General features: G+C 70.7%; 85 protein-coding genes and 7 pseudogenes (1 of these 92 running past the window's edge). 44 read left to right on the top strand and 48 right to left on the bottom strand.

The window, feature by feature from the left end:
* Nucleotides 1-514: the 3' portion of an alpha/beta fold hydrolase gene (locus ACFXI4_RS05725; protein WP_384988642.1), read on the top strand. 254 nt of this gene lie to the left of the window's left edge; only the last 514 of its 768 coding nucleotides appear in the window; the start codon falls outside the window, past its left edge; it ends in the stop codon at nt 512-514.
* Nucleotides 515-627: 113 nt separating this feature from the next.
* Here the strand turns inward: ACFXI4_RS05725 and ACFXI4_RS05720 are convergent, their stop codons facing one another.
* Nucleotides 628-801 carry a hypothetical protein gene (locus ACFXI4_RS05720; RefSeq protein WP_384988430.1) on the bottom strand — a complete coding sequence of 58 codons (174 nt, stop codon included), beginning with the start codon at nt 799-801 and terminating at the stop codon, nt 628-630.
* 624 nt (nt 802-1,425) lie between these two features.
* On the opposite strand from ACFXI4_RS05720, the gene ACFXI4_RS05715 reads away from it, so the two are divergent.
* From ACFXI4_RS05715 to ACFXI4_RS05695, 5 genes are all read left to right on the top strand, one after another.
* Nucleotides 1,426-2,166 carry a class I SAM-dependent methyltransferase gene (locus ACFXI4_RS05715; RefSeq protein WP_384988429.1) on the top strand — a complete coding sequence of 247 codons (741 nt, stop codon included), beginning with the start codon at nt 1,426-1,428 and terminating at the stop codon, nt 2,164-2,166.
* A 570-nt stretch (nt 2,167-2,736) separates the two neighbouring features.
* The gene (locus ACFXI4_RS05710; protein WP_384988428.1) at nt 2,737-3,924 is read left to right on the top strand and encodes a CE1758 family FMN-dependent luciferase-like monooxygenase; all 1,188 of its coding nucleotides are present in this window, start codon (nt 2,737-2,739) and stop codon (nt 3,922-3,924) included.
* Nucleotides 3,924-4,406, top strand: a complete 483-nt coding sequence (locus ACFXI4_RS05705; protein WP_384988427.1) for a MarR family winged helix-turn-helix transcriptional regulator — start codon at nt 3,924-3,926, stop codon at nt 4,404-4,406. The genes ACFXI4_RS05710 and ACFXI4_RS05705 overlap by 1 nt, the downstream gene beginning before the upstream one ends.
* Nucleotides 4,403-5,131 carry a CE1759 family FMN reductase gene (locus tag ACFXI4_RS05700; protein WP_384988425.1) on the top strand — a complete coding sequence of 243 codons (729 nt, stop codon included), beginning with the start codon at nt 4,403-4,405 and terminating at the stop codon, nt 5,129-5,131. Before ACFXI4_RS05705 ends, ACFXI4_RS05700 begins: the two co-directional genes overlap by 4 nt.
* Before the next feature lie 116 nt (nt 5,132-5,247).
* Complete coding sequence (locus ACFXI4_RS05695; RefSeq protein ID WP_384988423.1) at nt 5,248-5,622, top strand: VOC family protein; 375 nt, start codon at nt 5,248-5,250, stop codon at nt 5,620-5,622.
* 238 nt (nt 5,623-5,860) lie between these two features.
* On the opposite strand, the gene ACFXI4_RS05690 is transcribed toward ACFXI4_RS05695, so the two are convergent.
* Together ACFXI4_RS05690 and ACFXI4_RS05685 are read right to left on the bottom strand one after the other, a co-directional pair.
* On the bottom strand, nt 5,861-6,499 hold the full coding sequence (locus ACFXI4_RS05690) for a putative adhesin (RefSeq protein ID WP_384988641.1): 639 nt from the start codon (nt 6,497-6,499) through the stop codon (nt 5,861-5,863).
* Nucleotides 6,500-6,935: 436 nt separating this feature from the next.
* Nucleotides 6,936-7,607 (bottom strand): hypothetical protein, encoded by a 672-nt coding sequence (locus ACFXI4_RS05685; protein WP_384988422.1) that lies wholly within the window; start codon nt 7,605-7,607, stop codon nt 6,936-6,938.
* Nucleotides 7,608-7,779: 172 nt separating this feature from the next.
* Between ACFXI4_RS05685 and ACFXI4_RS05680 the strand changes: the two genes are divergently transcribed.
* The 5 genes from ACFXI4_RS05680 to ACFXI4_RS05660 all read left to right on the top strand — a co-directional run bounded on the left by ACFXI4_RS05680 (nt 7,780) and on the right by ACFXI4_RS05660 (nt 16,589).
* The gene (locus ACFXI4_RS05680) at nt 7,780-8,988 is read left to right on the top strand and encodes a HupE/UreJ family protein (RefSeq protein ID WP_384988420.1); all 1,209 of its coding nucleotides are present in this window, start codon (nt 7,780-7,782) and stop codon (nt 8,986-8,988) included.
* Between the two features lie 158 nt (nt 8,989-9,146).
* Complete coding sequence (locus ACFXI4_RS05675) at nt 9,147-11,126, top strand: fibronectin type III domain-containing protein (protein ID WP_384988418.1); 1,980 nt, start codon at nt 9,147-9,149, stop codon at nt 11,124-11,126.
* A 150-nt stretch (nt 11,127-11,276) separates the two neighbouring features.
* Entirely contained in the window at nt 11,277-12,356 is a 1,080-nt protein-coding gene (locus ACFXI4_RS05670; protein ID WP_384988417.1) for a WxL protein peptidoglycan domain-containing protein, read from the top strand.
* A gap of 778 nt (nt 12,357-13,134) precedes the next feature.
* Nucleotides 13,135-14,232 carry a tyrosine-type recombinase/integrase gene (locus ACFXI4_RS05665; RefSeq protein WP_384988415.1) on the top strand — a complete coding sequence of 366 codons (1,098 nt, stop codon included), beginning with the start codon at nt 13,135-13,137 and terminating at the stop codon, nt 14,230-14,232.
* 203 nt (nt 14,233-14,435) lie between these two features.
* Nucleotides 14,436-16,589 (top strand): tyrosine-type recombinase/integrase, encoded by a 2,154-nt coding sequence (locus ACFXI4_RS05660; RefSeq protein ID WP_384988414.1) that lies wholly within the window; start codon nt 14,436-14,438, stop codon nt 16,587-16,589.
* A gap of 61 nt (nt 16,590-16,650) precedes the next feature.
* Here ACFXI4_RS05660 and ACFXI4_RS05655 read toward each other — a convergent pair whose 3' ends face one another.
* Complete coding sequence (locus tag ACFXI4_RS05655) at nt 16,651-17,268, bottom strand: AAA family ATPase (protein WP_384988412.1); 618 nt, start codon at nt 17,266-17,268, stop codon at nt 16,651-16,653.
* A gap of 142 nt (nt 17,269-17,410) precedes the next feature.
* Here ACFXI4_RS05655 and ACFXI4_RS05650 point away from each other — a divergent pair.
* Nucleotides 17,411-17,531: pseudogene (locus ACFXI4_RS05650) on the top strand (AAA family ATPase); the annotation flags it as partial.
* A gap of 750 nt (nt 17,532-18,281) precedes the next feature.
* Here ACFXI4_RS05650 and ACFXI4_RS05645 read toward each other — a convergent pair.
* Nucleotides 18,282-21,077, bottom strand: coding sequence for a helix-turn-helix transcriptional regulator (locus ACFXI4_RS05645; RefSeq protein WP_384988410.1), 2,796 nt, complete (start codon nt 21,075-21,077; stop codon nt 18,282-18,284).
* A gap of 241 nt (nt 21,078-21,318) precedes the next feature.
* Here ACFXI4_RS05645 and ACFXI4_RS05640 point away from each other — a divergent pair, with 241 nt between their 5' ends.
* Complete coding sequence (locus tag ACFXI4_RS05640; RefSeq protein ID WP_384988409.1) at nt 21,319-22,518, top strand: epoxide hydrolase family protein; 1,200 nt, start codon at nt 21,319-21,321, stop codon at nt 22,516-22,518.
* Nucleotides 22,519-22,682: 164 nt separating this feature from the next.
* Here the strand turns inward: ACFXI4_RS05640 and ACFXI4_RS05635 are convergent, their stop codons facing one another.
* Nucleotides 22,683-23,294, bottom strand: coding sequence for a hypothetical protein (locus tag ACFXI4_RS05635; RefSeq protein ID WP_384988407.1), 612 nt, complete (start codon nt 23,292-23,294; stop codon nt 22,683-22,685).
* Between the two features lie 316 nt (nt 23,295-23,610).
* On the opposite strand from ACFXI4_RS05635, the gene ACFXI4_RS05630 reads away from it, so the two are divergent.
* Together ACFXI4_RS05630 and ACFXI4_RS05625 are read left to right on the top strand one after the other, a co-directional pair.
* A complete protein-coding gene (locus ACFXI4_RS05630) occupies nt 23,611-24,186 on the top strand; it encodes a YdeI family protein (RefSeq protein ID WP_384988406.1) in 576 nt (191 codons plus the stop codon).
* 506 nt (nt 24,187-24,692) lie between these two features.
* Nucleotides 24,693-26,315 (top strand): hypothetical protein, encoded by a 1,623-nt coding sequence (locus ACFXI4_RS05625; RefSeq protein ID WP_384988405.1) that lies wholly within the window; start codon nt 24,693-24,695, stop codon nt 26,313-26,315.
* Nucleotides 26,316-26,517: 202 nt separating this feature from the next.
* On the opposite strand, the gene ACFXI4_RS05620 is transcribed toward ACFXI4_RS05625, so the two are convergent.
* From ACFXI4_RS05620 to ACFXI4_RS05610, 3 genes and pseudogenes are all read right to left on the bottom strand, one after another.
* The gene (locus tag ACFXI4_RS05620; RefSeq protein ID WP_384988404.1) at nt 26,518-27,597 is read right to left on the bottom strand and encodes a CU044_5270 family protein; all 1,080 of its coding nucleotides are present in this window, start codon (nt 27,595-27,597) and stop codon (nt 26,518-26,520) included.
* Entirely contained in the window at nt 27,594-28,232 is a 639-nt protein-coding gene (locus ACFXI4_RS05615; RefSeq protein WP_384988403.1) for an RNA polymerase sigma factor, read from the bottom strand. The genes ACFXI4_RS05620 and ACFXI4_RS05615 overlap by 4 nt, the downstream gene beginning before the upstream one ends.
* A 494-nt stretch (nt 28,233-28,726) precedes the next feature.
* Nucleotides 28,727-29,070, bottom strand: a pseudogene (locus ACFXI4_RS05610) (dihydrofolate reductase); the annotation flags it as partial.
* Nucleotides 29,071-29,435: 365 nt separating this feature from the next.
* Between ACFXI4_RS05610 and ACFXI4_RS05605 the strand changes: the two are divergent.
* Nucleotides 29,436-29,909, top strand: coding sequence for a VOC family protein (locus ACFXI4_RS05605; protein WP_384988402.1), 474 nt, complete (start codon nt 29,436-29,438; stop codon nt 29,907-29,909).
* 473 nt (nt 29,910-30,382) lie between these two features.
* On the opposite strand, the gene ACFXI4_RS05600 is transcribed toward ACFXI4_RS05605, so the two are convergent.
* Nucleotides 30,383-31,009: a L,D-transpeptidase family protein gene (locus ACFXI4_RS05600; RefSeq protein WP_384988400.1), complete on the bottom strand. Its 627-nt coding sequence runs from the start codon at nt 31,007-31,009 to the stop codon at nt 30,383-30,385.
* A 235-nt stretch (nt 31,010-31,244) separates the two neighbouring features.
* Here ACFXI4_RS05600 and ACFXI4_RS05595 point away from each other — a divergent pair, with 235 nt between their 5' ends.
* Together ACFXI4_RS05595 and ACFXI4_RS05590 are read left to right on the top strand one after the other, a co-directional pair.
* Entirely contained in the window at nt 31,245-32,030 is a 786-nt protein-coding gene (locus tag ACFXI4_RS05595) for a peptidoglycan-binding protein (RefSeq protein WP_384988399.1), read from the top strand.
* Nucleotides 32,027-32,875 (top strand): helix-turn-helix domain-containing protein, encoded by an 849-nt coding sequence (locus tag ACFXI4_RS05590; RefSeq protein ID WP_384988398.1) that lies wholly within the window; start codon nt 32,027-32,029, stop codon nt 32,873-32,875. The genes ACFXI4_RS05595 and ACFXI4_RS05590 overlap by 4 nt, the downstream gene beginning before the upstream one ends.
* Nucleotides 32,876-33,476: 601 nt before the next feature.
* Here ACFXI4_RS05590 and ACFXI4_RS05585 read toward each other — a convergent pair.
* On the bottom strand, nt 33,477-33,830 hold the full coding sequence (locus ACFXI4_RS05585; RefSeq protein WP_384988397.1) for a nuclear transport factor 2 family protein: 354 nt from the start codon (nt 33,828-33,830) through the stop codon (nt 33,477-33,479).
* Nucleotides 33,831-33,901: 71 nt separating this feature from the next.
* Nucleotides 33,902-34,648: an SDR family NAD(P)-dependent oxidoreductase gene (locus tag ACFXI4_RS05580; protein WP_384988395.1), complete on the bottom strand. Its 747-nt coding sequence runs from the start codon at nt 34,646-34,648 to the stop codon at nt 33,902-33,904.
* Nucleotides 34,649-34,849: 201 nt separating this feature from the next.
* Here ACFXI4_RS05580 and ACFXI4_RS05575 point away from each other — a divergent pair, with 201 nt between their 5' ends.
* The 7 genes from ACFXI4_RS05575 (at nt 34,850) to ACFXI4_RS05545 (ending at nt 40,807) form a co-directional block, all read left to right on the top strand.
* Complete coding sequence (locus ACFXI4_RS05575) at nt 34,850-35,467, top strand: TetR/AcrR family transcriptional regulator (protein WP_384988394.1); 618 nt, start codon at nt 34,850-34,852, stop codon at nt 35,465-35,467.
* 380 nt (nt 35,468-35,847) lie between these two features.
* Nucleotides 35,848-36,420, top strand: coding sequence for a hypothetical protein (locus ACFXI4_RS05570; RefSeq protein WP_384988393.1), 573 nt, complete (start codon nt 35,848-35,850; stop codon nt 36,418-36,420).
* 128 nt (nt 36,421-36,548) lie between these two features.
* The gene (locus ACFXI4_RS05565) at nt 36,549-37,496 is read left to right on the top strand and encodes an ABC transporter ATP-binding protein (RefSeq protein WP_384988391.1); all 948 of its coding nucleotides are present in this window, start codon (nt 36,549-36,551) and stop codon (nt 37,494-37,496) included.
* Complete coding sequence (locus ACFXI4_RS05560; protein ID WP_384988390.1) at nt 37,493-38,332, top strand: ABC transporter permease; 840 nt, start codon at nt 37,493-37,495, stop codon at nt 38,330-38,332. Before ACFXI4_RS05565 ends, ACFXI4_RS05560 begins: the two co-directional genes overlap by 4 nt.
* Before the next feature lie 64 nt (nt 38,333-38,396).
* Entirely contained in the window at nt 38,397-39,662 is a 1,266-nt protein-coding gene (locus tag ACFXI4_RS05555; RefSeq protein WP_384988640.1) for a sensor histidine kinase, read from the top strand.
* Nucleotides 39,659-40,327 carry a response regulator gene (locus ACFXI4_RS05550; RefSeq protein WP_384988388.1) on the top strand — a complete coding sequence of 223 codons (669 nt, stop codon included), beginning with the start codon at nt 39,659-39,661 and terminating at the stop codon, nt 40,325-40,327. Before ACFXI4_RS05555 ends, ACFXI4_RS05550 begins: the two co-directional genes overlap by 4 nt.
* 126 nt (nt 40,328-40,453) lie before the next feature.
* The gene (locus ACFXI4_RS05545; protein ID WP_384988387.1) at nt 40,454-40,807 is read left to right on the top strand and encodes a hypothetical protein; all 354 of its coding nucleotides are present in this window, start codon (nt 40,454-40,456) and stop codon (nt 40,805-40,807) included.
* Nucleotides 40,808-40,979: 172 nt separating this feature from the next.
* Here the strand turns inward: ACFXI4_RS05545 and ACFXI4_RS05540 are convergent, their stop codons facing one another.
* Nucleotides 40,980-41,711 carry an MgtC/SapB family protein gene (locus ACFXI4_RS05540; protein ID WP_384988386.1) on the bottom strand — a complete coding sequence of 244 codons (732 nt, stop codon included), beginning with the start codon at nt 41,709-41,711 and terminating at the stop codon, nt 40,980-40,982.
* Between the two features lie 746 nt (nt 41,712-42,457).
* Nucleotides 42,458-46,606 (bottom strand): carboxypeptidase regulatory-like domain-containing protein, encoded by a 4,149-nt coding sequence (locus ACFXI4_RS05535; protein WP_384988385.1) that lies wholly within the window; start codon nt 46,604-46,606, stop codon nt 42,458-42,460.
* Between the two features lie 443 nt (nt 46,607-47,049).
* On the opposite strand from ACFXI4_RS05535, the gene ACFXI4_RS05530 reads away from it, so the two are divergent.
* Nucleotides 47,050-51,309: a carboxypeptidase regulatory-like domain-containing protein gene (locus tag ACFXI4_RS05530; RefSeq protein WP_384988384.1), complete on the top strand. Its 4,260-nt coding sequence runs from the start codon at nt 47,050-47,052 to the stop codon at nt 51,307-51,309.
* Nucleotides 51,310-51,397: 88 nt separating this feature from the next.
* On the opposite strand, the gene ACFXI4_RS05525 is transcribed toward ACFXI4_RS05530, so the two are convergent.
* The 3 genes from ACFXI4_RS05525 to ACFXI4_RS05515 form a co-directional block, all read right to left on the bottom strand.
* The gene (locus ACFXI4_RS05525) at nt 51,398-52,471 is read right to left on the bottom strand and encodes a helix-turn-helix domain-containing protein (RefSeq protein WP_384988382.1); all 1,074 of its coding nucleotides are present in this window, start codon (nt 52,469-52,471) and stop codon (nt 51,398-51,400) included.
* 211 nt (nt 52,472-52,682) lie between these two features.
* The gene (locus ACFXI4_RS05520; protein ID WP_384988380.1) at nt 52,683-53,324 is read right to left on the bottom strand and encodes a TetR/AcrR family transcriptional regulator; all 642 of its coding nucleotides are present in this window, start codon (nt 53,322-53,324) and stop codon (nt 52,683-52,685) included.
* A gap of 180 nt (nt 53,325-53,504) precedes the next feature.
* Nucleotides 53,505-54,440: an SDR family NAD(P)-dependent oxidoreductase gene (locus ACFXI4_RS05515; RefSeq protein WP_384988379.1), complete on the bottom strand. Its 936-nt coding sequence runs from the start codon at nt 54,438-54,440 to the stop codon at nt 53,505-53,507.
* 271 nt (nt 54,441-54,711) lie between these two features.
* Between ACFXI4_RS05515 and ACFXI4_RS05510 the strand changes: the two genes are divergently transcribed.
* The 3 genes and pseudogenes from ACFXI4_RS05510 (at nt 54,712) to ACFXI4_RS05500 (ending at nt 56,527) form a co-directional block, all read left to right on the top strand.
* The gene (locus ACFXI4_RS05510) at nt 54,712-55,389 is read left to right on the top strand and encodes a hypothetical protein (protein ID WP_384988377.1); all 678 of its coding nucleotides are present in this window, start codon (nt 54,712-54,714) and stop codon (nt 55,387-55,389) included.
* Nucleotides 55,386-55,855 (top strand): annotated as a pseudogene (locus ACFXI4_RS05505) (glycosyltransferase). Before ACFXI4_RS05510 ends, ACFXI4_RS05505 begins: the two are co-directional and overlap by 4 nt.
* Before the next feature lie 270 nt (nt 55,856-56,125).
* Nucleotides 56,126-56,527 carry a PPOX class F420-dependent oxidoreductase gene (locus ACFXI4_RS05500; protein WP_384988376.1) on the top strand — a complete coding sequence of 134 codons (402 nt, stop codon included), beginning with the start codon at nt 56,126-56,128 and terminating at the stop codon, nt 56,525-56,527.
* Between the two features lie 337 nt (nt 56,528-56,864).
* On the opposite strand, the gene ACFXI4_RS05495 is transcribed toward ACFXI4_RS05500, so the two are convergent.
* From ACFXI4_RS05495 to ACFXI4_RS05485, 3 genes are all read right to left on the bottom strand, one after another.
* The gene (locus ACFXI4_RS05495) at nt 56,865-58,817 is read right to left on the bottom strand and encodes a LamG-like jellyroll fold domain-containing protein (protein WP_384988374.1); all 1,953 of its coding nucleotides are present in this window, start codon (nt 58,815-58,817) and stop codon (nt 56,865-56,867) included.
* A 765-nt stretch (nt 58,818-59,582) separates the two neighbouring features.
* Entirely contained in the window at nt 59,583-61,028 is a 1,446-nt protein-coding gene (locus ACFXI4_RS05490; RefSeq protein WP_384988373.1) for an aldehyde dehydrogenase family protein, read from the bottom strand.
* 482 nt (nt 61,029-61,510) lie between these two features.
* Nucleotides 61,511-62,158: a cysteine hydrolase gene (locus ACFXI4_RS05485; protein WP_384988371.1), complete on the bottom strand. Its 648-nt coding sequence runs from the start codon at nt 62,156-62,158 to the stop codon at nt 61,511-61,513.
* A gap of 298 nt (nt 62,159-62,456) precedes the next feature.
* Between ACFXI4_RS05485 and ACFXI4_RS05480 the strand changes: the two genes are divergently transcribed.
* Complete coding sequence (locus tag ACFXI4_RS05480; RefSeq protein ID WP_384988369.1) at nt 62,457-63,284, top strand: alpha/beta fold hydrolase; 828 nt, start codon at nt 62,457-62,459, stop codon at nt 63,282-63,284.
* Nucleotides 63,285-63,430: 146 nt separating this feature from the next.
* Entirely contained in the window at nt 63,431-64,900 is a 1,470-nt protein-coding gene (locus tag ACFXI4_RS05475) for an FAD-dependent monooxygenase (RefSeq protein WP_384988368.1), read from the top strand.
* A gap of 196 nt (nt 64,901-65,096) precedes the next feature.
* Here ACFXI4_RS05475 and ACFXI4_RS05470 read toward each other — a convergent pair whose 3' ends face one another.
* A complete protein-coding gene (locus ACFXI4_RS05470; protein WP_384988366.1) occupies nt 65,097-65,678 on the bottom strand; it encodes a TetR/AcrR family transcriptional regulator in 582 nt (193 codons plus the stop codon).
* A gap of 283 nt (nt 65,679-65,961) precedes the next feature.
* Here ACFXI4_RS05470 and ACFXI4_RS05465 point away from each other — a divergent pair, with 283 nt between their 5' ends.
* Together ACFXI4_RS05465 and ACFXI4_RS05460 are read left to right on the top strand one after the other, a co-directional pair.
* Nucleotides 65,962-66,711, top strand: a complete 750-nt coding sequence (locus ACFXI4_RS05465; protein ID WP_384988364.1) for an SDR family oxidoreductase — start codon at nt 65,962-65,964, stop codon at nt 66,709-66,711.
* Nucleotides 66,712-66,850: 139 nt separating this feature from the next.
* Nucleotides 66,851-67,198, top strand: a complete 348-nt coding sequence (locus ACFXI4_RS05460; protein WP_384988362.1) for a VOC family protein — start codon at nt 66,851-66,853, stop codon at nt 67,196-67,198.
* 98 nt (nt 67,199-67,296) lie between these two features.
* On the opposite strand, the gene ACFXI4_RS05455 is transcribed toward ACFXI4_RS05460, so the two are convergent.
* The gene (locus ACFXI4_RS05455; protein WP_384988360.1) at nt 67,297-71,094 is read right to left on the bottom strand and encodes a S8 family serine peptidase; all 3,798 of its coding nucleotides are present in this window, start codon (nt 71,092-71,094) and stop codon (nt 67,297-67,299) included.
* Between the two features lie 249 nt (nt 71,095-71,343).
* Nucleotides 71,344-75,309 carry a S8 family serine peptidase gene (locus tag ACFXI4_RS05450; protein WP_384988359.1) on the bottom strand — a complete coding sequence of 1,322 codons (3,966 nt, stop codon included), beginning with the start codon at nt 75,307-75,309 and terminating at the stop codon, nt 71,344-71,346.
* A gap of 369 nt (nt 75,310-75,678) precedes the next feature.
* Between ACFXI4_RS05450 and ACFXI4_RS05445 the strand changes: the two genes are divergently transcribed.
* The 3 genes from ACFXI4_RS05445 (at nt 75,679) to ACFXI4_RS05435 (ending at nt 78,550) form a co-directional block, all read left to right on the top strand.
* Nucleotides 75,679-76,737, top strand: a complete 1,059-nt coding sequence (locus tag ACFXI4_RS05445; protein WP_384988358.1) for a LuxR C-terminal-related transcriptional regulator — start codon at nt 75,679-75,681, stop codon at nt 76,735-76,737.
* Between the two features lie 385 nt (nt 76,738-77,122).
* Nucleotides 77,123-77,518: a MerR family transcriptional regulator gene (locus ACFXI4_RS05440; protein ID WP_384988356.1), complete on the top strand. Its 396-nt coding sequence runs from the start codon at nt 77,123-77,125 to the stop codon at nt 77,516-77,518.
* Nucleotides 77,519-77,626: 108 nt separating this feature from the next.
* Entirely contained in the window at nt 77,627-78,550 is a 924-nt protein-coding gene (locus ACFXI4_RS05435) for an NADP-dependent oxidoreductase (protein ID WP_384988355.1), read from the top strand.
* A gap of 109 nt (nt 78,551-78,659) precedes the next feature.
* On the opposite strand, the gene ACFXI4_RS05430 is transcribed toward ACFXI4_RS05435, so the two are convergent.
* A complete protein-coding gene (locus ACFXI4_RS05430) occupies nt 78,660-79,130 on the bottom strand; it encodes an aquaporin (protein ID WP_384988354.1) in 471 nt (156 codons plus the stop codon).
* 121 nt (nt 79,131-79,251) lie between these two features.
* Entirely contained in the window at nt 79,252-79,593 is a 342-nt protein-coding gene (locus ACFXI4_RS05425) for a hypothetical protein (protein ID WP_384988353.1), read from the bottom strand.
* Between the two features lie 626 nt (nt 79,594-80,219).
* Between ACFXI4_RS05425 and ACFXI4_RS05420 the strand changes: the two genes are divergently transcribed.
* A complete protein-coding gene (locus ACFXI4_RS05420; RefSeq protein WP_384988351.1) occupies nt 80,220-82,160 on the top strand; it encodes an N-acetylmuramoyl-L-alanine amidase in 1,941 nt (646 codons plus the stop codon).
* 39 nt (nt 82,161-82,199) lie between these two features.
* Here ACFXI4_RS05420 and ACFXI4_RS05415 read toward each other — a convergent pair whose 3' ends face one another.
* On the bottom strand, nt 82,200-83,564 hold the full coding sequence (locus tag ACFXI4_RS05415) for an amidohydrolase (RefSeq protein ID WP_384988350.1): 1,365 nt from the start codon (nt 83,562-83,564) through the stop codon (nt 82,200-82,202).
* A 181-nt stretch (nt 83,565-83,745) separates the two neighbouring features.
* On the opposite strand from ACFXI4_RS05415, the gene ACFXI4_RS05410 reads away from it, so the two are divergent.
* Nucleotides 83,746-83,919 (top strand): thiazolylpeptide-type bacteriocin, encoded by a 174-nt coding sequence (locus ACFXI4_RS05410; RefSeq protein WP_031179489.1) that lies wholly within the window; start codon nt 83,746-83,748, stop codon nt 83,917-83,919.
* Nucleotides 83,920-83,990: 71 nt separating this feature from the next.
* Here the strand turns inward: ACFXI4_RS05410 and ACFXI4_RS05405 are convergent, their stop codons facing one another.
* The 9 genes from ACFXI4_RS05405 to ACFXI4_RS05365 all read right to left on the bottom strand — a co-directional run bounded on the left by ACFXI4_RS05405 (nt 83,991) and on the right by ACFXI4_RS05365 (nt 100,148).
* A complete protein-coding gene (locus tag ACFXI4_RS05405; RefSeq protein WP_384988349.1) occupies nt 83,991-86,021 on the bottom strand; it encodes a TOMM precursor leader peptide-binding protein in 2,031 nt (676 codons plus the stop codon).
* The gene (locus ACFXI4_RS05400) at nt 86,018-86,770 is read right to left on the bottom strand and encodes an ABC transporter permease (RefSeq protein ID WP_362732062.1); all 753 of its coding nucleotides are present in this window, start codon (nt 86,768-86,770) and stop codon (nt 86,018-86,020) included. Before ACFXI4_RS05400 ends, ACFXI4_RS05405 begins: the two co-directional genes overlap by 4 nt.
* Entirely contained in the window at nt 86,767-89,133 is a 2,367-nt protein-coding gene (locus ACFXI4_RS05395; protein WP_384988348.1) for an ATP-binding cassette domain-containing protein, read from the bottom strand. Before ACFXI4_RS05395 ends, ACFXI4_RS05400 begins: the two co-directional genes overlap by 4 nt.
* On the bottom strand, nt 89,130-90,272 hold the full coding sequence (locus tag ACFXI4_RS05390) for a lantibiotic dehydratase C-terminal domain-containing protein (RefSeq protein WP_384988347.1): 1,143 nt from the start codon (nt 90,270-90,272) through the stop codon (nt 89,130-89,132). Before ACFXI4_RS05390 ends, ACFXI4_RS05395 begins: the two co-directional genes overlap by 4 nt.
* On the bottom strand, nt 90,269-93,049 hold the full coding sequence (locus ACFXI4_RS05385; RefSeq protein WP_384988346.1) for a lantibiotic dehydratase: 2,781 nt from the start codon (nt 93,047-93,049) through the stop codon (nt 90,269-90,271). The genes ACFXI4_RS05390 and ACFXI4_RS05385 overlap by 4 nt, the downstream gene beginning before the upstream one ends.
* A 92-nt stretch (nt 93,050-93,141) precedes the next feature.
* Nucleotides 93,142-94,731, bottom strand: coding sequence for a nitroreductase family protein (locus ACFXI4_RS05380; RefSeq protein ID WP_384988344.1), 1,590 nt, complete (start codon nt 94,729-94,731; stop codon nt 93,142-93,144).
* 77 nt (nt 94,732-94,808) lie between these two features.
* A complete protein-coding gene (locus ACFXI4_RS05375) occupies nt 94,809-96,797 on the bottom strand; it encodes a TOMM precursor leader peptide-binding protein (RefSeq protein ID WP_384988343.1) in 1,989 nt (662 codons plus the stop codon).
* Nucleotides 96,787-99,081 (bottom strand): TOMM precursor leader peptide-binding protein, encoded by a 2,295-nt coding sequence (locus ACFXI4_RS05370; protein WP_384988341.1) that lies wholly within the window; start codon nt 99,079-99,081, stop codon nt 96,787-96,789. Before ACFXI4_RS05370 ends, ACFXI4_RS05375 begins: the two co-directional genes overlap by 11 nt.
* A 32-nt stretch (nt 99,082-99,113) precedes the next feature.
* Nucleotides 99,114-100,148, bottom strand: a complete 1,035-nt coding sequence (locus tag ACFXI4_RS05365; protein WP_384988339.1) for a BTAD domain-containing putative transcriptional regulator — start codon at nt 100,146-100,148, stop codon at nt 99,114-99,116.
* 321 nt (nt 100,149-100,469) lie between these two features.
* Between ACFXI4_RS05365 and ACFXI4_RS05360 the strand changes: the two genes are divergently transcribed.
* Entirely contained in the window at nt 100,470-100,670 is a 201-nt protein-coding gene (locus ACFXI4_RS05360) for a hypothetical protein (RefSeq protein WP_362731930.1), read from the top strand.
* Between the two features lie 1,295 nt (nt 100,671-101,965).
* Here the strand turns inward: ACFXI4_RS05360 and ACFXI4_RS05355 are convergent.
* Both ACFXI4_RS05355 and ACFXI4_RS05350 read right to left on the bottom strand, forming a co-directional pair.
* Nucleotides 101,966-102,106 carry a hypothetical protein gene (locus ACFXI4_RS05355; RefSeq protein ID WP_384988338.1) on the bottom strand — a complete coding sequence of 47 codons (141 nt, stop codon included), beginning with the start codon at nt 102,104-102,106 and terminating at the stop codon, nt 101,966-101,968.
* A 166-nt stretch (nt 102,107-102,272) separates the two neighbouring features.
* Nucleotides 102,273-102,872, bottom strand: coding sequence for a TetR/AcrR family transcriptional regulator (locus tag ACFXI4_RS05350; RefSeq protein ID WP_384988337.1), 600 nt, complete (start codon nt 102,870-102,872; stop codon nt 102,273-102,275).
* Nucleotides 102,873-103,061: 189 nt separating this feature from the next.
* Here ACFXI4_RS05350 and ACFXI4_RS05345 point away from each other — a divergent pair, with 189 nt between their 5' ends.
* Nucleotides 103,062-103,616: an ATP-binding protein gene (locus tag ACFXI4_RS05345; RefSeq protein ID WP_384988336.1), complete on the top strand. Its 555-nt coding sequence runs from the start codon at nt 103,062-103,064 to the stop codon at nt 103,614-103,616.
* Nucleotides 103,617-103,870: 254 nt separating this feature from the next.
* Here the strand turns inward: ACFXI4_RS05345 and ACFXI4_RS05340 are convergent, their stop codons facing one another.
* The 3 genes and pseudogenes from ACFXI4_RS05340 to ACFXI4_RS05330 form a co-directional block, all read right to left on the bottom strand.
* Nucleotides 103,871-104,515, bottom strand: a complete 645-nt coding sequence (locus ACFXI4_RS05340) for a GNAT family N-acetyltransferase (protein WP_384988334.1) — start codon at nt 104,513-104,515, stop codon at nt 103,871-103,873.
* A gap of 20 nt (nt 104,516-104,535) precedes the next feature.
* Complete coding sequence (locus tag ACFXI4_RS05335) at nt 104,536-104,829, bottom strand: hypothetical protein (RefSeq protein ID WP_384988333.1); 294 nt, start codon at nt 104,827-104,829, stop codon at nt 104,536-104,538.
* Nucleotides 104,830-104,874: 45 nt separating this feature from the next.
* Nucleotides 104,875-105,738: pseudogene (locus ACFXI4_RS05330) on the bottom strand (NADP-dependent oxidoreductase).
* A 371-nt stretch (nt 105,739-106,109) separates the two neighbouring features.
* On the opposite strand from ACFXI4_RS05330, the gene ACFXI4_RS05325 reads away from it, so the two are divergent.
* The gene (locus tag ACFXI4_RS05325; RefSeq protein WP_384988331.1) at nt 106,110-106,232 is read left to right on the top strand and encodes a hypothetical protein; all 123 of its coding nucleotides are present in this window, start codon (nt 106,110-106,112) and stop codon (nt 106,230-106,232) included.
* A 134-nt stretch (nt 106,233-106,366) separates the two neighbouring features.
* Here the strand turns inward: ACFXI4_RS05325 and ACFXI4_RS05320 are convergent, their stop codons facing one another.
* The 6 genes and pseudogenes from ACFXI4_RS05320 to ACFXI4_RS05295 all read right to left on the bottom strand — a co-directional run bounded on the left by ACFXI4_RS05320 (nt 106,367) and on the right by ACFXI4_RS05295 (nt 111,689).
* On the bottom strand, nt 106,367-106,825 hold the full coding sequence (locus ACFXI4_RS05320; RefSeq protein WP_384988330.1) for a carboxymuconolactone decarboxylase family protein: 459 nt from the start codon (nt 106,823-106,825) through the stop codon (nt 106,367-106,369).
* Between the two features lie 122 nt (nt 106,826-106,947).
* Nucleotides 106,948-107,403, bottom strand: coding sequence for a cupin domain-containing protein (locus tag ACFXI4_RS05315; RefSeq protein WP_384988639.1), 456 nt, complete (start codon nt 107,401-107,403; stop codon nt 106,948-106,950).
* A 5-nt stretch (nt 107,404-107,408) separates the two neighbouring features.
* Nucleotides 107,409-108,347: an NADP-dependent oxidoreductase gene (locus ACFXI4_RS05310; protein WP_384988329.1), complete on the bottom strand. Its 939-nt coding sequence runs from the start codon at nt 108,345-108,347 to the stop codon at nt 107,409-107,411.
* A gap of 195 nt (nt 108,348-108,542) precedes the next feature.
* On the bottom strand, nt 108,543-109,433 hold the full coding sequence (sigJ, locus tag ACFXI4_RS05305) for an RNA polymerase sigma factor SigJ (RefSeq protein WP_384988327.1): 891 nt from the start codon (nt 109,431-109,433) through the stop codon (nt 108,543-108,545).
* Between the two features lie 590 nt (nt 109,434-110,023).
* A pseudogene (locus ACFXI4_RS05300) lies at nt 110,024-111,297 on the bottom strand (PLP-dependent aminotransferase family protein).
* A gap of 8 nt (nt 111,298-111,305) precedes the next feature.
* Nucleotides 111,306-111,689 carry an MmcQ/YjbR family DNA-binding protein gene (locus ACFXI4_RS05295; protein ID WP_384988326.1) on the bottom strand — a complete coding sequence of 128 codons (384 nt, stop codon included), beginning with the start codon at nt 111,687-111,689 and terminating at the stop codon, nt 111,306-111,308.
* A gap of 567 nt (nt 111,690-112,256) precedes the next feature.
* Between ACFXI4_RS05295 and ACFXI4_RS05290 the strand changes: the two are divergent.
* A pseudogene (locus ACFXI4_RS05290) lies at nt 112,257-112,891 on the top strand (PP2C family protein-serine/threonine phosphatase).
* Here ACFXI4_RS05290 and ACFXI4_RS05285 read toward each other — a convergent pair.
* Nucleotides 112,824-113,288: pseudogene (locus tag ACFXI4_RS05285) on the bottom strand (transposase family protein); the annotation flags it as partial. The pseudogenes ACFXI4_RS05290 and ACFXI4_RS05285 overlap by 68 nt on opposite strands.
* Nucleotides 113,289-113,563: 275 nt before the next feature.
* Nucleotides 113,564-113,968, bottom strand: a complete 405-nt coding sequence (locus tag ACFXI4_RS05280; RefSeq protein WP_384988325.1) for a DUF2000 domain-containing protein — start codon at nt 113,966-113,968, stop codon at nt 113,564-113,566.
* 104 nt (nt 113,969-114,072) lie between these two features.
* Between ACFXI4_RS05280 and ACFXI4_RS05275 the strand changes: the two genes are divergently transcribed.
* Complete coding sequence (locus tag ACFXI4_RS05275) at nt 114,073-114,531, top strand: Lrp/AsnC family transcriptional regulator (protein ID WP_121826630.1); 459 nt, start codon at nt 114,073-114,075, stop codon at nt 114,529-114,531.
* 40 nt (nt 114,532-114,571) lie between these two features.
* Complete coding sequence (locus ACFXI4_RS05270) at nt 114,572-115,144, top strand: GNAT family N-acetyltransferase (protein ID WP_384988324.1); 573 nt, start codon at nt 114,572-114,574, stop codon at nt 115,142-115,144.
* Nucleotides 115,145-115,343 lie beyond the last annotated feature (199 nt).

Here is a 115,343-nt window from a genome sequence, read left to right as displayed (position 1 = left end):
GGTGGGGCATTCGATGGGGGGCAAGGTCGCGCAACTGGTCGCGGCCACCCGGCCCGCCGGCCTGCGCGGCATCGTCCTCGTCGGCTCCGGCCCGGCAAGGCCCGCCCCACAGATCACCCCCCAGTACCAGGAAGCCCTGTCGCACGCGTACGACACCACCGAGTCCGTAGCCGGGGCGCGGGATCACATACTCACCGCGACCGAGCTGCCCGCTGTGATCAAGGCGCGGGTCGTGACCGATTCGCGGACCGCCACCGACGACGCCCGCACCGAGTGGCCGCTGCGCGGTATCGCGCAGGACGTCACCGAGCAGACGCGCATGGTCACCGTGCCGGCCCTCGTGGTCGCCGGAGAGAACGATCGAGTCGAGCCCGTCGACGTGCTGCGCGACAACCTGGTGCCCTACCTGTCCCAGTCCGACGTCGTCGTCATCCCGCACAGCGGTCACCTGATCCCGCTGGAAGCCCCGGCCGAGCTCGCTGAGACCATCACGGCCTTCGCGCCGGCAACCTGACCCTCCCCGCGGCCCGCGGCTGCGCGGGGCACCGCAGAAGCGAGCCGGCCGCGCTCCCGCACCGAGGGTGCGCCGTGGGTGACCGAGCGGACGTTGCCGATCCCGTAAGGGCATCAGCGCTTGAAGGTTTCCTTCGTGCTCTCCTTCACGCCCCGCGTCCTGCCTCGCGCTTCCAGGGCGGCGCCCTTGGCCGCGAGGGTTTCGTTATGCACCGCGTGGGCCGTCTTCCGTACGATCTTTCCGGCGACCTGTTCGGCCTTCGCCTTCGTCTTGTCTCCGACACTCATCTCAGTACCTCCGCGGAGTCTCACCGGCCGCGTGCCCTTGGGGCGGGGAGCGAAACCATCCATGGAAACGCGTCACCGACCAAGGGCACCTTCTGCGGTCCGGCGGCGTACGTCTGCGCGGTCGTGCCGCTGTCCGGGACCTCATCAGCGTCAGCTCGATGCTCGGAGCCGGCAGCAGGTGATCCGTACGAGGATTCGCCCAGGAATCGCTTGTGCACTTTTTCGAGGTGTCCACCGTCAGAGGCCCGGCCGGCAGTGGCCGACTGCCGTGGTGGCTGACGCGGGCCCACACTCGGACCGGGAAGCCTGCCAGGGGTCACCTCGGCCGGATCGGCCGGGAGGTGAAGCACCTGTCCGCGGACCCGGACCATTCGTTCCGGCGTCGCGAGCGGGTGCCTGACGACGCGGAGTGCGGTGGTCTACGGGGGAGCTCGTGGGCACGGTCGCCGGAACCATGGGCGTCTGCCCGGGTGACGTGCTCTGCTGCTCACGGGCAGGACGATTCTCCGGGTGGAGCCGGGGGCCGGGTCTGGCGGGGTTCCAAGGTGCGCAGGACCGAGGGGAGGGCCGGCCGGTGCCCGAATCGTGTTGACCGGCCCCCGCAGGCAGTGCTGGAGTCGGCACGTGGACAGCATCCCCGCCAACCGGCGGCTCTGGAACCAGATCAGCAGTGCCTACCAGCACAGGCACGACCCGCGAATCGGCGCCACGCCCAGGCTGTGGGGCATGTACTCCATCCCCGATGCGCACCTGCACGCCCTGGGTGACGTCACCGGCAAGCGCGTCCTCGAACTCGGCTGCGGCGCCGGCCAGTGGTCCAGGGCGCTCGCCGCCGAGGGCGCCACCGTGGTCGGGCTCGATCTGTCCGAAGCCCAACTCGCAGCAGCGGCCCGCGCGATGGGAGCGGGCCGCTACCCCCTGGTGCAAGGCGCCGCGGAACGACTTCCCTTCGCCGCAGACAGCTTCGACCTGGTGTTCTGCGACTTCGGTGGGCTCAGCTGGGCGCCCCCGCACCTGGCCGTACCGCAGGCCGCACGCGTCTTGGGCCGAGGCGGGCGCCTGGTGTTCAACGTCGCCAGCCCGTGGTTCGAAGCTTGCTACGACGAAGCCGCCGGCCGCGTGACCACGACGCTGCGGCAGGACTACTTCGGACTGGGCACCATCGCCGAAGACGACGGCGCGACCAGTTATCAGCTCACCTACGGCGGCTGGGTCAAGGTCCTGCGCGGCGCGGGTCTCATCATCGACGACCTCATCGAGCCGCGGCCCGAACTCGGAACACCCAACGGCTACAACGAAACCGACCCACCCGACTGGGCACACCGCTGGCCCGCGGAACTGCTCTGGGTAACCCACAAGCCGTAGGTTCCGCCGCGCCGAGACGTGAAGACATGGCCCCGGCGGCGTCGCCGAGGCCGGAGCGGACGGTTGCCGAGGCGATCTGGTCAAAGCTCACGTGGGGGTTGTCCGGCCCGTACGCTTCGTCGTCGATGCGCGGGCCAGCACGCCGGCGGTGCGCGGCGCGGCCGGACCCCGGCGGCCGCAGGCACCTCGGCCGCCGTCGCGATCAGCGGTGCCGGCCGGCGGTGAACAGGCCCAGCGGGACCGGCTCCGGCGCCAGCGGGGCGCACGGCTCCAGGAGGCCTCCTCGCTCGTGGTCGTTTCCGCTCCAGCACGTGCACGCCGAGCCGGCACCGAGCCGAGGCGACGACCGACGGCAGGTCGGCCAGCTCACCCCTTGCCATCACGTCCTCCAACCGCGATGCCGGTCGGTCCGCGGGCGTCCTGCCGTCCCGCCCGGTGGCCGCCGTCGGCGTCCGGATCGTCGCGAGGGCTCCGGGAGGATCTCGGCTCCGTCGGCCGGGGTCGGGGGAATACATGCTCAGGCATGTTGTTAGATTGCATGCGAAGTCATGTATTACTAGGGAGCGCAGCATGCAGTTCGGCATATTCGGGGTCGGTGACATCTCACCCGACCCGACCACGGGACACACGCAGAGCGAGGCGGAGCGGATCGGAAACCTGATCAAGATCGCCAGACGGGCCGACGAAGTCGGCCTCGATGTCTTCGCGCTGGGCGAGCACCACAATCCACCCTTCGTGATGTCCTCGCCCCCGGCGCTGCTCGCCCACATCGCGGCGCTGACAAAGCGGATCATCCTCAGTACCGCCGTGACCCTGATCACGACCAACGACCCGGTGAAGATCGCCGAGGACTACGCCATGGTGCAGCACGTCGCCCAGGGGCGCCTGGACCTGATGCTCGGCCGCGGGAACACCGTCCCGGTGTACCCGTGGTTCGGCAAGGACATCCGTAAAGGGGTCCCCCTCGCCCTGGAGAACTACAACCTGCTTCATCGGCTGTGGCGCGAGGACGTGGTCGACTGGGAGGGACAGTTCCGCACCCCGCTGCAGGGCTTCACCTCCACCCCTCGCCCGTTGGACGACGTCCCGCCGTTCGTCTGGCACGGCTCGATCCGTAGCCCTGAGACGGCCGAACAGGCGGCCTACTACGGGAACGGCTTCTTCGCCAACCACATCCTGGCCCCGAATCTCCACTTCAAGCCGATCGTCGAACTCTACCGGCGACGGTACGAGCACTACGGCCACGGCACCGCCGAGCAGGCCATCGTCGGACTGGGCGGCCAGGCGTTCATCGCCAAGCGCTCCCAGGACGCGGTCAACACCTTTCGGCCCTACTTCGAGAACTATCCGCTCTTTCGCGGCTCGAAGCTGGAGGACTACATGGCGGGCACACCGCTGACCGTCGGCAGCCCACAGGAGGTGATCGAGAAGGTCCTCACGTTCCAGGAGGGCTTCGGGGACTACCAGCGGCAACTCTTCTCGGTCGACGCCCTCGGCCTGCCGCTGGACATGGCGTTGGAGCAGGTCGAGCTGCTGGGCACCGAGGTCGTACCGGTGCTGCGCAAGGAACTGGCCGCCCGCCGTGGACCCGGTGTCCCGGACGCTCCTACGCACGCATCCCTGGTCAAGGCGAAGTACGGCGAAGCCGAGCCGCGTCAGCCGCGCCCGAACCCCAACAGGGGCGACAACCTGTCGGGCACCTCGCCCTACCAGGACAGCGACCCGGCCTTCGAAGCCGACTTCCCGGCGGCGCTGTGATGGCCGGCGACAGCCGGCTGGCCAACGAGGCGTGGGAAGCGATGTTCCGAGCTCAGGCGACCCTCGCGCGCGAGTTCGAGTACGAGGGTGACTGGGGTGACTTGCCGCCACGCGAGTACGGCGTCCTCTACGCGCTGGCCGGAGCGAAGGACGGCCTGCGGATCACTGACCTGATCGACGACGCCCTGCTCACCCAGGCGGGCGTGTCCCGGCTCGTCGTCCGGCTGGAGAACCGGGGACTCGTCGAACGGCGGCCCGATCCCGACGACGCCCGCGCCTGGCGCATCGTCCTCACCGCCGAAGGCCGGGAAGTGCAACGCCGCCTCGGCCGCGCACATGCCCGGCACGTCACGACGGCGATGACCCGGGCTCTGACCCGCGAGCAACTCGAGACGCTGCGCGAGCTCGGCCGTGCGCTGCTAGCCGCGGCCCCCGTCACCACCGCCCACCGCACGAAAGGACCCGCGAGGGACAACGCATGAGCGACCTCACCCCTGCCGTCGGCGTGGTGACGATCGCCGTCATCAACGCCGGCGTCAGCGAGCCGTCGTCGACCCGGCTGCTCGCCGACCGCACAGCCCAGAAGACGGTCGACATCCTCGAGGCGTCGGGCACGACAGCCACCGTACGCTCGATCGATCTCGGTCCTCTCGCCACGGACATCGCACAGAGCATCGTCTCCGGAATGCTCCACGCGAAGGTGCGGGCCGCCATGGAACTGCTCGCACGGGCCGACGCGGTCATCGCCGCCACACCGGTCTACAAGGCGGGGATCAGCGGCCTGTTCAAGTCGTTCGCCGACCTGATCGACAACGACCTGCTCATCGCCACACCGGTGGTACTCGCAGCGACAGGCGGAACCGGACGACACGCCATGGTCGTCGACGACCAACTCCGGCCGCTGTTCGGGTTCCTGCGCACCATCCCGGTGCCCACCTCCCTGTACGCCGCACCCGAGGACTGGGCGTCGGCCGACCTCGGCAGGCGGATCGCCCGAGCCGCGCAGGAGCTCTCCGTCATGCTGCGCACCGGAGCAGGCCGGCAGATCGCGGACAGCAACTGGAACGACCACACGCACCAGTTCGGCGGCAACGCCGTACGGGCCCAGCGGTCCTTGGACGACGTCGACTTCACCACCGATCTCATGCGCCTCGCCACCGGCGGAAGCGCGCGCCCGCAAGCCGACGGCCCGACCGATGCACGTTGACGGCGCGTCACGGGGTTCCGTAGCCCTGACCGGCCCTCCGGGTTTCGAGGACGAGCGGCTCCGCGCGGGGCCGGCGGCACCTGGACGGTGGGAACCATTCATGATCAGCTTGGGGCATGAGTTCTCTGATACGGCACGTCACCGTCGACGCCGCGGACCCGTTCGTTCTTGCGGGCTTTTGGGCCCAGGCCCTGGACGGCTCGCTGGCAGATGACGACTTTCCCGGGGATCCGGAGGCCGTGGTGACCACTGCTGCTGCCACCTTGCTGTTCGTCAGGGTCGATGACCGCAAGGCCGTGAAGAACCGTGTACACCTGGATCTCCAGCCCCAGGACCGGACCCGGGACGCGGAGGTCGAACGGCTGCTCTCGCTCGGTGCCACGCTTCAGAGTGACCACCGAAGGGATGACGGCACCGGGTGGGTGACGCTGCACGATCCCGAGGGCAACGAATTCTGCGTGGAACGTAGTGCGGCGGAGCTGGCGGCCTAGGACCGGCACGCTCAGCACCCGGGCTACCCGGGCCGCCGCCGGCCTCGGCGCGGGGCATGTCGGCGTCGAGGCCCGCGAAACCCGCGGGAACCCGCCCCGGCGGATGACGCGGCGAGGCCGCCGACCCTGGCGGAGAACGACGTACCGGCTACGGACCTCGGTCACGCGACCCGGGCCCACCGTCACGGCGGAGACGGTGCCCGGGAAGCCGTTCACGTGGCCGCCGCGCACCTATGCGCTATTTCCTTCTGCGCTTGGAGGGCTCCGCGGGCTCCGGGGTGGGAGTCCTGGGCGTGGCGCGCAGCATGACGGTGTAGTTGCGGTGCTCGAAGAGCCGGTCGATCTCGGGAACGCTGGAGGAGCCCACACCGCAGCACGCGTAATGGATGGTCAGCGGCGGGGCCCCGTCCTCCTGGCCTTGGCGGGCCGTGACGAATTCCTGGACCTTGTCCCGCAGTGTGCCGCGCTCGACCGAGGTCGCGCCCTCGGCCAGATGCCTGGCCTCCAGAGGCATCAGCTTGTAGTTGATGACCTCCTCGCCTGCGACGAAGGTCTTGGGATAGCCGGGGGGCATGGCCTTGCGCTTGTTGGTGGGACCGACCATTTCGAGGTCGTCCGCAGTCGGTGAGGTGCCGGACTCGATGAGTTTGGCCACCTCGTTCTCCAGCCATGCGCCGGGCGGCGCGTAGACGACGAGCTCGATGCCCTCGGGCACGGTGAACGTGGCCTTGAGCGCGCGGCTTCGAGGGTTGTCCGGGTTCTTGGGCAGGCGCTGGTTGTCACCGAACCGCCCGTGCCCGCTGAGCACGGTCACGTTCGGGTCCTGGGAGGTGTCGGCGGGCACCCGCTGCACGGGCGTCGCCCGGTTGCCGAGCATTTGGGACACCGCGGCATTGCCGGCGGATCTCTGGAGCACGGTCAGGGAGTCGGGTCTCTGAGCCGACGCGGAGGGCGTGAGGGCCGTGGGGGATACCGGCCGCACACTCCTGCGGGACCCGGGGCCCTCCTGGGTCTCTTCATGTGCGCGCACGAGCCGCTCCCATCGACGAGATCCAGAGGACGTACGGTGTGTGATGCTAGGCGGTCGAACGTGCGAACGCATGCACCGGCGGGCACACTCCGGGGCAACGTGACCTGCCGGAAGGTCATGTGGAGGAGCGCTCCACGACTCCGTTTCGCGAGCCCGGCACCCGCACGGAAGCGACGGGGCCGGTCTCACGGGCTGCACGTGTCAGGGCTCCGGCATGGCCGGTTCCGGTGGCGCCGGCACGGCGTTCGTGATCCGGCGATCCGGTCCCGGTCGTACGCCGGGGTCAGTGCAGGCCGAGCCAGACGACGATCCCCGTGAGGCCGGACAGCACCGCGGCGACGCCCGCGCGGACGGCGGCGGAGCAACGGGCGGCGGTGAAGCTGGAGGGGTCGTAGGTGGAGGACATGCCGAGGCCCTCGCCGCGGAAGGACGCCCCTGACCAGTCCACCGAGGTCACATTGTCGGTCGGCTCGGCCAACTCCGCGCCGACCACCAGGAACCGCTGGGACAGATGGCTCGGGGTGACGGTGGCCAGCGGGTCGATCAGATCGTTCCCGGCGCTGACGATCAGGTCCGCGCCCATCTCCAGGGACTCGCTGACGCTCGCCAGCAGGTCGGCCGGGTGCTCGGGGGCCACGGTCCGCAGGTCCACGTGTTCGTCCTCGGCCCATGTCCGGACCGCCTTCACCAGAGCCTTGGTGGGGCGGTCCGTGCCCGACGTGAGCAGCACCACCCTGTAGTCCTCGGGGGGATGGACACCGTTCCAGGAACCGGGCCGCGGAGTGACGGTCGCCTCCGGGGCAGGCGGCGCGGACGGGTCGGTGAAACCCGCGCCGAGCGTGCCGACCGGGGTCGGGCTCTCGTGCGGACGTGACCAGTCGTCGTTGGAGCCGCAGCCGGTGACCAGGGCTACGGCCGCGGTCAGGGCGGCCACGGCACTGAGCGGGGTGCGCAACGGGATCGTCCTCCAGAAAGTGGCTGCTGATGTGAGGACATCGTCATATGAGCGGACCCGTCGTAGATGGCCGAAAGGGGCTGATCGAAAAGCTGTTCTTCCATGATTCGCCATCCGGGCGGCGCGAATTCACCCACCGCGTGGAGCGTGCACGGGCAACCGAAGGAGCTACATGTCACAGCACGTCCGCCGGGTCGTCATCATGGTCACCGCAGCGGTGATCGCACTGTTCGGCGCCGTCCGTCCCGCACTCGCCCACGGGTTCACCTCCACCGTCTACGTCCAGGTCGGCGCCGGCGACGACGGCCGGATCCGGACAACCCTGGAACTCGAGTACGACCTCTACGTCGTCTCCGCCGCCGACGCCGAGCATGACGACTCCCTCTTCCAGCAGGGCAACTCCGCCTTCGAGGACGGGGACAGCCGCGCCCAGGCCGCCGCCCTGAACGGGCACCACCGTGCCGCCGTCGACTACGTCACCGGGCGGTTCACCGTCGACTCGGCCGGGCGCCCCTGCACCCCGTCCGGGCAGGGCGGATTCACGCTGCTCCGGCAGGAGGGCGTGCCGTACGCCCGGCTCGTACTCGACTGGGACTGCGCCGGGCGGAGCGCCGACGCGGTGTTGCGCAGCGGACTGTTCCCCGACGGCGAGGGCTACGTCCGCGACACCAAGACGATCATCACCTACGAGCTGGAGGGCCGGTCGGGCAGCGCCGCGCTGGACGCCGCGCACCCGTCCTTCTCGCTCGGCCAGGCCTGGTACGAACGGTTCTGGGAGTTCTTCCGCCTCGGCGCGGAGCACCTGCTGGGCGGCATCGACCACATCCTGTTCCTGCTGGCGCTGATCGCCGGTTCCAGGCGGCTGCGCGAGATCGTGCTGGCCGCCACCAGCTTCACCCTCGCGCACTCGGTGACCTTCCTGCTCGCCGCGCTCGGCGTGGTCGAGGTGCCTGCCCGGGTCGTCGAACCGGTCATCGCCCTGTCCATCGCCGTGGTGGCGGCCTGGTACCTGTGGCGGATGTGGCGCGGCCGCGGCCGGGCCGCCGAGGTCGGGGCGGTGGCGTCCGGACGGCTGGGACTGGACCGGGCCGGGTGGGTGCGACTCGGCGTCGTGTTCTGCTTCGGCCTGGTGCACGGGCTCGGCTTCGCGGGCGCGCTCGGCATTCACGAGGCCTGGTCGTGGACGCTGCTGTGGTCCCTGTTGGTGTTCAACGTCGGTATCGAGGCAGTGCAGTTGGGGATCATCGCGGTCGTCTTCCCGCTGCTGGCGCTGGTGCGCCACCGTTCGCCCGCGGCCGGTCTCTGGCTGACCGGCGTCGTCTCGGCAGGGGTTGCCGTGATGGGGGCGATCTGGTTCGTCCAGCGGCTCACGGGCGTCTGAGCAGGGACGGCGGACCTGTCGGGGCCGCAGCCGGCCCAGTTCCCCGGGGACCTGGGAAGTTCAGGAAGTCCCAAGATCGCATTTACTACTCGTTTACCAAGCGGAGAGACGTTCTTGGCGTCCACTTATGCACTCCGTGCACCAAAGGAACGTAATCGATGAGATCAAGACCCTCCTCGCAGGTCTCCGGGCCTGCGCGGCGCCGCATGGCCACCGGGGCCGCAGCGGCATTCCTGGGTGTGGCCATGGCGATCGGCAACGGCCTGGCGGCTCCCGCCAGCGCGGCCGAGTCCACCACGCTCAGTGGCATCATCCTCGGTGTCGGCGCGAACGAGTCGCAGCGCACCGTGACGTGGTACTCCTCGGCGGACACCGCCCAGCAGGTGCAGGTGGTTCCGACCGCGCAGCTCGTCAACGGCGAGTTCCCGGCCGACGCGACGCGCTTCGACGCCGTCGGCGGCGCCAACATCGCCACCAGTGGCGGCTACAACCGCCACGCCACCCTCACCGGTCTCAAGGAGCACACCGCGTACTCCTACCGGGTCGGCTCCGAGGGGAACTGGTCGACCACGTACGCCTTCAAGACGCAGGACTTCGAGGGCGACTACGACTTCCTGTTCTACGGCGACCCGCAGATCGGCTCCTCCGGCAACACCGCCAAGGACCAGGCCGGCTGGCAGGACACCCTCGACGTGTCGCTCGCCGCCAATCCCGACGCCGAACTGCTGGTGTCGGGCGGCGACCAGATCGAGAGCGCCAACACCGAGTCCCAGTGGAACGCCTTCCTGGCGCCCGACAAGCTCCGCCAGTACCCGTGGGCCGCCACCATCGGCAACCACGACGTCGGCGGCAAGGCGTACGAGCAGCACCTCTACACGCCGAACACCGACCGCACGGCCCCGTACTACTCCAACGGGAACCCGGCGTCGAACACCTCCGGCGGCGACTACTGGTACATCTACAAGGACGTGCTGTTCATCGATCTGAACAGCAACAGCTACGCCACGTCCCAGGGCGGCGGCGGTGACGCGGCGCACGTCAACTACGTCACCGACGTCATCAACAAGCACGGCTCCGAGGCCAAGTGGAAGGTACTCGTCTACCACCACGCGATCTACTCGCCGGCCTCGCACGCCAAGGACAGCGACAACAAGGTCCGCCGGACGGACTTCCCGACGACGTTCTCCAAGCTCGGTGTGGACCTGGTGCTTCAGGGCCACGACCACAGCTACTCCCGCAGCTACCTGATCAAGAACGGTCAGAAGGAGAACCCGGACGAGCAGCCCGGTGCCGCGGACGTGTACCCCGGTCCCGGCGGTGTGCTGTACGTGACGTCGAACTCGGCCTCCGGCTCGAAGTACTACGACATCACCAAGCCGGACAGCAGCGGCACGAGCGGTGCCGGCAACGGCGCCGACCCGCTCAACCCGGACAGCTACTGGTACAACTCGGTCCAGAACCAGGAGCACGTCCGCAGCTACGTGAAGGTCGGCGTCCGCAAGGACAAGCTGGTCGTCGAGAACCTGCGCAGCGGCACCTGCGAGGCACCCAACGCCGCGGTGGAGCTGGGCGAGGTGCCCTGCACCAACACCACCGGGGACAAGCCGGTCGGCTCGGTCGTCGACAAGGTCACGGTCCACCCGTACCACGGCGACTCCCAGGACCTGCAGGTCGACGTCCCGGACGCGCCCCCCGGCGAGTTCGGCTGGACCGTCGACGGCTACAACGGCCTGGTGGACCTCGGCACCGCGCAGAACCACGACGGCGACTACTTCCAGGCGGCCGGCCAGATCAACCCGATCCTGGTCTCCGACAGCCGTCGTTCCCAGGCCCCGTGGTCGGTCTCGGCCAGCGTCAGCGACTTCAAGGACGCCGACAAGACCTTCTCGGGCGCCTACCTCGGCTGGACGCCGAACGTGCTCCTGGACGGTGCCGGCGCCAAGGCCAGCGGTTCCGTGGCCTCCGGCTACGACGACAACGGCCAGGGCCTGTCCGTCTCGCGCGGCCTCGCCTGGGCCGAGCAGGGCCACGCCAAGGGCAGGGCCAAGCTGGGCGCCGACCTGGACCTGAAGATCCCGGGCAGCGTCAACAAGGGCACCTACCGCGCGACTCTCACGCTCACCGCGCTGAGCAGCTGACCCGGTAGCAGTACCCGGTGGGGCGGGCACCGCCCGGTGCCCGCCCCACCCCCGCACGTCCTTTCGCGCCCCCGACCCGCACGGAGGCCCGGCGCGTCCCGATCCCGCCGCCCGCCACGGCCTGCCCGCCCGCCAGCCCGAGGACCCCAGATGCACGCCCCCATCCTGCGCCGGACCACCACCGTCGCCGCCCTGTTCCGCACCGCCCTGCTCACCCTGCTCGCCGCACTCGTGGTCACCGGGCCGCTCACCGTCCCCGCCGAGGCCGCGGGCGGCGACGTCACCTGGACCGTCCGCACAGCGCCCAACAGCTACGGCTCCGACCGGTCCAGCTTCGCCTACAGCGTCAACCCGGGCGGCCGGATCGACGACGCGATGGTCGTCGCCAACCGCGGCAAGGACCCGCTCACCCTCTCGGTGTACGCGGCCGACGGCTACACCACCGACACCGGCCAGCTCGACCTGCTCACCCGGGACAAGAAGTCCGTGGGTGTGGGTGCGTGGCTGCACGCCGACCGCACGAGCGTCAAGGTCGCGCCGGGCCGGACGGTACGCATCCCGTTCAGCGTCACCGTCCCCGGCAACGCCACTCCCGGCGACTACGTGGGCGGCCTCCTCACCTCCCTGAAGCAGCCGGACGCCGCCGCGGGCATCAACGTGGACCGTCGCCTCGGCATCCGGGTCAAGCTCCGGGTCAGCGGCGCACTGCGTCCACGGCTCGCCGTCGAGGACCTCTCGGTCGACTACCACGGCACCGCCAACCCGTTCGCCACCGGCGAGGCGACCCTGACCTACACGGTCCACAACACCGGCAACACCGTGCTGTCGGCCCGTCAGAAGGCGTCGCTGAGCGGACCGTTCGGCTGGCTCAAGGCCAAGGCCGGTGCCGTCGCCGCCACCCCCGACCTGCTGCCGGGGGAGCGCTGGAAGGTGACCGTGCCGCTGCACGGGGTGGCCCCCGCGGTCCGGCTCACCGCGGCCGTGACCGTGACCCCGCTGCTCACCGACGCGTCGGGCTCGGTCTCCCCGCTCGCCCCCGTCCGGGCCACCGCCGGCGGCTGGGCCGTGCCCTGGACCCTGCTGGTCGTGATCGTGGTCCTGGCTGCCGCGGGCACCGCCTGGCTGCTGCTCGCCCGCCGCGCCCGCGCCCGCCGGGCGGAGCGGGAGAACGCCCGCGTCGAGCAGGCGGTCAAGGAGGCCCTGCGCGCGCAGGAGCCCCAAGACCACTGACGGTTCACGAGCAGTACGGCCACCCCACCGGCGCCGCGCGGCTCTTCGGCACCTTATCGGCCTCCAGGTGAACCAACCGGCTTTCCAGCGTGGTTGGTTCACCGTCGCAGTCGAGCCGACGGCGCGTGGCTGGGTGGGTGAGCAGTGACACCGTCTGCCGGTCAGTGCGCCAGCACCGGGCCCGTCGGAAACGGTATCGCTGAGTTCTGACACCGCGTGGGGCTCGCGGTGGGAGCATCGAAGTGCCCGGACGGTACGCAACGCGCTGACCTCGGTCTGGGCGGCGCCGCGCAAGAAGCGTCAGGCTGGTCGCCGAGCACGGCGCTGTCGACCTGACATAGGGGATCGTCCGCCTACGTCGCGGAACGTCGTGACGAGATCCGGATCGCTGCGGGCCGGGGCACCGCGAAGGCATTTCTGCCGCAGTCCCACCGTCCGGGCGTCGAAGAGGAGTCGACTTCGGGGACGTGACCAGCCGTCCGGCCGGCCAGGAGGTCAAGTCAGCCTGTTCTCCTTCCGCCTGTCGTATTCCGGCAAGGCGGTGCACCGACTCGTTGACCGCACTATCGGCGTGTCATCCGCCGCTGCGGTCGTATAGACGAGGAGTCTCCGTCCGAAGCGATGAAGCGTGGACGGAGATGTGATGGCTCAGGATTCTCGCCGACTGGACTAAGGCCAGTCCGGGTTGGTGGTGGCGCGGGCCGGGAGGGTGGTGGCGACCGGGGATGCCCTGTTGCCGTGGCAGGTGGTGGACGGCTCCGGAGCCCCAGTTGTGCCGGTGAGCGAGTTCCTGCTCGAACTCGTAGCTTGTGGAAACACGGCGGCATCCTGCCGCTCTTACGCCTATGACCTGCTGCGCTGGTTCCGCTTCTTGGCAGCAGTAGAGGTGCCGTGGAACCGCGCCCAGCGCACTGAAGTACGGGACTTCGTGCTGTGGCTGCGTGCGTGCCACAACCCGGCCCGCGATCGCCGCCGTCAAGAGGCGCCGGCTCCTGGGTCGGTGAACGCGCGCACCGGCAAGCCGTACCTGCGTGAGGGGTACGCGCCGTCGACCATCAACCACGCGCTCTCGGTGGTCTCCGCTTTCTACGATCATCACGTGCGGGCGGGACACGGGCCGGTCGTCTCGCCGGTGCCCTCACAAGGCCGCCACGGCCGACGGTTCGAGGTCCATCACAACCCGCTGGAGCCGTTCCGGCTGCACCGCCGCGGCGCCTACCGTCAAAAGCAGAACGATCCTGAGCCTCGGGCCGTTCCGGACGACGTGATCGAGGATCTGTTCGCTGCGCTCGGCTGCAACCGGGACCGCGCCCTGCTTTCGATGTTTCTGTCCAGCGGGGTGAGGGCGGCGGAGATGCTGGGGATGACGATCGGTGACGTGCATCCCGGCGAAGGCCGCATCTACGTGCAGTCCAAGGGACTGGTCGGAGTGAAGCAGGCTTGCCCGGCTTCACCGGAGGCGTTCTCCTGGCTGGCCCTCTACCTGGGCGAGTTGGCCCAAGAGGGACTTCGGCCCGAGCCACATGAGCCGGTTTGGTGGACCCGACGCGGGCTGTTGCGGCCGCTGACCTACACCGCACTGCGGGCCGTGCTGAACCGGATCAACACGCGGATCGGCGCGAACCTCTGCCTGCACGACCTGCGGCACACCCTGTGTCAGCGGCTGGTCGACGACCCCGGATTGAGCCTGGTCGACGCCCAGCAGGTGATGCGGCACCGGCAGATCACCACCACCAGCGGTTACCTACGCCCTCGGACGGACGAGGTGATCGCAAAGGTCCACGAGCACTACACCCGCCCCAAGCCGTCGCCGCGCCCGCTGACGGGCTGGTCCTACGATCCGGACGACCTTGCCGACGTGTTCGGAAGCGCATGATGGCCGCTCGCCACGGACGAACCGCCCGCACTCCGGCCAGTGTCCGTGACCCCGCGGTCCTGATCGGACCCCGGCCGCCGGAGCGGCCTGCGGGGCAGCCAATTCCCGGGCGAGAGCACGCTTCCCGGGCCACGCTGGTCGAACTCGCCCGGGATCTGCTGGTCGAGCCGACCGCTCAGCAGCGGTCCCGGCAGGACCGCGCGATGGCCCATGTCCTGGACTGGCTCGGACAGTTCCCCGGGGAAACCTGGCAGGACCGCTGGCTGCTGAGCGGCTCCGACGCCGTTGGGAAGCAGTGGGGCCCGCCGGGGCTGACTCAGTCCCAACGATGTCGGCTCACCGCTAGGCTCGGCACGCTGATCGTGCTCCGCGTGCTCCAGCCGTCCTACGCGTGGTTGTGCGGCAGTCGCCTGCTCGGGGTCTACGACGCCTACCGGCGCCACAACCAGACTGAGGCGTTCGCCCGGCTGCGGCGACAGGCCGAGGGGCGGGGCGGCTGCGACGAGTACGGCGCCGAGGCCCTCAACCTGCTCACGCGCATGGCCATCGTCACGAAAAAGGATCTGCTCGAACTGGAAGTTGAGGACTTCGAGCAGTACGCAGCAGCCCGCCGGGCTTCCGGACGCACGGTGGCGTCCCTCCCGTTTGCCTACGAGATCCTGCACGCCGTTGGAGGGTTGAAGGACGCACCGCCTACCCTCCGGCAGGCCAGCGCACCGGGCCAGCTCACCCCAGCCGAGCTGGTCGACCGGTATCAGATCGCTCACCGCGAGATCCGTGACGTCTTGGTGTACTACGTTGCCGAGCGGGCGGCGGTCCTCGACTACGGCTCCTTGGTCAACCAGGCCCACATGCTCGCCGGGCTGTTCTGGGCGGACCTGGAACGACACCGTCCCGGGATCTCCTCCCTCCACCTGCCCGACGGCGTTGCCCAGGAGTGGAAGCAGCGGGCTCGCCTTCTGCCCGATGGCCGCCCCCGCCGCAACAGCCACAACGTGCTGCTGGCCGTCCGCTCCTTCTACCTGGACCTGTTGCAGTGGTCACTGGAGGACCCCGCCCGCTGGTCCCGCTGGGCGGCCCCCTGCCCGATCAGCGAAGCCGACGTCCGCGGCTATCTCAAGGAAACCCGGCACCGTCAGGCCCGCATGCAGCAGCGCACCCGCACCTTGGTCCCGGTGGTCCCGCGGCTCATCGCCGCCGCCGAGGACCGCCTGCGGCAGGCCGAACTTGTGCTGGCCGCGGCCCGGAACACTGAGCCTGGCCAGGAGTTCACGGCCGGGGGCCAGCGATATCGCCGCAGCGGGCGGGCGACCAGTCACTGGCGTCCCACTGCGGTGTTCGGCACCCCACTCGCCGAGCCGGAGACACGCTTCGACGCTGAATGCGCGGAGTCCAACGCTTTCTGGACCTGGGCCGTGATCGAGGTGCTGCGGCGGACAGGAGCCCGCATCGAGGAACTTCTGGAACTCACCCATCTGAGCCTTCGGCAGTACAAGGCACCCACCGGCGAGCTCGTCCCGCTGCTGCAGATCAGCCCCTCCAAGACCGACCACGAAAGAGTCATCCCCGCCGACCCTGACCTGGTCGCCGTCCTCGCCCGTATCATCCGCAGGATCAAGGCCCCTGACGGGAAGGTCCCGCTGCTGAGCCGCTACGACGGCTACGAACGCATCTTCGGCCCACCGCTACCGCACTTGTTCCAGCGCGTCTCCCAGCATCGCCTGCAGGTAATCTCTCCCAACCGGGTACGGGAGCTGCTCACCGAACTCGCGGAACAAGCCGACATCGCCGACGTCGACGGCACACCGCTGCGGTTCACCCCGCACGACTTCCGGAGAATCTTCTCGACCGAAACCGTCAACGGCGGGCTGCCGATCCACATCGCAGCCAAAGTACTCGACCATCTCGATCTCAATACCACTCAGGGATATGTCGCGGTCTATCCTGAGGAAGTCATCCGCCACTACCAGCACTTCGTCGACCCATGCCGAGCCGCGCGTCCCAGCGAAGAATACAGGGAGCCGACCTCCGCCGAGTGGGCCGATTTCCGCGATCACTTCAGCCTTCGCAAGGTTGCTCTCGGCACTTGTGACAGGCCCTACGGAACCCCCTGCCAGCACGAGCACGCCTGCGTCAGATGCCCGATGCTCCGCCTCGACATCGCCCAGGTGCCGCGACTGCTGGAGATCGAGGCCAACACCCGCGAGCGGCTCGGAGAGGCCCATCGGATGCAGTGGCTGGGCGAGGTCACCGCCCTCAAAGAGAGCTTGCGACACATTACCGAAAAGAAGAAGCAAGCCGATCGCCTGCAGCAACAGGCCGAACTCGGCGAGAGCGGGACCAATGCTCTTGGATGAGGATCCATTCGAAGCGAAAGTGTCTATTCCTCGGAATGGTTGCTTCAAGGAGCAGGGTTGATCAGTTCGGCGTCCGCAGAGTCTTCCGGAGCGTTTCAAAGGCGGTGGGACGCGGTCGGGCCGGCAGGAAATCACGGATGCGAAGGGCACATTCCCGCGGGCTGCGGAGGCTGGTGTCGACATCGAGGTCATGCAGTTCGTGGGAGTGCACCTGGTCGTATTGCATGGCGGCCAGTCCCGGTTGTCGGTCACCGCGCTCGATCTCACGGCGTTTCAGCTCGGGTAACGGACAGCGCACGCCGACTAGCAGCGTGTCTTCGGGCACGAGCAGGTCGAGGAGGTCCAGTAGCCGCCAGCGGCGGCTGAACAGGTAGTCGACGACGAGGTTGTTGCCACCTGCGGCCATGCCGGCGACAGCGCGGTGAAAGCCCTTTGCGGTGCGGTCGATCTCAGCCTGGAGATCATCGTCCGGTATCTCACGTTTGCAGCGCATGGCGTGGAAGGCGTCCACCGGGATGTGGAACCACGTCCCGTCGAGGATGTCGAGAAGTTCCCGGGCAATGCTGGTCTTGCCTGAGCTGGACGTGCCGTTGAGCAAGATGATCGTGCCGCCGACTGCGGTGCCGGGAATACGCGCGTGGGCCGGGTCCGTCGTTTCCGCACCTGCCTCGGTTGCCATGGTGTCGTCCTTCCGTCCCGCGGCCTGACAGCCGCGATGCTGAGCTGGATGTGCCCTCGTGATCATCCCAGGCAAGACGCAGGGGGGCTTTCCCTTTTGCCTGCCTCCGGAAGGTGCAGAGAAGGGTCTTCACCTCCAGCGGACCGGTCCCCGCCTCTGCGCGGCCATCGCCGATCGCCTCACCTTCGGCGGGAACACTGTCGAGACTGAACACCGACTCCTTCCGCCTCGCCCAGACCCGGGCAAGGGCCGGGCAGACCGCTGACCGACGACCGCAGCGGACCTGCCCTGGACGGCCCCGCCCCGTCTCTTCCGGGAGAAGTCGTTCGCCGCCCGAGGCCGGCGCAACTAGCCTGCGTCGGGTGATGACAGCTGATGACGTGTTGTTCGTCCTGGCCCTGTTGCAGCGGGTGAAGACCGGAGCGAGCGCCGGCATGGGAGCCATGCGCTCGCTGAGGGCAGCCGGGGGTCCGGCGTGAATCCCACCCGGTGCACACGGTGTTGCTGCTCCCAGTCCAAGGTGCGCATGACCGCGGTAATGGCCGATTCGACGAACTTCCGTCAGGCTTGCGCTCCTCCCACGCCGCGCAGCCCCTGTATGAAGGCGGTGAGAAGACGCGCCAGTCCAGCCGGCTCCTTGTCCGCTGTGCGTTTGCCGCGCATCCTGGCGCGCTCCAGTGCCTCGGCGATCGCCGACTCGACAAGCCGGAGCGTGGTCGGGACGGGTCCGCCCGCGTCGCGGGGGCACTTCCCGCCGGGGCGGCCTTGACCAGCAAGCACCCCGGCTTTGAGGCACTCCGCATCCGCCGGACCGGACGGCAGGGCCCCCGCCGGGGCGACGGAAGCACCGTCTGCCGCCCGGAGTACGGGCACCTCCGCCTTGTCCGCGACGAGATCGAGGACAGCCCGGCAGTCCCCAACCGTGGCACGCGGGACACGCACATCCGGCCCCGACCCCGTCACATACGGGTCGGCGGGCAGCGACCGCGTGGCGTGGTTCTGTCCTGACGCCGTCAGCGAGCAGGTGCTCCTGTTCGCGCCGGAGGCAACGCCGCGCGCAGCTGCCTGCGGGAACTCACGCCGAGTTTGGCGAACACGTTGCTCAGGTGCCACTCCACCGTGCGCGGGCTGATGAACAACCGGGCGGCGATCTCCGCGTTGGTGTGGTCCCCGGCCAGCCCGGCGATCTGAGCTTCCTGACTGGTGAGGCGGGCGTCGGCACCGACGGTTCGCCTGCGGGCCGTCTCTCCTGTCGCCGACAACTCTCTGCGGGCGCGTTCGGCGAAACCGTCGGCTCCGAAACGGCTGAACGTCTCGTAGGCGGCGCGTAGTGCCGCACGACTCTCCTGACGCCGGTTCCGACGGCGCAGCCATTCGCCGTACAGCAGCCGAGCGCGGGCCAGTTGGACGGCGATTCGGCAGTGACCGAGACGCTCGATCGCCTCCTTGTACAGCGCGTCGGCGGCCTCACCCTCGCTCAGCAATGCCCGTGAGCAGGCCGCCGCGCCCAGGGCCCATTCGGTCCCGGCCGCACGGGTGCGTTCGGTGAGATCGTCCAGTGCCCTCTCACCGGACCCCGGCCGCCCGCTGCGGGCGGCCGCCTCGACCAGTTCGGCGAGCGACCATCCGAAGTAGCCCAGGTCCTCGTACTGGCAGGCGCGAGTCGCGGCCGCCAGCGCGTCGTCGTAGCGGCCGAGTCCGTTGTACAGCAGTGCGGTCGCGTATTCGGCGAGGCCGAGGGCGCGGCCCTCGCCCCGGGCACGCACCTCTTCGATGGTGGTCCCGATGAGGTCCAGTGCCGGGGACGCCTGTCCACGCCAGGCGGCGAGAAGCAGGGACGTGTGCATCATCGGTACGCCGCCGACCGCCTCCGAGACGGCCGTGGCCTCGTCGATCAGCGTCGCGGCCGTGTCGAATTCACCGGCATGGACGTGGGAGCATGCCTGGTAGGTCAGTGCCATCGGAAGCACGGTGAGTGCTCCGGCCTCGCGGGCGACACGGACGGCGTCCAGCGCCATCTCGTGCCACGCCTCGTCGTCCCACAGCTCGGGTGCGAGAGGCTCTGGTGCCACCCGGAACGCCAGCCACAGCCAGCGCCTTTCCGTCTCCGTCCCACCGGTTCTCTGCTCCTGCCGGACGGCGTGCATCGCCTGCCTGAGGGCGGCAGCGCCGACGACGTGACCACCAAGGACCCGGTCGGCGATACCGTCCAGAAGGATGTCCACCATCCGCGGCTGCCCCGTCGGCCGCGGCCCGGCGCGGGCCGCTTCGGCGATCTCGCGCAGCCCGGGTCCCCTGCCCAGGCGGCCGGCGAAGCTCGCCGTACCGACCGCCTCCAGCAGGGTTTCGCGGGCGAGGGCGGCGTCGAGGGGCGCGAGCCTTTGTGCGACGTCGAGCAGGAGCCGGGGCGCTGCGTCACCGCGCACCTCGGAGAACACCAGCCGGGCCCGCAGCCATTCGAGCCGGACATGCTGCAGGTCGTCGAGCGGGCCGGTCTCCGCGATGGCCAGCAGGGAACGAGCCTGGTCGGCCCCGCCGGCGTCGATGTGGGCCTGGGCAGCGTCCAGTGCGCGGCCGGCTCTGCGCCCGGCATCGGGCGTCAGCTCCGTCGCCCGCTGCAGGAACGAGGCCGCTGCCGCCATTCCTCCTCTGCCCTGGGCCCGCCCGGCTGAGCCCTCCAGATCAACGGCGACGCCCTCGTCCGGCCGGTCGGTGGCGTGAGCGCGGTGCCACGCCCGGCGATCAGGGTCAAGGCGGGGATCGGTGGCATCCGCCAGCGCGCGGTGCGCAGCCCGACGTCCGGGCACGGATGCCCCCCGGTAGACGGCCGAACGTACCAAGGGGTGGCGGAACCGCACCCTGGTACCGAACTCGACCAGTCCCGCGGCCTCGGCCGGCCCCGCGGCACCGGCTGGTATTCCTTGCAGGACGGCCGCGCGCCACAACAGGTCCGCGTCTCCGGTCGGCTCGGCCGCGGCCGTCAGCAGAAGACGCCGGCTGTCCTCGGGAAGCAGACGGAACTGCTGGTGAAAGGCGTTTTCGAGGTGTCTTGCCAGGGGGCGTCTGCCGGGCAGCCAGAAGCCGCCCGCCAGCTCGGCGGGTGCCAGGGCGAGTGGCAGGTGCAGCAGGGCCATCGGGTTGCCGTGCGTCTCGGCGACGATCCGGTCCCGCACCAGCGGGTCGAGTGGCACCCGGACCACCGAGGCCAGCAGGACGCGTGCCTCGTTCTCGCTGAGGCCCCGCACCGTCAGCTCGGGCAGGCCGGCCAGGTCAGGACCGTCATCGGAGTCCCGCAGGGCGAAGATCAACGCCACCGATTCCGCGACCAGCCGTCTGGCCACGAATCCCAGGACCTGGAGGGACTCCTTGTCCAGCCACTGTGCGTCATCGACGAGGCAGGCCAGCGGCCCGTCCTCGGCGGCCCCGGCCAGCAGTCCGAGCACCGCCAGACCGACCAGGAACCGGTTCGGTGCCTCACCCGCCTGTAGTCCGAACGCTACGGACAGTGCGTCGCGCTGGGGGTCCGGAAGCTCCTGGAGATCGTCCAGCAGGGGTGCGCAGAGCTGGTGGAGGCTCGCGTAAGGCAGCTCCATCTCCCACTCGACGCCCGCGATGCCAAGAGTGCGGAACCCGGTGGCGAGGCCGGCCGCGTGGTCCAGCAGTGCGGTCTTGCCGATGCCGGCTTCGCCGCGCAGGACCACCACGGCGCTGTTGCCCGCACGAGCCGTGGCGAGTACCCGCTCCAGCGCCGCCAGCTCCTGGTCCCGGCCCCGCAGTGCGCCCCCGGACTCCATGGACTGAGCACCCATAGGTCGATCTTCCTGGAAGCGACGATCACCGGCTTCGATACGCCGCGAAGTGCTGTTTCGACCGTATTCCCTTTTGCGCGCTTTCAGTAGTCGGACGAGGGGCATCTCGCCTCGGGGCCGGCCCCCGGGGGCCGGCCCCGAGAAAACCCCGGGGGTTTCCCCGGGGCGACGCGCGCGGAGCTGGACGACTGTGGACGAGCCGGCGACAGAGGGTCGCCGACGTTCCGAGGAGTCCCCGTACATGTCCGACACATCTGTACCGACGGCCGTCCGCCCGTTCACGTTCGAATTTCCGGAGGCGGATCTCCAGGACCTGCGTTCGCGTATCGAGGCGACGCGCTTCCCCGAGCAGGAGACCGTCGACGACCGGTCCCAGGGCACCCAGCTCGCCACGGTCAAGGAGCTGGCGCGCTACTGGGCGACGGAGTACGACTGGCGCAAGGTCGAGGCGAGGCTGAACTCCTACCCCCAGTTCATCACCGAGATCGACGGGCTGGACATCCACTTCCTGCACATCCGCTCGAAGCATGAGAATGCGCTGCCGGTGATCGTCACGCACGGCTGGCCGGGTTCGGTCGTCGAGCAGCTGAAGATCATCGAGCCGCTCACGAACCCGACGGCCCACGGTGGTGCCGCCTCGGACGCCTTCCACGTGGTGATCCCGTCGATGCCCGGCTACGGCTTCTCCGGCAAGCCGAGCGCCCCCGGCTGGAGCCCCGAGCGGATCGCCCGCGCCTGGGGCGTGCTGATGAAGCGCCTGGGCTACACCAGATACGTGGCGCAGGGCGGCGACTGGGGCGCGGTCGTCACCGATCTCATGGGTGTACAGGAGCCCGAGGGCCTGGTCGGCATCCACACCAACATGCCCAAGGTGATTCCGCCCGCCGTCGAGCAGGCCATCATCGCCGGCATCCCTCTGCCGTCGGACGTCACCCTCGCCGACGACGAGCAGAAGCGGGCCGTCGAGCAGTTGGACTTCGTCTACCGGCACGTCTACTACGCCTACATGATGGGCTCGCGCCCGCAGTCCCTCACGGCGCTCGCGGACTCCCCCGTAGGCCTGGCCGCCTTCCTGCTCGACCACGACAAAGCCAGCCTGGAGCTGATCACCCGGTCCTTCGACGGAGTGAGTGAGGGCCTGACGCGGGACGACGTCCTGGACAACATCACGCTCTTCTGGCTGACGAACACGGCGATCTCCGCGGCCCGCCTCTACGCGGAGAACACGACTCCGTTCTTCGGTGCGCAGGGCGTCAAACTCCCGGTGGCCGTAAGCGTCTTCCCCGACGAGCTCTACCAGGCTCCCAAGAGCTGGTCGGAGCAGGCGTACCCGAACCTCGTCCACTACAACAAGCTGCCCAGGGGCGGTCACTTCGCCGCCTGGGAGCAGCCGGAGCTCTTCGTCGGGGAAGTCCGCGCGGGCTTCCGCTCACTTCGGTAGGGAGCGTGCCCGGCCGCCTGTTCAGGCGGCAGGCGAAGGGGCGGCCATGGGTAGTCGGCCCCGGGTCACCCGGCCGCCCCGCTCGCCGGCGGAGCGCGCCACGGGCCGGCGCCGGCGAGGTCCGAGCGGACCAGGGCCGGCGAAGACGTCCGCCACTGGCCGGGTCACCTGATCGGTGTCTCCATCTCGGAGCGGATCCGGAGGGTGGTTCCGGCGGCGGTTTTCAGGTCGAGGTTCACCGAGCCGGAGAGGGTCGTGTCGGCCACGCTCGCCCAGGAGTTGCCGTCCGCCCAGGCGCAGACGGGGTAGGTGAGTGTCCCGCCGTCCGCCCGTCTTCGGGTCACGATGTCGCAGCTGATGTGGATGCGGGAGCCGGCCGGGGTGTCGTCCTGCGGCGGCACGACCACGGTCACCTTGGTGTCCTTGGAGCCGTTGTCCGCCAGTACGTGGGAGCGCGTCCTGTCGGTGTTCTTGAACCGGCCGTACACGCCGGTCACGACGAGAACGCCCCGCTCGCCGCTTTCCGGCTTGTAGGTGGCGACGACGCCGTGGACGTCCTCGGCGTCCCAGCTGTGCCGCCAGCCGTTCTGCAGCGTCCGGCCCAGAGTTGAGGAGTCGTCCCTGGTCCGGGTGAAGCGGCCGTGGAGGAGTGCCGGGGGCACGGTCAGGGAGGACGCGGCCCGCGGAAAGCTGTCCTCGACCCTCTCGCCCACCAGCACCAGCGTCGCCGGGAGCGCGACGATCAGGAGGAACCCCCCGCCGACGAGTGCGGCCATGAGTCCGGCGCTAGGACGTTGCCGCTCCGGTGGACGGCGAAGCGGACGGGGGGCCGGCCCTCGGCGAGCTGTGGCTCGCCTGAATGTGATCACGCGACCGCCCATGGGGGACGTGGACGGTGGTGGGGGTGAGCGGCACTGTCCGCGTGGGGGTCGAAGCGCGTCGGGGCGCGGGCGAGGGGCGCCGAGCAAGCCGGGGCTCCTGCACGGGTGTTCTGTGTCGAGAACAGAGATGATCACGGCGGACGGGCATCCTGCACCCCGTCCCGTGCCCGAATGCGTCGTGGTGATCGGCCGGGTGTGGTTCGCTGCTGGGATGACCCAGGACTTGGAGACCGTCGCATTCGAATCCGCCGAGGCATTCCAGGCGTGGCTCGGCGAGAACCACGCCGTCTCGTCCGGTATCTGGCTCAGGCTCCGCAAGAAGAGCCCCGGAGTCGTCGCGCTGGACTACGCCCAGGCGCTCGACGTGGCACTCTGCTACGGCTGGATCGACGGCCAGAAGGCCAAGTTCGACGACGAGTGGTGGCTCCAGAGGTTCACCCCGCGCAAGGCGCGCAGCAAGTGGTCCAAGGTCAACCGGGACAAGGTGGCGGCCCTGATCGAGCAGGGCCGGATGCATCCGGCGGGGCAGGCCGAGGTCGACCGCGCCAAGGCAGACGGCCGCTGGGAGGCGGCCTACGACAGTGCGAAGACCGCCACGGTGCCGGACGACCTCACGGCGGCCCTGACCGCAGACCCGGCCGCGGCGGAGTTCTTCGAGACACTGGACCGGCAGAACCGCTACGCGATCCTGTACCGGGTCCAGGACGCCAAGAAGCCCGAGACCCGCGCACGCCGGATAGAGAAGTTCGTGGCGATGCTGGCGAAGGGCGAGAAGCTGCACCCGTAGGCACGGAGAGGGATCGCGGTCGTGCGGTGCCTTGAGGTGCCGATGCGCCCGCGCTCCGGCGGGCGCCACCAGGTGCGCTCGGCGAGCGTGACGAAGCCGGAGGTCTGGAGCGGACGCACCGCTCACGATCGAAGACCTCGATTGCCTGACGAGCGTGGTGGGCGGCGTCTGTGTCTTTCGGGGCCACGTTGCCGGGGCCCGCGACCGCGGCGACGCGCGCGGACCCCTCCGTCACGGGCCCGTCGTCCGGCCGTGTCAGTGGCCTGCGCGGTCCTCGCAAGGGTCTGGGCGAGTTGCCGTTCCGCAACCCCGGGATCTGTGCCGGAACTCCGAAGTAGCCGACACAGACGCTGTGATGGGCCTGTGATGTACGTGAGGGCAACGAAAGACGTCTGCCGGATGTCGGACAGGTGGGTGCTCGGTGAAGAGCAGCTCCCGCGGGCTGTACCGGATGTGACAAGGAGGCGTTGATGAGACGTCCCGTCCGCAGATTCATCTTCCGTTCGATGCCAGGGCTTGTGGCGGCCGTCGTCATGGCCACCGGCTCCGGTGCCGCCGTCCCCGCGCTGGCCGCCGGCGGCGACCCGCCTCCGATTCCGGTGAGGATCACCGGAGAGTCCCGGGTGGATCTGTCGTTGCAGGGTGACAACGGTGATCCGGCCGAGCCGCAGATCATGCTGCGGCTCGCGGCCCCCGGCAGCGATGAACCCGGCGAGGACGGTGAGGTGCCCGTCGTCCACCAGGGCGATTTCAAGATCATGATCAATGTGGGGGGACTGGCCCAGGTCGCGGAGGCCAAGCTTCCCTGCGACCCGAGCCCGGCGGGCGCCACCTGTGCCGGCGATCAGATCCGCGCGGGGGAGAAGGCCAATGTGCTGGGCGGTATCCGCCTCGACATCGGCCCGAACGGATCACCGCGGCGACTGGGTGAGATCACGGTCACGGGTGAGGGCGAGGGCGTCGAGTTCGCGCCACTGCGCATCGAGGTGGTGGTGAGCGACTCGAGGATCATCAGCCGCCAGCTGTCTCCGCCCGAGGTCGGCGTGGGACACACATGGAATGCGCCGCTGGGTCTGCGCAACGCCGGCCGTGCGCCGGCCGACGGTGTCGTGCTGCGCTTCCGCGGCACACGCGGGCTGAGCTTCGTCGAACGGCACGGCAACTGCGCCTACCGGCACACCACCGACGGGCCGCTGCAGGATCAGGGCACCGACGCGATCTGCGCCTTCCCGGACGTCGTCGAGGCGGGCACGGCATACGCGGTGGCCGAGCCGTTGAGGGTGAAGACCCTTCCCTTCGCCTTGAACGACCGCTTCACCTACGGCTTCGCCCCGGCCGACGCCGAAAAGGCGAAGGCCCTGCTGGCGGCCGACGGCTACACACCGGGCACCGGCGCACCCCTGACGCTGGAGAAACTCGCCGGTACTCCGGGCACCTACTCGGGCCAGGCTTCGACCTGGCTGCCCTTCGACAACTCCTACGACATCCTGATCACCGGCGACACCGCGCGCGGGGCCGTCGGCGAGACGGTCACCGTGGACGTCGGCTTCCGCAACCTCGGCCCTGCCTGGGTACGGGGGCTCGAACCGCCGGACGACGATCCGATGCTCACCTACGTCACGATCCCGCCGGGTGCCACGGCGACGAAGATCCCCGAGGACTGCTGGGCCGACTCCCACACCGAGGGCCTCTACGGGTGCTGGGCGTACACGCCGGTGCTGGAGGACGCGAATCTGACCTTCCCGTTCGAGTTGCGCATCGACAAGGTCGTGAACAACGCCAAGGGCAAGATCCAGATGCAGTCCTTCGACTACCCGGACGAGCCCAACCAGGACAACAACTGGGCATGGATCGTCCTGAACCCCACCGATGAGGGCGGGAGCACGCAGGGGTCCTCGGGTGGTTCTTCCGCCGGCCCGAGCCCGAGTGCCTCCTCCGGCGCCCATACGGCCGGCTCCACCGGCACGGCGGGCGGCGGCGCGGGCCCGTCGTCCACCGGCGGCTCCTCCGGCGGCGGACTCGCCTCCACCGGCGGGGGCGGCGCACTGCTTGCCGCGGGCGGAGCGGTACTGGCCCTGGGGCTGGGGGCGGTGATCGTCGTGATCGTCCGCCGACGGTCCGCGGAGTGACGGCTCAGCGATCCGCCCGTCGAGGTGCGGCCGGGAGCGTACCAGGCCGCACCGTCACCGGATCATGAGAGAAGCGGGTCGCCTCCTCGAGGCAGGGGATCGCCACCGCCTCGCCCTTCCTGGCCGGCGGCTCGGCGAGGTCCTCGCGGGCAGCGGCCAGTGGCGGGCGGGACTGGCGCCGTTCGGCGGGGCGGTCGCGTTGTCACGTACGGGTGCCCTGCGCGCCCGGTCGCTGCTTCTGGGCGTCCACAACGGCCCGTTCCAGCACGGCGGTGCGCGTGGTGACCGTGCCGGGTGCGATGCCGTTGGTGTCATTGATCTGGACAGCGCGGCTGCCGAGATAGGTGTAGGTCGTGGGGTCGAAGACCCATTCGGTGCGGTCTCCGCTGTCCTGGTCGACGTGGGCGAGGGCGATGCCCTCGCGTCCCGCGGCGTCCTGGGCATGCTCCAGCACCACAACTCCGGGGATCTTGGCCGCGGCACGGTAGAGCGCCGCGGTGAGATTCGCCGGTGCGAGCTGCTCTTCGAGGAGGTCTCCGACGGTGGTGAATGCCTGCTGGTCCGGGGAGTTCCCCTGGCCCTTGGTCTCCTTGTAGATCTTCGTCAGCAGGGCGTCCGGGTCGGTGGGCAGGGTCTTGAGGTAGTCGTAGGAGGGGGCGTTCAGGCCCCTGGTGACGTCGCTGTCGAGGGTGACTCCGCCCTTGGGCTTGTAGCCGGGTTCGTCCAGCCAGCCGTGCCGGCCGTCGGGGGAATTCCAGACCTCGCGGATGTGCAGGGGCTCGACCTGTGCCTTGGACGCCTCCGTGTCGGTGTGGGAGACGGAGAGGTAGGAGACCTGGCTCTTGATGTAGATGTACTGGCCCGGGCCGGGTTCGGGCGTCGCGCGGTCCGCCGCCGCGGCGGCGATGCGCTCGACGGTGGAGGCGAGCCGAGCGGTGCTGCCGGGCTCGATGCGGACCACCGGGGCGTCTACCGGGGGCGGGGTGGCCGCGGCCGGGTCGCTGCCCCCGGAACCGGTCAGCGCGGTGAAGACGAGTGCGCCGGCCAGGGCGGCCGCGGTGACCGGGACACCGATCAGCAGGACACGGCGTGCCGGGCGATGAGGCGGCGCAGAGGCAGCCGGTGCCGGGACGGGCGCGGTGGACTGGATCTCGTTCATCAAGTGGTCCTCGAGTAGCAGGTGCCGGTCGGGCGACAGGTGCGGGTCTGCGGGTGCCGGCAGCAAACGGGCCAGCTCCGCGAGGTCCAGCGGCTTCCCGAGCCGTGACTTCTTGCGGATCATGTGGACCTCTCCTTGTCCGACTCGCCTGACCGGGCCGCTGAGGTGCGGCCGTCCTGTACTTGTCCGTCGTACGGGGGCGGTTCCCTGCGTTTTCTCAGTTCTTCGTCCGCCAGCTTTCTCAGCCGTGTGCGGGCGCGGGACAGACGCGAGCGCACGGTGCCGACCGGGACGCCGAGCGCTGCCGCCGCTTCCGTGTAGCCGAGCCCGGACCACACGCAGAGCGTGAAGACCTCGCGCTCGCTGCGGTTCAGCTTCTTCAGCGCCCGTTGGGCGGCGGCGAGTTCGTCTGCATCGGCTATGCGGCCGACCAGTTCGTCGGCGAAGTCCGGGACCGTTTTCCTGGCCGGCATGCGCTGCAGGGCCCGCTGGTGGCGGCGCGCGGCGCGGGTGGTGTTGCGCAGGACGTTCACGGCGATGCCCATCAGCCAGGGGCGCGGGCCGTCGCCCTCGTCCCGCAGCCTGGTGCGCAGCCGCCACGCCTCCAAGAAGGTCAGCGAGACGATCTCCTCGGCGACGGACCAGTCTCCGGTCACGCGCACCGCGTGCCGGTGGACCAGTCGAGCGTGGTCACGGAAGAGCTCGCGGAACGCCTCGGAGTCGCCTGCCCGTATCCGGGTGTGCAATGAGTAGTCCACGTACGGTCTTGTCCGAGCAGCAGAGGGGGTTCCCGTGGCGTGCGTCACAGGTCAGGAGACGTAGGGCCGCGCAACGAGGAGCCGACCGGTGCCGCGTTCCTGCGGGCAGCAGCCTCCCCGCCCCGGGACTGCTTCGTCCAGGACGTCTTGATCAAGTGCACCGTGATGTCCCCGCACCTACCCCTCGCCGAGAGCTTACGGTCAGCATTCACTTGACGTCACTCAGGTTCCGACGCACCTGCCCCTCGGCGGGCGGCCTGCTGGGACCGGGACGGTGACCGGAGGGCGAGGGGGCTGTCCACGTGCTGCCGGAGCGGTACGCGGATCGTTTCCGTCCGGCGTGATCATGCTGTCCGGCGGCGGATTGCGGGAGAGGGTATGGCGGGCTTGACGTCGACAGTGTGTCTGTCGGCGGCGGCGATGTCAGCGCCGGCGTGCAACAGGTTGGTGGCGGGGGATGCGGGCGGACCGGGCGAGGTTGCCCGTGTCGTCGGTCAACGGCGCGCCCGACAGCACAGGTGGAGCACCCGGTTGAACTGAGTCACCGTGTCCGGATCCTCCAGCACGGTGCTGCGCGCGGACCGAACCGGAGGATCGCTTGCCCGACCCGGACCCGGACCCGGACCCGACGGGCACGACGTCCACGCGCACCTCGTCGATCAGGCCCGCGGCAAGCGCCGCCAACCGACGACACCGGGGCGGCCTCGACCATGCGGTCACCCGCAAGTTCCCGCGCCCTTGCCACGGCCGCCTCGACGCCGTCGACGAAGGGAAACGGCGCCTCGGGGTCCCAGCTCTGGGGCATCGGCCGGTGCGACAGGACGATCACGTGGACCACCTTGCCCACGTCCTCCGGTGTCGCGGAGCGAGGCCTTGCGCCCCCTCACTTAGGAGTATATGCTCCTAAGTCCAGGGTGGGTCTCGTAGAGGCCGTTCCCTGCTCTTCCCGCGAGAGCCGGAGGAGCGCCGCCGGGACCATCGACGGGCCCGTCGCGGCACGCAGAGGCTTCTACCTGGGCCGATGTGACCCGAGGGTGACCCGTACGAGGTCACGAGTGCGTAGAGGAAAGACATCCGCCGTCAGCGCACGGCTCCCGCCGCGCCGCTCGTTCTCCGCTCGTCGAGCGCCGAGCTGCGCCCGGACCTTCCCCTCCGTTTCCCGCACTGCGCGCGGAGAACGGCCAGTGAAAGTGAGCAAATGAAATGAACATGAAACTAGAGCTTTTCGTCCTGCCGGTCTCGGACGTGGACCGCTCAAGGGCCTTCTATGAGAAGGCCGGATTCCGGCTCGACCTCGCCACGAACGTCACCGACGGCTACAGCGTGGCCCACCTCACGCCGCCTGGGTCCGAGTCGTCGATCATCTTCGGAAAGGGTCTCACCACGGCCCCGCCCGGTTCGGCCCAGGGACTGTACCTCGTTGTCGAGGACATAAATGAAGCCCGCGCGGACCTGGCCGGCCGGGGAATAGAGGTGAGCGAGGTGTTCCACGACGGCAAGGGCATCTTCTTCCACGGACACGACGCCGGAGATGTCGTCCACACCGGTCCGGGCCAGGAGCGGATCACCGGACCGCACCCCGAGCGGGCCAGCTACGGCTCCTACGCCACTTTCCGTGACCCGGACGGGAACGGCTGGGTGCTTCAGGAGATTACCCAGAGGTTCCCCGGCCGCTGACCCGGCCCCGCTCCCCACACCTGGAAGGACGGCACCTCACATCCGGCCGGACGAGCCCTGTGGAGCGGTTGGCACGGTGGTGGGCGGAGCTCGAGGGATCACGATCCCGACTCGGCGGCCACCGCATGAACGGCGGCAGCCACCGCTGATCGCCGGCCTCGGCCCGGTGCCGGTGACTCGGGGGCCTTCCGCGGTCACCCGCATCCTTCCGATCGGCGGTACACGGGATCGGGCGTATGCCCGGAGCGCCGGCGTGTCTGTCTGGCGGTTCGTCGTGGAGCCCGGCACCGCACGGGGTGCCGGGCCCCACCGCGGGCGGGGGTTCGCGCGGACCGGTCTCGCCTGCCTGCCTGCACGCCAACGCCGTTGGGCGTCGTCAGGTCACGCACCCGGACTGCGGTCACTGTGCGGACCGGTGGGTGCGGTGTGCCGCGCCGACGACTTGATGACGTTGCCGGGATGGTGGCGGCGGTTCAGCGCACGTAGAGCTTGTGAGGGTTCGGGTAGCTAGCCTGGACGTTGCGCAGGGCGCGGATGTCGGAGGGCTTGAGCTTGATGCAGCCGTTCGACTTGTAGTCGCCGGCCCCGTCCCACCGGTACGGCTCGGAGGAGCCGGCGTGTCCGTTGGGGAGCATCTCGCTGTGGACGAACAGGTCCGTGCGCCAGTGGCCGCTGTGGCACTTGTGGTCTCCGAGGTACCAGGAGATGCCGTTGACGCCGTGGGGTCCCCCGTTGTGATGCGTGTAGAAGGCCTTGACGGTGTAGGTGCCGTTCGGCAGCCATCCCGCGTTGCTCGCGCAGGTGTTCTTGCTGCCGTTGCCCGAGCCGGCCCGCCAGCTGCCCACGGTGTGGATGTGGGGGTGGTCCGAGTTCGAGCCCTGGACGTACACGAAGTACAGGCGCGAGTTCTGCGGGTTGGATCCCTTCTTGAACTCCAGGTAGCTGTAGTTCCCGCCGGCGGCCTGGTCCGCAGTGCCCGCGGTCTGTCGGGTCGTGGGACGCATCGGCGGCTGCGCCTGCGCGGAGGGCATTGTCATGAGGCTCCCGCCCAGTGCGGCTGCTGCTGCGCCGATCAGAAGGCGGCTTGTGCGTGTGGTCATGGAATCTCCGTACTTGGATGTTGGGCGGACCCGAACGCGGTCGATGGATGCCGTTGGGGTCGTGCTCTGATCGTGTCCGGAGGGACGGGACGGGAACAGGGCATGGTGGCTTGACGGGCAATCACGGGACGACAGGCCGGTGACCTGCTGTTCCGTTGTCCTCGGCGGAGCATTCCTGGGACGCGGGCCGCCGGCGAACGACCGAAAACGGCTGACGAAGGCGCGTGCTGGAGCGGTGACCGTGCGCCATGGTTGGAAGGAGAGCCATCGCTTTGACGGGGGGACAGACGTGGGACAGTGGAGGCCGTTAGCCGAAGATCTTGAACCATCGCTGCGCAGCTTGGTTGTTCGTCTGCGGGAGCTCAAGGATCAGATGGGCGTCAGTACCACGACGCTGGCCGCCAAGACCGCGTACAGCAGGTCGTCCTGGGAGCGGTATCTGAACGGCAGGACTCTGCCGCCGCGCCAGGCGGTCGAAGCCATGAGCCGGGCGTCGGGCTGCGACGCGGTGCACCTGTTCGCCTTGTGGGAGTTGGCCGAGCACGCACGCTCGGGTGGACCCCGCCATCCTGCGGACGACGCTGAACAGCAGGATGACCGGCGGGCTCCACGCCGCCGACGGGTGGCGATGTTCACGGTCGGCGTCGCCGTGGCGCTGGCCGTGGTGGGCGCGGCGATCTGGGGGACGCTGGGCATCCACCCGCCCTCCCGGCAGTCTGACAGGAACGACCGGGTGAGTGCCGCCGTCAAGCCCTCCGGCCTGGCTTGTCACTACACCCGGAGAAACGGGCGCCTGCTCGCGGGCCACAGCGACTCCGAGCCGCTTGTCTTGCTGAACTCTGGGGGTGAGCCCGTGGTCGAGGTGCAATGCCTCCTGAAGTACCACAAGCATTCTCCGGGCCGGATCGACGGCCTCTTCGGCGTGCACACGGAAACCGCAGTCAAGGACTTCCAGCGTGCCGACGGTGCCGCCGTCGACGGGAAAGTAGGGCCGCAGACCTGGGCCCTGCTGCGGACGTGAGCGGTTCCGCGTGGCGGCCGCTCCCGTCGTCCCTCAGCCCGCAGGCCGCCTACCTGGTGGGAGTCCTGCGCGAGCTGAAAGATCGCTCGGGACTGAGTCTGACCGATCTGGCAGCCCGAACGCCTTTCAGCAGATCCTCCTGGGGCCGATATCTGGGTGGTGCCACGCTGCCTCCGCGGGAAGCGGTTGACATGCTGGGGCAGTTCGCCGGAGAACCGCTCGGCAGACTGGTGGCGTTGTGGGAACAGGCCGAGGCGAGCGCACGGGACGCCGGATCGACCAACTGCGCAGTGCCATCGAAGGAGAGCGTCGGGCAGGCCACGGAGACCTGCTCTTCCGGTGCTTCTGTTGCCCGGCCGGCCACTACCGGCTGGATCCGTCTGACGGTGATCGTGACGGTGATGGTGATCGCCGCTGCCTGGACCGGCGTTGTCGTCTTTCGGGTGCTGGACGCCACGCCGCGTGCGGGGACGGGCCCGAGCAGACAGGTCCCCCTGACCGTCGGGTGCCGGGGTGTCCGCTGCGAAGGCCTGGAGGCGTCCGCCATGGCATGCGACGTCGACGCGGCGTCGTACGCCGACAAGCAAATCGGCCTGAGCCATGTCGAACTGAGAACGAGCCGCAACTGCGCGAGCGCATGGGGCAGGGTCTCCTACTCCTCCGTTGGCGACAGGGTGACAGTGGAGGACCGTGCAGGCCGTGCGGAGACAGCGACCGTCATCAACCGCGGGTCGACTGATCGCTACGTGGCAACGCACATGCTGGCGATGTCGTCCGGCCCTCTGCGTGCCTGCTGGGAACCTGTCGAGGGCGGCCGACAATGCACTCCGTGGGCCCGGCCGTGACCGACGGATGCCTGCCGACAGGGATACACGGATCCTGCGACTGACGGCGCCGACTGCGCCGACGGCTCCCCGGTCGCAGGGCTCGGCTCTGTCGGCACGTTCGTCGGTCCGGCCGTCATCGGAGATGGACCCACCCCACCACGTTGGACCACGCCTTCGCCGTCCTCACCGGATTCCTCGCCGACCACACGGGCGCCATGGCGCGGGCCGCCCGGCTGGACGGATACGGCCTCGCGTTCCTCGCCGGCGCCGCCACCGGCCTCCGCGTCGCAAGCCGACGCACCGGCAGCGCGACCTCGCCTTCCGTGACATCACCTGCGGAATGGTCACCGCCGCCTGCTTCCACACCCCGATCACCGTCTCCCGTGAGCACGTCCTGCGCTGCGCCGCCCAGGCCGTAGCAGCGGCCGGCCACCGGAACCGGAGAGGCCGGCGGCCGAAGTGGTCGACCTGAAGGCCGTCCTGCAGAAGTCCGTCCGCCGGGGTGTTCGAGCTGTTGTGCCGCCGATTCCCCCGCTTTTGGCGGTTCACCCTCTGCCGGGTGGTTGGCGTGGTCGGTGGTCCGGGACGGCGGCCGGTGTCCGGCAGAGGGCGATTCCGTTCAGGCGGTGAACATGGTGAGCAGGGTGGCGATCCTGCCGTCGCGGACGGTGATGATGTCGATGCCGCGTACGGCGGGTTCGTTTTCGGGGCCGAACGCCCAGGCGAGGGCGCCGCCGTGCGGTCCGGCGTAGCGGCGGCCGTCCTCCGCGAAGCCGAAGTCCGAGGGGACCTTGTCGAGCAGGGCGCGGGCCTTGGCCTCGAGCGCGTCCCAGCCCGTGCTGACGCCTTCCGGGTCGGTGAACACGACGTCTTCGGTGTAGGTCCGTTCGATGGCGGCGCGGCGGGAGTGGGGGTCGCGGTTGCCGAAGACCTCGTGCAGGTTGGCGGCGAGCAGGTCGCTCACGGTGTTCATGGCGTTCTCCTTGAGGGGTGGTGCCGGGTCGGTGGTGGACGGAGGCCGGGCTGCTGGGCCGGCGGCCCCGGTCAGATCTGGCTGGCGCCGCCGTCCACGTAGATCTCGGCGCCGGTCATGTAGCTGCTGGCGTCGGACGCGAGGAACAGTACGGTTTCGGCGATCTCCTCGGGGCGTCCGAGCCGGTTCATCGGCACCCCTTCGGCGAGGCCCTTGAGGAGTTGCTCGGCGGATTCGGGATCGCCGGCCAGACCGGTGAGGCCCGGGGTGTGGATCGGGCCGGGGGCGATGCTGTTGACTCGGATGCCCCGGGTGACGAGTTCGGCGGCCCAGCTGCGGGTGAGTGAGCGCAGGGCGGCCTTGCTGGCGGCGTAGACGCCGAACGAGGCGGCCCCCTTGGTGTCGATGTTGGAACTGGTCAGGATGACCGAGGACCCTGCCCTGAGGAGCGGCAGCGCCTTCTGCACGGTGAACAGGGTGCCGCCGACATTGGTGTTGAACGTCTCGGCGTAGTGGTCCCAGGTGACGTCGGGCAGCGCCGCGAACGCTCCGCCGCCGGCGTTGGCGAACAGGATGTCCAGGCCGCCGCGCTCCGCGACGACGGCGAACAGGCGGTCGAGGTCTTCGAGGTCTGCGACGTCGGCACGGACTGCCGTGGCTCGGTCGCCGATCGAGGCCACCGCCCCGTCCAGGGCCTCCTGACGGCGCCCGGTGAGGAACACGTGCGCGCCTGCCGCGGCGAGCCGCCGGGCGGCTGCCAGGCCGATGCCCGAGGTGGCCCCGGTGACGAGGGCGGTCCTGCCGTCGAGCTGTTCCATGGTCGCTTCTCCTTGTGCGGGGTTGCTTGTCACTGGATCGGGTGAACGGTCCGGCCGGGGCGGTCACCGAACTGCTCGCACGGCGACCACTCCATTTCCGTACCGTTCGATACCGAATAACCGGGACGGCCCGCGACCTATTCCGTACCGGCCGGTTAAGATTCACGGGACGGCTACGGACCGACTGCGGACGGGGTTGCGATGGCTGAGCGGGGCAGGCCCCGGGGCTTCGACGCCGACGCGGCGCTGGACCGCGCGGTGGAGGTGTTCTGGCGCAAGGGATACGAGGGTGCGTCGCTGAGCGACCTCACCGAGGCCATGGGCATCAACCGGACCAGCATGTACGCGGCCTACGGCAACAAGGAGGAGCTGTTCCGCCGCGCGGTGGCCCGCTACGCCGAGGCGGACATGGCCTATGCCCGCGACGCGCTCACCCGGCCCACCGCGTACGCCGTCATCGAGGCCTTTCTGCGGGCCAACGCGGACGCGCTCACCCGCGCCGACCGCCCGCCCGGATGCCTGTCCGTGCAGGGCGGCCTCGCCGAAGGCGGTGACAACGGCCATATCGCCGCGTTCCTCGCCGAGAGCCGTCTCGCGGGCGAGCGGGCGCTGGCCGACCGGCTCACCCGCGCCGTCACGGAAGGCGACCTGCCCGCGGGCACCGATCCGCTCGCGCTGGCCCGCTACGTCATGGTCGTCAGCGAGGGCAACGCCGTCCATGCGACCGCGGGCGCGGGGCGTGCGGCACTCCACGCCACCGTCGACATCGCGCTGCGCGCCGTCCCCGGCCACGGCGGCGTAGAGGCTGGGCCCGTGTGACGGGTATCGCCTAGCGGTGCGTCGCACCATCGCGGGAGTGGTCGCCGACGGCCGGCGAACGTCCGCCGGGCCGCGCTGTTCCGGTCCCCGTACGGGTTGATGTCCGCCGCCGGACCCTGCCGGCGTTCACCGGGCTCGCGTGGATCGCTCCGTAGCGAGGACCCGGTTTCGCTGCCCGGCGTGGCCGTCAGCGCCCTGGCCCCGGCGGTGGGGCGGGCATTGCTGGGCGTGGCCGCCGTACGACAGGTCCGCCAGGTCGTGTGGGCACGGCGGGAGTGCCGACGGATGCCCGGAGACACGGAACCGGCCGTGGTCGACGTCGAGGCCCCGCAGGCGTTCGCACTTCCCGGCGCCCCGGGACGGATCGTGGTGTCCCGGGGATGCCGCGCTGCCTCGGCGACCGGGAACGGGAGGCACTGCTGGCGCACGAACGGGCCCGTCTCCGGTGCCGCCACCACCTCGTCCGGACCATGTGGCGCCTCACGGCCGCCGCCGACCCGCTGCTGCGGCCGCTCGCCGAGGCGGGCGCCTTCGTCGTGGGGCGCTGGGCCGACGAGGAGGTCGCCGCCCGCGTCGGCAGCCGCGCGGTCGTCGCCCGCGCCGTCGGACGGGCGGCACCCGCCACCGCCGGCGCGGCACGTCCAGCCGCCCTGGCCGCGGCCGGCGGAGCCGTGCCCGGGCGAGTACGGGCTCTGCCGGCTCCGCCTCCTTCGCGCCGCGCCCTGCCCTTCGTCGCGGGCGCCCTCCTGCCGGCCCTGTGCCGCGGAGGCCTCGCCAACGCCGCCTCCGACAGCGAGAGCCTGGTCGACGGCGCGGAACGGGCCCAGTGCGCCGGGGATGCCCGAGCGCCGTATGCGGCAGGGACGGGGCACTGCCGGCAGCGGACCGACGACGCCTGCTGCGACCGGCCTCGGAGCCGACGGACACGCAAGGCACCGCAGGCAGCCGCGTAGTACCGCGGTACTACGCGGCGGGCGCGGTTGAGGCTCGTGGTACCACGGGATCGGCTGACAAGGCTCCTAACGTGGCAGGTGAGGCGTCGGAGGCGACGGACGCCCGGGCCCCACAAGGGAGAGCGCGGATGATCGAGGCACAGCAGCTGACCAAGAGGTACGGCGAGAAGACGGCCGTCGACGGGCTGGACTTCGCCGTGAAGCCGGGCACGGTGACCGGCTTTCTGGGGCCCAACGGCGCGGGGAAGTCCACGACCATGCGCATGATCGTCGGGCTCGACGCCCCCACCAGCGGCTCGGTGACGGTCAACGGGCAGCACTACGCCCGCCACCGGGCGCCGCTGCAGGAGGTGGGGGCGCTGCTGGAGGCGAAGTCGGTCCACCCGGGCCGCTCCGCCCACAACCACCTGCTGGCACTCGCGCTGACCCACGGCATACCCCGCCGCCGAGTCGACGAGGTGATCGAACTGGCCGGCCTCGGCAGCGTCGCGAAGAAGCGGGCCGGCGCCTTCTCCCTCGGCATGGGGCAGCGGCTCGGTATCGCGGCGGCACTGCTGGGCGATCCGCAGACAGTGATGCTGGACGAGCCTGTCAACGGGCTCGACCCGGAGGGCGTGCTCTGGATCCGCAACCTGCTGAAGGCGCTCGCCGACGAGGGCCGGACCGTCTTCGTGTCGTCGCACCTGATGAGCGAGATGGCCCTGGTCGCCGACCATCTGATCATCGTGGGGCGCGGGCAGCTGCTGGCCGACACCACCGTGGCGGAGCTCGTCCGGGAGGCGGGCGGCGACACCGTGCGGGTGGCGACCCAGGAGCCGGCCCGGCTGCGGGAGGTGCTGGCCGGTCCCGGCGTCGACATCACGGGCCGGGCCGGCTCCGAGGAGCTCCAGGTGACCGGGCTCGGTGCCCGGGAGATCGGTCTGAAGGCGGCCGAGCAGGGGATCGCGCTGTTCGAACTGACGGCGCGGACGGTGTCGTTGGAGGAGGCATTCATGAACCTGACCAGAGACGCCGTGGAATACCACGGCTCGACGGCCGGCATCGAGACCCGCGTGGCCGAGGGGAGTGCGGCATGAGCACCCTCACCGCGCCGGCCGAGGCGGCACCGGCCGCCCCGGCCCGCCCCGCCTACCGGGTCACCGGACGGCGCGTGCTCGCCTCGGAGTGGGCCAAACTGTGGTCGCTCCGCTCGACCTGGATCACCCTGGGTCTCGGCCTGCTCTTCCTCGTCGCCTTCGGCCTGATCGCCGCGAACCACTACAAGTCCGGTATCGGCTCCGGACGTCAGGACCGTGACTTCGCCACCGCGACGGCCGTGAGCCTGTCCCTCTTCGGCACCAACTTCGCCCAGCTCGCCCTCGGCGTGCTCGGGGTACTGGTCACGGCGGGTGAGTACTCCACCGGAATGATCCGCTCCACACTCACGGCCGTGCCGCGCCGGCTGCCCGTGCTGTGGTCCAAGGCGACGGTGTTCGGCCTGGTCGCGCTGGCGGTGGGTACGCTGGGCGTGTTCGTCGCCTTCCTCTTCGGCAGCCAGATCGTGTCGGGCACACCCGCGGCCATGGGCCTCTGGCACGCGGGCGTCGTCAGGAGCCTGCTGGGCGCCGGGCTCTACCTGGGCCTGGTCGGCGTCATCGGCACCGCCCTCGGCGCGCTGCTGCGGTCGGTGGCCGGCGGCATCTCGGTACTGGTCGCCGGCCTCATGCTGGTCCCGGGACTGATCTCCCTGCTGCCCAGCACCTGGCAGGACAACATCAGCCCCTACCTGCCGTCCAAAGCGGGGGAGTCGATGTTCGCCCTCACGCACGACTCCACGACGCTGTCGCCGGCCGCCGGGCTGCTGGTCTTCCTCGGCTGGACGGTGCTCGCGCTGGCGGGGGCGGCGTACCGGCTGGTGCGCCGCGACGTCTGACGGCCTGCACCATGGGCGGGTGACCACCTTGACGACGACCACCCCCGCCGAGGACATCGGCGCGATGGGACCGCTGGCCGCCCGGCTCGCCCGGGCCGGCCAGCGGCTGCGGCAGGCCGACCGCGCCCACCCGTGGGTGCTGGACACCGCAGTGGCGGCGCTGGTCTTCCTCATGTTCTGTCTGCCGGACCTGCTGCACCACGGCCGCTCCGTGGACACCGAAGGCGACGGCCCGCACCGGTTCCACTTCGCGTTCACCCAGCTCCCCCTGGCTGCCATGCTGGCCCTGCAGGCCGGTCTGGTGCTGCCGCTGCTGTGGCGCCGTCGCCGGCCCATGGCGGCCTTCGTCGCTGTCGCCGTGGTGTTCGTCCTGCAGTGGTCGCTGGGTGCCGCGCTGCGCGCGGACGTCGCCCTGTTCATCGCCCTGTACAGCCTCGCCCTGCACGGGCAGCTGCGCCGGCTGCCCTGGGCGTGCGCGGTCATGGCGGCGGGGATGGTGCTGGTCGCGGTGCGGGTCTCGCCGGCCGTGTCGGTCTGGGACGCCCTGTTCTTCCTGCTGAGCACGGCCACCGCGGCCGTGGCCGTCGGCCTGACGGTACGGGCACGGCGGGCGCAGCTCGCAGGACTGCGGGAGCGGGCGGCGCGGCTGGAGACCGAACGCGACCAGCGCATCCGACTCGCGACCGCCACGGAACGTGCCAGGGTGGCCCGTGAGATGCACGACATCGTCGGCCACAACCTGGCCGTCATCATCACCCTCGCCGACGCCGGTTCCTACGCCACGAACACGGCTCCCCAACGCGGCAGGGAGGCCCTCCGGCTCATCGGCGACACCGGCCGGACGGCCCTCGGTGAACTGCGCCGCGTCCTCGGCGTCCTGCGCGAGGCGTCCGACGGCACCCGGCAGGCCCCCGAACTCAGTCCCCAGCCGGGCCTCGCGGACGTCGAGACGCTGTGCGACGGCGTACGCACCGCCGGACTGGAGATCGTCTACCGGACCGTCGGCGAGGTGGACACCCTGGACCGGGGCATGCAGCTGACCGTGTACCGCATCGTCCAGGAGGCCCTGACGAACACGTTGAAGCACGCCGGCGCCGGCACCCGGGTGACCCTGTCGGTCGTCGCCGGGGACGGCCGGCTCGTCATCCGGATCAGGGACAACGGCCCGGCCGGACACCGGGGACCGGGGAACGAGGAAGGACACGGACTGGTGGGCATGCGCGAACGGGCGGCACTGTACGGAGGGACCGTGAGCGCCGGTCCCGCGGCCGACGGGGGATGGGCCGTGGAAGCCGTCCTCGACCTGACACCCCAGGGAGGCACCCGGTGACCACGGTGCTCATCGTCGACGACCAGCAGTTGCAGCGCTACGGCTTTCGGGTCCTGCTCGACTCCATCCCCGAGACGGAGGTGGTCGGCGAGGCCGCGAACGGTGCCGAGGCCGTCCGCAGGACCGCCGAACTCCGTCCCGACGTCGTCCTGATGGACGTACGCATGCCCGGTATGGACGGTATCGAGGCGACCCGCCTGATCGCCGAGACCGGCGGGCGTTCCCGTGTCCTCGTACTGACCACCTTCGACGTCGACGAGTACGTGCATGCCGCCCTACGGGCCGGAGCCAGCGGGTTCCTCCTCAAGGACGCGCGCCCCGAGGAACTCCTCGCCGGGATCCGCGCGGTCGCCGGGGGCGACGCGGTGATCGCGCCGGCCCTCACCCGGCGCATCCTGGACGAGTACGCCCGGCACGTGCCGGCGAGAAGGGGGGACCCGGGCGAGGACCCGCAGGTGGCCTCCCTCACCGAACGCGAGCGGGAGATCCTCGTCGCCATCGGCAAGGGCTGGACCAACGGTGAGATCGCCGCCCGCTTCGTGGTGACCGAGTCCACCGTGAAGACGCACGTCGGCCGTGTCCTGGCCAAGATCGGCGCCCGCGACCGAATCCAGGCGGTGATCTTCGCCTATGACCGGGGTCTCGCCCGTCCCGGTGGCGGCTGAACCGGACGCGAAGCCGTCCCGTCGTCTTCTCACCCGCCCCTCGACCTGCACGCCGTTGGGTGGGATGTCCTCCAGCGAGCTGTAGGAGGAGTCGATTGCGTGGCGTGCGACGACAGGAGGTGCGAGATGACCGGCGGCTTGAACGCCACGACGACTGGTGTCCTTCGCACCGGCCTTCCGCGGCGGGCCCTCAAACCTCGGTGCCCTCGCGGTGAACCCTGGCTCGGGGCGGTCGCGGCCGCCCTCACGCTCGCCCAGCTCGTCCTCGTACGGCCGGATCTCTTCCTCGGCCGGGACGAGACCGTCTACGTCAGCCAAGTCAGCGGTCACGTCCCCGCCGCCTGCTTCGGCGCCTCCCGCGCCCGTGGCATCTCGGTCCTCGCCGCCCCGATCGCATCCTGGTCGGGCGCGTCTGGCGAGGCCACCTCAGGCCCGGCGTCCTGGCCCGGGCCGGCGCGCGTTTCGCCGCGTTGCCGGTGACGCCGTTCTACGGCCCGCGCGTGCACGCACGGGACCGGGCGGCCCGTCGTCCAGACCGTGCCGGTCCTGCAGCTCACTCCCTCAGCCTGAGGCCGATGCCGCCGGAGGCAAGGACAGGTTCAGTTCCCTGTGCGCCGCGGCGCGGTGGTGGCGGCCCTGGGTGCCGGGAGGTCTACTCGGCACCGTCGGAGGCGCTGAGTGCGAGTTCGATCACGCCGTCGTTCTGGAACAGCGCCGAGGTCAGCAGGCCGGTGTCGGCGCTTCCCTCCAGTTCGAGCAGGACGTGGGCGGCTGGATCCGCCCGCCCGGGCAGCCGCTTGACCTTGACCTGGAGGATGCTGAACCCGCGCTGGGTGCACGTCTCCATCAGCCGGGGCAGCAGGGCGGTCCCGGTGCGATAGGTCATGTTCAGTTCCACGACCGATGGTGTCGGGCTGGGTACCACCTTGCTGAGGAGGAGGGGGTAGCCGCGGACGACGAGGAAGTGCAGAGCGGTGACGGCGAGGGCGAGGACAGGCAGGCCGCCGCCGCAGGCCATGCCGACCGCGCAGGTGAGCCAGACGGTGGCGGCCGTGGTCAGGCCGCGTACGGCGTCACGGCGTACGAAGATGATGCCGCCGCCTATGAAGCCGATCCCCGAGACGACCTGGGCCGCGACTCGTGACGGGTCGAAAGATACGTTGTCCAGACCCAGCACGTTGGAGAAACCGTGCTGGGAGACCTCCATCATCAACGCGCTGGCGATCCCGACCAGGGTGTGCGTACGCAGGCCCGCGCTCTTTTGCTGAGCCGCCCTCTCCCAGCCGATCAGACTCGACAGCACCAGGGCGAGACCCAACTCGGCCAGCTGCCGCAGACCCTGTCCGTTGTTCACATCCCATAGGGGAACCGCCAGTGTGGCCATACCCGCCTCCCGTCCGGTACTGCTTCTACCCCGCCCACAAGCCACTGCTCCTGCGACTCGTCCGACAGTCAGATGTCACGGACAGTAAGGTGACCGTAGCCCCGGCGTGCAAGGCCGCAGAGTGGGGAGCAGACGCGCGCAGGAGGGAGCACGGGAGGCGCACACCGCCGGACGTGCACCACGAGAACCGGGCTGGGCGGGCGACGGCCTGGTGGTTTCGGCGAAACCGGCGGGTTCAGCCCTCTGCCGGGCCACCGGCGCGCTGCTCGGACCCTCGCCACGCTACGAACCATCCCGGCGGGTACGGGAAGCAGCGCCCCGGCCTCTCAGCGGCGCCGGCCCCGAAGACGATGACATGTCGTCACGGTTGACCGAAGGTGCGCATGGCCAGTTCCGTGCGCAGCCGGGTCAGCCCGTCGATTTCGGCGTCGAGGGCAGCGGGCCCGCGCGCGATCACCCCGGAGCCGGGTCGGAGGTCTCCGCCGATCTGGCGGCCGTGCCCCCCGCGGCGCTCTAGCATCTTCTGTCACGGGCCGGCATGGGCGCCCTGGCAGCCGCCCGCCGATGCGGCGGGTGTGCACGGCGTGGTGGTCTCACGGGCATGTCCGCGCAGACACGTCGTCGCGGGCACGTCCGCTCGGGCACGGGTGGGCCGGCCCGCTGGGGCCGGCCCACCCTTCCACGCCCAGGTCATGCCGGCAGTGAGGCGATGGTGCGGGTCCGCACACTGCCGGCGTCATGTCGGGCTACCTGCGCTTCAGGGTGAAGTTGCTGGTGACCGTCGCTCCCTTCTGGATCTTGACCGTCGCCACGGTCGGCTGGTAGCCGTCCTTGGCGACGATCACGGTCAGCGGGTTGTTGCGGGTGTCGAGCCAGAGGGCGTACCTGCCGTCGGCGGTGGTGGTCAGGGTGTACGTCGAGGCCCAGCTGTCGATCTGCACGGTCGCTCCGGCCAGTGGCGCGGTGCCGCCGGACGCCGTGGCACCGAGGACGGTCCCGGTGATCTTGCCCCAGGTCTTGGGCGGGTTGACGTGCAGGCTGACCGGTACACGCGGCACGGAGTACGGCGTGTCGGTGCCCACGGTGAGCGCGGCGGTGAGGTCACCGGGCTGGGTCACCTCGGGAACCGAGGCGTCCAGGGAGACGGTGACGGTCGCCTTCGCACCGGGCTGCAGGGTGAGCTGCTGGGTGCTCTCGCTCAGCCAGGTGATGTCGCCCGATCCGGTCTGGTCGTAGCCGGGCAGGAGTTCGGCCTTCGACGTCGGCGTGCTGGGCGCGGTGCCACCACCGATCTTGTAGAAGCCGGGAGCGCCGCCGCCGCGGTACGTGGGAACGGCGGGGTTGGGCAGTGCGCTCCAGGTACCGGCCTTCGGGTCGAAGGCCTGGCTGCGGTTGGTGAGGGCGTTGTTGCCGACACCGCCGGCCAGCAGCAGCTGCCCGTTGGCCGCGGTGTAGGCCGAACCCCACTGCGCGGCGGGCATGTCCGCGAGCTGGGACCAGCTGTCGGCGTCCGGGTCGTAGACGTAGGTGTGGGTCACGTCGCTGTTGCCGGAACCCAGACCGCCCGCGCAGTAGAGCAGGTCGTCGACGGCGCCGCAGGCCTGCCACGAGATCGTCTCGGGGTAGGAGGCGATCGCGGACCACGAGTCGGACTTCGGGTCGTAGACACTGGCGTCCGTGGTGCCGCAGGAGTCGGCCCCACAACCGCCGATCATGTAGAGCTTGCCGTTCAGGACGGCGCTGCCGGAGCCCGCGTACGGGTTGGGCGCCGACGCCCCCGTGGTCCAGCTGTCCGAACTCGGGTCGTAGATCTCCAGTCTGGCGTCCGGGCTGCCGCTCGCGCCCCAGCCGCCGGCGGCGTAGAACTTGCCGTCGATGAAGCCGTGCGCGGGGGCCTCACGGGTGTCGGACGCGCTCGCCAGCTTGGTCCAGCTGCCGGCGACCGGATCCAGGACGTACATGTCCTTGCTGTCGGCCGTCCCCGTGAACCCGTAGGCCGAGTACACCTTGCCGTCGTTTGTGCCGACGGCGTTGTCCATGATGGCGCCCGGGAAGTCGGGGGCCGCCTGCCAGGGGCCGTCGGCCGGCACGGCAGCCGGCTTGGCCGGATCGCTCTTGGCGTGGGCCTTGCTGGACAGCGGGGTGAAGTCCCCCTTGACGGTCCGCAGCGCGGCGCCCTTGCCCTGCTGGGTGAAGGCACCGGCCTGTTCGCCCAGGTCGACCGTGGCGGGCGCACCGCCGGTGTTCTTCACCGTCAGGTTCTGCGTCTTGGACCCGCCCCAGGCGACGGTGGCGGCGACGGACGCGGGGGTGACGGTGATGTTCCCGGCCTTGAGGGTGAAGTCGGCCTCCACCGCGCTGTCGGCGCCGACCTTCACCGTCTTCGACAGGGAGGAGTACTTGGACTTGGCGGCGGTGAAGGCGTGGCTGCCGAAGGTGGTCGAGAAGAGGGAGTAGTAGCCGTCGGAGAGGTTCGGGTCGTCAGGGGTGGCGACCGAAGTGGCCTTCTCGGCGGGCTTGTCCTGGCTGGTGACGGTGGCGCCGACCACGCCCGTGTCGGTGTTCGCGTCGCTCACGGTGCCGACGACGAGGGCACCGGGGGTGGGTGTGACCGTGCGGTCGCCGATGAAGACGTCGTCCACGGACCACCACCACCCGAAGTGCGAGGTGAAGTGGAAGCGCAGCTGTACCGCCGGCTTGCCCGCGAAGTCGGTGAGCGGGACCGTGACGTGCTGGCCGGGGAAGATGGACGAGCCCGCGGACCAGACCTTGGTCCAGGTCTTTCCGCCGTCCTCGGTCGCCTCGACGTCGGCGGTCTGGTTGTTGAACTGCTGGTACTGGGTGTTGAAGGCCAGTTCCGGGTTGTCCTTGCCGGAGAAGTCGTAGACCGGGGTCACCAGGGAGGTGTCCTGGGTGGCCGCGCCGCCGAAGTGGTCGCTGTCGGCGATGGCGAACGACCCGTCACCGCCGGTGCCGTTGCCGCGGTTGGAGGGGTCGTCGAACTGCCAGCCGCCCTCCGTGCCGTCCGCGTTGACCACGCTCCAGCCGCTCGGCGGGGCGTCGGTGGCGTCGAAGGGTTCGGTGTCGCCCTTGTCCTGGACCTGGTACCCGGGTGTGCTGGTGGCCCAGGAGTCGACCGGGACCGAGAAGCCCACGGTCTGGTCGGAGCCGCCGACGTCGACCTTCTTGGTGACGGCCCGGTAGCCGGTGGAGGCCGTGGCGACGTGCAGCGTGTAGGTGTGTCCCTGGGGCAGGTCGAGGCTGTAGGAGCCGGTGACCGGGTCGGTCCACACCGAGCCGGGCACACCGTCCGCGGTGATCTTGGCGTAGAGCGGCCACCCGTGGCCCGAGCCGTCGACGACCTTGCCGGCGACGGTCCGGCTGGGCACCGGTGCGAGGGAGAAGCTCTTCGTGAGCGCCGCGCCGTCGTCGACAACGATGTCGTGCGCCGAACCGTCGGCGTAGCCGAAGGCCTCGACGCTGATGTCGTAGGTGCCGGTCGGCACCGTGAGGGAGTACGCGCCGGAGGCGTCGGTGTGGGCCACGTTGGTGCCCGCACTGACGGTGGCCGCGGTGACCGGCTTGCCGGTGGCGCTGTCGGTCACGGTTCCGGAGATCACTCCGTGCGGACCGCTGCGGAACGCGGAGAGGCCGGCGGGGGTGCCCAGGCCGGTCGGACCGTCGTAGCCGCCGGTCCCGTTGCACAGGTACGAGGGGGAGCAACTGCCGTTGCTGCCGGTGGTGATGTCGTTGATCCCGGCGCTCGCCCCGTACGGGTAGGAGTTCGGGTAGGTGCCGGCGACGGGGGTCCCGGCGTCGGCGTACACCGACGCGATGATGGGCGACGAGACGCTCGTGCCGCCGTACACGGCCCAGCCGCCGTTGCCGTAGGTCTGGTAGACCGCCACGTCCTCCGCGACGGCGGAGACGTCGGCGAGAGCCCGGTGGTCACAGCCGGTGTCGTGCTGGAAGGCGGGTTTGGGCTCGTACAGGGAGCACCCGGAGCCGGCGAGGTTCCAGGCCGACTCGGTCCAGCCGCGCGGCGTGGAGGGCGCCCGGGTCAGCGTGGTGCCGCCGACCGCGGTCACGTACTGGGAGGCCGCCGGGTAGCCGACACCGTAGGCGTAGTCGCCGGTGGACGCGGTGATCGCGACACCCGGGTGGTTGTAGTGCGCGTCCAGCGTGGTGGTCTCGGAGGGGTCCTCGCCGTTGCCGCCACGGTAGTCGGTGCCGTACGAGTTGGAGACGAACTTCGCGCCGAGCGCGACCGCTTGGTCGACGGCCGCGGACAGGCTCTCGAAGCTGTTGTCGTCGGCTTCGACGAGCAGGATGTGGGCGTTGGGCGCGATCGCGGAGACCATGTCGAGGTCGAGCGATATCTCACCGGCCCAGCCCGGGTCCGGGGTGGGGTAGTGGGTGCCGCCGCGCTGGTCGACCTTCTGGAAGCAGCCGTTGTCCGTGGTGCAGGCGGGCAGTCCGTACTGCGCGCGGTAGACGGCCAGGTCCGCCTCGGCGGTCGGGTCGTCGAAGGCGTCGACGATGGCGACGGTCTGCCCGCCGCCACCGTCCGCACCGAGGTTGTACGCGCTCTGCAGGTCCGCGGCGCCGTAGCCCTGAGGGGTGTCGGCTGCCCGCATCACGCCCTTGACCGACTTCACGTCGGAGCGGCGCAGGGCGAAGCAGGAGAAGTGACTGCGCTCGGCGACGGCACAAGTCGGCTCGAAGAGCGGTCGGGTGTCCTTCGCGGTGGTGGACGTGGGCGCGGCGCTCGAAGCTGATGCGGGGGCCTGCAGACCGAGCAGCGCCATCGTGGTGGCGCCGAGGACGGCCAGACCGGTGGAGAGGGTTCGACGGAGAGGGGATCTGGATCTCGCTGTGGTGCCTGTGGTGCGCAACGTGTGACTCCCATGCGTGGTTGCCGGGGTCGACCCGTACACGGCTCTCGGGCGACGGTGAATGGGTTGGCATTCACCGGGGGCCAATTAGCGGGATCGGTAATTCGACTGTCAATCATGCGTGTTGAGTGATCGTTGTGACTTACTGTCAGTTCTGACGGCCCGTCAGAGGCGATATTGCTCGCAATTCATGGACGTTTCACAGGGAATGCACGGTTCCGTGCGTCCGCTGACCGGACGTGCGGCGCGCGCCCCGAGGTGGCGTTCACCGGTATATGTCAAAGGCGTGAATACGACACGGCGTCAAACCGCCAGCTGCCCGCGTTGACCAGCTGAGGTGAATGGTTGGACCTTTATGCAGGTCACCACGTCTGCTCCACATAAAGTCCCCGCGCTGAACGATGCCGGGTCCTCGCCCACCCTTAGAGCTCCTGGAGCCGTTCTTGCTGCAGAGATCCCTCGCCGCCCCCGGACGGCGCAGGTCGTCCCGCCTCCGGGCTGTCGTGGTCACGGGGGCCACCGCGCTGCTCGCCGTCCTGGCGGCCCTGGTGCCTGGACAGGCCCTTGCCGTGCAGGCCACGCCCGAACCGTCCGACGTTTCACCGGCCACCGTCTCGGCCGAGCCGGCCTGCGGCACACCTCGACCCGGCTCCTTCACCTGTTTCGCCATGCGCCGTACCGACGTCCCCGCCACGCTCGGCCTGCGCCGCGCGACCGCCGGCGGAACCGATCCCGACGGCTATTCCCCGGCCGACCTGCGCGCCGCGTACGGACTGCCGGCCGACGGCGGAGCCGGGGCCACGATCGCGATCGTCGACGCCTATGACAACCCCACCGCCGAAGCCGATCTCGCCGTCTATCGAGCGCAGTTCGGACTCCCTTCCTGCACCTCGGACAACGGCTGCTTCCGCAAGGTGGACGAGCACGGAACGACCGCCTACCCCGCCGCGGACGACGGCTGGGCCGGTGAGATATCGCTCGACCTCGACATGGTCTCCGCGATCGCACCCGACGCCCACATCCTGCTCGTCGAGGCCGACAGCGCGACCTCCGACGACCTGGGCACCGCCGAGAACACCGCCGTGTCCCTGGGCGCGCGCTACGTCTCCAACTCCTGGGGCGGCTACAGCGACGACACCGGACAACTCGCCTACGACGAGGCCTATTTCAACCATCCGGGTGTGGCAGTCGTCTTCAGCTCGGGGGACGACGGGTACGGACCGAGCTACCCCGCCTCCTCGCCGTACGTCACCGCGGTGGGCGGCACCTCACTGATCCGGGACGACAGCGCGCGAGGCTGGCACGAGTCGGTCTGGAACGCCACGGTCGCCGACGGCAGCGGGCAGCAGCACTGGGGAGCGCCCGGATCCGGCTGCTCGGACGTCGAGCCCAAACCGGCCTTCCAGTCCGCCGTGGACTGCCCGGGCCGCTCGGTCGCGGACGTCAGCGCCGTCGCCGACCCCGCCACCGGCGTCGCGGTCTACAACTCCTTCTCGGACGGCGGCTGGAACGTCTACGGCGGCACCAGCGCCTCCGCACCCATCATCGCCGGCGTGTACGCGCTGGCCGGCACACCCGTATCCGGCACCTATCCCGCCGCCTACCCCTACCAGGCGCCCGGCGCACTCCATGACGTGACGCAGGGCGACAACGCGTCCTGCGCCGACCGCTCGGTGTGCGGCCACGGCACGGCACCCGAGTGCACCCCGGCCTTCAGCTGCGCCGCGCGGCCCGGTTACGACGGACCGACCGGACTGGGCACGCCCGACGGCGTGGCCGACTTCCGGCCCGGCGCGCACGGCACCGTGTCCGGCACCGTCACCGACGCTGACACCGGCCGCCCCGTACCCGGCGCCACGGTCGCACTCGGCGACCACCGGGCGACCACCGACGACGCGGGCGCCTACCGGCTGGACGTACCGGCGGACTCCTACCCCCTGACGGTCAGCGCCTTCGGCTACCGGGACGGCGACCTCGGCACGGTCCAGGTGACCGACGGCGCCACTTTGACCAGGAAAGCCGCGCTGACCCCGCTGCCCTCGCAGACCCTGTCGGGCACAGTGCGCGACGGCGGACGGCACGGCTGGGGCGTCTACGCCCGGCTCACGATCGACGGAGTGCCGGGCGCCTTGTTCACCGACCCGGCGACCGGCCGGTACACGGTACGGGTGCCCGAGGGGCACACCTACACCCTGCACGCCACCGCCCTCTACCCCGGCTACCGTCCCGCCGGGACCACCACTCAGGTGCGTACCGCACCGCGGACCGCCGACCTGACGCTGCCGCTCACCACCACGGGAACACTCCCGCCCGGCTACGAGATGACCTACCACGGGGGCGAGTCGCAGTCCTTCCCGGCCACGGCCGCACCCGACGGCTGGAGCGTCCGCAACCACACGGCGGCCGGCGGCTGGCAGTTCGACGATCCGCTCAACCGGGGCAACCAGACCGGCGGCAGCGGCCGGTTCGCCGAAGTGGACGACTTCGCCCTGGGCTGGGCCCCCGCCGACACCGAACTCATCAGCCCGGTCTACGACTTCAGCGCCGAGCGGACCCCCGAGCTCCAATTCGACACCGCGCTGCCCTCGCTGTACCGGCTCGGCGACCTCACCGCCGACGTCGACGCCAGCACCGACGGCGGCACGACCTGGACCACCCTGTGGCACCACACCGACATCGTCGCCGGCCCCGCACACCAGACGGTGCCCCTGGCCGCGTACGCGGGCAAGAAGTCCGTCCGCCTCAGATTCCACTTCACCGGCTCCCTGACCGGCATCTGGCAGATCGACGACGTGCGGGTCGGAACCCCGACCCTGCTCACCCGACCCGGCGGGCTGCTGGTCGGACGGGTCGACGACGCCAACTCGGGCCACGGTGTCCTCGGTGCGACCGTCACCGCCGCGGCCACGGCGGCCGACAGCGGCCGTATGGTCGCCGCGCCGGGCGACCCGGCGCACAGCGACGGCCTGTACTGGCTGTTCTCCTCCCGCACGGGTCCGCAGAAGTTCACCGCGGGACTGCCCGGCTTCGGCTATCCGCCCGTCACGGACACGGTCCGGGTACGGCCCGACACCGTCACCACGGCCGACTTCACCCTGCACCCGGCGCAACTGCGCTACGACCGACCGGCGGTGACGGCCGACGTGCCCTGGGGCACGAAGAAGAGCGTCACGGTCACCGTTCGCAACACCGGAGGCTCGCCGGCCACCGTCTCGCTGGGCGAGCAGGGACTCGGCGGCCCGCCGCCGGCATCCGGTGGTGGGCCGGCCCGGCACACCCCGTCCGCCCTCACCCCGAACGCCCTTCCGCGAACCGCCCCCGCACCGGCGTCCGTACCCGCTGCCCCCACGAGCCAGGGGTGGTCCGAGCTGACAGATCTGCCGACCGGGACCTTCGAGGGGATCGCCGCGGTGGACGGCGGCCGGCTGTACGCCGGACTCGGTGAGGCACCGGGAAGCCAGTGGAGCGGGACCTTCTCCACGTACGACCCGGACACCGCGACGTGGCGCGCCCTCGCGCCGCCCGCCACCAAACGGCTCGGCCCGGCCTACGGCTTCATCCGGGGCAAGCTGTACGTCACCGGAGGCCGCGACGCCGCGGGCGCACCCATCGCGGGCGGTGAGGTCTACGACCCGGCCACCGACACCTGGTCACAGATCGCCGACGCGCCCAAGGCCTACGGCGCCGCGGGCTCCGTGGTCGTCGGCGACCGGCTGTACGTGATCGGCGGCTGCGACCAGATCAACTGCGGCACCACCGACGTCCAGGTCTACGACCCGGCGACCGACACCTGGTCGGCCGGCAAGCCCTACCCGGAACCGATCTCGTACCCGGTGTGCGGCGCCGCGGACGGCGTGGCCTACTGCGCCGGCGGTGCCTACGAACCCGACGGCCACGTCCCGCAGGCCACCGCCCACACCTACGCGCTCGACCGGACGAGCGGGACCTGGCGCCGGGTCGCCGACGCACCCGCCGATGTCTGGGGCGCCACCGGGACGGCCGCCGACGGCCGGCTCCTCGTGGCCGGAGGCTTCGAAGTGAGCGCGGGCGTACTCACCAACGAGGCCCACGCCTATGACCCGGCCACGGACACCTGGTCGTCCCTGGCCAACCTGGCCGGACCCCTGCTCGGTGCGCAGTCGGCCCCGGGATGGTTCGCCGTCGGCGGCATGGACGCCTCCAACGTGCCGCAGTCGGCCGTGCGTGAACTGCCGGGCTGGGACCAGGCGCACGGGGACGTCCCCTGGCTCGCCGAATCCGCCGGGAGACGTACCGTCAAGGCACACGGCTCGACCAGAATCCGGCTGACCCTCGACGCCGGGGCGATGACCACCGCCGACGCCGGCACGCACCGGGCCGCGCTCGTCGTCGACACGGACAGCCCGTACGGCGCGGTGTCGCTGCCGGTGACCATGACCGTGGTGCCGCCGGCCGGCTGGGGCAGAGTCACCGGAACCGTCACCGGTACGACGGCCGAGGGGACGGCGGCGCCACTCGCGGGTGCCACGGTCGGTGTCGACGGCCCGCACGGAACGGTGGCCACGACGACGGCTCCGGACGGCACGTACTCCACGTGGCTGCCGGTCCGTGGCCGCTCGGTCCGGGTGACGGTGTCGGCCCCGGGGCACCGGACCACGACCCGCTCGATCCGGCTCGTGAAGGGGCACACGGTCACGGCGGACTTCCTTCTGCGTACGGAGTAGAAAGAGCCGGCCGGGAGCAGGCCGACCGGCCCGCGGCCCGCCGGAGCGCGTTGCGCCCGACGGGCCGCGGACTTCCCGGGCACCTCGGCTAGGAACCGGTGTGTCCCGGCTGGCCGCGCAACCCCGGCGGCCCGATGGGCCGTTCCGGATCCGGCTGCCACCAACCGCGGCTGGCGGCCAGGACTCCGGCCTGGAACCGGCTCGCCGCACCGAGCCGGCCGAGGAGCGCCTGCACCCGACGCTGCACCGTGCGATGGCCTATGCGGAGTTGACGTGCGATGGCCTCGTCCGACATCCCCATGGCGAGCAAGGAGATGATCCGCCGCTCCTCGTCGTTGACGAACTCGTCCGGACTCACGGACGCCGGCGCCCCGGGCAGATAGGGCTGAGCCTGCTCCCACAGCGACTCGAAGAGCGTGGACAACGCGTCGAGCAGCGCGGAGGGATGGACCAGAATGCACGCGTCCAGAACCTGCGGCGTCGCCAGAAGGGGGATCAGCGCTGCCTGATCGTCCGCGATGATCAGCTTCATCGGGGCTTCGGGCAGAAAACGGACCTCTTCGCCTGCCGAGATGTCGGCCTCCACCCGCGCCACCACACCGGGCAGGCTGAGGGTGTCACGAGCGTGGATGAAGCGGCTGCGCACATCGCGTCCGACCACCGCGGTAGCGGAGTTGACGCGTTCGCCGTCACTCGCCTGAGCATAGGGAGGCGCGTCTATGCCCCGGATCTCCCGCTCCGCGCGTTTGAACAACTGCTGCCCGCAGCGGGCCACCCCGTCACGTCCGGTCACCACCTCGATCAGTGCCGTCGAGTCCCGGCTGCGACGAGCCTCACGATGGCGCTCCGTCAACCTCTCGGTCAGCGCCCTCACCCGGTGGATGTCGCGTTCGCGCGCCAGTATCAGTACTTCCAGCGCGTGGTCGGGCGGCAGAGCGGTGTAGGAAGGGATGCTGCCGGGCAGCCGGGAGATCAGGCCACCGTCCTCCAGCCGCATCAGAGCGTGCGAGGCCATCTCGACATCGATGTCAGCACGGTGGCACAACTCGTCCACGGACATGGGCGGATTGTCGACCAGGACGAGATACAGGGCTTCCGCGGACTGGTCCAGCCCGAGAACTTCTAACACTGCCACCTCCGACGACCCTCTGGTCTGCGTCACCCTAATGATCACCCCATCCCCAACCGTTCAAGCCGGTCCCGTCCGTTCTCCCCGGCTTGCCCCGGCAGACCGACGGCGGGGCCGCCTGGGCGCGCACATCGTGGACCCCGGGGCCGCCGGGAGCCCCTGCCCGTGGCTTCGGGGGGAGGACAGTCAGGTAGCCGTATTGCGTCAGGTGAGGGCCCGGGTCGTGTGGAGATTCAACCGGGGATCACTTTCGAACTTCGGCAGGGCGACGATAGGCGCCGTACCACCAGATCAGGGCGAGTTCGCGGGCGAAGACCGCGTCACGGCTGCCGTCGTCGACCCGGATGTGGTGCGCGATGGCCTGAGCTCCACCCCACGCGATGATGCGGCTCGCGGAAACGGCATCAACGTCGGCCGTGGTTGAACCGGCGGCCTGTTCGGACAGCACGGTCCGCAGCGCGATCTCCTCGAAGTTCTCAAGATTCGCGGTGTAGAAATCGCTCACCGCGGAGTCGTAGGACGCCGCCTCACCGACCGCGGTGATCACGCCCTGATGGGCACGGTGGATCTTGATCACCTCCTCGAAGAACCGGGCCAGCCGGTCGGCCCCGCCCTCCCTGGCAGCCGGGTCCCACAGCTGCGCCAGTTCCAGCAGGGACTCCCGCAGACTGTCGGTGAGCCGCACCAGAGCGTCCGACTTGCTCTGGAAGTGGGCGTAGAACGTGGCCCGCGACACGCCCGCTTCCTCCAGGAGCCTCTGGACGCTGATGTCGGAGAAGGCCGTTCCGGAATTGAGCAGCCGCTCCAGGGTGGACGTCACCTGAACCCGGGTCGCGGCCGAACGCGCCGCATAGCTGTCGGCTTGATGCCGGGTCACGGGCCTCATCTGGCGTCCTCTCCTCTGTTGTCGTGCTCGGATCGAACCCGGGCCCGGCGACGGTGCCCCGCGGCCCGTGGCGGTGCTCCACGGGAGCGGTTCGACCCGGCTCCCCAGCTGTTACTTGCCATGTACGCGTCAGTGGACAGCTGGGGAGCTGGTCCCCCATTGTGCACGGGCGTCACCGGATCAGCGCACCACGGGCAGGGCGTAGTCCCACAGCCGGTCCGCGGCGGCGGGGTCCACCGACCACTTCGCGACACCTGCCATCACGTCAGGCCCCCCCTCGACGACCTGCGATTCCTGGTTGTCCTCGAAGTACCGCCCTGTCACCTTGTCGAGGAGCGGCGAGGCGGCCAGCAGCACCGTGGTGGCAGCTCCCTGAGCCGGGGTCTTGAAGTAGTCGGGAGTGACCAGATTGCCGTCCGCGTCCATGGCGCCGATGGCCTGCATCGTCGCCCGGTCCATGTGGCGAGCCAGGTTGGTGTGGATCCACCCCGGCGCGCAGGCGTTGGCGGTGATGCCGTCTTCGGCCCATCGACGGCTGATTCCGACGGCGAGCAGCACGTCCGCGGTCTTCGACTGCGCGTAGGCGATGAACGGGTCGTAGGGGTGTCGCTCGAACTGGGGGTCGTCGAAGTCGAACCCCGCCCGCAGCTGGGCACCGGAGCTGAGCACGACCACGCGAGGCTTCTCGGCCGCCCGCAGAGCGGTGTGCAGGCCGACAGCGAGGGCGAAGTGGCCGAGGTAGTTGGTGGCGAGCTGCATCTCCCACCCCTGTGCACTGACCTGATGAGTCGGGAGCATCATCACGCCGGCGTTGGCGACGAGGGCGTCAAGCGGCCCACTCCAGGCGCCGCAGAACGCACGGACGGAAGCCAGGTCGGCGAGATCGAGTGCGACGGCCCGGGTGCCCGGCAGCTCCTTTACCAGCGGCTCGGCGTCAGCGGGATTCCTGGTGGCGATCGTGACCTGCGCTCCCGCACCGGCCAGCGCGCGAACCGTTTCCACACCGAGACCGGACGCCCCTCCGGTCACGATCATCCGTCGCCCGCTGAGATCGACTCCATCGAGTACCTCGGCGGCGGTGGCCCGCATCCCGAACCGCGTCGTTGTCAGCGTCATGGCTGTGCCCTGCTTTCCGTAGAACTGTTTCGTTGCCTGACCGGTGAAGCGCCTCGCACTGCTCCGGCCAAGGCTCCACCCTCCAAACCATACATCGTGTTCAGAATGTACGTCTGGTTCGTGGGCCGCGGCTGAGGGCCCGGGCGGTGTGGATGCGGATGCTGGACCTCATGACCTTCGTCGACGTGTCCTCGGCCGGGCCGGAGGGGCGAGGAGGGGGGCGCCCGAAGGGGATTATTTGACGCTACAAGTAATGTTGTGGTGTCGGTTCATGCGTGTTCTGATGTTTGCCAACCCATTGCTGGGTCATCTGCTGCCGATGCTCCCGCTGGCGCGGGCCTTGCGTCAGCAGGGTCACACCGTGGCCTTCGCGACGGCCAGGCACCTGGAATCCACCGTTGCACCCCATGGTTTCGCTCTGATCTCCGCAGGTCCGACGACGGAGACCGTGGTCGCCGAGGTGACTCGGCACCTCGGCGCGGACTGGTTGAGGAGCCGATCTCCGGATGGTGCCGCGGAGTTCTTCGCCGGAGCCCGGATCGATCTCGGTGCGGACGAGGCACTCGCGGGTGCGCGCGCATGGGCGCCCGACGTCATCGTTTCGGAGCATTGTGACTTCGTAGGACCACTCGTCGCCGCCGCACTGAAGATCCCCTCCGTGGCGATGGCCATTGACCCGACACTGGAACCGGAACTTCTCACTGCGCTGGCCGCAACCGCGCACAGCCGCTATCTCGAGCGCGGCCTCGAGCCACCCGCCCACGCGCCCTGCGGACAGTGGCTGCTTGACCTGTGCCCACCCTCCCTCCAACGCGACGGTGAGCTGCCGGCCCTCCATCGCCTGGCGCTGCGGCCGGAGCCCCTCAGGCCCCCGAAGGGGTACCACGTGCGCCACGAGCAACGCTCTCCGGCCGACCTCGGGTGCTGGTCAGCTTCAGCACCGCCATGAACGCGCCAGAGCGCCTCGGATCCGTGCTCAGGTCGCTCAGCACCCTGGACCTCGACCTTGTGGCGACGGCTTCGGGCGGCATGCCCATCGACAGCACCGGGCTGGACCCGGATCGGGTCGAGCTGGTCACCTTCCTGCCCGCCGCAGAGTTGCTCGACGGAGTGTCGGTCGTCGTGCACCACGGCGGTTCCGGCACCACGTTCGCGCGGCGGCACGCGGCATTCCCGCAGCAGTGGTTCCGGGCATGCCCGGCCAGCGGCGCCAGGCAGCCCGACTCGAGGCCGCAGGCGCCGGACTGGCCCTGCCGATGGGGGAGGAGACCACTCCGGAAGCCGTCACGGCCGCAGTCGGACGGCTGCTGGCCGAGACGACCTTCACCACCGCCGCCCACCGACTCCGCGACGAAATAGCGGCGATGCCATCGGCGGCGGAGGTCGCTGACCATCTCGTTGCCTCGGTCGTCTGACTGACGGCAGGCGGGATCCGGACTGCTCGGCGCACCGGATCCCGCCTGTGAAGGGGAAGGCCGAGCCGAGCTGTGCGGCCGGTCGGTGTGCACCATGCTCATCCGGGAGGATGACCTTGCCCCGTGCATGCTCATGGATGCTGCGCCCGTCAAGGACGGCGAACTCCGAGTCGCGGCCGGTGCATGGTTCCCGGGGGCGGAGCGAGGGCCACACTGTACGCGTGGCTACCGTGGGCCGGGCATTCATCAGTCCTGTCCCTGGAGACCTCCATGCCTGTATCGCTCGGCGAGGACGTGGTGTCGATGCTGCGGCGTCCCAGCACCTGCTACATCGCCACGACGATGCCCGTCGGCTCGCCCCAGCTCACCCAGACCTGGGTCGACACCGACGGTGAGCACGTCCTGATCAACAGCGTCGAGTCGCATCAGAAGGCCCGGAACGTCGCGCGTGACCCGCGGGTGGCCGTTGCGGTCTCCGCCCCCTCGGATCCGTCCTCCTACGTCCAGATCCGCGGTCGTGTCGTGCGGGTGACCACGGAGGGAGCGGCCGAGCACATCGAGGCGCTCGCGCAGAGGTACCTCGGTGGGCCCTACCCGTGGTTCGGCGGCCGCGACCAGGTGCGGGTGATCTTGGTGATCCAGCCCGAACGGATCACCAGCCCCCGCGGCTGAAATCCACTGACGAGGCCGGAGTCCGAGGCGAGGTGAGGGACCGCTGCGCCGCGTGGCCTCGCACCTGGACCGGCTCCGTCTCGGCGGCCGCCGCAACGCCTGCGCCGGCGGTGCGGCGGCCGCTTCGGGAGATGAACGACGGTCTGCCTGCTGCCGCTCGTGGCGGCGACGAGCGCCTTCGTCAACGGCGGCTCAGCTCGGAAGCGTGCCGTCGCCGGCTGACTCCCGTTCTTGTGGCACACCCGACTGGCCGGTGCCGAGTCCTTCGGTCACCGGCCAGTCGTCAGTCGGTACGCCCTCGGCCGATGGGAGGGGGCCGAGGGCGCCGGCCCGCCACCTACTCGGCCGTCAGGAACTCCTTCGCGGCCAGCGGTCGGTCGACGATGCGGATGTCACCGAGGTTGCCGTGGAAGACGACGTCGACGGCACCGGCATACTCGTGACCGCCCACCAGCCAGGGAAGTCCGAGTGAGGTGAGGCCGACCGAGAGTCTCTTCGGGTTGTCGACGACCGGCGCTCCCTCGACGTACAGGCGCGTGAAGCGGCCGTCGTTGACCACCGCCAGGTGCCACCACTTGAGCTCCACCAGGCCGTGGCCCCAGTTGGTCGTCGGGTAGGTGTCGTTCGTCGGGTAGTGGTTGAACTGCGGCTCCCGGCCGTTGTTGGTGATGGCGAACTGGGCCAGCGGCTCGTTGGGGTCGGTGTTCTTGCCGTGCTTGCCCGCGGCCCCGGCGGAGCCCCGGCGGCTGAGGAACGAGGCGTTGCCGTTCTTCCCGGCGTCCCAGTCCAGCGGCATCCTGACGAACGCCTCGATCGTGTAGCCGCCCCGGAACGTCTCGGAGTTCAGCGGTGCCGTCGCGCCGGTGGTCAGGTACGCGCCGTGGACGGGATTGCGTCCGCCGGTGAACTGCAGGCTGGCGTGGCCGGGCTGGTCGGGGTGGTGGTCGGCGGACCAGGTCAGCGCGTCGGCGGCGCTGCCCGGCACGCTGACCACGGTCAGGTCGTTGCCCTTGCCCGACAGGTCGTGGATCCGCTGGCCCTCGGTCAGTGCCGTCCCCGGAGCGCCCTGGCCGTCGAAGCGCCAGTAGGCCAGCGTGCCCTTCACCAGCTCTCGGGCGGCCGGTCGCGCCGGTCGCACCGGAACCGGGTCGAATCCCGAGAACCGCTTCTCGAATTCGATCGGCACCGAGAAGTTGTCGACCGGGCCGCTCACGCGGGCGAGTTCGGCGGCCAGCGTGTTACGGGACTCGGGATCCTGGGCCAGGATCCAGGGGTTGATCGTTTCGACATCGATCGTGTTGCGGACCAGGTCGAAGTGGTAGAGGCGGATCATGCCGCCGCCGCCGAAGTAGCGGTTCTGGTAGTTGGCGATGTGCAGGTGCACGTCGTTGCCGGCCGCGTTCTTCTTGGTGGTGCGGGCGGGCGGCCAGTAGTGGCCGTTGACGGTCAGGAACACCTGGTCGTTGTCCTTGACCAGCTTGTCCCAGACCGTCTGTCCGTGGTCGGAGAGTCCGGCGTTGTCCTCGGGGTCGCCGGATTCGTACGGGAAAACGTTGTCATCGTAGTTCGACCACACCATGTCGTGCGTCGTGAGGATCACGGGCATCTTCGGGTGCGCCTTGATGACCTCGTCGGCCCACGCGAAGCCCTGGTCGGTCGTGCGCCAGTCCAGGGCCAGCAGCAGCCAGGAGCGGCCGGCGGCCTGGAAGATGTGCGCGGTGTTGTACCCGGTCCTGTCCGCCCCGGCGAACGTCTTCGAGTGCCGGAACCTGCTGGGGCCCATGGTCTGGAGGTACGTCGTGTCGCCGCGGGTGTCATCGCCGCTCAGGTCGTGGTTGCCGGCGACGACGCTGTAGGCGGCGCCGTGCGCGTCCAGCAGCGCGAACGCCTTGTCGACCTGCTCGAACGACGACGGATCGGCGTCCTGCGTCATGTCACCGAGGTGAGCCATGAACACGATGTTGAGATCGGGGTTTCCGCTGTTGTTGATGATGTAGCGGAAAGACTCCTCCTGAGGGGTCCGGTTCACGCTGTCCTGGCTGCCCCAGTACATGAACTGGGTGTCCGGCATGACCGCGAGGGTGAACTGGAGGGACGTCGGATCCGGATTCCACTTGCCGACCTTGCCGGGCTTAGTGGCGTCCGCGGCGAACGCGGGCGATGCGCCGAGCACGGATGCCCCCGTCCCCGTTACCGCCGCCCCCGCGCCGGCCAGGGCCGCACTGCGCAGAAATCCGCGTCGGCTGTGTCCAGCGGAGTCGTGGGTGTGGTTGTCACCATCAGTGCACATGAAAGCTCTTTCGGATTGTTTGATCATGCAATGAACAAACTAGACAGAAGCTCGGTGCGCCGGGCGGACGTGAGATGACCAGCGACCATCAGGTACTTGGCCACTGTCGAACGGGCAGGCCCCTTGGTGGCCGGGGGGCGCCTTTCCGGTGAAGGTCCGGTGGCGGCTCGCTCGCGGCGTCCTGGACGACAGTGGTGTCTCGATCGGGCCGGCCGCAGAGGCCGCCGGTCGGTCAAGCCGTCATCGGCCGGGCGGGGGAGAGGAGGTGGTCGCCACCTGTCGAAGACTCGTTCACGTCGGCGTCGCCCGGGAGTCCGTCCTCGCGGAAGCCGAGCCGGTCACGAGTCTGGAGGACCAGGATGAAAGGGCCCCGCACGTCTTCGATGCGATGCCCTGACCCGCGTGGACGACGGGAAGATCACCTGGAATCGGGACTACTTCTACAACACCCGGGCCGAGACCCGGGGGCACGACGGCGAGTCCCGATCCGCCCGCGGACGCGACGGCCCGCGGGGCATACCGGCGGGCCGTCGCCCTCCCTGGCGCATGCCCCCCTTGCATACCGTGCCGCGCACCCGGCCGGCGCAGGGCACCGCGCCCGAGGACCGGGAGACCGCCGTCGCCCCTCGCGTCGACCCGTCACGTGCGATGCGAATGGCGCGTCCTGTCAATAGAGTCCGATCTCCGGGAACGCCGGTGTGGCGTGCCCCGCCTCGGGCAGGGCACGCCACACGGATCCTTCCTTGGCGCCGGGTTGGTGGGTTGTCACAGGGTGAGATCGGTGAGGACCAGCACGCGTTCGTAGGTGTAGTCATCCATGGCGAACTTCACTCCCTCGCGGCCGACACCGGACTGTTTGACGCCGCCGTAGGGCATCTGGTCAGCCCGGTAGGAGGGAACGTCTCCGACTACGACGCCGCCGACCTCCAGCGCCCGATGGGCCCTGAACGCCGCCTGCAGATCGTGCGTGAACACTCCTGTTTGCAGGCCGTACTTGGAGTCGTTGACTGCCGCGAAAGCCTCGGCCTCGCTGGAGACCCTGAGCACCGTGAGAACCGGTCCGAAGACCTCCTCGCAGGCCAGTGTGGTGTCAGTCGGAACATCTGCGAGAACCGTAGGCGCATACGAGGTGCCGTCCCGCCTGCCACCTGTGTGCAGCGTGGCACCTGCGACGACGGCTTCGTCGACCCACGCCTCGACGCGGCACGCGGCGTCCTCGCTGACGAGCGGGCCCACGTCGGTTCTGTCGTCCGAGGGGTCCCCGGTGACCTGTGATTCGACTGCTGCGACGATACGAGGGAGCAGCCGGTCGTACACCGAGGCGTCGGCTATGACACGCTGCACGGAGATGCAGGACTGCCCACCCTGGTAGTTGGAGAACGTGGCGATCCGGTCGGCCGCATGGTCGAGGTCTTCGTCGCTGGCGAAGTCGCCCAGTACGACGGCCGCGCCGTTCCCGCCGAGTTCCAACGTGCAGTGCTTCCTGGGTACCGAGTCCATGATCGCGTAGCCGACCTTCTCGGATCCGGTGAAGGAGATGACGGGCAGGCGCTCGTCCTGGACCAGCGCGGGCATCCGGTCGTTGGCGACCGGCAGAATGCTCCACGCACCTTCCGGCAGTTCGGTCTCGGCGAGCAGGTCCCCGAGGACCAGGGCGGAAAGGGGAGTGTTCGGCGCCGGCTTCAGGATGATCGGGACGCCGGCGGCGATGGCCGGGGCGACCTTGTGGGCGCACTGATTCAGCGGGAAGTTGAAGGGCGTGATGCCCAGCACAACCCCCTTGGGGAAGCGGCGGGTGAGCGCCAGGCGGCCCTGGCCGGCCGCGTCCGTGTCCAGTCGCTGAGCCTCGCCGCTGTTGAAGCGGCGGGCTTCCTCGGCAGCGAACCGGAACACGGACACCGAGCGGCGTACCTCGCCGCGGGCCCACTTGATCGGTTTGCCGTTCTCCGCGGAGATGAGCTGTGCGATCTCCTCGGTGCGCTCCACGAGCCGCTTGCTCACGTGGTCGAGAGCGGTGGCGCGCAGGTAGGCGGGGGTTGCCGCGAACTCCTCGCGAGCGGCGTACGCGGCCGCCACCGCCGACTCCACCTGGTCATCGGTCGGCACGGCGACCTGGCCGACCAGTTGGCCGGTCCAGGGCGAGGTCACAGCCAGTGCGGTCTCGCTGATGGCCTGCCGGCCGGCGAGCCAGAAGGCGCGGGGGGAAGTCATGTCCGGTCACGGCCCTAACGTTCGAGAGGTGCTGACGTGTGTCTGTCAGCGGGTCCTACGGTAGGACCGTCGCCGTCAGGGGTGACTTGTACAAGATGTAGCGATCCCTGGCCTGAAGCCTCCAGAAGGCCAGTTCCCGTCTGGCTGCTGCTTTCGCTACTCCCTGTTCTTCCCGTACTGCGGTAGGTGTGCCGTTGCTGCTGGAAGCCTCTGGGGGCAGGAGTGTCGACTCGCATTGGCTTCCCGGGGAAGCGATGATCCCTGAGACGTCACGGCAGCAGCCCTGGAAGGGTGCTCGCGGACGGAGTACGGCCGGGTCAGGCTGTCAGAGCTCATGTTCGGGTTCGGATTCATCTGCTGGGTCGTCCTTGGCTCGATTATTCTCCTCAGATTGTTCACGCAGCCCGCACTGCGAGCCGGCTGTTGCCCGTCATCGCCATTGAACCTGCTCCGCCGGTTGTGGCTGGAAATGCCGACGGGTCCTACCGCATTCTTTCGATTGCCTCGTCAGTCGACAGCAGCGCATGGGCGAAGAACCGGTAGTTGATGATCGCAGCCTGGTAGCCATCGCCCCAGATCGGGTGGCGGGGACCTGCTGTCGCATCGCTGACCAATGCGACCTCGAATCCCTCTTCTATGAGGTGACGCATATGGGATTCGACACACATGTTTGCCAGCATGCCGCCGAGAATTATCCTCTGCATGCCACGCTTGCGCAGTTGCAGTACCAGGTCGTTGGTTTCTGGACCGAACACCTTGTGGGGGCTGGCGACCACTGTTCTGCCGTCCTCGATATAAGGCTTGAATCGCTCCAGCCAGTCGGCCCCGGAGCCTCGGAAACCAGTCAGGTCCAGCTGGCCGGCCCTTGCGAACGTGTGGGTCTCGAGCTCGCTCGTCTCAAGGGGGCCGTTCATCCGCCACCCGCTGTCCGTCGGGTAAAAATAATGAGGCGAGATGAAAACCTCGTATCCGCCCGCCTTCGCTGCCTCGAATATTCTCTCCATGTTCTCGACGGTCCTGTTCTCCGTGACGCTCGCCCCCACCACGCCCCAGTTCGCCCCGTCCTCGCTGAGCACGTCGTTCTGCGGGTCGATGAACACGACCGCCGTGTCAGTGCTATTGATTTCCATCTGACGCTCCTCGTGGTGTGGAGGCGTTGCCCGGTCGTTCGGATCGTCGTTTCAGCTTGCCCCACTGTCGGGCGTTGTGCATCGGTGAACTGCCGTACTCCGGTTGTCACCGGTTGTCGTCCCTGCCGTACATCTTGTACGCCCGTCTGGGGCCGCGGGGTCGGGGCAGGAGTTCTCTGATCACGCCCTGCATTTCGACGCGCGACCGCGCGGTCACTCGGTTAGAGTCCGACGAGGTGCTTGTGTTGCCACGACGCCGATTCCGACGAGCTCTGACCGTCTCGAGAGGAATTCCGACATGCCCTTCGCAACTGCCAAGGACGGCACGCAGATTTTCTACAAGGACTGGGGGTCCGGCCAGCCGGTTGTCTTCTCCCATGGCTGGCCGCTGACTGCGGACGCCTGGGACCCCCAGATGAAGCTCATGGCGGACAACGGCTTCCGCTCGATCGCTCACGACCGGCGGGGCGGCGGACGGTCCGGCCAGGCCTGGGACGGCAACAATCTCGACACGTACGCCGACGACCTGGCCGCTGTCATCGAGGCTGAGGACCTCCACGATGTCATCCTCGTCGGCCACTCCACCGGCGGCGGTGAGGTCACCCGGTACATCGGAAGGCACGGTACGGGCCGGGTCGCCAAGCTGGTCCTGCTCGGCGCGATCCCCCCGCTGATGCTCAAGACGGAGACCAACCCCGAGGGCCTGCCCATCGAGGTCTTCGACGAGATCCGTCAGGGTGTGGAAACAGACCGTTCACAGTTCTACAAGGACCTGAGTGCCCCGTTCTACGGCGCCAATCGCGACGGCTCGACGGTCACGCAGGGAACCCGCGACGAGTTCTGGCTCTGGAGCATGACAGTGGGCATCAAGGGCGCCTACGACTGCATCAAGGCGTTCTCGGAGACGGACACCACCGAGGACCTCAAGAAGGTCGACGTGCCCACGCTGATCGTGCACGGCGACGACGATCAGATCGTGCCCATCGTGGCGGCCGGCGACAAGTCCTCCAAGCTCGTCAAAGACGCGATCTACAAGGTGTATCCGGGCGCCCCTCACGGCCTGGCAATGGTCCCGAAGTTCGCCGAGATCTTCAACAAGGACCTCCTCGAGTTCGCCCGCAGCTGAGAGTTGGTCCGGCTCAGTGGAGCCTGGAGCAGTGGGGTGCCTGGGCCAGGTGTGTCCGGGCCGCGGTGTCCTGGCCGGCAGGCGGGGTGTTGACCTCGCGCGCCTGGGGACTGCCCATGGCGGGTGGCTGACCGGGAGGAAGGCGCATGGATTTCGACACACAGGTAGTGATCGTGGGTGCGGGGCCGGCTGGGCTGCTGCTGGCGGGCGATCTGGCGGAGTCCGGTGTCAGCTGTATCGTCGTCGAGCGGCGTGTGCGGGACTCGGAGCTTACGCGCGCGTTTTCTGTCAACGCGCGGACGCTGGAGCAGCTGGACGCCCGCGGGGTGGCTGACGATCTGATCGCGACGGGTCTGCGAAATCCCGTTCTCCAATTTTTGCAGATCGATCTGTCGCGTTTGCCGACTCGCTTCCCTCATGTGCTGGTGACGCCGCAGTACAACACCGAGCGGGTGCTTCGCGCACGCGCCCGCTCCCATGGCGTCGAACTCCGTGAAGGCTGCGAAGTCACCGACGTCCGGCAGGGTCCCGATGGCGTCGAGGCGCAGGTGCGGAATGCTGACGGGACCAGTCGAACTCTGCGTGCGGCTTATCTCGTGGGCGCCGATGGACGCAACAGCACGGTGCGCCGGTCCCTCGGCCTGCCGTTTCCCGGCCGTGCGGCGGTGCGGTCGATGATGCTTGCCGACGTGCGGCTGGCTGAACCTCCGCGGAAGCCCCCTACTGTGGGGGCGGTCGGGGACGCCTTTGCCATCATCGTCCCCTTCGGGGACGGATGGTTCCGCATCATGGCCTGGAACCGCCGCCACCAGATGCCCGACAGCGCGTCCGTCGATCTCGACGAGATCAAAGCGATTGCCCGACGGGCTCTCGGCCAGGACTTCGGTATGCACGACCCACGCTGGATCTCCCGTTTCCACAGCGACGAACGGCAGTGTCCGCGCTATCGGGACGGCAGGGTCTTCCTCGTCGGGGACGCCGCGCATGTGCACTCGCCTGCGGGTGGCATGGGCATGAACACCAGCATTCAGGATTCTGCCAACCTCGGATGGAAACTCGCTGCGGTGCTTCGCGGCCGGGCCCCGGACGCTCTGCTCGACACGTACCAGGCCGAGAGGCACCCGGTGGGGCGCAGGGTGATCCGCAGGAGCGGCGCGCTTCTGCGTGGAGTGCTGACCACTCCTCAGGCCCTGTGCGGCCTGCGGGACTTCGCCGCCCGCACCGTCCTTCACTTCCCGCCGATCGCCGAGCGGCTGGCGCGAGCCATGGCCGGTATCGACATCGCCTATCCTGCTGCGGTCGGGGCCCACCCGCTCACCGGTAAACGAGCCCCGGACATCGCCCTGGCCGGCGAGCGGCGACTCTACGAAGTCCTGCGTGGGCGCCGGTTCGTGCTGATCACGCCCACAGGTGGGTCAGTTCCTGCCTCAATGGCCGACGACTGGGGCGGGGAGGTGGAGTTCGTCACTTCTGCCGGTGCGACCGGGAAGACGGTTCTGGTCAGACCCGACGCCTACATCGCATGGGCCACGTCCGACCAGTCCTCAGAGGGGCGGAACAACAAGATCCGAGAGGCCCTGGCCAGGAACTGTGGCCCGGCAGCAACAGACGGGTAGTGCCACCGGGGGAGGCTCGGCCGATCCCCGTCCGGGCCGGCAGGGTGTTCCCGTACGAGGCGGCACCGGTACTGCGGACGGCGCGGGATCATCGCACCGTGAGCCTGCGGCTCTTGCGGACGCGCTTCTTCAGGTCCGGCGCACGGAACTGGAGCGGCCGAGCGGTACCCGATGGTGCGTGCGCACACCTGGAACGTCAGCCGAGGAACCTGAGCGCGGCGCGGGCGATCTGCTGAAGAGCCGCGCTGTCCATGTCTGTCTTGGCGAGGAACTCGATGCCCTGCATCACGGCAAGGATCAGGCGCCCGAGTTCCTGGGGGTCGGCGTCCGCTTTGACGGATCCGTCTCGCTGGGCTTCCGTCACGCATGTGATCAACAGGTCTTCGACCGTCTGGTATGAGGTTCTGGCACGTGAGACGACATCGGGGTCGTTGGTGTGCAGCTCGGACGTGCTGTTCACCAGGAGGCATCCGCGTCGCAGCGGGTCTTCCGCGAATCCGTCGGCCACGCCCTCCACGAGGAGGGTCAGGCGTTCGACCGCGGTACCGGGGCCGGTGAGTATCGCCCGGACGCTGTCCAGCTGCTCGGTGCGGTAGCCGTCGAGCACGTGCAGGAACAGCTGCCGTTTGTCACCGAAGGCGCCGTACAGGCTTCCCTTGCCCAGCCCGGTGGCGTCCGTCAGATCCTGCAGTGACGTGGCCCCGTAGCCCTGATTCCAGAACTGCTCGCGTACCGACTCCAAGACCTGCTTCTCGTCGAAATTCCGAGGGCGTCCCATGAGGAGAGGGTACGCCCTTCTTGACCTGTCGGTCCAGATCGGTCTGCGCCGAGGCCGTCACGTGCTCTGCCGAACGTGCGGCTGGTCGGACCCCGGGCGGGCGGACGGGCCGCGGAGGGGGCGGGGTCCGTGACGCACCTCGCGCCACCGTTTTTGTCCGCGCGGTCCATAACGACGTTCTTTACCGTATAGTCCATAACTGGGCCCGCTCGTGGTGCGGGCTCCGACATGCAGGTGACGCTTGGTGCGCGGACGAGGTCCGTGCCGGACAGGAGTAGGGATCATGGGACAGCTGGACGGAAAGACGGCCGTAGTCACCGGGGGCAACAGTGGAATCGGCCTGGCCACAGCCAAGCGGTTCGCGCGCGAAGGCGCCCACGTGTTCATCACCGGCCGCCGGCAGGAGGCCCTTGACGCCGCCCTGGCCGAGATCGGCCACGGTGCCGCCGCGGTGAGGGGTGATGTCGCCGACCTCGGCGACATCGACCGCCTCTACGCGGCCGTCGCTGAGCGGGGGCGGTCCATCGACGTGCTGTTCGCCAACGCGGGTGGCGGCGAGTTCGCCACACTCGAACAGGTCACCGAGGAGCACTTCGACGCGACGTTCGACATCAACGTCAGGGGGATGCTCTTCACCGTCCAGAAGGCCGTTCCGTTCCTCAGCGACGGCGCGTCGGTGATCCTGACCGGATCGACCGCGGCCACTTCGGGCGGAGCCGCCTTCGGCGTGTACGCCGCGTCCAAGGCCGCGGTGCGTTCCTTCTCCCGCACCTGGGCCAACGAGCTCAGGGGCCGGGCCATCCGGGTGAACACCCTGGTACCCGGGCCGATCGTCACGCCGGGTATCAACGGACTGGCCGCCGACGCCGCCGAGGCGGCGAAAATGCGGGACGTCTTCGCCGGTCAGGTGCCTCTGGGCCGGATGGGACACCCCGACGAGGCCGCTGCCGCCGCGCTCTTCCTCGCCAGCAGCGAAAGCAGCTTCGTCACCGGATCAGAGCTGTTCGTGGACGGCGGACTCAACCAGATCTGACCGCCGCCAGGGTCCTTCGGTTCACGGCGAAGGCCGTCGGAACGATGAACTCACCCAGGACCGGGCGGCGCACGACGCCGTCCCAGGTCGCCGACCACGTCTGTACCGAAACCGCGACAGCCCGTAAGAGAGTACTGAAATGAGCAGCAACATCCACGCCATGGTCGCAAACGTCGAGGTGGACGACCTCGACGCCGCGATCCCGCTGTACCAGGAACTGACCGGAGAGACGGAAGTCCGTCGATTCCCCTATCGCGAGCTCGAATTGGCACTGGTAGGGCCGTTCCTGCTCTACTCCGGCCCCCTTGAGAAGTATGTCTCGCAGCACGGAACCGTCATCGTCGGCTCCCTGGCCCCCGTTCTCGAAGCTCTCGGCAAAGCGAACGCCGAAATCCTCGAAGCTCCCAACGAGGTGCCCAACGGCACCAGAATCGTCGCCCGCCACCCGGACGGTTCCGTCTTCGAATACATGCAACTCCGAGCCTGAGCCCCGCGCGCGACACACCTCGCGTCTCGTCTGCGGACCTCTGGAGCGGCCGGGGCCCGGACGCCGCCGTAGGCGTGGGTCCCGGCCGCCCGCGTGGGCTACCTGAGGCCGAAGGCCCGGTTGACGGTCTGTCGGACACCACCGCCGTTCCGCTGCTCGGCCGTGACACGGATGGACACGAACTTCGCCCGGGCCGGTACGCGGAGTCGGGCGTGCCACGAGCCCCCGTCGTCCTTCAGGGCCTGCGGATGCCAGGAGGCACCGTCGTCGTAGGACACCTCCAGCCCGACCGAGGTGACGGCGTCCTTGGCGGCGTCGCTTCCGAGCACCACGGGGTCGACCGAGAAGTCCGAGGTGCGTGCCGCACGCCCCGCGCTGTCCAGGTCGGTTCCGTAGTCGAGTTGGGCGAGCGGGACGGCCTGATCCTCGGCGGTGCCGGAAACGAAGGTCCACTCCGTGTGCGTGCTGGAGGAGTAGGGGGTCAGGTCGGTGTTGCCCTGCGTGTCGGCGACGAGCCGGTACGGCAGTTTCCGGGGGGCCAGGTCGCCCACCCCGAAGTCGGGCCGTGGGCCGTTCCGCATGAGGAGCCTGTCGCCCTGGTAGAGCGCGAAGCTCCGGGACATCAGGCCCGTGTCACCGCTGTGGGCGGAACCTCCGTCACCGAATCCCGCGAGTGTGCCGCCCATGGCGTCTCCGACACGGTGCGGGACCTCGAAGCTGAGCATGCGCGGCCGGGTGATGGGGCCGAACCAGTTCTCGCCGTGCACGCTGCGCGGTCGATAGCCCGTGATGTCGGTGAAGGTCGACCAGCCGTCGATGGAGGCGTACTGCTGCCATCTGACACCGTTCCCGGCCGAGACCCAGTCGGTGCGGTGCCCGGGAGCCACGGGTTCCCGGGGGAACGGCGGAACGCGCGTGCCTCCGTACACCGAGTACGGGTAGGCAGCCGGCCAGTATTCGTACGACGGACTGTCTTCCCGGCTCTCGAGGATCTGCCGGCCGGCCGGCGGGGAGAAGGTGTTGTCGATGCGGGCGAGGCTGCCGGGGTCCGTGGCCGGCGAGGGGTCCCGCGGCACCCCTCCCTGGTGGTAGTCGGCCAGGTCGTACAGGTACGCCGGTGCGGGATGGGCCTCGACTGCCAGCACCGTCCTGCTCTTTCCCGCGGCGGTGAGGGCGCGGATCATGCGTTCTCCGTCGTCCCGGGTGACCGAGGCGACCGGGACGGATCCGTTCGTGCGCTGGTCCGGATCGCCGTACCAGTCGTATGCGCGGCCGTCTCCGTCGTTGACGACGAGGAGCATGGCCGCCGACGCGGCTCGCGCCGCGGCCGCCCGGTCCGCCGGCGCCACCTTGTCACTGCCGCGGATGACGACGGCCTTGCCGCGGGCGTGCAGGCCGGTGTAGTCGGCGGGCGCGCCGTCGCCGGCGAAGACCGCGTCCACATGCGTGGAGCCGTTGCGGAACGGCGCGGACCCCGGCTGGACCAGCAGGGAGCCGTCCATGCGGTGACCTCCGTACGTGATGGCGAGAGGCGTCTGCTTGGCACGGATCCGCGTGGTGAAGACGAAGCTGCCCCGGGTCACCTTGTCCTTGGTCGGAAGGGCCCAGAGGCTGTCGTACGCGGGTGAGGGCATGAGGATCTCGTGCAGCGCCCGGTCGTCGGCCGGCGTCGGCCGACTGGAGCTGAAGGAACGGTAGAGGTCGATCCGGCTGGTGCTGACGGAGGTCGGCTTGGGGGTCGCCACCTTGATCTGGCGGATGCGCGACGCGTCCAGGTCGACGTTCCGGTCCGACGTCAACTTCAGCTCGGGAACGGTGAGTACGGCGTATCCCAGGGAGTGCGGGCCGTTGCGGCCCGTCACGTCGAGGGTGGAGACGACGGTGTAGGAGCCGGGGGCCCAGCGGCTGGTGAGCGTGCCGTTCGGGACCCACATGACGGTCGTCCTCCCGTCGGCTCCCGTGATCTCGACCTCGCCGCTGACGGGCTTGCCCGCTCGGTCCTTCAGACGGACCGTCAGGTTGTGCTTCTCGGACTCGACGGACAGTCCCGCGGCGGTGTGCACGACGCCGGTCGCGAAGCCGGCGGTGACCTGGGCAGCGTACTGTCCGGGCGGCAGGCCCCGGGGGTCCGCGGTGACCGTCACCGTGGAGGTGCCGTGCGCGGGCACCGTGACCCGGTCGGCGGCGAGCGTGAACACTCCCGCGGGCGTGTCGCCGCGGTCCACCCCGAGTCGCAGGGGGATCGGGTGCCCGGTCGCGTTGGTGTAGATGATCTGCCGCTTCACCGGCTGCGGCTTCCCGACCTTCGACCAGGGGATCAGTCCCGCGTCGACGGACCCGCTCGCGACCACCTGGTCCTGAAGGTACGCGGCGCCCACGTCCAGTCGTCCGGTACCGGCCTGGTAGGGGCTGTAATCCGGTGTCAGGACGCTGGTGCTCATCAGGGCGTCCTTGATCTGCCGGCCGGTCCAGGCGGGATGCTTCTGGGCCAGGAGCACCGCCGCTCCGGCGACATGGGGCGCGGCCATCGAAGTGCCACTGTCCGTACGGTAGTAGCCCTCACCCGAGCTCATCAGCTGTGAGCGGGCGGCCAGGACGTCCACCCCGGGGGCGGTGAGGTCGGGCTTGAGGGCGTCGTCGTTCATCCGGGGTCCCGCGCTGGAGAAGTCGGCGAGGTGGTCGGCGGCGTCCACCGCGCCGACGGTGAGCGCGGCGTCCGCCGTTCCCGGTGCGCTGACGCTGTACGGGGCGTTTCCGGAGTTTCCCGCGGCGATGACGAAGAGGGCGCCGGTCTCCGCGCTGAGCTGGTTGACCGCTTGGCTCAGCGGGTCGTCCTGCGTGTGCCACGCGGGCGTCCCCAGGCTCATGTTGATGACCTTGGCGTGCTCGGTCCGCGCCGCCCATTCCATGCCGGCGATGATGCCGGATATGGGCCCCGATCCGTTGTCGCCCAGGACCTTGCCGACGACCAGGTCCGCCCCGGGGGCGACTCCGCGTTCCTTTCCGCCGGAGGCTGCTCCGGTTCCGGCCACGGTGGACGCGGTATGGGTCCCGTGTCCGTTGCGGTCGGTGACGTCCTCTCCCTCGACGAAACTACGAGCCGCCACCACGCGGTCGGTCAGATCCGGGTGCGTGGCGTCCACACCCGAGTCCAGTACCGCCACCCGGACGCCCGCGCCGGTGCCACCCGCTGTCCACGCCGTGGGGGCGCCTATCTGTGCCGTGGTGTCGGCGAGGTCCGCTCGCGCCCTGCCGTCGAGCCACACCTTGTCGACTCCCGCCGCGAAGGACGGTCCCGTCGCTCCGCTGGAACTCGCGTCGTTCTGTGCCGCCGATCTCAGGGAGGCCTGCCCGCCGGTGCCGGTCAGGGCGTCCCAGAAGACAGGTGTCTTCGACCGTCGAGCCTCGACAGCCTCCGCGTGGACGGACGGGAGGACCAGGGTCGTCCGCGCACCCGGCAGCGGGCTGTCGGACCGCAGCCGCCCGCCGGGAGCGGCGCCCCCGGCGGGAGAGCGCACGACGATCAACGGGAGGGCGGTCCGATGGGCGTCGTCGTAGCCCTGGGCGATCAACTGGGTGATGTCGAAGAGCTGCTTGTCGAGCCGTCCGGCTGCGATGTACGGCATGGCTCTGTCGGGATACACGAAGGTGTCCCGACCCTCGATGGCGACGCGGGCGGATCCGTCCGCTCCCGCGACATGCGAGACGTCGTCCACCGACACCGATCCGTCGGGCTGCTGAGTCGCCGTCACCTTGTCGCCGGTGATCAGCGTCACCGTGACCGGCACGCCCCGCGCCGCGGAGGCATCGGCGCCGACGGCTTGCGCGGCCGGACGAGGGGTCGCGCCGTGGGCCACCCCGGGGGCGGTCAGGGCGGCGGCGAGAACTGTCGCCACCAGAGCGCCTGATCTTCGCGCGGACGGAGAATGCACATTGCCTCCTGGATGATTGATGGACCGGAGCTGATCAGTTCCACCCCGCGCCGCGGGGCGCCCGCCGGTACGGCGGGACCTCGCGGCGCGGGATGTGGTGTGTGTCGGGCCGAAGCGGACGGTGCTGCGGCGCGGGCGTGTCCTGGACGTGGCCCTGTCTGCCCGAGAGGCGTGGGCCCGCCGGGGGTTTCAGGACCTGCCCTGGTTCGGACGTCAGTAGGAGAACTGCTCCAGCCCCGTGCCCCAGCCGTTCACGACCCACCCGGTGCGGGTGTGCGGATCGAGGAAGAGTCCCTGACGGCCGGTGAAGTCGAAGTTGGAGCCGGCGACGGTGGAGTCCACGAGGTTGGCCACCGCGTGGCGTGCCAGTACCTTGCCGGTCGCCGGGTTCAGCACGGTGATCTCGCTCATGGCGTTGTTGTCGGTCTCGACTCCGCTCTCGTAGAGGCTCGCTTCCACGACGACCTGGTGGGTGCTGTCGAGGGCAGGCCAGACCGGACCGTGGGTGCCGGTGTCGACCGCGGTGGACGGGGCCAGCGTCTTCTGGTCGGCGGTCAGCCAGGTGCTGGTGGGGAATTCGCCGCCTTCGGGGTTGGGCTGGGCGGCACCGACGGCGGCGTAGACCTTGTCGCCCTTGCCGTCGGGCAGCAGTGCCGAGACGCACAGCGGCAGCGAGGTGACGGGTGTGACGGTGCCGGTGCTGAAGTTCGCGCCGACCGCGCCGTAGGGGACGCGGCCGCCCAGGCACGGGCCCATCGTTCCGCCGGTGGCGACGAAGACCTCGCCGGTGGAGGCGTCCACCGAGACGTTGTTGTAGGAGCGGTACAGGTTGTCCGGGTTGAGTGCCAGGGACTCACCGACCCGTCCGGTGTTCATGTCGACCGGCCAGATGCGGCTGAGGCCGCGGTCGGGTTCGTAGGTGGTGACCAGGCCGCGGTGGCGCGCCGTGTCCACCGTGCCGCCCTCCAGGTAGGCGTTGCCGCTGATCAGGTCGGAGAGCGCGGTGACCTTCACCGGGGCGCCGGTCGCGGGGTTCTCCACGTCGATCGAGGCGTTCGAACCGGCGAACGGGGTGTGGACGATCAAGGCGTGGCCGCTGGCCGGGTCCGTGCCGAGTACCTCCTGCATCGTCTGCCCGTCGGTGGACTCGGCGAAGGCGGCACCGGCGGTGCCGGTGGAGAGGTCATAGCCGGTGGTGGCGGAACGGTCCAGGTGGTACACCTCGTCGCCACCCGTCAGGGTGAAGGCGTCGGTGGAGATCAGCGCCTTGCCGCCGGAGACGGTGAAGCTCTCCACGGTGCCGGCGACCTGGTCGCCGTCGCGGTACTGCAGGAAGGACGTCGGGGACGCCTGACCGATCGCCGAACCGTGCCGGGTCGCGAGCACCCGCACCGGGTACTGCAGTCCGGTCGGCAGTTTGATCGCCGACAGGTCCAGCACGGCGTGGCCCTTCACCGCGGGCAGCCTGACGGTGAGCGTGGACGGGTGGTTGAAGCCGTCGTCGTCGCGGTGACTTCCGTTCTGGTTGGTGGCGGTGTTCAGCGAGCCGTAGAGCGTGGGCCCGGGCGACAGCACCTCGAACACGGCGCCGTCCGCGCCGGATACACCGGTCGCGTCCCAGTTCACGGTCGCCCTCGGCGCGCTACGGGCGGTGTCGGCGGCGTGCGCGCGGGTGTAGCCGCCGGTGGTCAGCAGCGGGGCGTCGGGCCGTTCGCCGGCGTCAGGCCCGACGCGCAGGGCGCGGAAGTCGCCGTAGACGGGGAGTACCCCGTACAGGTCGGCCTGCTGGATGCCGACGCCGTAGAGCCCGGCGCCGCCTGCCGTGAAGGCGGATGCGGGGATCGTCACGGTGCCCTTGGTGCGGGTGAGGGGAGTGGACCACTGGACGTTGAAGTCGTCCACCGCCGCGCTGGGCGTGTAGTGGCCGACGGAGGAGAGCACCAGGCGCGGGCTGTCCAGATCGCGGACGCCGGTGAGGTCGTAGGAGACGGTGACGGACCGGCCGAGCGGGGTGGAACCGGGGGCCGCCGGGGCGAGTGCCTGTGCATAGGTGGCGTCGTCGGCGAGGAAGGTCAGACGCTGTGAGAGCCCTCCGACCACCTTGCCGCCGCGCAGCGCCTGGAAGGTGACGGGCACGCTGCGGGTGGTGTCGGAGGCGAGCGGCAGCCCGGCGGCGCCCAGCAGCTGGGCGGGCATGAGGCGCAGGCTCGGCGTCCTGCTGGTGAAGACGCCCTTGTCGCCGACCTTCACCCGGTAGGTCAGGCCGCTGCGGTCGCCGGTCATGTCCAGGCCGAGGGTGATCGGCGAGACGGCGTTCTGGCCCGAGGGCGTGCCGTTGCCGTCGGCGGGACCGGACAGGTCGATCGCCGTGGGGTCGGTGGACTCGGTGAACGCGGTGCCGGACTGCGTGGGCAGCAGCTGGCGCTGAGCCACCGAAAGCCGCACGGGCCGGGGCGCGATGCGGTAGCGCTTGGCGAGGACCTTCTCCACGGCGCGGGTCACATCGAGCTGGGTGCCCATGGCGAGTGGCTGGTCGGCCTGCGGGGGCTGGGTGATGGAGTTGCCCGTCGAGACGAGCAGGTCCCGGACTTGACGTGGCGTCAGGTTCTGGTGGGTCGCCTTGGCGGCCTGGAGCACGTCGGCCACGGCGGCCGCGATCTCGGGGGCCGAGGCGGAGGTACCGCCGTTCAGAACGACCTCGACGTCCTGCGCTGTGCAGGGGCTGGAGGTGCACACGTGCATCAGGGACGGCAGGTTGTCGCCGGGGGCGGCGAGGTTGACGCGGGTCCCGAAACCGGAGGAGTAGGCGGCGGAGCCGTTGTAGCGGGTCGTCGGGTAGACGCCCTGCCGGGGGTCGGCGGAACTCAGCGTGTCGTCGGCGGTGGTGGCGCCTGCCGCGATGACGCCGCTGTCGACCACCTTCGAGGGTGTGGTGGTGGGCTCCACGTCGTCGATGTCGGTCTGGGCGCTCGCCTTGGTGGTGGTGTCGGTGGGGGTGCTGCCGCCGTCGGGGCCGACGGAGACGGGCAGGGCGAGCCGGGTGCCGTCGTTGGAGGAGACGACCACGGCGATGCCGGACTTCACGATGGAGGTCAGGGTGGCCCGGATCGTCGGATCGTCCTCCAGGTAGCGGCCGGGGAAGCCGATCGACTCGTCGGTGCCGAAGCCGAGACTGGCGGTGATCACGCTCGGCCGGGGCTTCTGGTTCGCGGCGGCTTTCAGCGCGGCGGTGATGCCCTCGTAGCTGGCCTCCTGCGGCACGACGAGACGGTACTGGGCGCCGGGGGCTATGCCGAGCAGGTCGGTGGCGCCGCTGCCGGTGGCACCGGGGCGCTGCCGGTCGTGCGGCAGTGGGGCCATCATCGAGAAGTCGAGGAGCACCTCGCCGAGGTTCGGGTCCTGACCCTCGGTCGAGCCGAGGGGGTCGAGCTTGGCATCGTTGTCGGCCGTGTAGGTCGGGATGAGGGGCATCGACGGCTCGTCGAGGTAGCGCCGGCCGTTCTTGACGACGGTGGTGGGACCGTACGCGCGCACGTAGTCGTCACCGTTGTCGGCCATCGACTGGTCGGTGAGGTCGCCGATGGAGACGTTGGTGACGATCTGTCCGGTGCCGGGCAGGGCGTGCAGATAGGTGACGGCGTCCGCGAAGGCGCCGGCGGCGTCCACACCCTGGGTGTTGAGGTAGGACTGGAAGGACGTGCTGAGGCCGTCGTTGGCGGGCAGGCCGGTGGTCGGGCCGGGCCCGGGTGCCTTGCGGGCGTCCTGTCGCAGCACGGCCTTGGCGGCCGCGGGCAACTTCACGGGGCCGGTGTTCATCGGCTGCACGGGTGCCTGCTGGGCGGAAGTCCCTTGCTTCGTGCCAAGGGTGTACGGGGTGGCGCGGCTGATCCGGGCGCGTGCGGTGAGCGCGGTGGCGGAGGGGCTGAGCGTGGCACCGAGTCCGGTGCGGCCGGCCGAGCGCGGCACGGGGAAGGCGCGGGTGCGGCCCTGCGGGTCGGTGAGAGTGCCGGTGCCGTCGTCGGCCCAGGCCACCTTCGAGCCGTCCGCGAGGGTCAGGCTGTGGCGTGCGGGCGCGGTCGGTGCGGGGCCGTCGGCGGGCGCCGCGACGGCTGGGCCGGCCGCCACCAGGGGGACCAGCAGAGCCAGCGCGGCGGCTGCCTGTCTTACTTGTCGGTGCATCAATGTGCTCCTTGCGCGCGAGGACTTCGGGGGCGGCGCGGGTGCGGGTCTGCCGGCGCTGGCAGTTCCTGCCGGTCCCCGCCGCCGCGGAGCGCCCGGGCCGTCGGGGCTGGTGTGGCGGTGTACCGGAGTGCGCGGCAGAAGGTGCTGATCACCATGTGACGGGTGCGCCGACGCGGACAAGGAAATACCGGTGCGGCTGAGCGCAGTTGCGCTTTGGCGCGATGCGGGAGCGGCGTGCCGGAGGGCAGTTGGCACCGGTGTGCAGTGGTTGGGGCAGCTTTGCGGACCCGGTCGTGACGGGATGGGAGCGCTCCCTCGGTGGACCGGAGCGCGCGGTACGGGGTTAAGATCGCTGCACTCCCACCGGTGAACGACAGCAGGGGCCGCCCGATGCCCGCGGAACCGCAGGTGCCGCAGATCCCGCAGGTGCCCTGGAGTGGCCTGGGGCTGCCGCCGCTGGCGGGGAGGATCCTGGAGTACCTGGTCGGGCACCCGGAGACGGCTCCCGGCGAGGCGGCGGCGGCCCTGGGCGCCTCGGCGTCCGCCACGGCCCGGGCCCTTCGGCTGCTGGAGTCCGAACTGCTCGCCGTCCGGGTCAGTGGACGCGCGGGCCGCTGGAGCGCCAGCCCGCCGCGCCCGGCGCTCGGCAGCCTCCTGGCCCGCCGCCGCGAGGAGCTGGCGCATCTGGAGACGCACGCCGAGCTGCTGCACGAGATGCACATCTCGGCTACCAACCACCGTTTCGCTTCGGACCAGTTCGAGATCCTCGGCACCGAGGAACGGGTCACCGCGCGCTACGCCCATCAGCTGCGAGCGGCCCGGCACGAGGTGCTGCACCTGGTGATGCCGCCGTACGTGGCGGCGGTCGACGGGGTGCCGGACAGGCTGACCGTGCAAGCGGCGGCGATCCGCACGGGGGTCCGCTTCCGGTCGGTGTACGACAGCGACACCCTCACCGACGAGATATCGCTGGAGACCGCGCGGCGTGGCGTCGAGATCGGTGGCGAGGTGCGGTTGTCCAGCGGCTTGCCGATGAAGCTGGTGATCTTCGACGGCACCACCGCGATCATGCCCTTGCGGCGGGACGACGCGGCGGCCGGCTCGCTGCTGGTCCACTCCGCGACACTGCTGCACGTGCTGGCCGCGCTGTTCGAGAGCCTGTGGGCGCACGGGGTGCCCTGGGGGCAGGAGGGCCGTCCGGTGCCGCCGGCGCCCGCCTCCGACACGCCGAACCCGCGGGCACGCGAGGTGCTGCGGCTGCTCTCGCTCGGCATGAAGCAGGAGTCGATCGCCCGCACGCTGGGGGTGAGCCGGCGCACGGTGCAGAAGGACATCAGCGACATCGGCACGGCGTTGGGCGCGCGTAACCACTTCCAGATCGCGCTGCTCGCGCAGGAGCGCGGCTGGCTGGCTCCGGGCGGGTGAGTCCGCCCCTCCGGGAGCCGCCCGTTCGGGCGGTCGGGAGGCGCAGCGGACACCGGCGATCACCGTGCCCCGGCGCCTCGACCCGCTACCAGCTCCCGCCCCTCGTCGCCGCGGGGGGTGCCGCACATGAGGGGGCCCACGGCCACGCTCACCTGCGGTAAGGGCCGCCCTCAAGAGCCGGCGCCTCCGCGGGGCGCATGGTGGTCCACCTCGCAGATCCCGGTTTCCAACAGGGCCCGCGCCCAACAGCGATCTGCCCTCAGCCACAGGCCGGCCGCAGAAAGGCCGGCCGGCGATTCCGTCGGGGCCGCGTGGCGCTGTGCGCGAGCGTGCGTGACCCGTCGGGCGGCCTGGGCGTGCGGCGCGCGGGCGTAGGCTCCCGGGCATGAGAATTGGTGAGCTCTCCAGGCGCACGGGGGTGAGTCCCCGCTCGCTGCGGTACTACGAAGCTCAGGGCCTGCTGACCAGCGCACGCTCCGGCGCCGGCCAGCGTCACTATCCCGATGCCGCGGTCCAGCGTGTGTCGCTCATCAGGCAACTGTTCGATGCGGGTATGTCCAGCCGGGTGATCGCGACGGTGCTGCCGTGCGTGGAGACTCCCGCCGACCCGGACACCGTCCAGCTGGCGTTCGCGGTGATGACGCGTGAGCGGGACCGGATCGATGCCGACATCGTGCGCCTGGTCGAGACCCGGGACGCGCTCGATGCGCTGATCGAGGCCAACACCCGGCACAGGGCGGAGCTCTCGACGGCTCCAGGATCGGTGGCACGGCCGGCCTGATGCTGTGACCTGCGTCTCAACCGGTTGCCCCTGACATCGGTGTGAGAGGTGAGGATGCCCGTACGGCCTCGGAATCACCTGGGGCGGTCACACTTAAGGCGGCAGCACATGGGGCAGGCGTGGGGTTTCGTCAGGTACGGCGGGCCCGAGGTGCAGGAGTTCTTCGATCGTCCCGATCCCGTTCCCGGGCAGGGTGAGGTGCTGATCCGGGTCGAGGTCGCCGGCGTGAATCCGCTCGACCACCTGCTGCGCGAGGGTCTGGTCTCCGGGCTCGACGGCGGGCGTCCGTTTCCTCGCGTACTGGGCATGGAGGCAGCAGGAACCGTCCTCGCCCTGGGCGAGGACGTCGACGGGCTCGAGGTGGGTGACGGGGTCTTCGGCTTCGCCCTGACCGGTGGCGGCACCTACGCCGAGACGACCGTGCTGTCCGCGTCGAACACCGCACGTATCCCGGAAGGCCTGTCCATGACCGCGGCGGCCACGCTGCCGGTGGCGGGGACGACCGCGGTGGATGTGCTCGACCAACTCGGTCTCCCGGCCGGTGCGGCAGTCCTGGTCAACGGGGTCGGCGGCGGGGTCGGCCTCGCCGTCGCCCGGCTGGCCGCCGAGCGCGAGCTGCGCGTGATCGGCACAGGCAGTAGCGCGAAGCGTGAACACGCCGAGGCCGCCGGGGTGCGGTTCATCGACTACACCGCCGGGGACGTCGTCGCCGCGGCACGCGACCTGGTCCCGGACGGCTTCGACGGGATCGTCGACATGGTCGGAGGCACCTCGCTGCGGACGGTCGCTCCTCTGGCGCGGGATCCCCGCAACGTCATCGCTGTGGGTGACATGTCCGTGCCCGAGGTCGGTGGGCGTTTCGTCGAGCGTCGCCTCGACCGCGAGAACCTGGAGCGGTCGGCCCGGCTGGCCCTCGACGGAGTCCTCGCGCCCGTGATCACCGCGGTCCATACGCTCTCCGACGCCCCGGCTGCCCTCGCCACCGTCGAGAACGGTCACACTTCGGGCAAGGTCGTCATCAAGGTGGCATGAGAAGTGCCCGGCCTGCCGACGCCAGGAACGAGCCGCACCCAGGAGGGCCCTGTTCTCGTACGGTTGCTGGGAACAGACAGGTGGCACGGGGGAACGCTCGGCCCCGCGATCACGGCCGGGCGACGCACGCGGCGGCGTCCGCGTGAGCCGGAGAAGGACGCGTCCCGCGCGACGGGGCCCGCCCGGCCCGCCCCTGCGGCGGGCCCGGCGGGGCCGGACTCTCGCCCAGGGCGGTGAACCGCCGGTCACCACCGTGTGGGCACTGGTCGCCGGGCGGGTGCAGCCGATCTCCGGGGGCCACCTGGGTCCGCAGGTCCAGGACGTCACCGATGAGGAGGTCGTAGACCAGGATTGCGATCACGCCGCCGAGGAGGGGTGCGCCGAGGGGCACCCAGAAGCAGTCGTTGAAGGAACCGGGCCGAGTGCCCGGTGAAGCGAGTTCCCCCCAGCCCGTGGCCCAGGCGAACACGCGTGGGCCGAGATCACGCGCGGGGTTGATGGCGTAGCCCGCGTTCGCGCCGTACGGCAGGCCGATGGCGGCGACCGCGAATCCGACCACCTGTGCGGCGACGTAGGGCATGACCCTGCGCCAGGGGAACCGAAGCTCGTCGTGGCTCCCGCGGTCCGGCCCGAACCCGGCAAGCAGTGGACGACCGTCCCACGGTCGTGGCCGACGACGGCACGTCACCTGGCCCGACACGTCACCCGGGAGCCACGAGGGCAGTTGGGACTTCGTGCGCCCGTCCCGGTTCCGGCGTCGGGGCGGACTGCTCGGCGAATGTCTCGCCGAGTTGCTCGGAGCCGGGGCGGTACGGGAACCGTGTGACCCGGTGCGGAAGTCCGCGTTCGACATCGCTGCGCTGCTGAAGTCCCGCCGCGAAGAGCTGTTGCGCGAGGTGCTGCTGCGTCGGACGGTTCGCCGCGGCCCAGGAGGCGTCCACCTGACCTTTGAACTCCGCGTCCGGTGGCAGCGTGGCGAGGTCGACGAAGTGGTTGACGTCCTTGATGGTCTGCAGGTGGAAGGACGCGACGCGCGACGCCAACGCATCGACGAACCGGTCGAGTTCGGCGTCGGGAAGGCACGGTTCACGTATCCGTGCTGCTCGGCCCGCACCCCGTCCAGGTCGAGGCCGTCGTAGAGGATCGCGAACGTGCGGCCCCGCCCCACCGGCCCGGGCAGGCGAAACGCATGTCGGCGGCGAGCAGGAACTCGCTGCCTGCGCCTCGTGCGGTACCCCTGCCGCGTTCCCGCAGCGCCGCAGCCTTCGGTGCGGCGGGTCGGCTCCGCTGCGGCGAGGACCCCCTCAATACCTTCACACGTTCGTAGCCGGACCGCTACGTGTTTCCGTGCATGAACCACATATACTGATTGCATCGTCAAGTAAATGTCCCGTGGCGCCTTGTCGCGGGGCGCCTCGGTCATGGGGTGGCGGCTCGCCCGGCAGCGTGGCCGGTGCGGTCGTCTCGTCCCTGGATCTGCGACGACGGCCCTCCGGAGCTACTGGTCCGGGCGGGCCGCACGCGTTGGAACAGGTTCGACAGCAGGTGGCCGGTCAGTTGTCTCGACCGGCCGTCGAGGGCTCCGGCATACGCGGGCTTCGCCGGCGACCTGATCAGCGGTGTGCTCAACGACCTTCAACTTCTGAGTTCCCGTAAAGGACCAAGCACCTTGCACAAGAGGAAGACGCGGCGGAGGGTGTTCGTCGCCATCGCGGTCGGCACGCTGGCCGCGGGCGGCCTGGCCGTTCAGCCGCTTAGCGCGCTGGCCGACACGAGCGCCACCGCGAACAGTTCGGGCGACACGCGCCAGCAGGACTTCACCTCCGCAGCCGCCGAGTACCACGTTCCGTCGAGCGTCCTGCTCGGCCTGGCGTACCAGGAGTCGGCCTGGGAGTCGCACGGGGCGCAGGCCAGCGCGGACGGCGGCTACGGGCCCATGCACCTCACCGATGTGACCCCGGCCATGATGGCCACCGGTGACGCGGGCGCGGTCGGGCGCAGCGACCTGAAGTCGATGGCCGCGAACCCGGCGCTGCACACCCTGCAGGCCGCCGCGAAGCTGACCGGTCTGTCCGAGGACGCGCTGCGCAAGGATCCCGCGGCGAACATCCGTGGCGGCGCGGCCCTGCTGGCCTCGTACGAGAAGCAGGTCGTGGGCGGCGCTCCGGAGGACCCGTCCCAGTGGTACGGCGCTGTCGCGCGCTACAGCCAGTCGCCCCGGAAGCAGGACGCGAAGGTCTTCGCGGACCGCGTGTTCTCCACCATGCGCAGCGGCATGGGCGTCACCACCAAGGACGGCCAGCGGGTCCGGCTCGATGCGGCGCCCTCGGTGAGCCCTGCTCTCGCGCAGGTGGACCGGCTCCACCTGAAGAACGCGGCGGCCACCGACACCGAGTGTCCGCCGGCCGTGCCGTGCACCTTCGTGCCCGGATCCCAGGCGGGACTGCAGGTCTCCAACCGCCCGGCCAACGGCATCAAGATCGACACCATCGTCATCCACGACCTGGAAGGCACGTACGACTCCGGCGTCGCCAGTCTGGCCAACCCGGCCAACGGCGTGTCGACGCACTACGTCATGCGGTCCTCGGACGGCGCGGTGACGCAGATGGTGCCCACCAAGGACATCGCCTTCCAGGCGGGCGACTACTCCACGAACCTGCACTCCATAGGCATCGAACACGAGGGCTACGCCGCGCAGGGCGCCACCTGGTACACGGAAGCCCAGTACCAGTCCACGGCCTACCTCGTGCAGTACCTGGCTCACCGGTTCGACATCCCGCTGGACCGCCAGCACATCCTGGGCCACGACGACGTCGCGGGGCCGAGCCTGTCCGGTGTCCGCAATCAGCACTGGGACCCGGGGCCGAGCTGGGACTGGGACCACTTCATGAAGCTGGTCGGTGCGCCGCTCAGCGGGATACGTGCCACCGCGCCCGTGGGCTCGGTCGTGACCATCGACCCGGTCTTCGACACCAACGTGCAGACGGTCCGGGTGTGCCCGGTCGACGACCCGACCGGTGCGACCCCCTCCTGCACGGAGCGGGAGCAGAAGTCGAACTCCGTCTACCTGCGCACCGCTCCGGACGCGGCGGCTCCGCTCTTCGGTGACCAGGCGATCCACGGCACGGCCGCGGGCACGGACGAGATCAGCGACTGGGGCAGCACGGCGCAGGCAGGTCAGCAGTTCGTCGTCGCCGATGAGCAGGGCGAGTGGACCGCGATCTGGTACAGCGGTGCCAAGGTGTGGTTCTACAACCCCGACGGCCAGAACACCAAGCAGGTCTACGGTGTGAAGGTCATCAGCCCCGCCGGCACCGCGCCGGTGTCCGTCTACGGGACGAGCTACCCGGACGCTTCGGAGTACCCGGCCGGTCTGGGCGCCTCGGCGCAGGCCCCCATCAGCGGGTACAGCATTCCCGCCGGCCAGGCGTACGTGGCCACCCAGGCGCCGTTCGCGACGGTCGACTACTTCAAGACCAGCGGCACGGTCGTCACCGGTGCGAAGACGATGTACACCATCCAGTTCAACCACCGTGTGGCCCTCGTGTACTCCGGCGATGTCACCGCGACCACCGCGGTCCATCACTGGGAGGACGGGGCCACGGGCTGACAGTCCCCGCGCCGGCGGCAGCGGTGGGGGGGAGCGGGTTCAAGACCCGCTCCCCCCTCGACCCCGTCCAAGCCGTGCCAGGGCACCCGTCACGAGGGCGGCCGTGCCGGTCTCCAGCGTGAGGCGGACGCTCGGCAGGTAGCGGGGCGAGTGGTTCGCGGGCAGGGCCCGGAGTTTCTGCGCGGCACCGGTGCCGGGCGCGGCCGACCACTGCGCGGGTCCGGTGGAGCCGAGCATCCAGTAGGCGCCGCGGATTCCGGGCCGCCCGTGGAGATGGGCACCGGCGCCGGTCAGGAGCGGGAAGTCCTCGGTCGCGGTGGCGCCCGGCCACCCGGTGACCCGGCCGGCTCCGAAGCGCGCCCGGTGGGCGTCGCGGACGGCGGCGGCGACCTCCGGGTCGGGGAGTGTGACACCGGAACGGGTCACCGGGGTGACGGTGACGCGGGGTGTCACGGCGGCGGCCGAAGCCTCGGCGCGGACCACCCGTTGCACGGCGGCGACGGCCCGGTCGAGGGCGGTCTCGGTGAACGCGCGTGCGGTGACGTGCAGTTCGGCGCGAGAGGCGATGACGTTCCCGGCATGCCCCGCGTTACCCGTGCGCAGCGAGGACGCCGTGACGACGAGCCGTTCCGCGGGATCGGCCTCGCGGGCCGCGACGGACGCGAGCCGCGTCACGACACCGGCGGCGGCCAGCAGCGGGTCGGCGGTGAGATGCGGGGTGGCGGCATGGCCGCCGTCGCCTTCGAAGACCACCTCCAGCGTGACGCTGCCGGCCAGCACGGGCCCGTCGGCGTGCGCCACCATGCCGGCCGGGAAGGGCGCGGTGTGCTGGGCGAGGACCTCGTCGGGCGGGGTGATCCGCTCGTACAGGCCGTCCTCCAGCATGGCCCGGGCGCCGCTGAGTGTCTCCTCGGCGGGCTGTCCGACGACGAGGAGTGTGCCGCGCCAGCGGTCGCGGCGGGAGGCGAGCCAGCGGGCCGCCGCCGCCGCGCACGCGAGGTGGGCGTCGTGCCCGCAGGCGTGCATGACCGGGACCCTGCCGCCGTCCGGGCCGGGCACGGTGACGGTGCTCGCGTAGGGCACGCCGGTGTCCTCGGCGACGGGCAGGGCGTCGAGTTCGGCACGCAGGAGTACGGCGGGACCGTCGCCGTTGCGGAGCTCGGCGGCCACGCCGTGACCGCCCACCTCACGCACGACGCGGAAGCCGTCCGACGCCAGCCAGTCGGCGAAGCGGCCCGCCGTGCGGCGCTCGGCTCCGGAGAGTTCGGGATGGCGGTGCAGGTCGAGGTACAGCTCCGCGGTGGGCGTCAGCAGCGCGGCGAGGCCGGGGGCGGCGATGTCTGCGGCGGGGGCGGGGCGGCCGAGGTTCGGGCCGGCGTCGGGTCTGTGCCGGTGGTCGCTCATGTGCGGTCTCCTGGGATGGGTGTCAGCGGGGTGACAGCGGACGGCGAGGGTGGTGACGGCCGCGCCGCGTAGAAAAGGATGTGCCGCAAGTCCCCGAAGTTCAGGGGGCGTTCGGCGCACCACCGGGTGGAGCCGTCCCGTTCCGCCCGGCGTCGGGTCCCGCGTACCAGAAGGAGTCGTCATGGCTGACAACACCCTTGCCTCTCTCGCCCAGGAGATCCTGGACCTCGAGTCCGAGACCTTCGAGATCACGGACTACTCGGACGCCAGCGAGGTCATGCTCGGCTCCTCCACGAGCTGCTCCTCGACGAGCACCTGCTCCAGCACCACCAGCACCACCTCCTGCACCGCCTGACGTTCCCCGTCCGGCCGCGAGGGTCCTCGGCGCTTCCACGCGGCGGGGACCCTGTCGTGCGCCCGCCGCCGTCAGGGAAACGGGTGCGGCACGAGCCGCAGGTGACCGTCTTCGAGTGGCGTCGGCACCAGGCCCGCGCGGTACGGTGCGGTCCGCAGCCGCGGCATGTGCAGCGCACGTTGGCGCAGCCATCCGAAGTCGATGGGGAGCAGCCCCGGAGCGAGCGTGGCGACCGTGCGCAGACCCATGCGGCGCTGCTCGGGCGTGGTCTGGTCGACGGCGACGACGTCGCACCCGGCCGAGACCAGCAGGTCGCGCAGGAGCGTCAGGTCGTCACGGAGGTCGCCCGTGCGCGGCCGCCGCTCCTGCCATCCGCCGAACAGGCCGGACAGGGAAGCCACTTGTGGTGGAGCGAGGTAGCTGTGCGCATGATGGCGCATGGCCGGCAGTCCGAAGAGCGCGGCGTGGTCGGGCAGTTGCCTGACCAGTTCGAAGTCCTCTGCCATGGCGGTGAGTTCGGCGGGCCGCTCGGCGACCTGCCGGGGCAGGTGCGGGATGTAGGTGAGGATCTCCGAGATCGCGGACTCCACCGCCGTCTCCGGGTCGAAGGACGCGCCGGCGGCGAACGCCAGGGTGCCGGGCCCGTCGTCACGGCGGACGGCGAGCCCGGTGACGACCGGCAGCGGCAGGTCGACCCGGTTGTCGAAGACGTGGACGTCGTAGCCCTGGAGCGCGGCCCGCGCCACCATGGCCCGCACCTGGGGACCGCGCACCGAGTCCAGGTCGATCTCCGGCAGCGGCAGACCGCCGTACCAGCCGAGCAGGAAGGCGTCCCGCTCGACGAGTTCCAGCAGGCCGAAGAGGATGGCCTCCTCCGGGGAGCCGCCGGTGGCACAGCCGTTGGAGCATTCGAAGACGAAGTTGTCCTCGCGGGTCCCGGCGCTGTAGTAGACGAGCCGGGCCGGGACGAGCACCGGCCGTTCGTCGCGCAGGGACCAGCCGGCGACCCACGGCATCGGCCGGGCCGGGTCGAACGGCTCGACCATCGGATCCTCGGCGTAGGTGTGCGGCGCGTACAGGCCGCAGGAGCGCGGGTCCAGGGCGCGGTCGCCGAGCTCGTCGAAGGAAGCTGTGACGACGGGGGCGCGGTGCCGGCGGTGGGTGCCCGCGTAGCGTTCCAGCCCCTCCAGGAAGGCGAGGTCGCGGCTGCGGACGAAGGAGTTGGCCTGGCCGCTCCAGGTGACGTCGGTGAGTCCGGCGTAGCCGCGCATGAAGACGCTGCCGGCGACGGGCGCGGTGGTGGGGGAGGTGACGTCGATCCAGGTTCCGCCGCCGAGTACCCCGCACACCGGGTTGGCGAGGCCCTTCACGGGCAGCGGGTAGTCGGCGGGGCGGCGCAGCCGGTAGGCGTCCGGATGCGGTTTGGGGCGGGTGGCGAGCGGTCCCACCACGGCCTCCTGCGCGGCCTGCCGCGCTGCCTGTTCGGTGAGCGGGCGGCAGTACGGGCACATCGGCTCCGGCACGAGCGGGAAGGTTCGTACCCGCAGGCTCTCCAGGTCGAGTTCGGTGACCCGGGGGAGTGCGGCGTCGGGGCCGTCCGGGGTGTGCCGGGAGGCGCCGGAGGCGATGAGCCGGTGCAGGGACCAGACGGCGTCCACCGTGTGGTCGGGCAGGGCGGGCCAGTGGCCGGCGGCGGTGGTCGCTGAGCCGGTTTCCAGTGCCTCGCGTTCGGTCCGGGTGCGCAGTCGCTGCCGGCGCATGGCCAGGCACATGCCGCAGGCCGGTCCGGCGTCCGCGGTGCCGCCCCAGGGACCGAGCAGCACGGCCTGAGCGGTGAGGTGCACCGCGGCGGTGTGCGCGGGCGCGGCCCGGCCGGGACGCGCGCCGGCGGCGTCGGTGTCGCCGGGGACGGCGGAGGCGACCGGTACGTCGGAGGCGACCGGCACACCGGCGTCACCGAGCACGTTGGCGTCGCCGATCCGGGACACGGCGGGAGCGGGCAGGCCCGCGGCCGCGGCGCGGGCCGCCAGCCGGGCCTGGAGGTCCGCGCGGGCGGCCTCCAGGGGGGACAGGGCCGTCGCGGGGGCGGTGAAGGGGGTCATGGCCGGTTGCTCCAGCGGAAGATCCGGGTGGCGATCAGCCCGAAGACGACGGCGAAGACGGCGAGTCCGGCGCAGTCCACGCCGATGTCACCGAGGTCCCCGCGCCCGCCCATGGCATCGGTCAGGCCGTCGTTCAGGTAGTGCAGCGGCAGCACCTTGGCGACCGTGCGCAGCCAGCCCGGCATCAGGTCGTCGGGGAAGAACGAGCCGGACAGGAACGCCATCGGCACCATCACGATGTTGGCGATGGCGGCGACCGCCTCCGGGGTGTCGGCGACACTGCCGACCACCAGACCCATGGCGAGGAACGCGGTGACGCCCAGCACCAGCAGCGGCAGCGCCGCCCACCAGGGCCCGTTCAACTGGAGCCCGAAGAACGGCAGCAGGGCGACGGCGGTGAACAGCACGGCCTGCACGAGGGCCACGCCCAGCGCGACCGTCCAGCGGGAGGCGAGCAGGGTGCGCAGCGGGGTGGGGGAGCGCCAGATGAGGCGCAGCACGTCGTCCCGGCGCCACTGCATGAGGGCGAAGCCGACGGAGAACACGGCGGCGTTGCCGACGCCCCAGGACAGGACGCCCGGGCCGATGTAGTTGATGGAGGACAGGCCGCCGTCGACCTGCTGGCCCCGGAAGATGAGGCCGAAGAGGATCAGGAAGGCGAGGGGGAAGGCGAAGGTGAAGAAGAGGGTCGTTCTGTCGCGCACGCTCGCGACGTAGGTGGCCCTGGTCAGTGCGGCGTACGCGCTCAACGGTGGTGCTCCGATCCGGTGTGGGTCAGCTTCAGGTAGGCGTCCTCGAGGGTGGCGGTGCGCACCGAGACCGTGGAGATGTCCACGAGGTCGCCGAGGGCGGTGAGGACGCGGTTGGCGGCGGTGGTCTCGATGACGAGTTCGTCGCCCTCGACGGCGGCGCGGTCGACCCCGTCCAGCGCGAGGGCGTCCTTCGCCGAGAGGTCCGCGGCCGGCAGCAGCAGCCGGGTGGGCGCGGCGAGGGAGCGGATGAGGCCGCGGGGCGAGTCGAGCGCCACGAGCCGGCCCTCGGCGATGATCGCCACCCGATCGCACAGCGCCTCGGCCTCGTCGAGGTAGTGGGTGGTGCAGATGATGGTGCGGCCCTCGGCACGCAACGAGCGCAACAGGTCCCACAGTTCGCGCCGGGCCTCGGGGTCGAGGGCGGCGGTCGGCTCGTCGAGGAAGATCATCTCCGGCTCGTTGAGCAGTGCGGTGGCGACCGCGAGCCGCTGGCGCTGGCCTCCGGAGAGGTGGTCGATCCGGGCGTTCTCCTTGTCGGTGAGGCCGACGCGCTCCAGCGCGGTGCGCGCCACGCCCGGCTCCATGCCGTACAGCGCGGCGACGGTGCGCAGGTGCTCGACCGCGGTGAGCCGGGCGAAGAACGCCGACGCCTGGGTCTGCACGCCGATCCGGGCCAGCAGTGCGGTGTCGCGCGGCCAGGGGCTCCTGCCGAGGACGGTGACGGTCCCGGAGTCGGCCTCGCGCATCCCCTCGACGATCTCCACCAGGGTGGTCTTGCCCGCGCCGTTGGGGCCGAGGATGCCGAAGAACTCGCCGTGCCGCACGGTCAGGGAGACGCCGTCGAGGGCCGTCACCTCCCCGTACCGCTTGGTGACGCCGGCCAGGACGACGACCGGCTCGGTCTCCGTGCCGCCGGGGACGGCCTCGGTCTGCGTGTCGGGTCCGCTCATCTCGCCTTTCCTTGGGTGCGGTGACGGCTCCGGGACGCCGGCGGCGCCCTCGGTGTCCGTCCGTGCCGCGGCGGACCGCCCCGGCACACGTTCGATGGGTGCGGCGGCGGGCCGGGCCCGCCGCCCGCCGGGAGACTCGGCGGGAACAGCCGCCGGGGCCGCTGCCGGGCCGGCCGAGGGGGCCGGGGCGCGGCGGGCGCGCAGGGCGCGGCCGAGCGTGCCGAGCGCCCACAGCAGCAGGAGGGCGCCCAGCAGCGCCGGCGGCAGCGCCCAGGCGAGCACGGCCAGGTGGTCGGGCAGGACGGTGCGCAGCGCCGCCCCGCACAGCACGAGCAGCGCCGCGCACTGCACCGCGGTGAGCACTGCGAAGCCCCCGTACACCAGGCGCAGCCGGGCGGGGTAGGCGCCGAGGCCCGGGCCGCGGCGCAGCGGTGCCCGCAGGGCGAGCGCCGTGAACGTGCGGCTGCCGGCCGCGAGATCGATGACCGCGAGCGCGTGCCCCAGCGCCTTGTAGCCGTCGAGGGGTGCCAGCGGCAGCAGGTTGGCGAGGCCGCAGACCGTGCCGAGGAGCAGCAGCGCGCCGAGCGCGGGCCGTGCGTCGGCGCCGGGCGGCAGCAGCGCCCACACCGGGTAGAACGGCACCAGGAAGAGGATGTTGGCGAGGACCCCGGCGCAGGCGGTGGCCACCTTGCGGCCTCGGCCGCCCAGGAACTGGACGTCCTCGATCTCGCAGTACAGATAGGTGGCGCCGAGGATCCAGCGCAGCCCGATCTCGGTGACCCGGCCGTTCCAGGCACGCGCGGCCAGGCCGTGGGCCAGTTCGTGCAGGGCGAGGCTGCACCACAGGACGCAGCCGACCGCGAGGAGCAGTACGGGCTGCCGGGCCGTCTGTTCCGTCTGCCGCCACAGGATGCCCCACTGGACGGCGACGGCCGTGACCATCGCGACGGCCAGCACGACGAGCACGCCCGGCACCGCGGGCCGCCGCAGGGGAGCGGTGGCGCGGTGCAACTGGTCCATCAGCGCGGGCGCGTCGGCGACCAACCGGGTCCGTCCGGCCAGCAGCCCGTTCGGCCGGGGGGCCGGCGTTGCGGCGGCGGGCGGTGCGGCGGGCGCGGGGGCGCCGTCGAGGAGGCCGCGGCCGTGCAGCAGCCGCAGCAGCTGTCCCCACTGCGCCTCGCCGAGGCGGGTGCCGAACTCTCCGGTGTACTCCCGGCCGATCTCCTCCAGCGTGCGGGTGCCGTCCAGGCGGGTGATGAGGAAGTGCTCCTTGGGGCCGACCTCCATGCGCCGTCCGGTGCGCGGATCCTTCAACAGGTGGATGCGGGCCGCCCCGCGCACCAGGCTCGGGCCGGCCACGATGTCCGGGCGGACGCGTGGCCGGGTCGCGAGGAAGACGTCGGCGCTCACTCCTCGCCGTCCGGGGATCCGTCGCGCAGGGCGCGGGCGAGGACGTAGGAGAGGAACGCCTCGTCGCGGATGGTCATGCTCAGCCGGTTGTTGGTCATGTGCATGTACGGCGAGAGCAGCATGGGCAGCGCGTACGCGGGGTCGGTGGCGTGGATGTCCCGGGTGCCGTCCCAGGAGCGGAACGTCAGCTCACCGGCCCGGGCCAGGCCGGCGGCGCGGTCGCGGAGTTCGGCGCAGTGCGTGGCCCAGCCGAGCAGGAACACCGGAAGCCGGTGCAGCTCGCCCGTGGCGACCGCCTGCCGGATGCGCCGGAACCGCTCGGGCAGCCGGTCGCCCATCGCGTTGTAGGCGCGGTCGTAGCCCTGGTCGGCCGTGAACGTGGTCCCGCTGAACGCCTCGTTCCAGAAGGTGTGATAGCTGTCCAGGAAGCCCAGCAGGGACTCGTCGTCGGCGAGGAAGGTGCCGGACATGACCATCATCAGCTGGGCGGACAGCCCGAGCAGCACGGTCCGCAGATGCAGGTTCATCGTGCGGGCGGCCTCGATGACCAGGTCGCTGGAGTGCTGGAAGTGCCACTCGGCCAGCTCGATCCCGGCGGGCCCGCCGTACTTGCCGAACTCGGGATCGTAGGGGCGCTCCTCGAAGGAGTTGTTGGGCCGCAGCTTCATCCGACCGTCCTCGCCCAGGTATCCGGCGCGCTGCTCCTCGCTGTACTCCAGGGTGAAGAGGGTCTCGTAGAGGTCGGCGAGGAAACCGGCCTTGACCTCGTACAGGGCCGGTCGCCCGCGCAGGAACTCCTCCAGCGCGGCGCTTGTCCGCTCCCGCACCAGCTCCGCGTCCGCGGCCCGCCGCGGCTTGAGCCGCAGCCGCAGGTGGGGGCCCTCCAGCCAGTAGTTGATGAAGAAGTACCCGTCGAGCAGGCCCTCCTCGGTGAGGGCGTCCACCAGCGGCCTGATACAGGTCAGCAGCAGCGGGCGGGGGCTCGCCGCGTAGAAGACGTGGACGGCCAGCCACTCGCCGGGGGCGTCGCCGGCAGCCTCGCCGGCGGTCGCGTCCAGGGCGCGGGCGTCGGGGGCGGTCGTATCGGAGCCGGAGCCGGGGGAGTGGGAGGGGAAGGGGGAGGGAAGGGGTGCGGTCATCGGGTCGGGTCCTCTTCGGGCAGGCCGGCCGGGCCGGGCAGCATCTCGACGGCGAGTTCGGCGACGTGCCGGCCGTGCGGGGAGGTGACGTACAGCTCGTCCTCGCCGGGCAGCATCTCCTCGAAGACGCACCGGGCGCGTCCGCCGGCGAGGAGCCCTTCGAGGGCGATGAGCGACAGCGGACTGTCGAAGTCGACGTATTGGGGCTTGGAGCCGCCGAACCAGGCGCCGGCGCTCTCCTCGCCGTCCGCGGCCTCCCCGTGGACGGTCACGAAGACCCGGCCGGGCAGACCGTGCCGGGTCCGCCAGCGGTGCCAGGCGAGGTACCAGTCGCTGTCGGCGGTGCCGGGAGCCCGCTGCGGCAGGCTGCCGTCGGCGGCCGTCCAGGAGCGCCGCTGGAGGACGAGGGAGTGGTGGCGGACCCGCGGCCGCCGCGTGACACCGTCCTCGGCGGGACCGGCCGGCACTCCGCGCCACACGTCCAGCACGGAGCGGGCGGTCGGGGAGAACAGCAGCAGGGTGCGCGGGATCTCGGGCAGCACCATGGGGACGAGGTAGCCGAGGTACAGCGGGACGACCTCGCGGTCGAGACGTCCCGAGCGCAGGATCAGCCGGTCGCCGGCATCGTCGTGCACGGCGTACAGGTCGTCCAGGGACAGCCGTGCCTCCTCGGGCGCCGTGCTGTTCTCACCGGGACAGACGATCTCGTAGTCCGTCAGGGCGCCGTGCAGGTTGAGGTTGGTGGTGGCGGCACCGGCGGTGATCTCGGCGAAGACCGCGCCGGGTGGGCACAGCCGTCGCAACTCGTCGCGCAGCGCCGCCGTCAGACCCGGGCCTGCCACGCCCGGGCCGTCGAAGCAGTGGGTGAAGCGGGTGAAGGGGAAGCACAGGCCGCCGAAGGAGTCGTTGAGGACGGCCCGCAGCTCGCCGTCCCGGCGCCCTGGCTGGAGGAAGTGGCTGTACGGCTGGAAGGCGGGCGCGGCCCCGCCGAGCGCCCCGGCCACCGCGTCCACGGTGGCATCGTCGAGGACGAACTCCTCGGCCGCGGGCGGGAGTCCGGCCCAGCCGGTACGCATCCGGGCGGTGAACGCGGACCGGGCCCGGTCCAGGGCGGTGATCTCCGGCATGCCGAGCCAGTTCTCCTCCGGGGCGTGGCTGCCGTCCGGGAGGAAGTCGTCCTTGGTGGCGGTGAACTGGAGGTACTGCCGGAAGATGTCCTCGTGGAAGTCGTGGACCAGGCGCAGCAGGTCGTCGCAGCGTCCGCCGCGGCCGTAACGGGCGAGGAAGAAGCCCTTGAGGGTGAGCCGTTGCGGCAGTGCCACGTCGAACGCGGGCAGGACGCGGCCGATCGAACGCAGCGGGCCGGCCAGGGCGGTCCACTCGGTGAGGTCGGCGGTGGTGGTGCCGGCCGAGACGTCCTCGTAGAGCAGGGTCTGCGGCAGCGTGGGCCGATCGGCGCCCAGTTCGGTCTGAAGCGCCGTGAGGTCGGCGCGCAGCTCGGTGAGCAGGGTCCGGCGGGTGTCCAGGTCCGCAGCCGGGTAGCGCTCGACGACGCCGCCGGGGACGTCGAGACGGGTGGCGAGGGCGTCGGCCCAGGGACGGTCCAGCGCGCGCAGCGCACGCTGGAAGGCGCGCAGCGGGTCGCCGCTGTGCACCCCGGTGTCGAGGCTGGGCAGCTGCAGCATGCCGAGGTCGATCAGGGCGGTCAGGTAGTGCTCGGCCTCCTCGGCGCCGGCGCCGGTGGTGGCGGTCAGCCAGCGCGCCAGGTCGCCGTGGCGCAGCACGCCCTCCTTGCCGCGCAGCAGCGCGAGCATCCCGTCGAGGGTGCCCTGCCTGCGGAGGAAGAAGAGCCGGTCCTGCGCCGCGTCGAAGCTGACCGTGGCGCTGTCGTCACCGGCGCTCACCGCCCGCTGCACATAGCGGACGCGGTCCTCGTCCAGTTTCCAGCCGGAGGCGAGGGTGACCGGCAGGTCGGCGCGGCGCTGCCGGTCCGCGGCGACGAGTTCGGCGAGCCGGGTCAGAACGACGACGTTGAGCCTCGGGTGCCCCCTCCAGTCGGCGCCGACCGGCGTGCCTGCCTGTGCGCCGGCCTGGCCCGTGCTCTCGAAGCAGCCCAGGGCGACGCCCGTGAGGGTGCTGAACGGACTGGTCTTGCACGCGGTGCGGTACAGGTAGGACAGCAGCGAGCGCTCCATCTTCCGGGCCCGCTTGCCGGGTACCGGCACCGGGTCGGCGGCGAAGGCGTCCAGCCGCTCCTCCAGGGTGGGGGAGGCCAGCAGCAGGCCGCGGCGCAGCCGGTCGTCGCGGGCCAGGTCGCGCAGCGTGGCGCGGGTGCGGGCCAGCGCGTCCGTGAGGACGGTGCCGCCCTCGGCACGCAGCCGCTCCCACCGCACCCGGGCGTCCAGCCAGGCCGTCAGGTCGGCCGCGGTGACGGGCCCGAGTCCGGCGGCGAGGGCGCGGGCCGCGTCCAGATCACCGGGCAGCCGGTTGTTGAAGACCTGCCGGCGCAGGCCGAGCAGACGGCGGCGCAGCGCGGCGTCGTCGGTGGCGCCGACCGCGCCCGCGAGCGGGTCGCTGAGCCGGGCGCCGAGCTCGGTGAGCCGGTCCTCCTCGGCGGCGGTCCGGGCGGCCCAGCGGGCCGCCTCGGGGGCACGCAGGGCGAGGACGGTGTCGGCCGGAAGACCCGCGACGCGCAGCATGAAGCGGCTGTGCAGGGCCGTACGCCCTGCGGCGGGGGCGGGGGTGTCGTGGGCCGGGGTGGTGGCGGTCGGGCTCACGCCCTCCTCCTTTCGGGTGGGGTGTGCCGCCGCCGCGCCCCGCGGCCGCCGGATCGTCGTCCGGCGGCCCGGTGCGGGCGGCGGCACGCGGGTCACGGGGCGACGATGTCGTAGCGGTAGTCGGCGGGGCGGGGCCGTTCGTGGCCGATCAACATGATCAGCAGCGGGATCTCACCGCGGTCGGCGAGGCCGAGTTCCTCCTCGTAGGAGACGCTGTCGAAGCCGAGCGCGACACCGCAGGCGGTGCCCGCCGCGGAGACGGCGGTGTAGACGGCCTGGGCGGTCGCCCCCACCGCCGCGTTGACCAGGCGGTAACCCCGGTCACCGACGGCGTCCAGCACCGCGTGGGTACGGGCCACCGGCACCAGGACGGCGGCGGCCTGCTCCAGGTTGTAGTTGGCGAGGAAGTAGTTGTCCTGGAGGAAACCGGCGTGGTCGCCGGCCTTCATCAGCACCAGGTCCCCGGTGTCCCGGTCGTACTCGTAGAGACCGGCCGGCACGTCGCGCACGTGGTTGACGAAGACGTACAGCCGGGTCAGCGGGGCCGCGCCGGGTGTCTCGGTGTCACTGTCGAGGGTGCCCGCGGCGACCGCGGCGCGCAGCGCGACCGACAGCCGGTCGGCCTCCAGGGGTGCGACGGCGCTGAACCGGCCGAAGCTGCTGCGGCGTTCGCGCAACGCCCGGCGCACGGACGTGTCCAGCGGCGCGGGCTCGGGCAGCGGGCAGCGCTCGCCGTCGCCCGCGACCGCGGCCAGCGCGACGTCCAGCGCGCCGGGCGCGGGCCGCTCGGCGGCGCCCTCCAGGGTGGCGTCGTGGATACGGCGCAGGGTCGGGAAGGCCAGTACCCGGCGGGACTTCTCGTCGGGCACCCGGCGCACCCGCGCCTCGGGCGTGCGGGGCGCGTCCCGCTCCGGGGCCGGTCCGTCCCAGCGCAGCGGTACGACGGCGAACACGCCGTCGTCCTCGCGATCCAGGCCGAGCAGCCGGCCCAGCCGGGGCTCGTCGAACCACAGGGCGCTGCCCAGGTGCAGGCCGTGCGCGCGGGCCCACATCCGCCAGGTCTGCAGGAGGGCCCCGACGTCCATGGTGACGGCGTGGTAGCAGAAGCTGTTGTACTTGAACGAGTTCTGCCAGAACGTCACCCCGAGCACCAGGAACTGGTCGGTGCCGGCGGCCTCCGGCAGATCGCCCAGCGCGGCCCGGACCTCGCCGGTGACATCGCCGGACAGCAGCCGGGTGACCCGGTGCCCGGGGGTGTCGTAGTAGTAGACGCCCGGCGCGAGCGGTCCGCTCGCCCCGCTGATCCAGTGGACGCCGACGGGGTAGAGGCCGCCGCCCGAGGCCGTGCCGCGCGACCAGTTGGCGTGCGAGTGGAAGGGCAGGGATCCCAGGTCGGTGTTGGCCTGGACGGCGAGGCGACGGCCGGTCAGCCCGTAGGAGTCGCGCAGCATCGCGCCGAGCAGCGGCAGGGTGAACGCCCCGGTGCCGGGCTGCCCGAACAGCCCCCGGCCCAGGGTGGCATCGTCCGCGCAGCCCCCGTCGGGCAGCGGGAAGGACGGCGCGCCCGGGAAGAACTTGCCCTTGCGGGGGCGGTCGGACCAGTCGGGGACGAAGTCGGCCGGTTCCATGGGGATCCTGCCCCGCCGCATCACCGCGGTCGCGTACTCATGGGCGTATCCCATGGTCACTCCCTCTTCTGCTCGTCTTGGTGGGCGCCGGCCGGCCGGGAGGCGGGCGGCCGGCGTGGGGATGTGGGTCGTCAGGGGAACGGATGCGGCGCCGGGTTGAGATCGCCGTCGCCCAGGTCGTCCGCCCGCAGCCCCGCCTCGCGCAGCGCGGTGCGGACGCGGGGCATCAGCGGGCCGCGCTGGCGGCTCCAGCCGAAGTCGATCGGCAGCAGGCCGGGCACCAGGACCTTGACCGTGCTCAGGCCGAGGGTCCGCTGCTCCGGTGCGGTCTGGTCGACCACCACCACGTCGAACCCGTGCGCCGCCACGGCGGCGACGCACGCCGCCACGTCGTCGCGCAGGTCGTCCGAGGCACGCGGATCGCCGGGCCCGGAGGCGCGTGGCGTATCAGGCCCGGAGGTGAGCGAGGCGAGCGGCACCCGCTCCGCGTCGTCCCGGCCGCGCAGCAGGAAGTCGGTGTACGGCCCCATCTCGGGCAGCCCGTACAGCAGCGGGTGGTCGTGCAGGACCCGTACCTGGTGGAAGTCGGCCGCCATCCGGCGCAGCCTGCGTTCCTCGCGGGTGGTGCGGCGGCGCAGGTTGACGGAGTCGGTGGCGATCTCGCACAGCCCGGAGGCGAGCGCGGCCTCCGGGTCGAGGGAGGCGCCCGCGCCGAAGCAGAGCAGCCCTGCCCCGCCGTCGACGCGTTCGGCGACCGCCGTCACCACCGGCACCGGGAACGTGATCCGGGTGTCGAAGAACCGGGCACGGTAGCCGTACATCGCCAGCCGGTCGACCATGGCGCGGGTCTCGGGCCGGGTGCTGCTCGCCGGGTCGATCTCCGGCAGCCGGGCCCGGCCGAACCAGGCCAGCAGGAAGGCGTCCCGTTCGACGGTCTCCATCAGCCCGTGGTAGACGGCCTCCGTCAGACTGCCGCCGGAGGCGCAGCCGTTGGAGCTCTCCTGCACGAAGCGCCGTGCGATGCCGCCGGGCGCGTGGTAGTACGCCACCACCTCGGGGACGAGGACGGGCCGGGCGTCGCGCAGCGACCAGCCCCACACCCAGTCCACCGGACGGTCCGGCGCGAAGCGGGGCACATCCGGATCGGCGCCGTGGAAGGCGGCGGAGTACAGGCCGGTCGTGCGCGGGTCGACCGCCTCGGCACCCAGCGCGCCGAGTTCGTCGAGCGAGGCGGTGACCGTGGTCCGCTTGGACCGGGCGCGCATCCCGGCGAACCGCTCCAGGCCCTCGAGGAGCCCGACTGCGACGCTCGTGCCGTACGAGTCGGTGTGACCGCCCCAGTAGCACTCCCGCAGGTAGCTGCCGGAGCGGGTGGTGAACGCGCCGATCGCCGAGGACGTGGAGGCTGAGGTCAGGTCGGGGGCGACGGACGGGCCGAGCACCCCGGTGACCGGGTTGGCGAACGCCGTGAGCGTCAGGCCGTAGGCGTCGGGCGGGCGTTGACGGAAGCCGTCCGGGGCGTGCTTGGGCGCGGCCTCCAGGTCGACGCGGGCGCCGTCGGCGGTGTCGTCCTCCGGTGTCCCACAGGAGGGGCACTCGCCGTCGGGCACCAGGGGGAACCGGGAGACGCGCAGGGTCTCCAGGTCCAGCAGCCACACCCACGGGTGCGGTCCGGTCGCGGGCACGGCGGCAGCCGCCGCGACGAGGGCGGCGAGGGTGTCCGCCACGAAGGCGACCAGCCAGGGCGGGGTTCCGGTGGCGACGGGCTCCCCGCCGAGTTCCAGTGCGTCCCGCAGGAAGCCGGCCCGCACCGCCTGCCAGCGGCGCGCCAGGCACTGCGGGCAGCCCTGACCGTCGGCGGCGGTACGTGGGCCCACCACCGCGTGGTGCCCGTACAGGCCGACCGGCACGGCGCGCGGGACGAAATCCCGGGCGGCCGCCGCCAGTTCGTCCCGGACGCCGAGCGGGCTCACGACGGCGCGCGGCGCACCCGGATGCCGCTGGGCGAGGGCGCCGTCGACCGCCGCGGTGAGGTCGGCGCACACCGCCTCCCACGGGCCGGCCGGGTCGGCGGCCCGGGGAGCGCCCTGGACGCGTGCCGCCACGGTCTCAGTGGGCACCGTGCTCCTCACCGGTCAGCAGGACGCGCACGGCGTGGACCTGACCGGCGGCCAGGTCGGGGGCGCTCACGGGGACGGCGAGGGCGTCCCGTCCCGCCGCGGCCAGTCCGTCCAGCGCGGCGGCCCAGGTGGTGCCATCCGGCGCGGCAGGCGCGGTGCCCTCGGCGACGAGGGCGGCGGCTTCCAGGTCGCCCCACAGCGGGTCGCCGGTGTCGGCCGGACCCGCGGCGCGGCGCAACTGCTCGGCGCCGAGCAGGTCACGCAGCGCCTCCAGCACGGCGTCACGGTGCCGAAGACCGCCGCCGACGGCCCATCGCACCTCACCGGTCGTCGCGTCCGTGAGCCGGGCCAGGACGACGGGCAGCAGACCGCCGCCCGCGGCGGTCAGGTCGAGGACCTCCGCGGCGACACCCAGGTTCTCCGCAGACCGCAGCAGGAAGAGGAGTTCGGGGTCGTCCGCGAGGGACGCCGGGTCCACGGTGCGCACCGGTGCGGTGCGACGGACGGCGCCGCGCAGCGCGTCGTGGGCGAGGGCGGTGCGCAGGGCACGGGCGAGCGCGGCGCGCGGGCTGCCGGCCGCTCCGGTCCCGGCCGAGGTCCGCTCGAAGAGTCCGGAGTCGTTCCAGCCGCCCAGGGTGCGCACCGCGCCGGCGGGCACCAGGACGGTACGGCCGTCCAGCAGCGAGGTGGCCTCGCACCAGTGGGCGACCCGCTCGGCGGGCACGTCGAGGCCGCTGGAGAGGGTGAGCGCGGCGGGCGTCACGCGGTCCCACTTGCCGAGAGCGGCCTCCAGGGCGGCGGCCTCCAGCACCCGGGGCGGCACGACGTGTTCGGCGTAGACCTCGGCGGCGCGGAACAGCGCGGTGAGGCGGGCGCCCGCGACATGGTGGACGTCGGTGGCGGATATCCGTCGCACCCGGCCGGGTGCGGTGCCCAGGCGGACCGTGCTCACCTTGAGCGGGGTCTGCTCCCACTCGTCGTCCGCGTACGCGGTGAAGACGCCGGCCCTCTCCCGGACCAGGACGTCCCGCAACTCCAGCGCGGACAGGGCGGCGCGGGCGGTGTCCTCGTCGGCGTCCCCGCCGACCGGCAGGGCGCCGGGCTCGTCGTCCGTGTGGGGCGCGCGCAGTCTCTCACCCGGGAGCGGGGCGGCCTCGCGGGTGCCGGCGTCGCGGGCCGGGCAGAACGGGCAGCGGGGGTGCGGCAGCAGCGGCTCGGAGAGCACGTCGAGGGAGTCGAGGTCCTGCACGATCACCTGGTTGCGGGTCTCGGCCGGCAGCGCCTCGGTGACGAGCCGGAAGACCTCGAAGGCCAGCAGGTTGCCGAGCATTCCGGCGAGCGGCCCGGCAAGCAGGCGCGGGGGAGTGCCGAGCGGCGCGCCGGGGCCGACGGAGGCCCACAGGTCGGCGCTGTCGGCTGCGTCGGCGCCCGCTCCGAGCCGCAGGGCGGCGCAGCACCAGCAGCCGGGGGTGCCCGCCGTCATCACGGGGCCGACGACGGCCCGGTCGCCGAACGTCCAGGCGCCCAGCAGCCGCCGGCCCGGGGGTACGCCCTCGCCGAGCAGGCGGAGCATCTGCCGGTGTCCGGTGGCGCCGGTGACCAGGACGGTGTCCCAGCCGTCGAGGTCGCCCCAGCCGTAGGTGTCGTGGGTGCCGTCGCCGGCCTCGGGCAGGCGGGTCAGAGCGGGGGCGCAACCCGCCTCGGCGAGGGCCGCGGCCTCGGCCTCCAGCTCGGCCATGCCCTCCACACCGTGCAGTTCGCGGCTGAGGGTTCCAGGACCACCCCGGTCGGTGACGGCCACCGCGGCGCAGCCGTTGCGCAGCAGCCCGAGCGCGGCCCAGCGGGCGAGCGCGTCGTCACCGAGGACGGCGACCGGGGTGGAGCGGAACCGCAGGAACCTTTCGCTCGCATGGTCCGCGTAGTGGTCGAGATAGTCGAGTTGGTGGGCGAAACGCTCGGCGACCTGCGGTGCGAGCACCTCGACCGGCGGCCGGGGGGCCGCGTCCCGGGCGAAGCCACGCGCGTAGAGGGCGCGCACGAGTTGGACCACCATGTCGCGCTGCTTGTCCCCCAGGCCGGCGCACAGTTCCTCGACCCGCCGCTCCCCGTCGAGGTGAGGGACCATCAGCGCGGCGAACCGGTACGCGGACTGCGTGACGACGTTGAACCCGCCGTGAGCGTTGTGGAACAGCACGCCGGACGGAGTCCGGGTGAAGAGCACGTCCCTGCGGATGCGAGGCCGTGACTGCGCGATCTCCTCGTAGGACGAGGGGGTGTGGGCCATGGGTTTCGAAACCTCCGGGGAGCAGGGGGTGGTCAGCCGACGGCCGACGGACGCAGGTCGGTCGGGTCGTGCGTGGCGGAGGCCGCCAGGGTGGTGCCGGCCGCCTTGACGAAGAGGCGCAGCAGGTCATGGACGCGGTAGCGGTCGGCCGGGCCCTCCTGAAGCAGTCCGGCGTCGACGAGCGACCGCAGCACGAGCGCTCCGGAGGCGGTGCCGGCCGACCCACCGGGTTCGGCGGCCGGGGTGCCGCCGGCCGCCGGCGGGGTGCCCGCCGGGGGCAGTACGAGGGGTCCGCCGGACGGTTCGCCGCGCAGCACGGCCAACTGGAGGCGCCGCAGCACCGCTCCGGGTTCCACCCCCAGTTCCCCGGCCAGATGGCTGTGGATCCTGCGGTACTCGGCGAGGGCCTCGCCGCGCCGCCCGGAGCGGTACATCGCCTCGATGAGCAGGGCGGAGAGCCCCTCGTGTCCGGGATGGACCCGGACGGCCTCACGGGCCTCGGCGATCAGCTCGCGGTGCCGCCCCAGGCGCAGTTCGCCGTCGAAGACCCGCTCCACGGCGAGCAGCCGCTCCTCCGCGAGGCGCGGCACATGGTCGCGGTGCAGCTCGTCGGAGTGGACGTTGCCGAGGAGCGGCTCCTTCCACAGCCCGAGAGCGGCCCGGGCCAGCCGGAGCGCGGCCTCGGGGTCGTCCTCGGCGTACGAACGGGTGAGCAGGTCGCGGAAGTGCAGCAGGTCGAGGGTGTCGGCGTCGGCGTGCAGCCGGTACCCGCCGGGGACGGCCTCGATGGCGTGGTCGGCCACGCCGTACTTGGCGAACAGCCGGCGCAGGCGCAGCACGCAGGTGTGCAGGGCGGACTTGCCGCCGGCGGGCGGGCTGCTGCCCCAGACGACGCGCTGGAGGAAGCCGGTGGAGACGACGGAGCCGGGGTGGAGCAGGAGGGCGGCGAGGAGCGAGGCGGGCCGGGAGGGGGTCAGTACGACCGTCTCGCGGCCGTCCGTGATGGCGAGCAGCCCGAGCACCAGGAACCGCGGCCGCCCGGGGGCCGGTTCGGTGGGGGGCTGCACGGAAAACATACCGTCGGTTGGCGGGGCGCCTGTTTTTTCCACAGCCTCTCACATCATTGGGGTGATTGATGCACCAACTGGGTCGCAAAGGGGCGCAGTTGTCCGGACCCGGGTCACAGGTCGCGAACAAAAACGTTGCCGGGACGGGAACTTAGAAGCGATCACGCCGTGCGTCCAGAGGTAGAAGCGAAACACCAGACGACTTATGGGAAAGAAAGCGGGTGCGGGGGCAACGAGATTGGTCGGACCGGGCCGAGGGCATACTGTGGGCCTGGGCAGCCGCCGTGCTCCCTCGAAACCAGACTCAGCGGAGGAACACCCATGCCGTGGTGGGGCCTGATACCGGTCGTCTCGATGATCACCGGGCCTGTCGCTCTTTATGTCATGACCCGGCGCAAACGGGGTGCACGCGGCACGGACGAGCGTTACGAGGCACTCTCGCGCAAATACACCCAGCTTTTGGAGGAATCCACCTCCGGTGAACTGCCCAACGGACGGGGGCGTTACCCCGACGGGCACTGAGCTGCGAGGCGACCGCCGCGTCGGTGGCCGGCCGAGGTGACGGGGTGCCTGCGCTGGTCCAGACCGGTGACCGGTGTGTGGCACACGCGTTACCGCCGGTAGCCGTTTGTCGTGCCACACCTCGCGCCGCGGAGGGCACCTCGGCCCGGCCTGCACGCGCGGGGTGCCGTCCGTGACACCCGGTCACCCGCGGATGGAGGCGTAGGGGGGGCTGCGTCGCCGGATCGGTGCCGGAAAAGGCCCGTTTCCCCCTCGGCTCCGCACCTCCGGTACCGCGATGAGCCTGCCCCTTCGCGGAGTTGCGTGAGGTTCTGTCCGCGATGCTGCGTTTTCCGTGAAGGCGTCGCATGTCCTTGATCGCCTGCGATGGGCACCCGAGTGGGCAGTGGTTCCGGAGCCTTCCTGGGCGGACCGCGCACCGTGGAATCGCGCCCGCGCCCTTTCCGTCACGAATGCCGGCCGGCTCGCTGATTCGGTGGTCCCGCGCGGCACTTCTGCCGAGGCTTTCCGGCGCCGGCGAGACGTGAGCATTGTTCAAATCCCGAAAACGGAACTCAAGCCTCGACCGTGGACGTAGAAGAACTCTCGGCAGGGTTACGGGGGGCGGGATATCCGTCATGAATTAAACGGACGCCCGTCTTCCGGCTCCCCTGTCGCGTATCAGCCGTTCGGCCACGGCACGGTACCCCGAGTCGGGCCGCCCCGGAGGGTTGAGCCCGGCGTCACCGCCACGGGCGGGCCGGCGCCGCCCGGACAAGCGACTGCGACCATTCGCCGCGCCCCAGGGGCCGGCAGGGGGGGGCGGCTCTCCCGACACGACGACCGCCCCGGACGTGTGAGGGGTGAGGGCGGCACCGCCCTCGATGTCACGGGGTGAGTGCCCTTGCAGCGCGGCGACCGGGCCGTGGTCCCGACCGTGACGGGAGGACGCCAGGCGCTCCGGCATTGGTGTAGACCGTTGAAGCCGGGCAGCCGGCCCCAACGCGCCCGACCCGGCACGGACTTCACCCTCGTGCCCGTCCTCCGCCCGCTGACCTCGTGGTGCCGGGCGGGGGCCCGGAGCCGCTTGGCTGCGGACATCGCGGGGTGCGGGATCGCTGTGCGCTCGGCGCGGGGGAGGGCGGCGAGGACGGCACCGCGCCGGAGAGGCAGGTGGCTGGTGACGGTGTCGATGCCGGCGATCGCGGGCCGGTCGGGTACGAGGGGCAGGGGGTGTGGGTCGTGGTCGTCCACGGCGCCTTCGACCCCAACTCCGTATCCCTGCCGGCTTCCGCGCCGCCGGGCGCGGCCGTCACTCACGCCGCGGTCGTCGTGGACGCGGCCGAGATGGCCTTCGGCGACTCCAGCGTCCTGAACGCGCTGCTGAACGTCCACCACGGCCACCGCCTGCGCGTGGCCAGGCCCGCGCGCCAGTTCCAGCGGGTGCTGGAGCTCACGGGTGCTGACCAGGCTCTGGACATCCGGCCGACGGTCCGGGGTGCGACCGCCCCTGAGGCACGCCGCCGGTCGTCGTCGCGTGCCGGCGGAGCGGGAAGGCCGGCGAGAGGGCGCTGGAACCGGCCGGGCGATGTCGATGCCCGGTCCGGTGTCCGGCAGGGAGGTTCACGTCGGGGTGTGCCATCCGGGTTCCAGGATGTCGAGGAGGGCGTGGAAGGCCTTGTGGGACCGCTCCCAGTGGCCGTCGGCCAGCGGGGCGATCAGCAGGCCGAGGGAGGCGTCGGTCAGCAGGGTGGCCTGTGTGCGTGCTTGCTCCTGGGGCATGCCGAGGTCGAGGAAGACGGTGGTGTAGAGGAGGGTCCAATCGGCGACGATGTCGCGCATGACGGGTCCGTAGCGGTGGGGATGGAGCACGCTGGTGCTCATGATCTCGAAGTAGAGAGGAAGTGCCCCGCGGAGCTCGGGGTCGCTGAACTGGCGCCACACCTCCTCCAGGAAGCGGCGCAGGTCCGCGGGGCTCGCGGGCGCGCCGATGGTCTCCAGCAGTACTCGGGTGCGCAGGAGGGGCCGGCGCTCGTAGACGTCGAGGGCCTCGGCGACCATCTGTTCCTTGGTGCCGAAGTAGTACAGGAGCATGCGGTCGCTGGTGCCCAGGGCCTTGGCGAGAGGGCGCAGGGACAGGTCCGCGACGCCGTTGCGCGTGACGTACTCGTGGATCCGGTCGAGAAGATCACGTCGCTTGGCTGGATCGGGCGGGCGGGGCATGAGGGCTCCTGGGTGTGGGCGGCCAGGCATTCCCGACCGTCCTTTGTGGGAGTTTTGGGTAGGTATTTACTGTAGCGGTAGCTACATGTATATTTCAGGTGTAGCGACTGCTACATACGGGTCTGGCGCACGCCGGACCCGATCGTCGGCAAGCCGTCCGCCCGGTCGGCAGCGAAGGGACTGATCCCCATGGCCGCCTGGGTCATCGGCCACCGCACGGCCTCTCGCCAGGGAAGGCAGTCCTCTCGCCCCACTGCACCGTCGCGGCTCGCCCGGCAGTGGGCTCTGTGGTCCCGCCTGCTCGCGCCGCTGCGCCCCTTCGACGCACCGCGCGGCTGCGCCACCGCCTGGGACGCCTCCTGGCCTCTGCGGCGGGAACTGACCTCCGCAGGGCAGGCCCGGCGCCTGGTGACCGCACAACTGGGCGCCTGGGACGTGAGTGATCTCGCCGACACCGCCGAGCTTCTGGTCAGCGAACTGGTCACCAACGCGTTGCGGCACACCCGCGGCCCGCTCCGGCTCAACCTGCAGCTGCGCCACTCCCGCCTGCTGTGCGAGGTCGAGGACACCGAATCCTCCAGCCCCGCGCGCGGCGCCGCCGGCACGGACGCCGAGAACGGCCGGGGCATCGAACTTCTCGACCTGCTCGCGGGCGCCTGGGGCAGTGTCCGGACGGCCACCGGCAAGACAATATGGTTCGAACTGCGGGCCGAGGGCCGTCCTCGCGAGACGTCAGCGCCGTGACGACCATGCACGCGACCGGGATCCGTGAACGTTCGCAAGCACGTTGCCGGTTCCTGGCGTGAAACCAGCGCCGGACTGCTCCGTCACTCATCCGAGGTGTCCGGCGACTCCTGACGCCTCTGGCGGTCGCCGGACCACCGCCCGCGCCGCGCAGCCGCTGCCGGCGATCGCTGTGTCGGTCCCTGACCGGGGGCGGCCGGCGCGGTGTGATGACGCGCGCTGGAAGAGTCGAACCGCATACGGATGCCCGGTGGCTATGTCAGGTCGTTGTCGCACGCGGCGGTCTGTTTCCGGTCGTCCGCCCCGTGTGCGGGGCTGTGCTGGGGGTAGGCGCCGGACCCGGGACGGACCTTGTCGATGAGATCGCGGTACTGCGGGTTGCGGGCGATGAACTCGCCCACGACCGGGCAGATGACGGTGATCGTTTTTCCGGTTGGGCGTATCGCGTCCAGCACGCGCGCGATGAGCTCCCCGGCGACCCGGTGGTGGCGATAGGCGGGGTCGACCCAGGTCGTCAACAACGCGATGCGGCCGCCGACGAACCGGTACGAGAGTTCCGCGATCGCTTCGGGTCCGATGGCCGCGAACCATCGGCTGCGCTCCGTGTCATGGATGACATCGAGCTCCCAGCTCGACTCCACCTCGTCGGGACCCGCCTTGTCCAGGGCGGCGATGAGGGTCGCGTTGTTCTCCTCCCGGGCGGCTGCCTCGGCCTCGGCGTCCGTCGTCACCGTCTGGACTTCTCCCCGGGGCGGCCTGAAGGGCTGGTCCAGGACCGGTACGGCTCTCCTGGCTCCCGGGTGCTCGGGGTCGGCGAGGTCGGCGTACGCCGGGTTGCGCTCGATGAAGGTGCGCACGATCGGGCACGTGATGGTGACCGTCTTCCCCTGTGCGCGCACGTCCTCCAGGACACGTCGGATCAGCCCGGTGGCGATCCCCGGTTGCGGAATCCGGGGAGCACCGAGGTCGCCAGCAGCACGAGTCGGTTCTCGCCGGCGGACTTGTAGGTCGGTCCTGCCACCTCTGTGTCGCCCGCCTTGGCCTCGTAGACACCGGTCCTCGCGTCGTTGACGACGTCGAAGTCGAACGCCAGAGCACGGGGATCGTCGCGGCCAACGTCGACGAGAGCGGCACGGTCCTGCGCGGTGAGGCCTGGGTCTGCCCTCGCCACGTCGCCGACGGTCGAGCGGTTCGGCTCGGTTGGGCTGGTCATACGGGGTGGTCCTTTGCTGGATGTGTCCGGGCGGGCGCGGTGGCCTCATGGGCGAACGATGGTCTTGCCCTTGACCCGCTCGGCCGGGTCGAAAGCGGAAACGGCGTCGTCGAGGGTGACGACCTGGCCGATGTTCGTGCGCAGGCGTCCGTCCCGGATTCGCTGGACGACCTCAGTCAGCTGTGCGCGGTCGGCTTCGACGACGAAGTCGACCGCCAGGCCGTCCTTTCGGCGTCTCGGCCGGACCGGCGATGGTCACCAGCATCCCGCCGGCTCGTACCAGGCCTGCCGACCGCTTCCCGATGTCGCCGCCGATCACGTCGAAGACGAGATCGACGCCCCCGACGTCTTCCAGCGCGTCGTTGCCGAGGTCGGCGAACTTCTGCGCCCGAACTCCATCGCGGCCTGCCGGTCGGGGGTGCGTCCGGTTCCGATGACGTAGGCGCCCGCCTGGCGGGCCAACTGCGTCACCGTCGAGCCGACGCCTCCCGCTGCGCCGTGTACGAGAACGCTCTGCCCGGCGTGGAAGCGGCCGTGCACGAACCGTCCCTGCCAGGCCGTCAGGCCGGAGACAGGCAGGCTCGCACCCACCGTGAAGTCGACATCACCCGGCAGCGGCGCGAGGTTACGGGCCTCGATGGCCACGTACTGCGCGAGAGTGCCGTCACGCGTCCAGTCCGCCAGCCCGAACACCCGCTGTCCGACCGACAGCCCCCTGGTGCCGTAGCCGAGAGCGCTCACCACTCCGGCCACCTCGTGGCCGGGAATGGATGGCGTCCGGTCACGGCCGAGACGATCGACCCAGATCGAGGGCCACTCCAGCTCGCCCGGCGTGAAACCCGACGCGTGAACCTCCACCACCACGTCGTTGCCCGCGGCCCGCGGCTCCGGACGCTCGGTCAGTGCCATCCCGGACGTCCCCGCTGCCTGATCCGTCACACATCGCCTTCACGAGACGCCTCCTTGTCTTTGGGGCCCTGCCTGCGCAGGACGGTCCGTCCTGCTCGAGCCGGCCGATCCAGCGGGCTGCTGCGTCTCGGCTCGGCCCTCGGGTCACCACCTTCAGCCCAACTCCAAAGAGGACGTCAGAGTCCAAAAAGGGAGAGTGGGAGCACCGGGTGATGGCGAGATGCACGTCATCTGGACGAAACGGTCCCATTAATGCATGATCGACGGGCCGGGCGAACCTACGGGGCGAACCACAGCCGTGACGCGAAGACGGAACCCGCAGGTGCCAGCAGTCGCAGGGCCGGCTGCCACCGTCCACGACAGAAGCCGGTGTGCCGTCCGACGCAGACGCCCTCCTCGCCACGGTGTTCACCGTCATCGCGGCACGCAACCCGCACACCGGCACGACCAGCCGGCACGATCCGCGCACCCGGCGGACCATGCCGTCACCCTGACAGCGTGCGACACCGAACAGGGCCGCCGTCCCGACGGGGGAATCCATCATCCGCGACCCGGTGGCGCACTCCCATCATCATCACGACGGTGAACACCCCGGGCAGCCCGCATCACCGCCGGTGCCACTGTCGGGTCAGGTGCCGACCGGGTACCGGCTGGTGATCGCGACACGGTTGAAGGCGTTCATCACGGTTGCCAGCCAGGCGACCGCCGAGACCTGGTCCGTGGTGAGTACGGCCGAGGCGGCGTCGTAGTCCTCGTCGCCGACGTGTCCGTCGGCCACGTATGCGATCGCCTCGGTCAAGCGGAGGGCGGCGCGGTCGGCCGCGGAGAAGTAGCCGGTCTCCTCCCATGCGGGCAGCACGGCGATCCGGTCGGGGTTCTCGCCCTTCTCGAGGGCGTCGCGGGTGTGCATGCGCAGGCAGAACGCACAGCCGTTGATCTGGGAGGTGCGGATCTTCAGCAACTCGACCAGGAGTGGGTCAAGTCCCGCTGCGGCAACGGTCTCCTGAACCTCTGACGACAGGGCGAAAAGAGCCTTGTAGGCGGCCGGATGCTGCTTGCCGATGTTGACGCGCTGGGTGTCGGTCATGGTTCCTTCGATGTGTTCGTGCGGCCTTGCGTCGCGCTTCGGGCGCGTCTTGGTGGCCGACGGGGGTGTTTTGGCAGAGGCCGAGTTCGTGCGGTGCGTTGCTGCCCGCTGCGTGCCCCGGGCTAGGCTCTCGGGTCGTCGACCTTGAGCTTGTCACCGGTGTCGGAGACGAAGACGACCAGGAGCTTGGCTCGTTCGGCCCGGCTGGTGTTCTCGGTGAGGACATGGTGCGCGCCGGGCCGCTCGACCCAGTTCTCGCCCTGGTGGTAGGTGGTCACGGGCCGGCCGTCGAGCCTGCTGCGTACGGTTCCTTCGAGGACGTAGGCATAGACGAACGCCTGGCCGTGCCGGTGCGGCACGGCGCGTGCGCTGGGCGGGAAGTCGACGACCGCAGAGGTGAACGTCTTGCCCGTCACGTTCGGTAGAGCCTGCTGAAGCAGGGGGGTGAGGCTTTCGGCGGGGTGCGTCGAGGTCGCGGTGGCGGTCGGCGTCTTGGCGTGGGTGCGCTGGGCCACGGCGGTACAGCCGGTGGCCCCAGCCAGCGTGGCGACGGCCAGGAGGCCGCCGGCGATCCGCATGGTGATCACGAGGGGCCTCCTGGCCGGTCTTCGGTGATGCGGATGATCGTCTTACCGGGGGTGCGCGGGCCGGGGGCGAATGCGGCGGGTGCTTCGGCAAGCGGCCGCACGGCGCCGACGACCGGCTTGAGCCGTCCGTCCCTCAGCCGCGTGGCGAGGTCGATGAGCCGGGCACGGTCGGGTTCGACCACGAAGAAGACGGCCCGCCCGTCCCTGGGCCGGACCTTGGGCGGCATGGCGATGCTGACGAGCGCGCCACCGGCCCGGACCAGGGTGGCCGAGCGGTCGAGGATGTCGCCGCCGATCACGTCGAACACGACGTCGGCCTCGCCGACGTCCTCCAGCTTCTCGTTCTGCAGGTCCAGGAAGGTGTCGACACCCAGGGCGAGTGCCCTGTCCCGGTCGGATGCCCGGCCGGTGCCGATGACGCGGGCGCCGACCTCGCGGGCGAGCTGTACCGCGATCGAGCCGACTCCGCCCGCGGCACCATGGACCAGCACGGTCTGGCCGGTGGTGAGGCGGCCGTGGTCGAACAGGCCCTGCCAGGCGGTCAGCCCGGAGATCGGCAGTGCGGCGGCCAGGGAGTGGTCGATGTCCGCCGGCAGCGGCGCGAGGTTGCGGGCTTCCACCGCGGCGTACTCGGCGAGGGAGCCGTTGCGGGCCCAGTCGGCCAGGCCGAACACCCGCTGGCCGACACTCAGGCCGGTGGTGCCGTACCCCAGCTCCACGACGACCCCCGACAGCTCATGCCCGGGCACGCTTGGCGTCCGGTCGCGGCCCGCCCGATCGACCCACGTAGCCGGCCAGTCCAGCTCGCCAGGGGTGAACCCGGCAGCGTGCACCCGCACGATGACGTCGTTCTCGGCCGCGTGGGGGTAGTGCATGTCCGTCAGGGACAGCCCGGCAAGACCGGCGTCACGGTCTCGAACAGTGATGGCTTGCATACAGGTCCTTACGGGGAGGGGCGACCCGAACACGCAGTCCGTTACGCGCAGCTCGTAGCGGCTCGGCATCGGGAAGACGCGGATGCGGCGCGACGTATGCCGTTCGGCATGATCGATTTCCTGCTCGCGTATTCCTTCGTCGCCCGTTTCGCGTTCTCGTCAGGGAGACGAGGCAGCCCCTCCGGGTGTGACAACTCAGACGCGCAGAAGTTTTTCGGGATTGACGACCCTGCGGTACGCGGTGATCAGACCGCCTGTGATCTGGACCGTGTCGACGGAGTAGACCCGGCCTTCGCGGTAGAACACCAAAGCGAGCTCGCCGCCGACCTCGGCGAAGTCGATGCGGTCCGGGTGCCACTGGCGCCCCACGCGGACCATGACCGCGGCGACGCGCTCGCCGCCGTGGATGAGCTTGCGTGCCGCGGAGATCTTGCCGCCACCGTCGGTGACATAGACGGCGTCCGGGTGGAGGAGTCTGACCAAGCCGGCCAGGTCCCCTGCTTCGTACGCGGAGCGGAAGACCGCCAGGACGTGTTCGCGTTCCGCCTTCGACGCCTGCGGCACGGACTGCTTCGCCTTGGCCACCCGCCGTCGTGCCCGAGAGGCGAGCTGCCGGGAAGCCGGCACGGAGACGTCCAGTACGTCGGCGATCTCGCCGAACTCGACACCGAAGACATCGTGCAGGACGAAAGCCACCCGCTCCGGCGGGGACAGCTCCTCCATGATCAGCAGCATCGCCGAACTGACGGATTCATCGACGAGTACCGGCTGCGACGCGTCCGGCCCCGTCAGGAGCGGCTCAGGCAGCCACGGTCCGACATAGGTCTCCCGCCGGACCCGGGCGCTCTTGAGAATGTCGTACGACCGCCGCGCGGCCACCGTCACCAGCCAGGACCGCAGATCACCGATGCCCCGCAGATCCGCGCCGGCCGCCCGCAGCCACACATCCTGGGTCACGTCCTCGGCATCGGCCACGCTTCCCAACACCCGGTAGGCCACACCGAAAACGGCGGGCCGGTGCCTCTCCCATCCGGCTCCGAGCGACTCCTCCTGCTCGGACCGCCCGGGCCCGTGCCCGTCACCCATACAGATCGCAACCTCCTTGAGCTTCCGGATCCAGCCTAGCCATCCGAACCCGGGATCCTTGCAGACAGGTACGGCGCGCGGCGGGGTGGTCGTGGGGCCGTACGGCTGGCTGGCCTTCTTTCTGAATCCGGCGGCAGCGAACCCCTGCGGCGGGACCGCGCACCCGCCCATGGCACGCCGCGATTGTGGATTCGTCGTGGGATTGACCGTACTGGTCGTGGGATTGGCCGTACTGATTGCCCCACTGGGCCCGGCACCTCCTTCGGCCCCTCAGACACCATCCAGGACGCCGCCCTCCGCGGACACCACTCAACCGGACAGCCAGTTCCAACCCCGGCCAAGCAGGCCAGCAGGCCGTGCCCGGCAAGCAGCGACAAGCCGCCTGGACCGATCAGTCCATCACCGTCGCCCGGTGGAGGGCATTGCCGTTCGGCGCCCCGGGAGGAGCGCCCGGCTCCCTCGAAACCCGCGCAACCCGCCGGCCAGCTCCCTCCGCGAGTGGCTTCCCGACGGCGCACCCCGGGCGGCCAGGACGTGAGACCTCGTACCCGGAGAGCACAGCGTTCGAGTTCTCGGCCGCTTGGGGCGCGTCAGGAAAGGATCCCCATGAGCGCGGAGAGTGCCTGAGGCCACACGGCGTCGGAGGGCGTCCCGTAGCCCACGACGAGGGCGTCGGGCATGGCGTGCCGGGACCGCGCATGGCGGTATCGAGACAGGCCGGCCACTCTGAGTCCTTGCCGGGCCGCGGGCTGAAGGACACGCTGCTCGGCGCCGGACGGCAGACTGAGCACGGTGTGCAGGCCGGCCGATGTCCCCGTCACCTGTACCTTGGGGGCGTGCCGGGCCAGGGCTGTGACCAAGGAGTCCCGCCGATCGCGGTAACGCCGGCGGGCGGCACGCAGGTGACGGCCGTAGGCGCCGGAGGTGATGAATTCCGCCATGGTCAGCTGGCTCAACACCTCGCACGAGTCGATCTGTCCCTTGGCCGCCACAGCTTCCTCAGCGAGCGCGGGAGGCAGCGCCATCCAGGCCAGCCGCAGGCCAGGAGCGAGGGTCTTGCTGGCGGTACCCAGGTAGACCACGCAGTCTGGAGCCAGTCCCTGCAGCGCTCCGACGGACCGGTGGTCGAACTGGAACTCGCCGTCGTAGTCATCGTCCAGGACCAGGCCGCCTGTCCGTCTGGCCCAGTCCACGACAGCCGTCCGGCGATCGCGCTGGAGCCTTGTGCCCAGCGGGAACTGGTGGGCCGGCGTGAGCAGGACCGCATCGGTGCCCTCAGGCGGGACCGGGTCGGTTCCGTGAGGATCCCAGGGAAGCGGGAGGGTCTCCAGGCTCGCGGCGGCCAGCAGGCCGCGGTACCTGTCCGGCCCGTAGGACTCGACGGCGACACTCCGTGCCCGCCGGCCGGCCAGGACTTCGCCGAGGATCCGGAGACCGTGGCGCGGCGTGTGGCCTTCAGCCAGGCAGCACGAGGAAATGCGGTGAGGTCGGGGCTGCCTGGGATCAGGTCGTAGCGGAGTTCTCCTGACGGCTCGGCGGCTGCGCGGGCCAGGGCCGGCCGAGTGAGCATCGTGTCGGTCACGAGTGTGCCCGAGCCGGCGCGGGCGGTGAGCCATCCCTCGGCGACGAGGTCGCCGTACGCAGCCGCCATGGTGTTGCGGGCAACCCCGAGGTCGGCGGCGAGCCGGCGGGAGGAGGGCAGCCGTGTCCCGGGCGTCAGACGGCCGCTGCGGACCGCTTCGCGCAGGGCTTCGGTCAGCGCGCGGCGGACCCCCCGCCCCGCTCGCTCCACATCACTCCGGAAGGCTTGCCGCAGCTGTGCCGGACTGGCCGTGGTGCGGACACGGGGAGGCTCGGCGGGCATGACGACGGTCAGGCCCGGCGGCCGTAGGTGCGAGGATCCACGGGCTGCTCGGACGTGGGAAGGCCGCCGGCCACCAGACGGTAGGAGTCGATCACGAGTTCCTTCACCAGTTCCTCGTCCACGGTGCCCCCGCCTTCCACCGTGATCCAGTGCCTCTTGTTCATGTGATAGCCGGGGGTGATGTCCTTGTGCCGCTCCCGTAGGGCCACGGCGTCGTCCGGATCGGCTTTCAGGATCACGACAGGGTGCCCCGGCACGTCGGTCATGAGCATGAAGACCTTGCCGCCGACCTTGTAGAGGTCCCAGTCGGGGCCGGAGCGGTGCTCCAGACCGGCGCCGGGCAGCTCCGCGGTGCTGGCGCCCGCGATCTTCCGCAGTTCCTCTCCGTCCATGGTGATCAACTCCTCGTTCATCGAGTGCCCGGACCGACCGGCCGGGACCCCGGGGTGGTGTCTTCCTTCCTCGTCGCCGGACGAACAGCGGTGTCCGCACGGCGTCGGCAGTGACGGCAGCCGACGGCGTATCGGGTCAGCTGGGCCCGGCCGCGCGACGCGCCCGGTGAACGCCGCTCTGGTCGCGCCCGGCACGCCCGTCCCTCAGCCGGTCGGCTGCCGGCGCGACGGCCTTTCGGCGCCCCTGTCGTCGTCACCGTGAACCTGTACAGGTCCAGAGCGTCCCGTTGGCTCTCCAACCAGGAGGAGCTGGCCCGCCGGTGGCCGGACGACGAGGGCCTGCCCCTGCCGCGATCCGCCCCTGGCACCGCTTTGTCGATCACCCCCCTCAGCCCGGAGGGCGACCGGCCACTCGGAGCCTGGGTGGTGACGTACGAGAGGGAGCATGTTCCGTCGGCGGAGAAGCTCGCCTTCCTGACGACCCTGGCCGAATTGGCAGGCCGGGCGCTGAAGACCAGCAGGCTGCAGCAAGCCCACGTCGAGCTGTCCGTGGCGCTCCAGGAGAGCATGCTCCCCACGCTGCCGCACCACCTCGCGGGACTGGAGATCGCCGTCCGGTATCAGCCCAGCCGGGATGGACTGGATGTCGGTGGCGACTGGTACGACGCGTTCTTCCTGCCCGACGGTGCGGTGGCACTGGAAATCGGCGATGCCCAAGGGCACGACGTGGATGCCGCGGTGTTCATGGGTCAGGTGCGCTTGTCCATGCGTGCGATCGCGGCCCAGGAGCCCGACCCGGCAACGGTCCTGGCGCGTACGAACGAGTTGCTCGTCGCGATGGACGCGCCACGCTTCGCAAGCTGCACCATGCTGCACCTCGATCCGCGGAACGGAAAGGTCGTCGGTACCAGCGCAGGCCACGTGCCACTGCTTCAGGCGCGCGACAACGGCAGCCACACCGTCCACGCACTTCCCCCGGGCCGGTCCTTGGAATCGTGTCCGGCACCGAATACCCCGAGGAGACCTTCACCTTGGAAGAGGGCACCGCGCTGGTCATGGTCACCGATGGTGTGGTCGAAGGGCCAAGCCTGACCCTGGACGCCGGACTGGAGCGTGCGGGAGCGCTGGCCGGCCGCGGACATCGTGGACGGCGCCGGGAAGGGCCGGCGAGGCCCGTAGCAGCTGGCCGAAGGGATCCGTGAGGACCTGCAGGTTCATCCCGTGCTTCTTGTGTTTCCCGGAGTAGAAGGGCCGGTCCGCGGCGACGTGGTCGATCGGCAGGAGTGTGCCGTCGAGGATCACGAACGCCTTCGTCGACGCGACTCGGATCGCGTCGGCCAGGGTGGGCGCGAGGCCTGCCAGGAGTTCGACAGCCTCGGTGGCATATCGGTAGGCGGTCGTGGTTCTGATACCGAATCCGGCCGCAAGCTGGGCATACGTGTGTCCCATCCGCAGGTGGGCGAGTGCGAGCAGGGCCTGGCGGCCGGGGTTCAGACGCCTCCAACGGGAGCCGATCGCACCACGGTGCTGCCGCAGACAGGCGGACAGGAAGCGCAGGGCAGAGCTGGACACGTCGACACCCGACGGGTAGACAAGCATGCGAAGCCTCTGGTGGAGACGGTTCTCTTGGTCGAAAACCCATCTACCAGAGGCTTCACTACCTTGTCAGTCCGACCGGCTCGATCCTGCTGCAAGTTGGAAAGGGTCAGTGCCCGCACCGAAGCCGAAATCGTCGCCTATCCCGCCCAGGAGCAGTGACAGCGACGTGACGGCGGAGCCCAGATTCAGCGCGGAGACGGCGATTGCGAAAAGCGCTGTCGTGCGTCTGGCCCAGAGCGGATACCGCACGGGGCGGACCCTGCTGGTCGTGGCGGTCACCGGAGCAGCCCCAGCCTGCCGGTGAGGCGGTCGACTTGACGCCTGGGCCCAGTGAGAGCAAGGCCCAGCGGACGCCACCCTCGCTCCGGGTCTTGCAGTCGCTGGGTGTACGCGTCGTAGTCGCGCGAGGAAACGGCCACGTCGGTGACGTCAAGCACCGTGATGCCGGGATGATCCGAGGCCTCTTGGTACAGCCGGTTGAGAGCTTCGCCGTCTGCGGCAAGCACCGGGAGCCCGATGGTGCTCATGCCGCGATGAGAGATGCCCGAGGCGTCTACGACGTCGGGTCCGACAATCCCCTCGACATGGCGCCCGACACTGATACCGAGCAGCCCGATGACGTTGGCCGCCACCCCGCGCTCCAGCCCTTCGTCGACGACGATCACCAGTTTGCCTGCCATGGAACCTCACTCATTGTCGCTTTCTCGACGGCAAGGCTACGCATGTTTCGGCTACATTGGCTCGAAACCGAAACTAGTTCGGTTGCAGGGTCTTGGGGGGTGTTGTGGACGAAACAGATCGCACGATCGTGCGCCGGTTGCAGCAAGATGCTCGGCTCAGCAACCGGCAACTCGCCCGCGAACTCGGCGTTGCCGACTCCACCTGCCTGGCTCGAGTGGCGGCACTTCAGGACCGGGGCGTCATCACCGGTTTCCACGCCGCGGTCGATCTCGGTGGGATCGGGAGAAGTGTGCAGGCGCATGTGTCGATCAAGATCCGGCCTCAAGCGCTTCCGACTGCGTCCGCCTTCTGCGACGCGGTCGCGGATCTCCCCGATGTGATCGCCGTGTACATGGTCACCGGCGAGGCCGACCTCCTCGCGCACGTCGCCGTTCCCACTACCGACGAACTGCGCGAGTTCGTTCTTCAACTCGCCCGGCGGCCCGAAATCGCCGACATCCGTTCCTCGATCATCTATCTCAGCCGACGCGCCAAGGTCATCGAGCCCGTCGATGGTCCATGAGAACGCGACGCTGTCACCCCGACCGTGAACAGGAACTCGCATGACCACGCCGACCTTGACGTCCTCGTTGAGGCTAGAGCCGTTGCTCCCCTGGCATCGGGGGCTCCTGCTCACCATGTTCGAAGATCAACGCGTGTGGACCTACCTCGACGGCTCCCCCGCCGACGCGGAAAAGACCACCACTCGATTCATAGACGCCGCAGAGCTGAGCCGAAGCGCAACCGGACTGGGGATCTGGACCGCGTTCCTCCGAGCCGACAGTGCGGATGGACGGCTCCCCTCGGGCACCTTCGTCGGCATCGGCGGCGTCCGTACCCTCTCCGCTGACCTCTGGAATCTGGGGCTGAGCATCGCGCCGACCGCCTGGGGCCGCGGCTACGCGACCGAGTTGGCGACCGCGGCGGTCAATGCCGCCCGGGTCTCGTTCCCGAACCGAACCGTCACCGCTCGAACCTTGACCAAGAATGCCGGATCGGAGCGAGCGTTGATCAGCGCGGGGCTTCGGGTTGTCTGGAGTGGCCCGAGCGCCGCACACCCGGGCGAAGAAGCACGGATACTCACGGACAGGCAACCGCGCGGGTCCGAACTCGAGTGGCTCATCCACGCTTCGTGAGAACAGCCGGGGTGAAGAGGGTGTGACTGCGTCCGCTCAGGCGGATCCGGATACGGCCCGACCACATCGTGGTCCTTGTCGACGACGTACCGATCCGTCGACGGTTCGAACGTCTCGCCGCGGTGGGGGCGCGCGGGCGGGGGGGCGCCCGCGCCGGCCGCCGCGCCCCCCCCCCCCCCCCACCGCCCCGGCCACCCCC

Source organism: Streptomyces sp. NPDC059224, assembly GCF_042754285.1.
Lineage (GTDB): Bacteria > Actinomycetota > Actinomycetes > Streptomycetales > Streptomycetaceae > Streptomyces.
The sequence above is the reverse complement of the archived record's forward strand: the minus strand, read 5'-3'. Positions and strand labels throughout refer to the sequence as shown.

Coding starts and splice junctions, on each gene's coding strand:
- ACFXI4_RS05335 (WP_384988333.1), bottom strand. CDS start 104,829: ATGACCAGCCCAACCGAGCCGAACCGCTCGACCGTCGGCGACGTGGCG.
- ACFXI4_RS05700 (WP_384988425.1), top strand. CDS start 4,403: ATGAGCGACCTCACCCCTGCCGTCGGCGTGGTGACGATCGCCGTCATC.
- ACFXI4_RS05570 (WP_384988393.1), top strand. CDS start 35,848: ATGCCGCGCTGCCTCGGCGACCGGGAACGGGAGGCACTGCTGGCGCAC.
- ACFXI4_RS05560 (WP_384988390.1), top strand. CDS start 37,493: ATGAGCACCCTCACCGCGCCGGCCGAGGCGGCACCGGCCGCCCCGGCC.
- ACFXI4_RS05710 (WP_384988428.1), top strand. CDS start 2,737: ATGCAGTTCGGCATATTCGGGGTCGGTGACATCTCACCCGACCCGACC.
- ACFXI4_RS05655 (WP_384988412.1), bottom strand. CDS start 17,268: ATGGCAACCGAGGCAGGTGCGGAAACGACGGACCCGGCCCACGCGCGT.
- ACFXI4_RS05495 (WP_384988374.1), bottom strand. CDS start 58,817: ATGTGCACTGATGGTGACAACCACACCCACGACTCCGCTGGACACAGC.
- ACFXI4_RS05645 (WP_384988410.1), bottom strand. CDS start 21,077: ATGGGTGCTCAGTCCATGGAGTCCGGGGGCGCACTGCGGGGCCGGGAC.
- ACFXI4_RS05315 (WP_384988639.1), bottom strand. CDS start 107,403: ATGCGGATCGCCGGCGGCCTCCTGGCCGTCGCCACGCTGGCTGGGGCC.
- ACFXI4_RS05460 (WP_384988362.1), top strand. CDS start 66,851: ATGAGCAGCAACATCCACGCCATGGTCGCAAACGTCGAGGTGGACGAC.
- ACFXI4_RS05295 (WP_384988326.1), bottom strand. CDS start 111,689: ATGGACGGAGAGGAACTGCGGAAGATCGCGGGCGCCAGCACCGCGGAG.
- ACFXI4_RS05620 (WP_384988404.1), bottom strand. CDS start 27,597: ATGATCCGCAAGAAGTCACGGCTCGGGAAGCCGCTGGACCTCGCGGAG.
- ACFXI4_RS05350 (WP_384988337.1), bottom strand. CDS start 102,872: ATGCCCCGCCCGCCCGATCCAGCCAAGCGACGTGATCTTCTCGACCGG.
- ACFXI4_RS05380 (WP_384988344.1), bottom strand. CDS start 94,731: ATGGGATACGCCCATGAGTACGCGACCGCGGTGATGCGGCGGGGCAGG.
- ACFXI4_RS05575 (WP_384988394.1), top strand. CDS start 34,850: ATGGCTGAGCGGGGCAGGCCCCGGGGCTTCGACGCCGACGCGGCGCTG.
- ACFXI4_RS05600 (WP_384988400.1), bottom strand. CDS start 31,009: ATGACCACACGCACAAGCCGCCTTCTGATCGGCGCAGCAGCAGCCGCA.
- ACFXI4_RS05695 (WP_384988423.1), top strand. CDS start 5,248: ATGAGTTCTCTGATACGGCACGTCACCGTCGACGCCGCGGACCCGTTC.
- ACFXI4_RS05360 (WP_362731930.1), top strand. CDS start 100,470: ATGCCGTGGTGGGGCCTGATACCGGTCGTCTCGATGATCACCGGGCCT.
- ACFXI4_RS05515 (WP_384988379.1), bottom strand. CDS start 54,440: ATGACGCTGACAACGACGCGGTTCGGGATGCGGGCCACCGCCGCCGAG.
- ACFXI4_RS05510 (WP_384988377.1), top strand. CDS start 54,712: ATGCGTGTTCTGATGTTTGCCAACCCATTGCTGGGTCATCTGCTGCCG.
- ACFXI4_RS05680 (WP_384988420.1), top strand. CDS start 7,780: ATGTCACAGCACGTCCGCCGGGTCGTCATCATGGTCACCGCAGCGGTG.
- ACFXI4_RS05345 (WP_384988336.1), top strand. CDS start 103,062: ATGGCCGCCTGGGTCATCGGCCACCGCACGGCCTCTCGCCAGGGAAGG.
- ACFXI4_RS05485 (WP_384988371.1), bottom strand. CDS start 62,158: ATGGAAATCAATAGCACTGACACGGCGGTCGTGTTCATCGACCCGCAG.
- ACFXI4_RS05670 (WP_384988417.1), top strand. CDS start 11,277: ATGCACGCCCCCATCCTGCGCCGGACCACCACCGTCGCCGCCCTGTTC.
- ACFXI4_RS05415 (WP_384988350.1), bottom strand. CDS start 83,564: ATGAGCGACCACCGGCACAGACCCGACGCCGGCCCGAACCTCGGCCGC.
- ACFXI4_RS05540 (WP_384988386.1), bottom strand. CDS start 41,711: ATGGCCACACTGGCGGTTCCCCTATGGGATGTGAACAACGGACAGGGT.
- ACFXI4_RS05555 (WP_384988640.1), top strand. CDS start 38,397: ATGGGACCGCTGGCCGCCCGGCTCGCCCGGGCCGGCCAGCGGCTGCGG.
- ACFXI4_RS05500 (WP_384988376.1), top strand. CDS start 56,126: ATGCCTGTATCGCTCGGCGAGGACGTGGTGTCGATGCTGCGGCGTCCC.
- ACFXI4_RS05475 (WP_384988368.1), top strand. CDS start 63,431: ATGGATTTCGACACACAGGTAGTGATCGTGGGTGCGGGGCCGGCTGGG.
- ACFXI4_RS05705 (WP_384988427.1), top strand. CDS start 3,924: ATGGCCGGCGACAGCCGGCTGGCCAACGAGGCGTGGGAAGCGATGTTC.
- ACFXI4_RS05660 (WP_384988414.1), top strand. CDS start 14,436: ATGGCCCATGTCCTGGACTGGCTCGGACAGTTCCCCGGGGAAACCTGG.
- ACFXI4_RS05405 (WP_384988349.1), bottom strand. CDS start 86,021: ATGACCCCCTTCACCGCCCCCGCGACGGCCCTGTCCCCCCTGGAGGCC.
- ACFXI4_RS05635 (WP_384988407.1), bottom strand. CDS start 23,294: ATGGCCGCACTCGTCGGCGGGGGGTTCCTCCTGATCGTCGCGCTCCCG.
- ACFXI4_RS05490 (WP_384988373.1), bottom strand. CDS start 61,028: ATGACTTCCCCCCGCGCCTTCTGGCTCGCCGGCCGGCAGGCCATCAGC.
- ACFXI4_RS05440 (WP_384988356.1), top strand. CDS start 77,123: ATGAGAATTGGTGAGCTCTCCAGGCGCACGGGGGTGAGTCCCCGCTCG.
- ACFXI4_RS05630 (WP_384988406.1), top strand. CDS start 23,611: ATGACCCAGGACTTGGAGACCGTCGCATTCGAATCCGCCGAGGCATTC.
- ACFXI4_RS05690 (WP_384988641.1), bottom strand. CDS start 6,499: ATGCTCGGCAACCGGGCGACGCCCGTGCAGCGGGTGCCCGCCGACACC.
- ACFXI4_RS05410 (WP_031179489.1), top strand. CDS start 83,746: ATGGCTGACAACACCCTTGCCTCTCTCGCCCAGGAGATCCTGGACCTC.
- ACFXI4_RS05480 (WP_384988369.1), top strand. CDS start 62,457: ATGCCCTTCGCAACTGCCAAGGACGGCACGCAGATTTTCTACAAGGAC.
- ACFXI4_RS05605 (WP_384988402.1), top strand. CDS start 29,436: ATGAACATGAAACTAGAGCTTTTCGTCCTGCCGGTCTCGGACGTGGAC.
- ACFXI4_RS05675 (WP_384988418.1), top strand. CDS start 9,147: ATGAGATCAAGACCCTCCTCGCAGGTCTCCGGGCCTGCGCGGCGCCGC.
- ACFXI4_RS05470 (WP_384988366.1), bottom strand. CDS start 65,678: ATGGGACGCCCTCGGAATTTCGACGAGAAGCAGGTCTTGGAGTCGGTA.
- ACFXI4_RS05465 (WP_384988364.1), top strand. CDS start 65,962: ATGGGACAGCTGGACGGAAAGACGGCCGTAGTCACCGGGGGCAACAGT.
- ACFXI4_RS05625 (WP_384988405.1), top strand. CDS start 24,693: ATGCCAGGGCTTGTGGCGGCCGTCGTCATGGCCACCGGCTCCGGTGCC.
- ACFXI4_RS05435 (WP_384988355.1), top strand. CDS start 77,627: ATGGGGCAGGCGTGGGGTTTCGTCAGGTACGGCGGGCCCGAGGTGCAG.
- sigJ (WP_384988327.1), bottom strand. CDS start 109,433: ATGGGTGACGGGCACGGGCCCGGGCGGTCCGAGCAGGAGGAGTCGCTC.
- ACFXI4_RS05565 (WP_384988391.1), top strand. CDS start 36,549: ATGATCGAGGCACAGCAGCTGACCAAGAGGTACGGCGAGAAGACGGCC.
- ACFXI4_RS05640 (WP_384988409.1), top strand. CDS start 21,319: ATGTCCGACACATCTGTACCGACGGCCGTCCGCCCGTTCACGTTCGAA.
- ACFXI4_RS05280 (WP_384988325.1), bottom strand. CDS start 113,968: ATGGCAGGCAAACTGGTGATCGTCGTCGACGAAGGGCTGGAGCGCGGG.
- ACFXI4_RS05545 (WP_384988387.1), top strand. CDS start 40,454: ATGACCGGCGGCTTGAACGCCACGACGACTGGTGTCCTTCGCACCGGC.
- ACFXI4_RS05720 (WP_384988430.1), bottom strand. CDS start 801: ATGAGTGTCGGAGACAAGACGAAGGCGAAGGCCGAACAGGTCGCCGGA.
- ACFXI4_RS05585 (WP_384988397.1), bottom strand. CDS start 33,830: ATGAACACCGTGAGCGACCTGCTCGCCGCCAACCTGCACGAGGTCTTC.
- ACFXI4_RS05310 (WP_384988329.1), bottom strand. CDS start 108,347: ATGCAAGCCATCACTGTTCGAGACCGTGACGCCGGTCTTGCCGGGCTG.
- ACFXI4_RS05450 (WP_384988359.1), bottom strand. CDS start 75,309: ATGCACCGACAAGTAAGACAGGCAGCCGCCGCGCTGGCTCTGCTGGTC.
- ACFXI4_RS05270 (WP_384988324.1), top strand. CDS start 114,572: ATGACCACGCCGACCTTGACGTCCTCGTTGAGGCTAGAGCCGTTGCTC.
- ACFXI4_RS05520 (WP_384988380.1), bottom strand. CDS start 53,324: ATGAGGCCCGTGACCCGGCATCAAGCCGACAGCTATGCGGCGCGTTCG.
- ACFXI4_RS05370 (WP_384988341.1), bottom strand. CDS start 99,081: ATGGCCCACACCCCCTCGTCCTACGAGGAGATCGCGCAGTCACGGCCT.
- ACFXI4_RS05430 (WP_384988354.1), bottom strand. CDS start 79,130: ATGCCCTACGTCGCCGCACAGGTGGTCGGATTCGCGGTCGCCGCCATC.
- ACFXI4_RS05320 (WP_384988330.1), bottom strand. CDS start 106,825: ATGACCGACACCCAGCGCGTCAACATCGGCAAGCAGCATCCGGCCGCC.
- ACFXI4_RS05390 (WP_384988347.1), bottom strand. CDS start 90,272: ATGACCGCACCCCTTCCCTCCCCCTTCCCCTCCCACTCCCCCGGCTCC.
- ACFXI4_RS05580 (WP_384988395.1), bottom strand. CDS start 34,648: ATGGAACAGCTCGACGGCAGGACCGCCCTCGTCACCGGGGCCACCTCG.